At 59.1% G+C, this 115,343-nt stretch carries 95 protein-coding genes and 1 tRNA gene (2 of these 96 cut by a window edge); 65 read left to right on the top strand and 31 right to left on the bottom strand.

Features of this window, described 5'->3' with window-relative positions; genetic code table 11:
- Together tal and tkt are read right to left on the bottom strand one after the other, a co-directional pair.
- A protein-coding gene (gene tal / locus Q4E11_RS00720) for a transaldolase (RefSeq protein WP_303162762.1) crosses the window boundary here: on the bottom strand, nt 1-1,042 show its 5' portion. Its footprint begins 74 nt before the window's first position; 1,042 of the gene's 1,116 nt are visible here — the first part of the coding sequence; the start codon lies at nt 1,040-1,042; its stop codon lies beyond the left edge, outside the window.
- Nucleotides 1,043-1,188: 146 nt separating this feature from the next.
- Nucleotides 1,189-3,288: a transketolase gene (gene tkt / locus Q4E11_RS00715; RefSeq protein WP_303162761.1), complete on the bottom strand. Its 2,100-nt coding sequence runs from the start codon at nt 3,286-3,288 to the stop codon at nt 1,189-1,191.
- A 318-nt stretch (nt 3,289-3,606) separates the two neighbouring features.
- Between tkt and Q4E11_RS00710 the strand changes: the two genes are divergently transcribed.
- Complete coding sequence (locus Q4E11_RS00710) at nt 3,607-4,521, top strand: heme o synthase (RefSeq protein ID WP_303162760.1); 915 nt, start codon at nt 3,607-3,609, stop codon at nt 4,519-4,521.
- A gap of 578 nt (nt 4,522-5,099) precedes the next feature.
- Here Q4E11_RS00710 and Q4E11_RS00705 read toward each other — a convergent pair.
- The 4 genes from Q4E11_RS00705 to mptB all read right to left on the bottom strand — a co-directional run bounded on the left by Q4E11_RS00705 (nt 5,100) and on the right by mptB (nt 9,758).
- Nucleotides 5,100-6,113 carry a heme A synthase gene (locus Q4E11_RS00705; protein WP_303162759.1) on the bottom strand — a complete coding sequence of 338 codons (1,014 nt, stop codon included), beginning with the start codon at nt 6,111-6,113 and terminating at the stop codon, nt 5,100-5,102.
- Nucleotides 6,114-6,250: 137 nt separating this feature from the next.
- The gene (locus Q4E11_RS00700; RefSeq protein ID WP_303162758.1) at nt 6,251-7,054 is read right to left on the bottom strand and encodes an ABC transporter permease; all 804 of its coding nucleotides are present in this window, start codon (nt 7,052-7,054) and stop codon (nt 6,251-6,253) included.
- The gene (locus Q4E11_RS00695; protein WP_303163454.1) at nt 7,055-8,020 is read right to left on the bottom strand and encodes an ABC transporter ATP-binding protein; all 966 of its coding nucleotides are present in this window, start codon (nt 8,018-8,020) and stop codon (nt 7,055-7,057) included.
- 28 nt (nt 8,021-8,048) lie between these two features.
- Nucleotides 8,049-9,758 (bottom strand): polyprenol phosphomannose-dependent alpha 1,6 mannosyltransferase MptB, encoded by a 1,710-nt coding sequence (gene mptB, locus Q4E11_RS00690; RefSeq protein ID WP_303162756.1) that lies wholly within the window; start codon nt 9,756-9,758, stop codon nt 8,049-8,051.
- 212 nt (nt 9,759-9,970) lie between these two features.
- On the opposite strand from mptB, the gene Q4E11_RS00685 reads away from it, so the two are divergent.
- The 7 genes from Q4E11_RS00685 to Q4E11_RS00655 all read left to right on the top strand — a co-directional run bounded on the left by Q4E11_RS00685 (nt 9,971) and on the right by Q4E11_RS00655 (nt 16,466).
- Nucleotides 9,971-10,669, top strand: coding sequence for a metalloregulator ArsR/SmtB family transcription factor (locus Q4E11_RS00685; RefSeq protein WP_303162755.1), 699 nt, complete (start codon nt 9,971-9,973; stop codon nt 10,667-10,669).
- On the top strand, nt 10,666-12,132 hold the full coding sequence (gene sufB / locus Q4E11_RS00680) for a Fe-S cluster assembly protein SufB (RefSeq protein WP_303162754.1): 1,467 nt from the start codon (nt 10,666-10,668) through the stop codon (nt 12,130-12,132). Before Q4E11_RS00685 ends, sufB begins: the two co-directional genes overlap by 4 nt.
- A 5-nt stretch (nt 12,133-12,137) precedes the next feature.
- Nucleotides 12,138-13,331 (top strand): Fe-S cluster assembly protein SufD, encoded by a 1,194-nt coding sequence (sufD, locus tag Q4E11_RS00675; RefSeq protein WP_303162753.1) that lies wholly within the window; start codon nt 12,138-12,140, stop codon nt 13,329-13,331.
- 96 nt (nt 13,332-13,427) lie between these two features.
- On the top strand, nt 13,428-14,189 hold the full coding sequence (gene sufC, locus Q4E11_RS00670; RefSeq protein ID WP_303162752.1) for a Fe-S cluster assembly ATPase SufC: 762 nt from the start codon (nt 13,428-13,430) through the stop codon (nt 14,187-14,189).
- Complete coding sequence (locus Q4E11_RS00665; RefSeq protein WP_303162750.1) at nt 14,182-15,435, top strand: cysteine desulfurase; 1,254 nt, start codon at nt 14,182-14,184, stop codon at nt 15,433-15,435. Before sufC ends, Q4E11_RS00665 begins: the two co-directional genes overlap by 8 nt.
- Nucleotides 15,436-15,502: 67 nt before the next feature.
- Entirely contained in the window at nt 15,503-16,018 is a 516-nt protein-coding gene (sufU, locus tag Q4E11_RS00660) for a Fe-S cluster assembly sulfur transfer protein SufU (RefSeq protein ID WP_303162749.1), read from the top strand.
- On the top strand, nt 16,011-16,466 hold the full coding sequence (locus Q4E11_RS00655; RefSeq protein WP_303162748.1) for a metal-sulfur cluster assembly factor: 456 nt from the start codon (nt 16,011-16,013) through the stop codon (nt 16,464-16,466). Before sufU ends, Q4E11_RS00655 begins: the two co-directional genes overlap by 8 nt.
- A gap of 228 nt (nt 16,467-16,694) precedes the next feature.
- Here the strand turns inward: Q4E11_RS00655 and Q4E11_RS00650 are convergent, their stop codons facing one another.
- Both Q4E11_RS00650 and Q4E11_RS00645 read right to left on the bottom strand, forming a co-directional pair.
- Complete coding sequence (locus Q4E11_RS00650; protein WP_303162747.1) at nt 16,695-18,158, bottom strand: amino acid permease; 1,464 nt, start codon at nt 18,156-18,158, stop codon at nt 16,695-16,697.
- A 42-nt stretch (nt 18,159-18,200) separates the two neighbouring features.
- Nucleotides 18,201-19,463 carry a lycopene cyclase family protein gene (locus Q4E11_RS00645; RefSeq protein WP_303162746.1) on the bottom strand — a complete coding sequence of 421 codons (1,263 nt, stop codon included), beginning with the start codon at nt 19,461-19,463 and terminating at the stop codon, nt 18,201-18,203.
- Between the two features lie 20 nt (nt 19,464-19,483).
- Here Q4E11_RS00645 and Q4E11_RS00640 point away from each other — a divergent pair, with 20 nt between their 5' ends.
- Nucleotides 19,484-21,115, top strand: a complete 1,632-nt coding sequence (locus Q4E11_RS00640) for an ABC-F family ATP-binding cassette domain-containing protein (RefSeq protein WP_303162745.1) — start codon at nt 19,484-19,486, stop codon at nt 21,113-21,115.
- Between the two features lie 5 nt (nt 21,116-21,120).
- Here the strand turns inward: Q4E11_RS00640 and Q4E11_RS00635 are convergent, their stop codons facing one another.
- The 5 genes from Q4E11_RS00635 to acnA form a co-directional block, all read right to left on the bottom strand.
- Nucleotides 21,121-21,876: a response regulator transcription factor gene (locus tag Q4E11_RS00635; RefSeq protein WP_303162744.1), complete on the bottom strand. Its 756-nt coding sequence runs from the start codon at nt 21,874-21,876 to the stop codon at nt 21,121-21,123.
- Nucleotides 21,869-24,145, bottom strand: coding sequence for an ATP-binding protein (locus Q4E11_RS00630; RefSeq protein WP_303162743.1), 2,277 nt, complete (start codon nt 24,143-24,145; stop codon nt 21,869-21,871). Before Q4E11_RS00630 ends, Q4E11_RS00635 begins: the two co-directional genes overlap by 8 nt.
- A 487-nt stretch (nt 24,146-24,632) precedes the next feature.
- Nucleotides 24,633-25,382: a glutamine amidotransferase gene (locus tag Q4E11_RS00625; RefSeq protein WP_303162742.1), complete on the bottom strand. Its 750-nt coding sequence runs from the start codon at nt 25,380-25,382 to the stop codon at nt 24,633-24,635.
- 208 nt (nt 25,383-25,590) lie between these two features.
- Entirely contained in the window at nt 25,591-26,157 is a 567-nt protein-coding gene (locus Q4E11_RS00620) for a TetR/AcrR family transcriptional regulator (RefSeq protein ID WP_303162741.1), read from the bottom strand.
- A gap of 206 nt (nt 26,158-26,363) precedes the next feature.
- Nucleotides 26,364-29,150, bottom strand: coding sequence for an aconitate hydratase AcnA (gene acnA / locus Q4E11_RS00615; RefSeq protein ID WP_303162740.1), 2,787 nt, complete (start codon nt 29,148-29,150; stop codon nt 26,364-26,366).
- 367 nt (nt 29,151-29,517) lie between these two features.
- On the opposite strand from acnA, the gene Q4E11_RS00610 reads away from it, so the two are divergent.
- The 6 genes from Q4E11_RS00610 (at nt 29,518) to Q4E11_RS00585 (ending at nt 36,262) form a co-directional block, all read left to right on the top strand.
- Nucleotides 29,518-30,000: a DUF6676 family protein gene (locus tag Q4E11_RS00610; RefSeq protein ID WP_303162739.1), complete on the top strand. Its 483-nt coding sequence runs from the start codon at nt 29,518-29,520 to the stop codon at nt 29,998-30,000.
- 533 nt (nt 30,001-30,533) lie between these two features.
- Nucleotides 30,534-32,186 carry a DIP1281 family NlpC/P60 protein gene (locus Q4E11_RS00605; RefSeq protein ID WP_368410389.1) on the top strand — a complete coding sequence of 551 codons (1,653 nt, stop codon included), beginning with the start codon at nt 30,534-30,536 and terminating at the stop codon, nt 32,184-32,186.
- 55 nt (nt 32,187-32,241) lie between these two features.
- Nucleotides 32,242-33,246 carry a MoxR family ATPase gene (locus Q4E11_RS00600; protein WP_303162736.1) on the top strand — a complete coding sequence of 335 codons (1,005 nt, stop codon included), beginning with the start codon at nt 32,242-32,244 and terminating at the stop codon, nt 33,244-33,246.
- Complete coding sequence (locus Q4E11_RS00595; RefSeq protein WP_303162735.1) at nt 33,246-34,097, top strand: DUF58 domain-containing protein; 852 nt, start codon at nt 33,246-33,248, stop codon at nt 34,095-34,097. The genes Q4E11_RS00600 and Q4E11_RS00595 overlap by 1 nt, the downstream gene beginning before the upstream one ends.
- Before the next feature lie 34 nt (nt 34,098-34,131).
- Nucleotides 34,132-35,124 (top strand): VWA domain-containing protein, encoded by a 993-nt coding sequence (locus Q4E11_RS00590; RefSeq protein ID WP_303162734.1) that lies wholly within the window; start codon nt 34,132-34,134, stop codon nt 35,122-35,124.
- Nucleotides 35,125-35,197: 73 nt separating this feature from the next.
- On the top strand, nt 35,198-36,262 hold the full coding sequence (locus Q4E11_RS00585; protein WP_303162733.1) for a ferrochelatase: 1,065 nt from the start codon (nt 35,198-35,200) through the stop codon (nt 36,260-36,262).
- 3 nt (nt 36,263-36,265) lie between these two features.
- On the opposite strand, the gene Q4E11_RS00580 is transcribed toward Q4E11_RS00585, so the two are convergent.
- The gene (locus Q4E11_RS00580; RefSeq protein WP_303162732.1) at nt 36,266-37,129 is read right to left on the bottom strand and encodes a hypothetical protein; all 864 of its coding nucleotides are present in this window, start codon (nt 37,127-37,129) and stop codon (nt 36,266-36,268) included.
- Nucleotides 37,130-37,241: 112 nt separating this feature from the next.
- Here Q4E11_RS00580 and Q4E11_RS00575 point away from each other — a divergent pair, with 112 nt between their 5' ends.
- The 3 genes from Q4E11_RS00575 to Q4E11_RS00565 all read left to right on the top strand — a co-directional run bounded on the left by Q4E11_RS00575 (nt 37,242) and on the right by Q4E11_RS00565 (nt 40,019).
- Nucleotides 37,242-38,096 carry a DUF3097 domain-containing protein gene (locus Q4E11_RS00575; RefSeq protein WP_303162730.1) on the top strand — a complete coding sequence of 285 codons (855 nt, stop codon included), beginning with the start codon at nt 37,242-37,244 and terminating at the stop codon, nt 38,094-38,096.
- 58 nt (nt 38,097-38,154) lie between these two features.
- Entirely contained in the window at nt 38,155-38,592 is a 438-nt protein-coding gene (locus tag Q4E11_RS00570; protein WP_303162729.1) for an NfeD family protein, read from the top strand.
- Nucleotides 38,593-38,672: 80 nt separating this feature from the next.
- On the top strand, nt 38,673-40,019 hold the full coding sequence (locus Q4E11_RS00565; protein ID WP_303162727.1) for an SPFH domain-containing protein: 1,347 nt from the start codon (nt 38,673-38,675) through the stop codon (nt 40,017-40,019).
- 7 nt (nt 40,020-40,026) lie between these two features.
- Here Q4E11_RS00565 and Q4E11_RS00560 read toward each other — a convergent pair whose 3' ends face one another.
- Complete coding sequence (locus Q4E11_RS00560; RefSeq protein ID WP_303162726.1) at nt 40,027-40,599, bottom strand: DNA-binding protein; 573 nt, start codon at nt 40,597-40,599, stop codon at nt 40,027-40,029.
- 49 nt (nt 40,600-40,648) lie between these two features.
- Nucleotides 40,649-41,326 (bottom strand): TVP38/TMEM64 family protein, encoded by a 678-nt coding sequence (locus Q4E11_RS00555; RefSeq protein WP_303162725.1) that lies wholly within the window; start codon nt 41,324-41,326, stop codon nt 40,649-40,651.
- A gap of 341 nt (nt 41,327-41,667) precedes the next feature.
- Between Q4E11_RS00555 and Q4E11_RS00550 the strand changes: the two genes are divergently transcribed.
- From Q4E11_RS00550 to meaB, 3 genes are all read left to right on the top strand, one after another.
- Entirely contained in the window at nt 41,668-43,560 is a 1,893-nt protein-coding gene (locus tag Q4E11_RS00550) for a methylmalonyl-CoA mutase family protein (protein WP_303162724.1), read from the top strand.
- Nucleotides 43,561-43,568: 8 nt separating this feature from the next.
- The gene (gene scpA, locus Q4E11_RS00545; RefSeq protein WP_303162723.1) at nt 43,569-45,788 is read left to right on the top strand and encodes a methylmalonyl-CoA mutase; all 2,220 of its coding nucleotides are present in this window, start codon (nt 43,569-43,571) and stop codon (nt 45,786-45,788) included.
- Nucleotides 45,789-45,871: 83 nt separating this feature from the next.
- Nucleotides 45,872-46,993 (top strand): methylmalonyl Co-A mutase-associated GTPase MeaB, encoded by a 1,122-nt coding sequence (gene meaB, locus Q4E11_RS00540; protein WP_303162722.1) that lies wholly within the window; start codon nt 45,872-45,874, stop codon nt 46,991-46,993.
- A gap of 91 nt (nt 46,994-47,084) precedes the next feature.
- Here the strand turns inward: meaB and Q4E11_RS00535 are convergent, their stop codons facing one another.
- Nucleotides 47,085-47,417 (bottom strand): metalloregulator ArsR/SmtB family transcription factor, encoded by a 333-nt coding sequence (locus Q4E11_RS00535; RefSeq protein WP_303162721.1) that lies wholly within the window; start codon nt 47,415-47,417, stop codon nt 47,085-47,087.
- A gap of 170 nt (nt 47,418-47,587) precedes the next feature.
- Here Q4E11_RS00535 and cls point away from each other — a divergent pair, with 170 nt between their 5' ends.
- Nucleotides 47,588-49,081: a cardiolipin synthase gene (gene cls, locus Q4E11_RS00530; protein ID WP_303162720.1), complete on the top strand. Its 1,494-nt coding sequence runs from the start codon at nt 47,588-47,590 to the stop codon at nt 49,079-49,081.
- Nucleotides 49,082-49,359: 278 nt separating this feature from the next.
- On the opposite strand, the gene Q4E11_RS00525 is transcribed toward cls, so the two are convergent.
- Nucleotides 49,360-49,445 (bottom strand) — tRNA-Leu (locus Q4E11_RS00525).
- A gap of 169 nt (nt 49,446-49,614) precedes the next feature.
- Between Q4E11_RS00525 and Q4E11_RS00520 the strand changes: the two genes are divergently transcribed.
- Nucleotides 49,615-50,157: a YbhB/YbcL family Raf kinase inhibitor-like protein gene (locus tag Q4E11_RS00520; RefSeq protein ID WP_303162719.1), complete on the top strand. Its 543-nt coding sequence runs from the start codon at nt 49,615-49,617 to the stop codon at nt 50,155-50,157.
- Nucleotides 50,158-50,313: 156 nt separating this feature from the next.
- Here Q4E11_RS00520 and Q4E11_RS00515 read toward each other — a convergent pair whose 3' ends face one another.
- The 3 genes from Q4E11_RS00515 to Q4E11_RS00505 all read right to left on the bottom strand — a co-directional run bounded on the left by Q4E11_RS00515 (nt 50,314) and on the right by Q4E11_RS00505 (nt 53,582).
- Nucleotides 50,314-51,414 (bottom strand): quinone-dependent dihydroorotate dehydrogenase, encoded by a 1,101-nt coding sequence (locus Q4E11_RS00515; protein ID WP_303162718.1) that lies wholly within the window; start codon nt 51,412-51,414, stop codon nt 50,314-50,316.
- Nucleotides 51,415-52,581 (bottom strand): YncE family protein, encoded by a 1,167-nt coding sequence (locus tag Q4E11_RS00510; protein WP_303162717.1) that lies wholly within the window; start codon nt 52,579-52,581, stop codon nt 51,415-51,417.
- Nucleotides 52,582-52,646: 65 nt separating this feature from the next.
- On the bottom strand, nt 52,647-53,582 hold the full coding sequence (locus tag Q4E11_RS00505) for an aldo/keto reductase (protein ID WP_303162716.1): 936 nt from the start codon (nt 53,580-53,582) through the stop codon (nt 52,647-52,649).
- A 77-nt stretch (nt 53,583-53,659) separates the two neighbouring features.
- Between Q4E11_RS00505 and Q4E11_RS00500 the strand changes: the two genes are divergently transcribed.
- The 4 genes from Q4E11_RS00500 to metH all read left to right on the top strand — a co-directional run bounded on the left by Q4E11_RS00500 (nt 53,660) and on the right by metH (nt 60,026).
- Complete coding sequence (locus Q4E11_RS00500; protein ID WP_303163453.1) at nt 53,660-54,541, top strand: undecaprenyl-diphosphate phosphatase; 882 nt, start codon at nt 53,660-53,662, stop codon at nt 54,539-54,541.
- A gap of 18 nt (nt 54,542-54,559) precedes the next feature.
- A complete protein-coding gene (mshC, locus tag Q4E11_RS00495; RefSeq protein ID WP_303162715.1) occupies nt 54,560-55,900 on the top strand; it encodes a cysteine--1-D-myo-inosityl 2-amino-2-deoxy-alpha-D-glucopyranoside ligase in 1,341 nt (446 codons plus the stop codon).
- Nucleotides 55,897-56,304 carry a hypothetical protein gene (locus tag Q4E11_RS00490; protein ID WP_303162714.1) on the top strand — a complete coding sequence of 136 codons (408 nt, stop codon included), beginning with the start codon at nt 55,897-55,899 and terminating at the stop codon, nt 56,302-56,304. Before mshC ends, Q4E11_RS00490 begins: the two co-directional genes overlap by 4 nt.
- 62 nt (nt 56,305-56,366) lie before the next feature.
- Entirely contained in the window at nt 56,367-60,026 is a 3,660-nt protein-coding gene (gene metH / locus Q4E11_RS00485) for a methionine synthase (protein ID WP_303162713.1), read from the top strand.
- A gap of 35 nt (nt 60,027-60,061) precedes the next feature.
- On the opposite strand, the gene Q4E11_RS00480 is transcribed toward metH, so the two are convergent.
- On the bottom strand, nt 60,062-60,943 hold the full coding sequence (locus Q4E11_RS00480) for a thioesterase family protein (protein WP_303162712.1): 882 nt from the start codon (nt 60,941-60,943) through the stop codon (nt 60,062-60,064).
- Nucleotides 60,944-61,086: 143 nt separating this feature from the next.
- Here Q4E11_RS00480 and Q4E11_RS00475 point away from each other — a divergent pair, with 143 nt between their 5' ends.
- The 5 genes from Q4E11_RS00475 to Q4E11_RS00455 all read left to right on the top strand — a co-directional run bounded on the left by Q4E11_RS00475 (nt 61,087) and on the right by Q4E11_RS00455 (nt 66,042).
- On the top strand, nt 61,087-61,806 hold the full coding sequence (locus tag Q4E11_RS00475) for an HAD family phosphatase (protein ID WP_303162711.1): 720 nt from the start codon (nt 61,087-61,089) through the stop codon (nt 61,804-61,806).
- On the top strand, nt 61,793-62,056 hold the full coding sequence (locus tag Q4E11_RS00470; RefSeq protein ID WP_303162710.1) for a phosphoribosyl-ATP diphosphatase: 264 nt from the start codon (nt 61,793-61,795) through the stop codon (nt 62,054-62,056). The genes Q4E11_RS00475 and Q4E11_RS00470 overlap by 14 nt, the downstream gene beginning before the upstream one ends.
- A 14-nt stretch (nt 62,057-62,070) precedes the next feature.
- Nucleotides 62,071-62,916, top strand: coding sequence for an ATP phosphoribosyltransferase (gene hisG / locus Q4E11_RS00465; RefSeq protein ID WP_303162709.1), 846 nt, complete (start codon nt 62,071-62,073; stop codon nt 62,914-62,916).
- A 325-nt stretch (nt 62,917-63,241) separates the two neighbouring features.
- The gene (gene aspA / locus Q4E11_RS00460; protein ID WP_303162707.1) at nt 63,242-64,690 is read left to right on the top strand and encodes an aspartate ammonia-lyase; all 1,449 of its coding nucleotides are present in this window, start codon (nt 63,242-63,244) and stop codon (nt 64,688-64,690) included.
- Between the two features lie 38 nt (nt 64,691-64,728).
- Complete coding sequence (locus Q4E11_RS00455; protein ID WP_303162705.1) at nt 64,729-66,042, top strand: anaerobic C4-dicarboxylate transporter; 1,314 nt, start codon at nt 64,729-64,731, stop codon at nt 66,040-66,042.
- Nucleotides 66,043-66,197: 155 nt separating this feature from the next.
- Here the strand turns inward: Q4E11_RS00455 and Q4E11_RS00450 are convergent, their stop codons facing one another.
- The gene (locus tag Q4E11_RS00450) at nt 66,198-67,085 is read right to left on the bottom strand and encodes a RecB family exonuclease (RefSeq protein WP_303162703.1); all 888 of its coding nucleotides are present in this window, start codon (nt 67,083-67,085) and stop codon (nt 66,198-66,200) included.
- Between the two features lie 124 nt (nt 67,086-67,209).
- Here Q4E11_RS00450 and Q4E11_RS00445 point away from each other — a divergent pair, with 124 nt between their 5' ends.
- From Q4E11_RS00445 to Q4E11_RS00375, 15 genes are all read left to right on the top strand, one after another.
- The gene (locus Q4E11_RS00445) at nt 67,210-68,052 is read left to right on the top strand and encodes a tRNA (adenine-N1)-methyltransferase (protein WP_303162702.1); all 843 of its coding nucleotides are present in this window, start codon (nt 67,210-67,212) and stop codon (nt 68,050-68,052) included.
- A 107-nt stretch (nt 68,053-68,159) separates the two neighbouring features.
- The gene (gene arc / locus Q4E11_RS00440; RefSeq protein WP_303162700.1) at nt 68,160-69,737 is read left to right on the top strand and encodes a proteasome ATPase; all 1,578 of its coding nucleotides are present in this window, start codon (nt 68,160-68,162) and stop codon (nt 69,735-69,737) included.
- Nucleotides 69,730-71,310, top strand: coding sequence for a depupylase/deamidase Dop (dop, locus tag Q4E11_RS00435; protein ID WP_303162699.1), 1,581 nt, complete (start codon nt 69,730-69,732; stop codon nt 71,308-71,310). The genes arc and dop overlap by 8 nt, the downstream gene beginning before the upstream one ends.
- Nucleotides 71,311-71,361: 51 nt before the next feature.
- Nucleotides 71,362-71,556, top strand: coding sequence for a ubiquitin-like protein Pup (locus Q4E11_RS00430; RefSeq protein ID WP_005510795.1), 195 nt, complete (start codon nt 71,362-71,364; stop codon nt 71,554-71,556).
- Nucleotides 71,557-71,619: 63 nt separating this feature from the next.
- Nucleotides 71,620-73,059 carry a Pup--protein ligase gene (pafA, locus tag Q4E11_RS00425; RefSeq protein WP_303163452.1) on the top strand — a complete coding sequence of 480 codons (1,440 nt, stop codon included), beginning with the start codon at nt 71,620-71,622 and terminating at the stop codon, nt 73,057-73,059.
- A 19-nt stretch (nt 73,060-73,078) separates the two neighbouring features.
- Nucleotides 73,079-74,080, top strand: a complete 1,002-nt coding sequence (locus tag Q4E11_RS00420; RefSeq protein ID WP_303162697.1) for a YafY family protein — start codon at nt 73,079-73,081, stop codon at nt 74,078-74,080.
- The gene (locus Q4E11_RS00415; RefSeq protein WP_303162695.1) at nt 74,077-75,078 is read left to right on the top strand and encodes a YafY family protein; all 1,002 of its coding nucleotides are present in this window, start codon (nt 74,077-74,079) and stop codon (nt 75,076-75,078) included. Before Q4E11_RS00420 ends, Q4E11_RS00415 begins: the two co-directional genes overlap by 4 nt.
- A 90-nt stretch (nt 75,079-75,168) precedes the next feature.
- The gene (tatA, locus tag Q4E11_RS00410) at nt 75,169-75,525 is read left to right on the top strand and encodes a Sec-independent protein translocase subunit TatA (protein ID WP_303162694.1); all 357 of its coding nucleotides are present in this window, start codon (nt 75,169-75,171) and stop codon (nt 75,523-75,525) included.
- Nucleotides 75,526-75,609: 84 nt separating this feature from the next.
- A complete protein-coding gene (tatC, locus tag Q4E11_RS00405) occupies nt 75,610-76,770 on the top strand; it encodes a twin-arginine translocase subunit TatC (protein ID WP_368410393.1) in 1,161 nt (386 codons plus the stop codon).
- Nucleotides 76,771-76,794: 24 nt separating this feature from the next.
- Nucleotides 76,795-79,572 carry an RNA helicase gene (locus Q4E11_RS00400; protein ID WP_303162692.1) on the top strand — a complete coding sequence of 926 codons (2,778 nt, stop codon included), beginning with the start codon at nt 76,795-76,797 and terminating at the stop codon, nt 79,570-79,572.
- Nucleotides 79,573-79,595: 23 nt separating this feature from the next.
- Nucleotides 79,596-80,762 carry a Xaa-Pro peptidase family protein gene (locus Q4E11_RS00395; RefSeq protein ID WP_303162690.1) on the top strand — a complete coding sequence of 389 codons (1,167 nt, stop codon included), beginning with the start codon at nt 79,596-79,598 and terminating at the stop codon, nt 80,760-80,762.
- An 8-nt stretch (nt 80,763-80,770) separates the two neighbouring features.
- On the top strand, nt 80,771-81,535 hold the full coding sequence (locus tag Q4E11_RS00390) for an SDR family NAD(P)-dependent oxidoreductase (protein WP_303162689.1): 765 nt from the start codon (nt 80,771-80,773) through the stop codon (nt 81,533-81,535).
- Nucleotides 81,532-82,743, top strand: coding sequence for a precorrin-6Y C5,15-methyltransferase (decarboxylating) subunit CbiT (cbiT, locus tag Q4E11_RS00385; protein ID WP_303162688.1), 1,212 nt, complete (start codon nt 81,532-81,534; stop codon nt 82,741-82,743). The genes Q4E11_RS00390 and cbiT overlap by 4 nt, the downstream gene beginning before the upstream one ends.
- A gap of 66 nt (nt 82,744-82,809) precedes the next feature.
- Entirely contained in the window at nt 82,810-83,583 is a 774-nt protein-coding gene (gene cobM, locus Q4E11_RS00380) for a precorrin-4 C(11)-methyltransferase (protein WP_303162687.1), read from the top strand.
- Nucleotides 83,571-84,311: a cobalt-precorrin-6A reductase gene (locus Q4E11_RS00375; protein WP_303162686.1), complete on the top strand. Its 741-nt coding sequence runs from the start codon at nt 83,571-83,573 to the stop codon at nt 84,309-84,311. Before cobM ends, Q4E11_RS00375 begins: the two co-directional genes overlap by 13 nt.
- A 5-nt stretch (nt 84,312-84,316) precedes the next feature.
- Here Q4E11_RS00375 and cobJ read toward each other — a convergent pair whose 3' ends face one another.
- From cobJ to cobG, 3 genes are all read right to left on the bottom strand, one after another.
- Nucleotides 84,317-85,939 (bottom strand): precorrin-3B C(17)-methyltransferase, encoded by a 1,623-nt coding sequence (cobJ, locus tag Q4E11_RS00370; RefSeq protein ID WP_303162685.1) that lies wholly within the window; start codon nt 85,937-85,939, stop codon nt 84,317-84,319.
- 3 nt (nt 85,940-85,942) lie between these two features.
- Nucleotides 85,943-86,593 (bottom strand): precorrin-8X methylmutase, encoded by a 651-nt coding sequence (locus Q4E11_RS00365; protein WP_303162684.1) that lies wholly within the window; start codon nt 86,591-86,593, stop codon nt 85,943-85,945.
- A 91-nt stretch (nt 86,594-86,684) separates the two neighbouring features.
- Complete coding sequence (gene cobG, locus Q4E11_RS00360) at nt 86,685-87,860, bottom strand: precorrin-3B synthase (RefSeq protein ID WP_303162682.1); 1,176 nt, start codon at nt 87,858-87,860, stop codon at nt 86,685-86,687.
- Nucleotides 87,861-88,039: 179 nt separating this feature from the next.
- On the opposite strand from cobG, the gene Q4E11_RS00355 reads away from it, so the two are divergent.
- The 5 genes from Q4E11_RS00355 (at nt 88,040) to Q4E11_RS00335 (ending at nt 96,568) form a co-directional block, all read left to right on the top strand.
- Nucleotides 88,040-89,524 (top strand): lipase family protein, encoded by a 1,485-nt coding sequence (locus Q4E11_RS00355; RefSeq protein WP_303162681.1) that lies wholly within the window; start codon nt 88,040-88,042, stop codon nt 89,522-89,524.
- Between the two features lie 170 nt (nt 89,525-89,694).
- Nucleotides 89,695-93,345: a cobaltochelatase subunit CobN gene (gene cobN, locus Q4E11_RS00350; protein ID WP_303163450.1), complete on the top strand. Its 3,651-nt coding sequence runs from the start codon at nt 89,695-89,697 to the stop codon at nt 93,343-93,345.
- Between the two features lie 65 nt (nt 93,346-93,410).
- Entirely contained in the window at nt 93,411-94,034 is a 624-nt protein-coding gene (locus tag Q4E11_RS00345) for an FxsA family protein (RefSeq protein ID WP_303162680.1), read from the top strand.
- A 50-nt stretch (nt 94,035-94,084) separates the two neighbouring features.
- On the top strand, nt 94,085-95,740 hold the full coding sequence (gene lnt, locus Q4E11_RS00340) for an apolipoprotein N-acyltransferase (protein ID WP_303162679.1): 1,656 nt from the start codon (nt 94,085-94,087) through the stop codon (nt 95,738-95,740).
- A 12-nt stretch (nt 95,741-95,752) separates the two neighbouring features.
- On the top strand, nt 95,753-96,568 hold the full coding sequence (locus Q4E11_RS00335) for a polyprenol monophosphomannose synthase (protein WP_303162678.1): 816 nt from the start codon (nt 95,753-95,755) through the stop codon (nt 96,566-96,568).
- A gap of 159 nt (nt 96,569-96,727) precedes the next feature.
- Here Q4E11_RS00335 and Q4E11_RS00330 read toward each other — a convergent pair whose 3' ends face one another.
- Nucleotides 96,728-97,117 carry an RNA polymerase-binding protein RbpA gene (locus tag Q4E11_RS00330; RefSeq protein WP_303162677.1) on the bottom strand — a complete coding sequence of 130 codons (390 nt, stop codon included), beginning with the start codon at nt 97,115-97,117 and terminating at the stop codon, nt 96,728-96,730.
- Between the two features lie 138 nt (nt 97,118-97,255).
- Here Q4E11_RS00330 and Q4E11_RS00325 point away from each other — a divergent pair, with 138 nt between their 5' ends.
- The 5 genes from Q4E11_RS00325 to Q4E11_RS00305 all read left to right on the top strand — a co-directional run bounded on the left by Q4E11_RS00325 (nt 97,256) and on the right by Q4E11_RS00305 (nt 101,430).
- Entirely contained in the window at nt 97,256-97,591 is a 336-nt protein-coding gene (locus tag Q4E11_RS00325; protein WP_303162676.1) for a hypothetical protein, read from the top strand.
- 27 nt (nt 97,592-97,618) lie between these two features.
- Nucleotides 97,619-98,317 carry a YceI family protein gene (locus tag Q4E11_RS00320; protein WP_303162674.1) on the top strand — a complete coding sequence of 233 codons (699 nt, stop codon included), beginning with the start codon at nt 97,619-97,621 and terminating at the stop codon, nt 98,315-98,317.
- A gap of 189 nt (nt 98,318-98,506) precedes the next feature.
- The gene (locus Q4E11_RS00315; protein ID WP_303162673.1) at nt 98,507-98,725 is read left to right on the top strand and encodes a hypothetical protein; all 219 of its coding nucleotides are present in this window, start codon (nt 98,507-98,509) and stop codon (nt 98,723-98,725) included.
- A gap of 258 nt (nt 98,726-98,983) precedes the next feature.
- Nucleotides 98,984-100,339 (top strand): hemolysin family protein, encoded by a 1,356-nt coding sequence (locus Q4E11_RS00310; RefSeq protein WP_303162671.1) that lies wholly within the window; start codon nt 98,984-98,986, stop codon nt 100,337-100,339.
- A gap of 2 nt (nt 100,340-100,341) precedes the next feature.
- Entirely contained in the window at nt 100,342-101,430 is a 1,089-nt protein-coding gene (locus tag Q4E11_RS00305) for a hemolysin family protein (protein ID WP_303162670.1), read from the top strand.
- 53 nt (nt 101,431-101,483) lie between these two features.
- Here Q4E11_RS00305 and tpx read toward each other — a convergent pair whose 3' ends face one another.
- Nucleotides 101,484-101,981 carry a thiol peroxidase gene (tpx, locus tag Q4E11_RS00300; protein ID WP_303162668.1) on the bottom strand — a complete coding sequence of 166 codons (498 nt, stop codon included), beginning with the start codon at nt 101,979-101,981 and terminating at the stop codon, nt 101,484-101,486.
- Between the two features lie 103 nt (nt 101,982-102,084).
- Here tpx and Q4E11_RS00295 point away from each other — a divergent pair, with 103 nt between their 5' ends.
- Nucleotides 102,085-102,369 carry an Lrp/AsnC family transcriptional regulator gene (locus Q4E11_RS00295; RefSeq protein WP_303162667.1) on the top strand — a complete coding sequence of 95 codons (285 nt, stop codon included), beginning with the start codon at nt 102,085-102,087 and terminating at the stop codon, nt 102,367-102,369.
- A gap of 66 nt (nt 102,370-102,435) precedes the next feature.
- Here Q4E11_RS00295 and Q4E11_RS00290 read toward each other — a convergent pair whose 3' ends face one another.
- Nucleotides 102,436-104,139: an FAD-binding dehydrogenase gene (locus tag Q4E11_RS00290; protein ID WP_303162666.1), complete on the bottom strand. Its 1,704-nt coding sequence runs from the start codon at nt 104,137-104,139 to the stop codon at nt 102,436-102,438.
- Nucleotides 104,140-104,212: 73 nt separating this feature from the next.
- The gene (locus Q4E11_RS00285; RefSeq protein ID WP_303162665.1) at nt 104,213-105,655 is read right to left on the bottom strand and encodes a class I SAM-dependent methyltransferase; all 1,443 of its coding nucleotides are present in this window, start codon (nt 105,653-105,655) and stop codon (nt 104,213-104,215) included.
- Nucleotides 105,656-105,844: 189 nt separating this feature from the next.
- Here Q4E11_RS00285 and Q4E11_RS00280 point away from each other — a divergent pair, with 189 nt between their 5' ends.
- The gene (locus tag Q4E11_RS00280; protein WP_303162663.1) at nt 105,845-107,266 is read left to right on the top strand and encodes an NAD(P)/FAD-dependent oxidoreductase; all 1,422 of its coding nucleotides are present in this window, start codon (nt 105,845-105,847) and stop codon (nt 107,264-107,266) included.
- A 101-nt stretch (nt 107,267-107,367) separates the two neighbouring features.
- Here Q4E11_RS00280 and Q4E11_RS00275 read toward each other — a convergent pair whose 3' ends face one another.
- Entirely contained in the window at nt 107,368-107,901 is a 534-nt protein-coding gene (locus Q4E11_RS00275; RefSeq protein WP_303162662.1) for a PaaI family thioesterase, read from the bottom strand.
- Nucleotides 107,902-108,005: 104 nt separating this feature from the next.
- Here Q4E11_RS00275 and gndA point away from each other — a divergent pair, with 104 nt between their 5' ends.
- From gndA to Q4E11_RS00245, 6 genes are all read left to right on the top strand, one after another.
- Nucleotides 108,006-109,457, top strand: coding sequence for an NADP-dependent phosphogluconate dehydrogenase (gene gndA, locus Q4E11_RS00270; RefSeq protein WP_303162659.1), 1,452 nt, complete (start codon nt 108,006-108,008; stop codon nt 109,455-109,457).
- A gap of 138 nt (nt 109,458-109,595) precedes the next feature.
- Entirely contained in the window at nt 109,596-111,203 is a 1,608-nt protein-coding gene (locus tag Q4E11_RS00265) for a bifunctional hydroxymethylpyrimidine kinase/phosphomethylpyrimidine kinase (protein ID WP_303162657.1), read from the top strand.
- Nucleotides 111,204-111,287: 84 nt separating this feature from the next.
- Nucleotides 111,288-112,643, top strand: coding sequence for a DEAD/DEAH box helicase (locus tag Q4E11_RS00260; protein WP_303162655.1), 1,356 nt, complete (start codon nt 111,288-111,290; stop codon nt 112,641-112,643).
- Nucleotides 112,644-112,646: 3 nt separating this feature from the next.
- Nucleotides 112,647-114,032: a hemolysin family protein gene (locus Q4E11_RS00255; RefSeq protein WP_303162654.1), complete on the top strand. Its 1,386-nt coding sequence runs from the start codon at nt 112,647-112,649 to the stop codon at nt 114,030-114,032.
- Nucleotides 114,029-115,267, top strand: a complete 1,239-nt coding sequence (locus Q4E11_RS00250; protein ID WP_303162653.1) for a hemolysin family protein — start codon at nt 114,029-114,031, stop codon at nt 115,265-115,267. The genes Q4E11_RS00255 and Q4E11_RS00250 overlap by 4 nt, the downstream gene beginning before the upstream one ends.
- Nucleotides 115,251-115,343: the beginning of a 3-methyladenine DNA glycosylase gene (locus Q4E11_RS00245; protein ID WP_303162652.1), read on the top strand. The gene runs 795 nt beyond the window's last position; the window shows 93 of its 888 coding nt (coding positions 1-93); its start codon is at nt 115,251-115,253; its stop codon lies beyond the right edge, outside the window. The genes Q4E11_RS00250 and Q4E11_RS00245 overlap by 17 nt, the downstream gene beginning before the upstream one ends.

Here is a 115,343-nt window from a genome sequence, read left to right as displayed (position 1 = left end):
CCTCGCGCTCCAGAACAGCGAAGACATCCTCGATATCAATGCCGACCTCACGCAGCTGGGCGATCACAGCCTCAGCTGCCTCACCCTGACCGCTGACAGCATCGCGCACCTCACCATCGAAAGCCGCAGCCGCACGCAAAGTCTTCTCCGGCATGGTGTTCACGGTCTGCGGAGCAGCCAGCTCCGTGACATACAGGGTGTCCGGGTATGCCGGATTCTTCACACCGGTGGAAGCCCACAGCAGGCGCTGCGGCTTAGCGCCAGCGTTTTCCAGCTGAGCCCAACGGATATTGTCTGCGGAGAAGGTCTCCTCGAACTTTGCGTAAGCAGCACGAGCATTGGCCAGACCAGCCTTGCCACGCAGAGCCAGCGCCTCTTCCGAACCAATCTTCTCCAGCCGAGCATCCACCTCAGTGTCTACCCGGGAGACAAACAGAGAAGCCACCGAGTGGACCGAATCCAAGTCCACGCCGTTGTCCTTCGCACGCTCAATACCTTTAATGAAGGCCTCAATGACCTGCTGGTAGCGCTCAACAGAGAAAATCAGGGTGACGTTTACCGAAATACCCTCCGCCAGAGCATCAGAAACGGCCGGCAGGGATGCGTCAGTCGCCGGGATCTTAATCATCGCATTGCGCTTACCGACGCGTTCCCAGAGCTCACGGGCTTGCGCAATCGTGGCCTCGTAGTCGTCGGCATAGCGAGGATCAACCTCGATGGAAACGCGGCCATCCACGCCATCGCTCTGCTCCGAGATATCGGAGAAGAGATCGCAAGCATCGCGAACATCGTCTATAGCCATCGCGAAAACAGCCTCTGCTGGGGTGGCCCCCTGAGCGGTGAGCTCTGCCAGCTGAGCATCGTAGTCCTCGCCGGAGGTCATCGCAGAGGAGAAGATGGCCGGGTTGGTGGTCACACCGACGACGCGGAGTTCATCGATGAGATTCTTCAGATCACCCGAGGTCAGACGCTGGCGCGAAAGGTCATCGAGCCATGCGGAGGTTCCTACAGCAGCGAGTGCTTCCATTGTGGAGTTGCTCATAATAATAAGTACCTTTCTGTCTGCCCTAAATTATGCCTAAGTTATGCCCAAAGTGTGACGGATTATTCCAAGGGCATCAACCGCACGTCCTAACAAAACAAAAGGGCGCCGCCCGCAGGCAGCGCCACTTTCACGGTATCTACCTGCTACTTAGCAGCCTCGATAGATTCCTTTGCCGCATCGACAACCGCATCTGCAGTGATGCCGAACTTCTCAAAGAGCTCCTTGTACGGAGCCGAAGCGCCGAAGTGCTCCAGGGACACTGCGCGACCAGCATCACCCAGGTGGCGATACCACGGCATAGCAATACCGGCCTCAACAGAGACGCGCGCGCGGACGGCCTTCGGCAGGACCTGCTCGCGGTATTCCTCATCCTGCTGCTCGAACCAGTCAAGGCACGGCACGGAGACAACGCGGGCGCTGACGCCCTGCTCAGCCAGCTTCTCAGCGGCTTCGACAGCGAGGTGAACCTCGGAACCGGTACCCATCAGGATGACGTCCGGGGTCTCCTTGTTTCCGTCGACAAGCACGTATGCGCCACGACGAACGCCCTCGGCGGCCTTTTCCTTCGTGCCCTCCAGCACCGGGATGTTCTGGCGGGTGAGTGCCAGCGCCTTCGGGCCAGCCTCGCCTTCCAGCACAGCGGCCCAAGCCTGGGCAGTTTCGTTGGCATCTGCCGGGCGGACGGTGGCCATACCCGGGATAGCGCGCAGCGATGCCAGCTGTTCAACCGGCTGGTGCGTCGGGCCGTCCTCACCCAGACCGATAGAGTCGTGCGTCCAGACGTAAATCGGGGAGATCTCCATCAGGGACGCCAGACGGACTGCCGGACGCATGTAGTCGGAGAAGATAAGGAATGTGCCGCCGTACGGACGGGTGCCGCCGTGGAGCAGGATGCCGTTCAGAATCGAGCCCATCGCGTGCTCACGAATACCGAAGTGCAGGTTACGGCCGTACGGGTCGGTGCTCCAGGTGTTGGTGGTAATAGACTTCGGACCGAAGGACGGCTCGCCCTTCAGCACGGTGTTGTTGGAGCCAGCCAGGTCGGCCGAGCCACCCCACAGCTCCGGCAGAGTCTTGCCAAGTGCCTGCAGTGCGGCCTCGGATGCCTTACGGGTAGCGATGCCCTTCTCATCCGGCTCCCAGGTCGGCAGCTCAGCGTCGAAGCCCTCTGGCAGCTCACCGGCAGTCAGGCGGTCCAGCAGAGCCTTGCGCTCCGGGTTGGCCTCAGCCCAAGCGTCGAACTTGGTCTGCCACTCCTTGTGTGCCTCCGCACCACGGTCAACCAGCTTACGAGTATGCTCGATGACCTCATCTGCGACATCGAAGTGCTTGTCAGCATCGAAGCCCAGGGCCTCCTTGATGCCGGTGATCTCGTCGCCGCCGAGAGCAGCACCGTGAGAAGCGCCGGTGTTCATCTTGGTCGGTGCCGGGTAGGCGATGACCGTGCGAACGCGGATGAAGGTCGGACGCTCGGTGTCCTTCTTAGCTTCCTCGACTGCGGCCTCAAGAGCCTCGACGTTCTCGCCGCCGTCGACCTCAATGACCTGCCAGCCGTAGGCGCGGTAGCGGTCAGCGACGTTCTCAGTAAAGGCAATAGTGGTGTCGTCCTCGATGGAGATGCCGTTGTCATCCCAGAAAACAATCAGGTTACCCAGCTTCTGAGTGCCCGCCAGGGAGCTTGCCTCTGCGGTGACACCTTCCTGAACGTCACCGTCCGAGGCAATGACGTAGATGTAGTGATCAAACGGGGACTCACCCGGAGCAGCCTCCGGGTCGAACAGCCCACGTTCCCGTCGTGAAGCCATGGCGAAGCCCACAGCCGACGCCAGCCCCTGACCCAGCGGGCCAGTGGTGATCTCAACACCGTCGGTGTGGCCGTATTCCGGGTGACCCGGGGTGAGAGCACCCCAGGTGCGCAGTGCCTTCAGATCATCGAGCTCAAGGCCGAAACCGCCGAGGTAGAGCTGAATGTACTGCGTCAGGGACGAGTGACCGCAGGACAGGATGAAGCGGTCGCGGCCGATCCACTTCGTATCCTTCGGATCATGGCGCATGACGCGCTGGTAGAGGGAGTAAGCCAGCGGTGCCAGGCTCATTGCGGTGCCGGGGTGGCCAGAACCTGCGTTTTCCACAGCTTCCGCGGCCAAAACACGGGCCGTGTCCACAGCCTTTGTGTCCAGGTCGGACCAGTCCGAGGGGTAGTTGCGAACAACCCGTGCTTCTTGCTCAGTCGACAGTGTCACGTGAATGACTCCTAGTATCCGGATGGATTATTAAAGATCTCTTCCATATTAACGATGAATGCAATGTCGCGGTTTCACTTGGCCACGACACGCGCGGTTGCGGGGTGAGATGGGGGAGTCGTTCGTTCTCGGCGCGCGGCGCGGGCTTCACGACGGCCATTGTGGGAACCGTTATGCTTATCGGTAAACTAATTGCCCACCCCACTTAATAGCTGCGCGATGAATTCGCTGAAAAGTAGTTGGGAACTATTTGCACCTCGCATCCGACTATTAATAACCGGGGGTTTGTTTATGGCGCGTGAAAGGGACATTGCTTTGTTGGACACAGTCAAGGCGTACATTGCACTGACTAAGCCAAGAATTATCGAGCTCCTGCTCGTCGCGGCCATTCCCGCAATGCTTCAGGCAGACCGTGGCCATGTGCACGTCGGCCTGATTTTGCTCACGCTCTTCGGTGGCTGGATGGGTGCCGCTGCGGCTCACACCTTCAACATGGTGATGGATTACGACATCGACCAGAAGATGCGCCGCACTCGCCGTCGCCCACTAGCTCGCGATCAGATTAGCCGCCGCTCGGCCGCAATCTTCGGCACCGTGCTGATGGTTGCGTCCTTCCTGTGGCTGTGGTTGCTGTGCAACTCGCTTTTGGCTGCAGTCTTCATTCTGATCACCATCGCGTTCTACATCTTCGTCTACACCTTGTGGCTGAAGCGTCGAACTGATCAGAACGTCATCTGGGGCGGCGCTGCGGGTTGTATGCCGGTAATGGTCGGCTGGGCCGTGATTACTGATAACAATCCGGAAATCACCGGATTGGCTCACTGGTGGCAGGCATTCATCCTGTTCCTGCTCATTTTCTTCTGGACTCCGCCACACACCTGGGCACTGGGACTCCGATACAAGGAGGACTACAAGGCCGCTGGCGTGCCGATGATGCCAGTGGTTAAGCCAGCAATTGTCGTCACCCAACGCATCATCTGGTACACCGCAGCGACTGTGATTACCACTCTGCTGCTGGTTCCATATGCTGGTTGGCTTTACCTGATTGGCGCTGTTGGCGCCGGTGCCTGGTTCCTGTGGGGTGCAATTGACCTGCACCGCCACGTCAAATCCGGTGGCAAGATCAAGCCGATGAAGTTGTTCTTTATGTCGAACAACTACCTGTCCATCGTTTGTGTGGCACTTTCGCTGGACGCGGTGCTGGGTCTGCAGACAATCTCCAGCCTGTTCTAGGTGGTTTGCTTGGTTAGCTTTTGTTTGGTTAGTTAGCTTGGTTTGCGGGCTAATCGAGTTTAAAGAGGCCGTCCCCTTTTATAGTGGGGACGGCCTCTTTTTCTTGTTGAGCTTCGAGCTGTGTTTTTGGCCTATGCCACTGTGTGGGGCTACAGCGACATGTTGGCCTACACCAACGGTGACTTATGGCTTGAAAGTAACGTTTGGCTCTGTATACGCGACCATATGTTCATTTTCGAGCCATAGGTCATTTCAAAGCCATAGGTGGAGTGGAGAGATCAGTGCAGCGTGCAGTCTGTAAGGCCCGCAGCCTGCAAGGTACACAGTCTGTAAGGCCCGCAGTCTGCGACGCGTGCAGCCTGCACCTAGGACATAAACACATGTGGGTGGCTTGGAATGCGCCGGAGGTGGGGTGTCCCGCTTCGCCTGCAGACGAACTCTTAGTCCGAGCCCCAGTGCCGGAACGGCGAAGGCGAGAAAAGCCATATCCATTGCTCAAATAAAAAAACACCTAAACACGCGCACAAATCGCGCGTGTTTAGGTGCCTGCGCGAGACAGACCGATAGCTACCGACTAGCTAAGCGGAAACCTGCGCCTTCTTTTCACTTTCAGCACCGGCGGCAGCGGCATCGCCAACCAGCGAGCCGGTGACCGTGGCCTGGCCGCCAACCAAGCGGTAGCCAAGCTGGAACAAGACCGCGGTCAATGCGGTACAGATGCCGGAGCCTGCAACGTGGACAGGAACCAATCCCTCCGGGACGCCGCTCCAGTACTGAACCATGCCAACTGCACCTTGGGCGATGATGAAGACCACCAGTGCGATGGAAACCTTGCGGACAGAGTGGAAGGTTTCAGCAGCGAGCAGGCCAAAGATCAAGCCGATAACCAAGCCCAGGTAGAGGTACATGAAGCCCGCGTGTATGTGGGCCAAGTCAACAATAGGCAGCTGCAGACGGTCTTCCGGCAGCACGGAGGCATCGCCTGCGTGCGGACCGGCACCGGTGACCATCGTGCCGGTTATCAGGGTCATGGTCAGGGCCAGACCAGAACCGGCAGCGAGGTAACGCAGGTAGCGCGGGTACATGCGGGTGGCGGTGCCGTCGTCAGGCTCATCGATCTTCACGTAGAGCATGCCGGCGAGCCAGACGAGAATCATCGACGGCAGGAAGTGCAGCGCGACGGAGTACCACTTCAGGTCAACGAGGACTGAGATACCGCCGATAACGGCCTGGAGGACGACGCCGAGACCATTGAGCAGAGCCAGCACCTTGATTTCGCGGCGGCGGCCGACGCGCATGACAGAGAGGAACAGCGCCAGCGTCAGTGCGACGAGCACGAAGGTCAGCAGGCGGTTGCCGAACTCAATGACCTGGTGCAACATCTCAGCCTGCCCCGGAACAGGGACGAAGCTTCCCGGGTGGCATTCCGGCCAGGACGCACAACCGAGACCTGAACCAGTGACGCGAACGATGGAACCGGTCACCGCGATGGCTGCCTGAGCAATCAAGACAAGCAGCGCATAGACCTTTTGGCGGCCAATCGGCGTCAACGGCAAAAACGACATAGGCAAACTTCGATCCGCAGTATTCACAATAGGAAATTCTACCTACGCTGACGGAAAATAGTAATACGCGAAACCCCGCCGTTCAGCATGCGTTTCTGCAGCTCGACAGCAGGGTCAAAGACAGCGTCAAAGGCAAGGCCAGGGCAGCGGGCGAAAATGGCGCATTAATCGTTCGGCATATCGAAACGGAACAGTCGCGTCGCCAGCGCAGCACCGGCAATACCCCACACAAACAGCACCACCACAGCCGACCAGTTGATTGACAACACCAACGCTGACGCGAGTGCCTGGCTAAGAGCAACAGAGGGCAGTAGTCCCAGCAGGATAGCCCCGACGCCATCGATGGACGGTGCGATCGCTTCGTAGGCAGCAGCACCAATCAAGATGAACCAAATCAAGTTAGCCAGGCCGAGAATCATCTCCGCACCAAGCGTGCCACCCATCAGCAGGCCCAACGAGGTGAACACGAATGTGCCCAGCAGCATGCCCACGTACGCGAGCAGCCAGCCACCAATGGTCAAACGCGCGCCCAGCAGCATTGCCACAACACTAAACAGGATGAACTGCAACGTGACTGTGATGCAGACGGAGACGATCTTGCCGGCAATGATGCCCCACGGTGGCACGCCGGAAGCACCGATGCGCTTCAGCGCCCCATAACGGCGGTCAAAGCCCACGGCAATCGCCTGACCAGTAAAGCCTGCAGACATGACGGAGATAGCCAGCACCATCGGGAAGACAGTGTCGAGCGGATTTTCAATCTCCAGCACGGGAAGCATGGTCAGGCCGATGAGCATCGCAAGCGGGATCACGATGGTCAGAAGCATCTGCTCGCCATGGCGCCAAAACAGCTTCGTTTCCAGTCGCGCCTGGGAGGTAATCAGCTTCGAAGTCTCGGAGCGCTTCGGCGCCGGGGTAAACGTCCCCTCCGCAAAGCGTGAGGCTTCGGGCCTCGGTGCGGTAGTCATTTAGCTCCTCATCTCCGTTCCAGTTATCTGCAGGAAGACTTCTTCCAACGAGCGCGTCGCCTTGCTTAACGACGTAATCAGTGCATCCTGTGTCTCGCAGCTCTCAGCCAATACAGTCAGAGCTCGCGGGGAGGGCTCGCCGATAAGCGAGTAGTCCTCGCCGCCGACGCGGCGCAGCTGATGCGGCAGATTCTCCTGTTTAAAGGCTCGGTTCACCGCATCTGTGCTAACTCCGCCGCGGATGGTCAGCTTCAGCGAAGAAGCTGCAGCCGCACCTTGCAGAGCCGACGCACCGGTGGACGTGATTTCTTCAGTGGTGCCGGCCACCACGAGATTTCCGCGGTCGATGATCGCAACGTCGTCGGCAAGCGATTCCGCCTCATCCATGAGGTGGGTGGTGAGGACGACGGTGACGCCGTCGCGACGCAGAGACGAGATGAGATCCCACACGGCGAGCCGTGACTGTGCGTCGAGACCGGCGGTGGGTTCGTCGAGGAAGACGAGCTCTGGGCGACCGACAAGCGCGCATGCCAGCGAGAGGCGCTGCTGTTGACCGCCGGAGAGACGGCGGTAGTTGGTCTTGCGGTGGCGCTCCAGACCGACGACCTGGAGAAGCCAATCGGTATCTAGCGGGTTGGCGGAGTAGCTGGCGACGAGGTCTAGCATTTCGCCGACACGGACGCCGGGGTAGGCGCCACCGCCCTGGAGCATGATACCGATGCGGCTGCGAAGTGCGGTGGTCTGGGTGACCGGATCGAGTCCGAGGATGCGGATTTGGCCGCTATCGGGCTTGATAAACCCCTCGCACATTTCAACGGTGGTGGTCTTGCCAGCGCCGTTGGGGCCTAGAAGTGCAAGCACTCGGCCGCGGTCGAGGGAAAGCGACAGGCCCGATACGGCCTCGACGTCACCGAACCTCTTGGTGACGTTTTCGAGCCGTAAGGCCGGGGAAGAGGCAGCGTTCATCACGATAAGTCAGTCTAATCTCACGATATTAGTGGAGTCTAAATACCTTCGAGCGGGTCGAGTACGCCAGGAGGGCGGCCATGACCGCGACGAAGAATACCAGCGCTAACAGGTAAATCTGTGCGACGGTACCCGGCGGAAGTCCGAGACCTCGGGGCAGTACGACAAAACTGAAGACTGCCGAGTAGAGAACAACCGCAATACGGAACTGTACTCGGTTCGCCCACGCCGACAGCGGCACGATGGCCCACAGCAGATACCACGGGTGCACGACGGGAAAGAGAACCACGAGGGCGAACATGGCCAGGCCATAGCCGCCAAGTGGATGAATGCGGCCGCGGAAAGTCGCCAGCAGCATCCGCAGCAGCCAGGCAACTGCCAGGATGACGCCGATGCCGCGGGTGAACAGGAGGGCGCTGTCGCTGATGTCACCAAGGCCGAGAAGTCTGCCGAAGAATCCAGCAATGATGCCGAGCAAGGTGGTCAGCGACATCCAGCTGCGCACGGTGGCCGCACCACCTTGGGCGGTAATCCAGCCGAAGCCCAGGCCGGTTCCCACAGACACCGCAATGGCGGTGGCACCTGCAATCAGTCCAGTCACGGCAGCCGACGCGCAGACTGCCTTCCAGGTGGTGCCGAACTTGCGCGCCAGCCACATACCGGCAAAGCCCAAGGCGACAAATCCGGTGACCTTAACCATTCCAGCCAAGCTAATCAGTGCAATACCGGCAATATAGAGCCACCATGCGCGGGCTCGCCCCTGTGACTGGCCAAGTGGTCCGGGCTCTGGCAGCAGGTCCGGGTCAATGGCGTGGGCTGGCCCATGGATGGCACGCAGGCACAATTCCAATCCGACCAACAGCAGCGCCAGCAGCAGGGCCTCGTTGTGAATGCCACCGATCAAGTGCAACAGCACAAGTGGATTGAGAATGCCCAGCCAAAGTGTGAACTGAGAGCTCACGCCACAGCGGCGACCGAGCTGCACCAGTGCCCAGGATGCGGCGAACAACGACAGGATTGCGATGATCCGGTGCAGGAACACCGAGGCAATAACCCCGTCACCGGTGATCTTGGCAATGAGCCACGCGCCAGATAAGGCGGTCGGCCCATATGGGCTCGGGGAGTGCGACCAAATAAGTGGCACCGATCGTGCCAGCGGATCATTGGGCCCGAGTAGGTCAACGGGACCTGCTAGGTATGGGTCCATCCCGCGCTCCACAATCGCAGCTTGGGCGAGGTAGGAGTAAATATCCTGCGTAAACAGAGGAGCGGTAAACACGAGCGGCAGCACCCACGCTGCGTAGGTGCGCATCAGCATCGGTGTGGTCACCGCGGTTATACGAGTTCTTGCACCTGCCAGGACGAAGGCGCCGACACCGAGCCACGCAGCCACCAACAGGCCGATTCCGACAAATGTCACCACCGTAGTGGCGACGAGCATGCGCCCCAGCACCAATCCGAGTGGCGTATTCCAGAAGGCATTGCCCACAACTGGTGTTGCACCGGCACCGATACCCGCGACCATGATGAAAATGGCGCCGAGCGTCCCCAGCCATCGCAGCCAAGTAAAGCGTCGGAGTTCGCGGTAATTAATACGGTGCTGCAGAGGCTGCTCGGAGCCTTGGTGCAGGGTTGCTGACCTGGACCCGGCCAAACCGATTTTCGGAATCGCATCGCGCACCCATGAGGCGGTATCGGATACATGGGCGCGCAGTCGAGTCGGTCGGGTTGATTTCACAAGGTCACATAGTACCGGCACGACACGCCGAAAGGGCGTTCTAATCAGCGGTGTTGCATTGATATCAAAATGCGTTGGACATTATGCCCTAATTACGACACAATTGTGTTGTCTAATACAACAGCGGTGCAAGTGGGATATTTGCCTCGCTGTACTACCTAGACATGTTACTTAAGACCAGCAGTCCAATCGCAGGAGGTGACTCACCAGTCATGGCTGATCGGAAACCGACCGTCAATGACGGTGACACGCGCAAGCGAATTCTCCAACTGCTTCTGGAACACAATCCGGCATCCGCGACCTTTATCGCTGACACGCTTGGATTGTCCGCTGCAGGCGTTCGTCGCCACATCGACATCTTGGTCGATGAAGGTCTTGCTGAAACCGCGCCGGCCCCTCAAACTGGCCCTCGCGGTCGCGGCAGGCCGGCGAAGTCCTACCGCCTGACAGACCGTGGACGCGCTCGCTTCGGGCACGCTTACGACGATCTTGCGGCCGCCGCTTTGAACGCATTGCGTGAGGCCGGTGGCGAGCAGGCAGTTACACAATTCGCTCGTCAGCGCATCGATGACATTCTTCTCGGCGTCACCCCTGTGGGCCAGGATGCGGAGAAGGAGGAAGTGGTCGAAGCAGTTGTTGACGCTTTTCGACGAGCCGGGTACGCGGCAACCATCAATGAGAACACCGGTGGCGTGCAAATCTGCCAGCATCATTGCCCAATTAGCCACGTGGCTTCCGAATTCCCGGAGCTATGCGCAGCGGAGCATGAGGCTGTCAGTAAATTATTAGGGCAGCACACCCAACCACTGGCCACTATCGCCGATGGAAACGGTATCTGCACAACAAATATCCCACTTATTCCAGTTACAAAAACAGTAGATAATGTGCCACAAGAAAGGAGCGGACAATGACCCTCGCCCATGAGAACTCCACCGACGTGGCTGAATCCACGAAGGCTGCCACTCCGCAGACTGACGAAGAAATTATTGAGTCCATTGGTGCCTACCAGTACGGTTGGCACGACGAGGACTCCGCAGGTGCATCCGCACAGCGCGGCCTGTCTGAGGCAGTCGTTCGCGATATTTCCGCAAAGAAGAATGAGCCGGAGTGGATGCTTGAACGCCGCTTGAAGGCTCTCGAGATCTTCGAGCGCAAGCCGCTGCCGACTTGGGGCGCGGATCTGTCGGGTATCGAGTTCGATAACATTAAGTACTTCGTTCGCTCCACCGAGAAGCAGGCCCAGACCTGGGAGGACCTGCCGGAGGATATTAAGAACACCTACGACAAGCTGGGTATCCCGGAGGCTGAGAAGCAGCGTCTGGTCGCCGGTGTCGCAGCGCAGTACGAGTCCGAGGTTGTTTACCACCAGATTCGTGAGGATCTGGAAGCACAGGGCGTTATCTTCCTGGACACCGACACCGCTTTGAAGGAGCACCCGGAGCTGTTCAAGGAGTACTTCGGCACTGTCATCCCGGCTGGTGACAACAAGTTCTCCGCTCTTAACACCGCTGTTTGGTCCGGTGGCTCCTTTATTTACGTTCCCAAGGGCGTCCACGTGGACATTCCGCTGCAGGCCTACTTCCGTATTAACACGGAGAACATGGGTCAGTTTGAGCGCACGCTCATCATCGTTGATGAGGACGCGTACGTTCACTACGTCGAGGGTTGTACCGCTCCGATTTACAAGTCCGACTCGCTGCACTCCGCAGTCGTTGAGATCATTGTGAAAAAGGGCGGTCGCTGCCGCTACACCACTATTCAGAACTGGTCGAACAACGTCTACAACCTGGTTACCAAGCGCACCAAGTGTGAAGAGGGCGCCACCATGGAGTGGATTGACGGCAACATCGGCTCCAAGGTCACAATGAAGTACCCAGCAGTGTGGATGACTGGTCCGCACGCCAAGGGCGAGGTGCTGTCCGTGGCTATGGCCGGCGAAGGCCAGTTCCAGGACACCGGCGCAAAGATGGTGCACATGGCACCGCACACCAGCTCCAACATTGTTTCCAAGTCCGTGGCCCGCAACGGAGGCCGCGCGGCATACCGCGGTCTGGTGCAGGTCAACAAGGGCGCTAAGCACTCGCACTCCAACGTTGAGTGTGACGCTCTGTTGGTGGACACCATTTCCCGCTCGGACACGTACCCGTACGTCGACGTGCGCGAGGACGATGTCACGCTTGGCCACGAGGCAACTGTCTCCAAGGTCTCGGACGAGCAGCTGTTCTACCTGATGAGCCGCGGTATCGAGGAAGAGGATGCCATGGCCATGGTTGTGCGCGGCTTCGTCGAGCCAATCGCCAAGGAGCTCCCGATGGAATACGCCCTCGAGCTCAACCGCCTCATTGAACTGCAGATGGAAGGTTCGGTCGGTTAAACCAAATGACTACGACTATCAACAACGAAAACCAGGCTGCTCATAACCGCCGCGTGCTCGCCAACAAGGGCGACGTGTTCTCGTCCTTCAACGTCGAGGATTTCGCAGTACCGCACGGCAAGGATGAGGAGTGGAAGTTCACCCCGCTGCGTAAGCTGCGCGGTCTCCACGACGGCACTGCCGCCGATGCAGTCCCAGCATCGATTTCGGTTGAGACTGGCGATCAGGACGGTGTCGCTGTGGACGTCGTCAAGCGTGACGACGAACGCCTTGGCCGCGCCGGCGCCCCGACGGACCGAGTGGCAGCTCAGGCGTTTTCCAACTTCGATGAAGCGCACATTGTCACCTTCGCGAAGGATTCGGTGGCCAAGGAGCCGGTTGTCATCAACATTGATGGTCCGGGCGAAGACAAGGTCGCCTACGGTCACATCGTCGTTGATGTGCAGGCTCACGCCGAGGCAGTGTGCGTTATCAACTACCGTGGCAGCGGCACGTTCGCGGACAACGTTGAGTTCGTCCTGGGCGACGGAGCAAAGCTCAGCGTTGTAACCATGGTCAACTGGAACAATGACGCCGTTCATGGCTCTGCCCACCACGTTCGCGTTGGTCGCGATGCCACGCTGCGTCACGCAGTCGCCACTTTCGGCGGCGAGGTTGTCCGCATTGTCCCGCGCGTTGCATTCACTGAGCCGGGTGGCGACGTGGAGCTGCTCGGTGTCTACTTCGCCGATGCTGGTCAGTACTTCGAAAATCGCATGCTCGTTGATCACGCAGTTGCCAACTGCCGCTCCAACGTCATGTACAAGGGCGCGCTGCAGGGCGATCCGGAAGGAAACCACCGCGAGGAAGCTCGCACCGCTTGGGTGGGAGACGTGCTCATTCGCGCTGCAGCTACCGGCACCGACACCTACGAGCTGAACCGCAACCTGCTGCTCACCGAGGGCGCGCGTGCCGACGCCGTTCCTAACCTGGAAATTGAAACCGGTGAGATTGCCGGTGCAGGTCACGCAGCTACTGTGGGCCGTTTCGACGAGGATCAGCTTTTCTACCTGCTCTCGCGCGGTATTCCGGAGCTGGCTGCTCGCCGTCTGGTCGTTCGTGGCTTCTTCAGCGAGGTCATCAACTTGATTCCGGTGGAGTCTGTTCGTGAGAAGCTCGAGGAGCTTGTCGACGAAGAGCTCAGCACCGCTGGCTTCTAACCGCTTATCTACATTCTCACCCCTTGTTCGCCTTGTAGCTCCAGGTTTGCTGGGGCACTGGGCCACTAACTTATGAAATAAGGAAAAGATTTCACTATGAGCACTTTGGAAATCCGTAACCTCCACGCGCAGGTGCTGCCGACCGACGAGTCCGCCGAGCCGAAGAAGATTTTGAAGGGCGTCAACCTGACCATCAACTCCGGCGAAACCCACGCCGTGATGGGTCCGAACGGCTCCGGTAAGTCCACTCTGAGCTACACCATCGCAGGTCACCCGCGTTACCAAGTCACCGAGGGCGAAATTCTCCTCGATGGCCAGAACATCCTTGAAATGAGCGTCGATGAGCGCGCTCGCGCTGGCCTCTTCCTGGCAATGCAGTACCCAGTTGAGGTCACCGGCGTGTCCATGTCCAACTTCCTGCGCTCGGCCGCCACCGCAGTGCGCGGCGAGGCTCCGAAGCTGCGCCACTGGGTCAAGGAAGTCCGCGAAGCTATGGCTGACCTGGAGATTGACCCGTCCTTCTCCGAGCGCTCGGTCAACGAGGGCTTCTCCGGTGGCGAGAAGAAGCGCCACGAGATTCTGCAGCTGGACCTGCTGAAGCCGAAGTTCGCCATCCTGGATGAGACCGACTCCGGCCTCGACGTCGATGCCCTGCGCATCGTCTCCGACGGTATTAACCGCTACCAGGAAGAAAACGACGGCGGCATCATGATCATCACCCACTATCAGCGCATCCTTAACTACGTGAAGCCGGACTTCGTCCACGTTTTCCACGACGGTCACTTCATTACCTCCGGTGGTCCGGAGCTGGCTGACGAGTTGGAGGAGCACGGTTACGAGAAGTTCATCAATGCCTAATTCCGAACTGCTAAGCCCATCACTCCGCGAAGACTTTCCGATTCTGTCGCGCACGGTTCGCGACGGCAAGAAGCTGGTCTACCTGGATTCTGGTGCTACCTCGCAGCGCCCCAAGCAGGTCATCGACGCTGAGGTTGAGTTTCTGACTCACCACAATGCGCCGGTGCACCGCGGCGCATACGAGATTGCTGAGGAAGCAACTGATGCCTACGAGGATGCTCGTGAGGCCATCGCCAAGTTCATTGGCGCTGACTACGACGAGCTGGTGTTCACCAAGAACGCCACAGAGGCGCTCAACACGGTTGCTTTTGTTCTCGGCGATGATCGCGCAGGGAAGTACCAGGTCAAGGAAGGCGACGAGATTGTCGTCACCGAGTTGGAACACCACGCCAACTTGGTGCCGTGGCAGGAACTGGCCCGCCGTACCGGTGCAACGTTGCGCTGGTACGGCGTCACCGACGACGGCCGCATCGACATGGATTCGCTGGAGCTCACTGACAAGACGAAGGTCGTGGCCTTTACTCACCAGTCCAATGTCACCGGTGCAGTCACCGATGTCGCTGAAATGGTGCGTCGCGCACGCGAGGTCGGAGCTTTGGTGGTACTCGATGCCTGCCAGTCGGTTCCGCACATGCCGGTCGATGTCAAGGCACTCGACGTGGACTTCCTGGCCTTCTCCGGCCACAAGATGCTGGGCCCCAACGGGGTCGGCGCTCTCTATGGCCGCCGCGAGCTCCTCGATGCGCTGCCACCATTTTTAACTGGTGGCTCCATGATTGAGGTCGTCACCATGGAAAAGACCACGTTCGCAGCGCCTCCGCAGCGCTTCGAGGCCGGTACCATGATGACCTCACAGGTCGTGGGCCTGGGCGCAGCAGTGAAGTACCTGGAAAGCATTGGCATGGACAAGGTCGCCGCTCATGAGCACCGCCTCACAGAGCTGGCCTTGGAAAAGCTGCAGGAAATCGATGGTGTCACCATTGTCGGTCCGACCACCGCTGACCAGCGCGGCTCCGCCATTGCTTTCAAGGTTGAGGGGATTCACCCACATGATCTGGGTCAGGTTCTCGATGACCAGGGAGTCTGCATTCGAGTCGGACATCACTGCGCATGGCCGATTCACCAGATTCTGCAAGCTCAGTCAACAGCTCGAGCATCCTTCTACATCTACAACACCGAGGAGGACGTTCAGGCGCTTGCCGACGCCGTGCGGTACGCCCAGAAGTTCTTTGGTGTTGACCAGTAACTAGGCCGGCACTCGCCAGCTATCAAGCTAAAAATTCACACCTCATGTTTGAAGAAAGGAGAAGGACATGAAGCTCGAGCAGATGTACCAGGAAGTCATCCTGGACCACTACAAGCACCCGCAGCACTCCGGTCTGCGGGAGCCGTTCAACGCTGAAGTGCATCACGTCAACCCATCCTGTGGTGACGAGCTGACTCTTCGAGTCACATTGAACGATGATCTCTCAGTCGTCGATGACGTCTCCTATGACGCCGTGGGCTGTTCTATCTCGCAGGCATCGACTTCTGTCATGGCCGAGGAGATTGTCGGCAAGCCGGTCGAGGAAGCCATGGAAAAGCTCGCCGAGTTCGAGCGCATGGTCACCTCCCGCGGCAAGATCGAAGGCGATGAGGATCTCATTGGTGACGGCATCGCCTTTGCTGGTGTCTCCAAGTACCCAGCTCGCGTGAAGTGCGCACTGCTGGGCTGGAAGGCATTTCAGGCCGCGACCGCCGAAGCACTGTCGAAGGCTGCCGACGGCGATGGTGTCGGCACCGCAACCGTCACCGTAACCTCCGACGAGGAAGGCCATCATCATGACTGAACCTAATGCTCAAACCTCCGCACAGCCGAACCCGGCCGACGAGGATGCCATGATTACCGGTGCCCCGATTGAAGAGCCGGATCCGTACGAGTCCATGACGGTGCCAGAGCCTCCAGCCCAGACTGAGGCTGACAATAAACTGGCTATCCAGGTCGAGGAAGCAATGTACGAAGTCGTTGACCCGGAGCTCGGCGTCAACGTCGTCGATCTCGGCCTCGTCTACGACATCTGGATTGAGCAGGGCGATATCGCCGTCATTTTCATGACTCTGACGTCGCCGGCATGCCCGCTGACGGATATGCTCACCGACCAGACCGCCAACGAGGTTATGCAGGTCGAGGGCGTGCGCGACTTCCGTCTCAACTGGGTCTGGTCCCCGGCGTGGGGTCCGCACATGATTACCGAGGAAGGCCGCGAGCAGATGCGCGCCCTGGGCTTCTCCGTCTAGGCAATCTGTCACGGCAGTCTCAGGGCTGTCATCAAAGGCGCTTGACGACGAGTTTCTTGCTCGTCGGCCAAGCGCCTTTTTCGTTGGCAGATATAGTTGCCATACATAAAAGCGACCCCGTACCGCACTTGTGATGCGGATTCGGGGTCGCTTTTTGTCTTCGACTAATGGTTCAAGTCGTGGGAGCTAGGTTTTGTGTTGGATCCGGGGCTATTTGCGGCTTACGTCCTATTCGCGGCTCATATCTGCCTCGGCCGGATCAATGAGCTTGGAGCCAGTGGCCTTCTTATGGATGAACCACAGGAGGATAAAGACCGGAATACCCAGGTACGGCGTCAAAATCGCGAAGAGATTCTCACCGGTTCGAATCGGTTCGAGTGCCTGGCCAGCGACCACAAACAAGCACATAATCAGTGCCAGAATGGCGCCGGCGGGGAAGAAGTTGGCCTGGTAGGGAAGGGAATCCAGCGGAATGTTCTGGGCCTTCAGACACTTGCGGAAACGGTAGTGACTGTAGGAGATACCAAACCAGGTAATAAATCCGGCCAGCGCCGACAGCGTCAGCAGGAAGGTGTAGGCAGCGCCGTCGCCAACCAGGGAAGTAATAAAGCCAGCCATACCGACAATGGTGGTCGCAATCAGCGCACGCAGCGGAATACCGTGGCCGGCGAGCTTGCCGAAGTAGCGAGGCGCGTGTCCCTGACGCGCCAGGGAAAACAGCATACGAGTGGACACGTACATGCCCGAGTTACCGGCAGAGAGCACCGAAGTCAAAATGACGGCATTCATGAGACCAGCGGCAATCGCGATGCCGGCGCGGTCAAAGACCAGGGTAAATGGCGACACCGCAATGTTGTCCTCAGCGGCGTTCAGCAGGTTTGGATCGGTGTAGGCAATCAGGAAACCAATAACGGCAATCGCGCCGATGTAGAACAGCAGGATGCGCCAGAAAATAGTGCGGATGGCACGCGGAATGGTGCGCTCCGGATCTTCCGCCTCACCGGCTGCAACGCCGACCATCTCGGTGCCCTGGAAGGAGTAACCAGCAACAACGAAGACGGCCAGCAGACCCATACCGCCATCAACAAAGGGCGCATCGCCAACAGTCCAGTTGGAAAAGCCTGGGGATTCGCCGCCCATGATGCCGAAAATCATGGCCACACCGAGGATGAGGAACACCACAACGGTGATGACCTTGATGGTGGCGAACCAGAATTCACCTTCACCGAAGGCACGCGCGGACAGCGCGTTGAGACCAAACAAAAAAATTAGGAAGAGCGCCGACCACACAATCGACGGCACATCTGGGAACCAGTAGCGCATCACAAGTGCTGCGGCCACTAGCTCGGCGGCAACGGTAATTGCCCAGTTGAACCAATAATTCCAGCCCATGGCAAAGCCGAAGGACTCAGAAACGTAACGTCGGCCGTATTCCTGGAAGGAACCGGGCACTGGCAAGTATGCGGCCATCTCACCGAGTGACTGCATAACCAGCCACACCATGATGCCGATAAGCGCATAAGCCACCAGGGCACCGCCCGGGCCTGCAGTAGAAATGGTCGCACCGGAGGCGACAAACAGGCCAGTACCAATGGCACCGCCGATGGCGATCATATTGAGGTGACGAGCTCTTAGCCTGCGCTGAAGCTTGTGCTCGTGAGAGGAAGTTCCCTCAGTTTGCGTCGAAGTCATTCATCAATCATAAGCTTTAGAGCACCTGAGAACACAAAAGCTTCACTGCCCATGACTGTTGGTGTTACCCCACAAGTTGGCACCCTTGTCAGTTTGTCCACCACGAAAGCGCCAGCTGGCAGGGCCTCGAAGGAACCCTCCCATCAGCAACGCACACGTCCACGGGCTTATCCGCGCAAGCGGCCTTGCCACCTTCGCCATGGTTCGCAGCGTAAGAAGTGGGGAAGTACCTATCAAATACGCAAACACGTCGTCGTCCGGCAGCGAGAAGAACGCGTCGAAGAACTCCGCCGTCTGCTGCGCGTTGAATCCGAGCAATGCCGAGAGCCCCCGCTCCCGCAACCAGCGCTGTACACGATGGCGCGAATCGCTAAACCCGCTTGTCAACGCGCTGCTTAACGACGTCCACCGCGCCCCTGCCCATCCCGCGCGCTCCGATTCCAGCTGCGTGAGAAACCTGTCGCAGTCCGCAAGTACCGCGCCGACAGAGTACCCAGTGGCAGGGTGCATCCATCCGCCGGCAAAGCCGAAAAGCGCTACCCGCGGCTTGTGCGGTTTCCAGCTGTGACCAGGTAGCTTTGCCAGCAGCGAGAAGGAGACGACTTCCTCATCTAAAGCGCACTTTTCGTCTACCCCGAGGGCTGCCAATCTTGCGCTCTGCCGCCTGCGCAACAGCTGAAGCAGCGCGGTGTCATCGGCTCGCCCCTCAATGATGTCGACGGGGGTAGCAAGAATGGTCTCTTCGATAAGGAATGTCGAGTGATCCAACGCAATACGATAGGAAAAACTCGCTGGTTCGTCCTGAGCGGAATGCGGCTCAGCCGGTGTGAAGTCCATGAGCACGGGGCGGCGAGAGCCGCTGGGGACGTCGTCAAGCGAAAAAATGTGCCCAATGGCGAGTTGACGTACCTGACCGCGCGGACCAACTGCGGCGTGTGCGGCACCGGTGGTGACGACCGTGATGTCGGTGTCGCTGCCGGAGTCGGCCGGTTGGAGAATGCGGCGTTCGACTGAAAAACCGCCGAGCGCGTCGAGTGATTCCTTATTAATTACTCCGTAGCTGCGGTTAAGGGTACGTGCGCTGCCATCGGCGAGAATGACGCTGGGCTGAAATGTGGCGGAGAGGAAATCTGCAGGCGCCCAGTCGGGAAGTTGGTCGCACCAGATGCCGATGGTGGAGGGCAGTTTGCCGCCGGCGGGGTCGAAGGCGGTGACGTCCCAGCCTCGTGCGGCGGCACGGTGTGCGGCGATGCGGCCGGCAGGCCCGAGGCCGACGACGGAGGCGGTCACGGGAAAATTGCTCATAACTGGTAGGCTACTCGTTCGTGATTGTTACCCATGACCTTGAAGTCCGCGTCGGAGCCCGTACCCTGCTTACTGCGCCGGGTGAGCAGCTGCGCGTCCAGCCGGGAGACCGGATTGGACTGGTCGGGCGCAATGGTGCCGGTAAGACCACAACCATGCGAATTCTCTCGGGGGAAACTGAGCCGTATGGCGGTTCCGTGACTCGCTCGGGTTCGATTGGCTATCTGCCGCAGGACTCCCGCGAGGGCAACATTGATATCTCCGCGCGCGATCGTGTGCTGTCGGCCCGTGGTCTGGATCAGATTCGCCGCAGCATGGATCGTCAGCAGGAGATTATGGAAACTGCGACGACCGATACCAAGCGCGATGCGGCGATTCGCAAGTTTTCGCGTCTGGAGGAGCGCTACCACGACCTCGGCGGCTACGAGGCAAACGCAGAGGCCGCCCGCATCTGCGACGCGCTGGGGCTGCCGGCTCGCATTCTCGATCAGCCGTTGAAGACGCTCTCGGGCGGTCAGCGCCGTCGTGTGGAGCTGGCGCAGATTCTCTTCGCCGCCACCGAAGGCTCGGGTAAGTCCGCTACGACCTTGCTTCTCGACGAGCCGACGAACCACCTGGATTCAGATTCGATCTCGTGGCTGCGTGATTTCCTGAAAAATCACGAGGGTGGCCTGATTATGATTTCGCACGATGTCGAACTGCTGGAGGCCGTGTGTAATAAGGTCTGGTTCCTCGATGCCGTGCGTGCTGAGGCCGATGTGTACAACATGGGCTGGAAGAATTACCTGTCGGCTCGCGCCACTGATGAGGCACGCCGTCGTCGCGAGTTTGCCAATGCGGAAAAGAAGGCCAGTGCACTGCGCAAGCAGGCCGAAAAGCTTGGCGCCAAGGCCACGAAGGCACGCGCAGCCAAGCAAATGGTCGCTCGCGCTGACCGCATGATGAATAACCTCGACGAAGTGCGGGTCGAGGACAAGGTCGCTCACATTTCATTCCCGGAACCGGCACCGTGTGGCAAAACCCCGCTCAATGCCAAGGGGCTGACCAAAATGTACGGCTCACTCGAGGTCTTTGCGGGCGTTGACCTGGCCATTGACAAGGGCTCCCGCGTTGTTGTCCTCGGTTTCAACGGTGCTGGTAAGACAACCTTGTTGAAGCTGCTCGCAGGAGTGGAGCGCACCGACGGCGAAGGCGGCATTGTCTCCGGCCACGGTCTGCGCATCGGCTACTTCGCACAGGAGCATGACACCATCGACCCGGACAAAACCGTGTGGGAAAACACTGTCTACGCCTGCCCGGATGTCAATGAGCCAGAACTGCGCAGTTTGCTGGGTGCCTTTATGTTCTCCGGCGACAAGCTGGAGCAGCCGGCGGGCACGCTCTCCGGCGGTGAGAAGACCCGCCTGGCACTGGCCACGCTGGTGAGCTCCCGCGCGAACGTCCTGCTTCTCGACGAGCCCACGAACAACCTAGACCCGCAATCCCGCGAGCAGGTCCTCGATGCACTTCGCACCTACACCGGTGCGGTCGTGCTGGTCACGCACGACCCCGGTGCCGTTAAGGCGCTAGAGCCCGAGCGCGTCATCGTGCTTCCCGACGGCACGGAAGACCTCTGGAGCGATGACTACATGGAACTGGTTGAATTGGCCTAGCTCTTTTACAAGTCCATCGGGCCAGGGAGGTAGCCGTCTTGCTGTGCAAGGCGGTACATCTCCGACTTGTTCAAGCTATTTTCGGCACGACCGGCCGCCGCATACTTGGCGCGGATACGGCCCAGGTAGTCGAGCACCGTATTAGGCGTCAGGCCAGTCATCGATGCCACACGCTTGGTGGATTCACCCGAGGCATAGAGCTCCAAAACCTCACGCTGGCGCTCAGAGAGGTCAACCGAATCCAACAGGGGATCGGAATCTACAACTGAGGCCCACTCCGTAGTCAAAGCGCCCTTGCCAAGCGCGGTAAGGCGAACGGCAGCAACAATGGTCTCCGGCGATTCCGTCTTTTGCACCACCCCCATCACACCTGTACGCAAAGCCTTGCGCACAAGATAGGGACTCTCGGCCGACGAGAGGATGAGCACATGATCGGTGACGAGTTCCAATGACAGGACGTTTTGAGCAGGGTCAGAGTGATCTGCCAGACGCAAATCCAATACCACCGCATCGAGGCGATCGTCGGTTCCGACGTCAGCCAGCAACTCCGGCACCGTCTGATAACAACCGACCAACTCAAAATCAGGCTCAGCGCTCAGCAGGGTCTTCAGCCCCTGAAGGGTAAGCGCGTGATCATCGATAGCTGCGATGCGCAATACGCGTCCGGAATCGGCATCGTGATCGTCAACATCACCGGAGTGAATCCGCGAAGACACGTCGAAGGGTGCATCACCCATGCCGTCAACACTTTCGCTACTCACGCGACATCACGATCCTTTCACCGGAATCATCAAATCTTTGCACTCCATTGTCATCAGAAATTGATGCAAATGCACGTCTACCGGGTGGGAGCAGTCGAATGGTAACTGCCCCCTGTTCGGCATTGTCGATTGACTCGAGGAAGCGGGGCATCAATTTGGCTACCGCAGCATCGTCGTCGACAAGCGGAATAGCGCGAACATCCGGACCATCAGACCCAAACGGTGTGTGCCTGCGGTCGTCGAGAAGTCGAACCTGGATGCCGCGCGCACGTGCGTCCCAGACGGCTTGATGGAGTGACTCGTCATCGAGGCGAGGAGAGCGAAGTACGTCGCGGAGGCGTTGCTCTGTCAATCGCGCACGCAGCTGCAGACGCTTGGTGGGCTTATCCATCATGGCGGCGGCGTTGAAAACCGGGCCGACCTGACGCTGGAGCCATTCGTAGTTGCTCTGGCTGCTGGTTTCGTACTCCTGAGCTGCACCGGCGGCGTAGAGAGCGCGATTGTAGTCCTCGATGGACTGAGGAACAGTGCGCATGAGGAAGCCGACCATGATGGAGGTCAAGATACCGGCGACGAGCATGACAGACCGCAAAATCAAGTCGAGACCCGAAATTGTGCTGTGGCCAGCGTCCTGCGGAACCCAGGAAAACAGTTTGAAGACCTCGACGGCCACGGCACCGGCAAGCACAGACTGCAGAGCGATCCATGGCCGACCGCGAATAGCCAACAGCGCGGCGGTAAAAGAAATCACGCTGAAGTGCCAGAAATACGACCACTCCATATTGTTCGGAATGGGCTGATAAAGACCAATGACCGCGAGTGCAACAATGCCAATTGCAATTCCAACGGAGCGTTTTAATGGTAATTGTTCATAGCGCCCATACATTAGAACAACCAAGATTAACGCTGCCAACACTAGACTGAGTTGCCCCGCGGTTGTATAGAGCTGTTCGTTACTGACGAGCACAATGAGCAAGATGCCGACAATTGCACCATAGAATTGCCAGGAAAAGACAATTGACATACCCATGAGGTCATAGATTGACGTGGTCTGCGCTGAAGAATCAACAGATTCATCCTCGTCGACCGGAGAGGTATTACCATGCCATTTCAGTGCTACTCGCGTACCTTTTCCAGGCGTGGATTCAACAGTTGCCTCGCCTCCGCGCAGGGCGTCCATGCGTCCCTTGACGCTCAGCCGAATACCGGCGCGGTACGGATCGGTTTCCTCCGGGTTAAAGCCGGAGCCGGTGTCTCGATAGTCAATAACGACTTCTCCAGGCACAACACGGATTAGGCACTTCTTTTCCGCGTCCACGCCGGCATGGCGCTGAGCATTATTGGCCACTTCAGTAACAGCCAGCAGGAACGTGTTGGCTACCTCGCCGGGCAGCCGCACAGGACCATTTTTTAAGCTGGCATCCACAGTGACTGCAGTATCCGGGCTGATAGACATCAGCTGCGCACGAACAGATTCGGCAAATGTCCGTCCGCTGACTGTTTGCCGTGGCGAGAAAAAGAGCCCAGTCTGCTCATCGAGCGAAAAGTCAATCTTAGACCCCTTACCGATTGCCGAAAGTGCAGCCAGCACATAGTCGTGCACATAGGCGGTAAAGTTGCTCATCGCCTCGCCGCGCACTCGCATCCGCTCCGCACGCTCGTTGACCTTGCGGGAATTTTCGTACGTGTAGTCAATGAGCTTTGCGACGGGACGAGCCGATCCGGCGAAAATCACGAATGGGAACGTGTTGACAATGTTGAAGCCGACATCTGCAAGCATGTCCAGCCAAAACGTGTGTCCAAGTAGCCAGGAATTCAACACTGCAATTAGGCCCGGCACAAAAACCATGACTGACAGGCTTATATGCAGCGGCACCGTCAGGGCAAATGCCGCCAGCGCCAAACCGGAAAAGGGGCTATACCACAGCGCATTTCCGATCTCATTTTGCGGCAAATCATCATATGTCGATACCAGCATGAGGAATACCAACATGATGTAAATCGGCATCCGAAGCGCTGAAATTAATACTCGGTGAGTATTGTTGATAAATGCCCACAACAGGAACATATCGCTGAGTATGAGGACGAGCAGCGAAGAAAAAGGGAACCAATGATTCCAAAAAGCTTCAATCGGTATTGAACGAATAGCCGATTCTATTTGCCACAATAAACCGGTAATAGCGATAATGATTGCGCCGGACCGCAGCACGGACATTTCAATTGACGGGGATTGCCCGGCAAGCGCCGAATCCGGGTTCCATCGCGCCATGCGCCCATCACTTTCCTTATATACGCAATGAATTCGAGTTCATCAGTCCCGTCGAGCAATGTGGAGTCGAGCGAAATTGCGCAAAATGCGTCCGCTGCGGGCAACATCCAATTGACGCGCGGCAGCCACTGCCTCGAGATCTGTTCCGGGTAGATAGTAACCCTGATTCGAATAAATCTGGAGACGCTGCGCAAACGTGTCGGCATCCAATTCCGGATGAAATTGCGAAGCATACTATGGCGTGAAACTGCGTCGGCACGCCTGTGAGAATCGGATCGGCAGCGCCTTCCGCCGTCGATGAGACTGATGAAGCTTCGCCGGAGCGAGCCCGCTGGTGCGGGCAAAGGAGAGGTGCTCGGCATGGGCGGCCGCGTCCTCGCCACGGGTGGAAAGCAACAAAAAGGGCGCCGTGGAGTGGCCAGTGGCGCTGTCAGTGGGCGGAATTGGTGTGTGAGGGATTGTTGGGGCGGTCATTTTCGTTCAAAAGCTAATGGGTGGCAAGGACACTGTGCGCAGTGGGGTGCAGACACACGTCCATGAACCGAGGAATGATAGAGGCAACTGCTGAAAGATCGACGTCCTCCACAATTGCGCGAATCGCATCGACCTCTTCCGGTTTAAAGTACCCGGCATCGGTATAGAAGGACATGCGACGCAGCAATCCCTTCGCGTTCATCTCGGGGTGGAACTGCATGACCCAGTTGTTCGACCCAATTGAATACATCTGCACCGCGCAGGTCGGCCCAGATGCGAGCAGGGTCGCGCCAGCGGGAAGCTCCGCAACGGATTCCTTGTGACCGGTCAATGCGTAGAAGGTCTGCGGCAGAGCGGAGGCAATGGGGTCGCCAGCTGCGGCCTCGGTAAGCTCTACGCGAGTTTTGCCTGCGACCTCTCCACCTTTGAGGTCCACCAATCCGCCGAAGGTAAAGGCCGTGTAGCTGGCGCCGTAACAGATGAGCATTGTGGGCACAGGGCTCGTCAGAACGTCGTAAAGCAAATCGTGCGAATGTTTTTGCAGACTGCAGTGCTCCCAGTCAGTGATGTTGAATGGGCTGCCGCCGACGAACACGCCGTTGTAGGCAGTGAGGTCGGGCAACTGGGCATCGACGGTATCGATGGTGAATAAATCGAGGGACTCACGGTCAAGGCCTGTGGCCTCGAGGAAGTCCAAATACTCAGCTTGTCCTGCGCCATCGGCGGGGCGCAGTGCCACCAACAAAAACTTACCCACATTCATAAATAGACAGCTTAGTCCATTTAAGTCGAAAAACCGTCATTGCCCTCGATTTTCACGCCGAATTCAGGGGAGAGGGTATGCGAAAACCCGCTCCACACGAGGCGCGGAGCGGGTTAGTTTAGGTAGCAAAGCTGAAAGTGATGAGCACACCGCGACTCAGAGACACGGGCGGAAACTGCGTAGAAAAACCCACCAGTTTCCGTTTGAGTTAGTCCCTGCGTCGGACGGCGTCCTCGACCAGATCAAGCACGGAATCCAATTCGTCGACAGTGCGACCAGATGCCAGACGAACAATGATGCCATCGAGCATCAACTCGAGAAAAAGCTGCATAGTGCGGGCGGAGTAATCCTGCCGCAGCGACCCCGAAGATGCGGTCTGGGCCAGACGATGGGCAACGGCCTCATCCAATTGGTCCTGGTGGCCTAGCCACCGTTCCTTAAACTCCGGATCGCAGCGGAGACGGCGGGCAATTTCCAACCGCGTCCCCAGCCATTCATGCTTTTCCGGGTGCGCGATAATGTCCCTCATGACTTCCACTAGGCCGGAGGATTCCGCGACTTTCGCCATATTGGCGGCATCTTCCTCCGCCAGCGCGAGAAAGAGCCCTTCCTTCGAGCCAAAGTGGTGAAAGATGGCTCCGCGGGATTTTCCGGTAGCGGCTTCCAAGCGGGAGACCGTGGCACCGTCGTAGCCGTATTCTGCGAAACACTGCCGAGCGCCGTCGAGAATCTCGTGCCGTCGTTGAGCTAAATCCTGATTACTCACTTTTGGCATGGGGAAATCTCTCTCCTAATGGCGACGCCCGAGAGCTTGAAAATGCAGGTCAGTCAATCCTTATCCTGCTCAAACAGCTATGGGCAGATAAGACCGAGGCCGGCAGGACGCCAGCCGTGGGGGTTAAACCCGCGGACTAGAGCGACCTACCGGCCTGATAGATGCGCTGCTTGCAACAAGCCCTAGCGCACACGAGTCAAAGGGGATTAGTTGCCCTTGATCATGTTGCGGAGGACGAACTGCAGAATACCGCCGTGGCGGTAGTAGTCAGCCTCACCCGGTGTGTCGATGCGGACAACAGCGTCGAAGTCGAAGGACTCGCCGTTTTCCTTGGTGACAGTGACCTTGACGGTCTTCGGGGTGGTGCCCTCGTTGAGCTCCTCCAGGCCAGCGATATCGAAGGTCTCGGTACCGTCGATGCCCAGGGACTTCCAGGACTCGCCCTCCGGGAACTGCAGCGGAACAACGCCCATGCCGATCAGGTTCGAGCGGTGAATACGCTCGAAGGACTCAGCGATGACAGCCTTGACGCCCAGCAGCAGGGTGCCCTTAGCAGCCCAGTCACGGGACGAACCGGTGCCGTACTCCTTACCACCGATGACGACCAGCGGGGTGTTCTGCTTCTTGTAGTTGATAGCAGCGTCGTAGATGAACGACTGCGGGCCACCCTCCTGGGTGAAGTCACGGGTGTAGCCACCGGTAACACCGTCGAGCAGCTGGTTCTGCAGACGGATGTTAGCGAAGGTACCGCGGACCATGACCTCGTGGTTACCACGACGGGAACCCAAGGAGTTGTAGTCCTTGCGCTCAACACCCATGGAGTCCAGGTACTGAGCAGCCGGGGTGCCCGGCTTAATGGACGATGCCGGAGAAATGTGGTCGGTGGTCACGGAGTCACCCAGGGCTGCGAGAACGCGAGCGCCCTTGATGTCTGCAACCGGTGCCGGCTCCATTTCCATCTCATCGAAGTACGGTGCCTTGCGGATGTAGGAGGACTTGTCATCCCAAGCGAAGGTCTTGCCGCTCGGAACCTCGAGGTTCTGCCAACGCTCGTCGCCTGCGAAGACGTCCTTGTAGTCCTCGTCGTACAGCTCGGAGGAGATGGAAGCCTCGATGGTGGCCTCAATCTCTTCGGTGGACGGCCAGATGTCGCGCAGGAAGACGTCGTTGCCCTCGGAGTCCTTGCCCAGAGCCTGAGTCTCGAAGTCGAAGTCCATGGTGCCCGCAATTGCGTATGCGATAACCAGGATCGGGGAGGCCAGGTAGTTCATCTTCACGTCAGGGGAGATGCGGCCTTCGAAGTTTCGGTTACCGGACAGAACTGCGGTAGCAGCCAGGTCAGCCTCGTTGATGGCGGAGGAAATCTCAGCCGGCAGCGGACCGGAGTTACCGATACAGGTTGCACAACCGAAGCCGGACAGGTAGAAGCCCAGAGCCTCGAGGTCCTTCCAGAGGTCAGCGCGCTTGAAGTAACCGTTGACGACCTGGGAGCCCGGAGCACAAATGGTCTTGACCCATGGCTTAGCGGTCAGGCCCTTCTCGACTGCCTTGCGTGCCAACAGACCGGCGCCGACCATGACGGACGGGTTCGAGGTGTTGGTGCAGGAGGTGATGGAAGCGATAGCGACCATACCGTGGTCGAGGGTGTACTCGCCGCCCTTCGGGGAAGTGACGGTAATCGGGGAGGACGGACGACCCTGTGCGTCCTCAGCAGCGGACTCGCCGTGGCCCTCGCGGGACTCGTTGTAGTCCGCAGCCAGCTCGGTGTCCGGTGCAGAAGCCTTAACGGTCTCCTTGACCTCACCGTCGGAGTAGTTGTGCAGATCCTTGCGGAACTGCTCCTTAGCGGAGGACAGCTCGATGCGGTCCTGCGGGCGCTTCGGGCCAGCGATGGACGGAACAACGGTGGACAGGTCCAGCTCGAGGTACTCGGAGTACTCGACCTCTGGGGTGTTCTCGTCCAGCCACATGCCCTGAGCCTTGGCGTAAGCCTCGACGCGGTCCAGGGTCTCCTGGTCGCGGCCGGTCAGTGCCAGGTACTTGATGGTCTCCTGGTCGATCGGGAAGATAGCGGCGGTGGAGCCGAACTCCGGCGACATGTTACCGATGGTTGCGCGGTTAGCCAGTGGGAGCTTGGAGACGCCAGCGCCGTAGAACTCAACGAACTTGCCGACGACGCCGTGCTGACGCAGCATGTCGGTAACGGTGAGAACAACGTCGGTTGCGGTAACGCCCGGCTGGATATCACCAGTCAGCTTGAAGCCGACAACGCGCGGGATAAGCATGGAAATCGGCTGGCCGAGCATTGCAGCCTCGGCCTCGATGCCGCCGACGCCCCAGCCCAGGATGCCCAGGCCGTTCTGCATGGTGGTGTGGGAGTCGGTACCGACACAGGTGTCCGGGTATGCCAGGCCGTTGTTCTCGAAGACAACGCGGGCCAGGTACTCGATGTTGACCTGGTGGACAATACCGGTTCCCGGAGGAACAACGCGGAAGTTGGAGAAAGCACCGGTGCCCCAACGCAGGAACTTGTAGCGCTCGTCGTTGCGCTGGTACTCAATCTCAACGTTCTTGGCCAGAGCGTCTTCGCTACCGAAAGCCTCGATGATGACGGAGTGGTCGATGACCATCTCAGCCGGGTTGAGCGGGTTGACCTGATCCGGGTCGCCGCCCAGAGTCTTAACAGCCTCACGCATGGTAGCCAGGTCGACGATGCAGGCGACACCGGTGAAGTCCTGCATAATCACGCGAGCCGGAGTGAACTGAATCTCGATCGACGGATCAGCCGACGGAACCCAGTTGGCGACAGCCTTGATGTGCTCTTCAGTAATGTTGGCGCCATCCTCGTTGCGAAGGAGGTTCTCACCGAGAACCTTCAACGAGTACGGCAGCTTCTCCATACCCGGCACGGCATCGAGGGCGAAGTAGTCATACGACTTATCGCCGACCTCGAGCTTGCGCAGGGCATCGAAAGAATTCTTGCTTTCAGCCACAGTCAGCTCCATTTCTATTCGGGTGAGTTGTCGCCTTCAGCGGAGAAGCCTGCACTCGAATACGGCTCTCCACAAGGCACAGGTGCGATCACGCCGCCCCTTATCAACCAATTAAAGCAATAATCACGAAGCGGGGCATTTACCTCCGCCCGCATGTTTACAAGGAAGCGTTACCGTCCCTGCGTTTAACCATAACAGTACGAACGTTCTGTATGTAGATTCCCTGCGGCACGCCGATACCGGCTACCCCCGTTCGCAGAAAAAACACGCATTATATAGAGAGCGTATATGCGTTGACCGCGCATGAGGCGTGCACATCAAGCACACCATTTAAAAGAACCAACCCCCGGGAAGGCAGTAAACGACAATGGCAGAGGAATTGTACTTAGATGACCTCAGTGTCAACGAGGCTGTTGCCAAGCTGCACAATGACAACATCATTACGGCCAACGAGCAGCTGCGCGAAGCAGTTCAGCCAATTGTTGACGATGCCGCGAATCGGGGAGTGGAAAACCTCAACGTCATCTATATCGATGGCGAACCGGAGGACGTTGATGCCTTTTCCTTTGCACGACAGGTCGTCGATCAGATTGGCGGAACAACTATTGTCCGCTCGCCGGGCAATGTCAGTGTCGCCTCAGAGGATTTCTCCCGTGCCGCCATCGCCAACGCGGAGCACAGCATGATGGAAATCCCGCGCGACTACCCCAAGGGGCTCGATCTGCTTCTCGCCAATCTCACCGAATACGTCGTCCCGTGGACCATGTACAGCATCATCGTCGGCCTTATTATCGTCGCCACATTCGTCGGCTTGACGTTTTACTGGCTACGAACTCGCCCCTCGGCTTAGGGGCTTGCTTCACGACGGCCGCAGCGACCACACCATGCCCCAAAAATTGGTTGCAGGACCGAGAATGCAACAGCTGGCACCATAACCAATTACGACGCTTTCCACTGCAACACCCCGCAACAGCACCGAGGCAAGGTTTACGCCTTGACTCTTTTTTAATGCAATTATCGGGAATCATGTCATCACCAACGCGACACGCCGAAGATGTTCACATTAGTGACATAATTCACACACAATTTACAGCTATCCCATAACTGCTGGCCAGGACATGTAACGAAACGGTTACAAAATGAGATAGCAGTGTTGATTTTGTTACTTATGTTTTTTTAGAGCTTATTGACCCGTAAAGTTCTTCGTGATGTCAGTAGTGGACTCAAGTGTCCAGTATTGACTAAAGAAAATTCGTGTTAAAGCCGTTGTTGTTCTTCCAAGTGACTGAGCAACACCGGATTGCTATCCAACGATGGGGAAGTCGCTGGTTTCGAGTCCGGGAGTTTTAACGCACCCCATAGGAGATAAGTAGGAGTTACACGGTGCCGAGTAATCGCAAGTCCCGTGCATCTTATTGGACACGTCCAATTGCCGGCGTCATCACGGCAGGCCTTTTGGCAACCAACTCACAGGTGGCCGTGGCGCAACCTGTAAACCCGAGCGACGCCCAGATCCGCCAGGCTCGTGAGACTGCGGATAACGCAGAGTCGTACCTGCAGTCCCTGGTCATCGAGGTGACTGCCAACGAGCGTCGTGTTGCATCCCTCGAATTGCGTATGGGCACCCTGCGCGAGGACGTCAACAAGGCAATGGTCGACCTTGAAACTGCCCGTCAGGCTGCCGACCGTGCCCGCAAGGCCGTCGACGAGGCTCGCGGCCGACTGGACAAGTCCCGCACCGAGCTCGCTCGTGCGCAGAGCGAGTTCAATAACCTCGCCCGCACCATCATGCGCCAGGGTCGCTCCAGCGGTTCTATTCTCGAGGGCGCAAAGGGCGCATCGGAAGCCATCAACCGCATGTCGGCACTCCGCCGCGAGGCAGACCGTCAAGAACAGACAGTTGACTCGCTGGATAAGAGCCGTACCCAGGCAGCAAACGAAGAATCCGCCCTGCGTGACAAGCGCACGCAGGCGGAGGAAGCTGAGACTACTGCAGACCAGCGTCATACCGACGCCGAGAACGCTTACTCGCAGGCTAATCAGGAGCTGCAGAAGGAGCAGGCTGACTACCAGCAGGCTCAGATTGACCGCGATGCTGCGAAGGCCTCTCTGGAGGCAGCTCGCGACGCTGTCAACGAGCTCAATGAACAGCGCCAGAGTTACGAGAGCGAACAGGCTCGTAAGGAAGCTGAGGACGCCGCTGCAAAGAAGGCAGCGGAAGAGGCTGCTGCAAAGACACGCCAGGAGGCCAAGGAGAAGCAGGCCGCGGTCACTTCGGACTCGACTGACTCCACCGCCTCTGACTCTTCTGCATCCGGTTCCTCCGAGTCCGACTCTGACTCCGAGTCGACGGACTCGACCGGTTCCACGGGTACTTCCAGCACGACCGGCACTACCGGCTCGTCTGACTCGTCCGACAGCGAATCGACCGATTCCAGCGACAGCGAGTCCAACTCCACTGAGTCCGATTCCTCCGATTCCACTGGCTCTGACTCCAGCTCGGAGACCGAGTCCTCGGAATCGTCGAGCGACTCCAGCTCGTCGTCAAGCGGAACCCCGGCACAGACGGCAACGCCGACGAACCCGGAGACGGGACAGATCACGTCGGGATCGTCGAGCCAGAAGGTCGAGACCGTTATTGCCCGTGCAATGAGTCAGCTGGGCGTTCCGTACGCCTGGGGCGGCGGTGACGCCAACGGTCCGACCAAGGGTATTCGTGACGGCGGCGTGGCCGATGCTCACGGCGACTACAACAAGGTTGGTTTCGACTGCTCGGGTCTGACCCTCTACGCATACGCTGCAGTGGGCATCACCCTTCCGCACTACACCGGCTACCAGTACCAGCGCGGTACTCACTACCCGGCCTCGCAGATGAAGCGCGGTGACCTGCTGTTCTGGGGACCGAATGGTCACGGGCATGTCGCAATTTACCTGGGCGATGGCAAGATGATTGAGGCTCCGCAGTCCGGCTCGGTGGTTAAGATTTCGCCAGTCCGTTATAACGGAATGACACCGAACGTTGTCCGACTCGTCTAATTCCTAACTCCGCACCTTTAGTGGTCGGGGGACCGACCTGTGAGAGGGTTTTTCAGTGACCTACCCAACGCCCACCGCCCACGCCGATCTTGAGCGCGCCTATGCCGAGCTTGGGAAAGTCGTGGTCGGGCAGGAGCATCTGACTAAGCAGCTCTTCATCGCCATGCTCGCCGGCGGTCACGTCCTCCTCGAGGGCGTGCCAGGTGTGGCAAAGACTCTCGCGGTGTCGACATTTGCGAAGGTCATGGGTGGGTCGTACTCCCGCATTCAGTTCACCCCGGATTTGGTGCCGTCAGATATTGTCGGTACCCGTATTTTTCGCCAGGACACCTCGGAGTTCATTGTGGAGCCCGGTCCTGTGATGGCGAACATTGTGCTGGCGGATGAGATTAACCGTGCGCCGGCCAAGGTTCAGTCCGCACTGCTGGAGGTCATGGCAGAGCACCAGGTGTCAATTGCGGGAAATACCTCTCCCGTGCCAGAGCCGTTTTTGGTGCTGGCCACGCAGAACCCGATTGAAAACCAGGGCGTTTATCCGCTGCCAGAAGCACAGCGAGACCGCTTCCTATTCAAGGTTCTGGTGGGCTACCCCACTCCTGCTGAGGAACGGGAGATTGTCTACCGAATGGGTGCCACTCCGCCGACTGCGCAGCAGATTCTCACGCCTGCGCGGGTAGAGGAGTTGCAGCAGGCCACTCGCGAAGTTTTTGTCCACCACACGTTGATTGACTACATCGTCGCGGTCGTCGAACTCACGCGCAATCCCATGCGCGCGGAGCTCACCGATGTCGACCGTTGGCTGTCCTACGGCGCCTCTCCTCGCGCCACACTGGGCGCTGTCGCCGCCGCTCGTGCTCACGCACTGTTTTCCGGTCGCGACTACGTTGTGCCCGACGATGTCGTCGCCGTGCTTCCCGACGTTCTGCGCCACCGCCTGGTCCTTTCCTATGAGGGCCTGGCAGACGGCGTCACTCCAGAGCGCATTATCGACATTGTTCTTTCCCGCGTACGCCTTCCCCAGGGCGCGAACGAGACGTCGACACAGGACACCGCCTCCTAATGGCTGCCAGAGATGAAGATCTCTCTCGCGTCCTGGCGTATCTGGAACTGACAGTTACGCGCAAACTCAATGGACTTCTTCGCGGTAGCTTCCTGTCTACCGCCACCGGCGAAGGCTCCGAGCCCGATGCCGCTCGCGAATACGTCATCGGCGATGACGTCCGCCGAATGGATTGGGCCGTGACCGCCCGTACCGGTGTGCCACATGTCCGCACCGCCGAGGCTGAGCGGGAGCTGGAATGCTGGATTGTCGCCGAGCCCTCCGCACGACTATCGACGGGGCTGGCAGACACCACGAAACGCCATTTACTCACCGCCGCTGCCGGCGCAATCAGTTTGCTTAACGACGCTCCGGGGTCTCGCACCGGATTGATTGCCGGTGACACGATTGTGCCCGCTGGCCAAGGCCGTGCTCACAGTTTGATGCTGCTGAAGAAGCTGGCTGAAACCACTGTGGAGCACAACCTTGCCGCAGATATCGACACTGTTATGACGCAGGCACCACGTGCGGGGCTGCTCGTTATCATCTCGGATTTCTTGGGCCCTCTTGATTGGTCGCGAGCGCTGCGCGTAGCGTCCGCTTCAACGGAGATTATGGCCATTCGGCTTGTCGACCCCGCTGATGAAGCACTGCCGGGTGAGGGACCCGTCGTTATGGCGGATTCTGCTACAGGCGAGACGATTGAGCTTAATATCAACGACAAAACTCGCCGAGAATACGCAGCACAGGCAAGCGCGCATCATGAAAAGGTTATGCATGAGTTGCGCAGGGCTCGCGCTCGGGTGATCAACTTGCGCACTGATTCCGACTGGGTGCTCGATTTCGCGCGCCAAATTGGTCAGCGACAGTGAAACCGCGACTGGATGTGAGGAAACCGATATCGCGATGACGTTTTTGAACTCAACTTTCGCGCACCCCCTCTGGCTCGTCGCGCTCATTGTGCCGATAGTCGCTGGTATCGCGTATTGGGCCGGTACGAGAAAGCGCCGCCAGCGTGCCATCGCCTTTGGCAACTTCACTATTGTCGGCTCGCTGGGCAATAAAGCGTCCTCGCGGACTCGCCACGCAGTTGCCATCAGCGCGCTGATTTCGCTGGTACTGGTCATTATTTCGCTGGCTGGCCCAATCTCTGAAACCAAGGTCGCCCGCAACCGTGCCACGGTCATGCTCGTCGTGGATGTCTCGCTGTCCATGTCCGCCACCGATGTTGCTCCCGACCGCATTACCGCCGCTAAGGAAGCTGGCCAGGAATTTGTCGAAAACCTCCCGGACGACCTCAACATCGGCCTGGTGACGTTCTCCGGCCGCGCCCGCACACCAGTCAATCCGACGACCAATCACGCCGCAGTGTCCCGCGCGCTGCAGGCAGCCGAGCTCGACCAAGCTACCGCCACAGGCGACGCCATCGCCGCCGCGCTCGATGCCATCAAGCAGTTCAGTGATTCTGTTGAAGGCGGGGGAGAAGGCGCCCCACCTGCGACAATTGTGCTGCTTTCCGACGGCAAACAGACCGTCCCGCAGGAGTTGGATGATCCCCGCGGTGCATATACCGCCGCCGATGAAGCTGCCAAAGCCGGTATTCCCGTCAGTACCATTTCCTTCGGTACGCAATCCGGTGCCATCACCGTCCAGGGCGAGATGATTCCGGTGCCCAACGACGATGAATCCCTGCGCGAAATTGCCCGCCGTACTGAGGGGGAGTTCTTCAGCGCAGGTTCCCTGGAGCAGCTGCGAGATGCCTACGGCTCGTTGGAGGATGACATTGGCTACGAGCTCAAGCGCGCCGAGAACCCACGGCCATATCTCATCGCGGCCTTTATCACCCTGCTGATTACAGTCGCGTCGCTGCTGGTCGCCAACCGGCGCGTGCCACAGTAGCGGGCAATAGGCCGACTTCTGGCAACAAACCGACTTATACAGTCCTCAGACTGCACTACTACACTGAAGCGCTATGTCGTCCGATAATTTTGACGCGATTCTTCTTCTCTCTTTCGGCGGTCCCGAAAAGATGGAGGATGTGCGTCCTTTCCTAGAGAATGTCACTCGCGGTCGCGGAATTCCGCCAGAGCGTCTGGACGAAGTCGGTGCACACTATGCCCACTTCAATGGCAAGTCCCCGCTAAATGATTTAAACCGCGAAATTATCGCCAATCTCACTGCCGAGTTGGCCCGTCGCGGCCATGAGCTGCCGGTCTACTTCGGCAATCGCAACTGGCACCCGATGGCCGAAGACACCGCCGCCAAGATGGCGGATGACGGTATCCAGCGCGCACTCGTTTTCGCCACCAGCGCGTGGGGCGGTTACTCCGGTTGCCGTCAGTATCACGAGGACATTGCCCGAATGCGTGAGTCTTTGGGCGAGCGCGCCTTCGAGATGGAAAAGATTCGCAGCTTCTACGACCATCCGCTTTTCATCGAGGCCTTCGCCGACGCTGTCGGCGAGGCATTCGCCAAGTTGCCAGAAGATCGCCGTGACGATGCCCGACTCGTCTTTACCGCCCATTCCATTCCGGTGTCGGCCGATAAGGCCTCCGGTCCCGCTGACCTGGGCGGAAACTTGTACTCGCGCCAAGTCGAAGAGGCGGCGAAGCTCATCGCCGAGGCCGTCGGAGTCACCGATTACGACGTCGTCTGGCAGTCCCGTTCCGGCCCCGCCCATGTACCGTGGCTGGAACCGGATATCGTCGATCATATTGAAGAGCAGGTGAAAAACGGCGTGCGCGCGGCAGTCGTATGCCCAGTTGGTTTCATCTCTGACCACGTGGAGGTCGCGTGGGATCTCGACTCCGAGCTCCAAGACGAAATGGCGCACCACGACATCGTCATCGAGCGCGCAGCCACGCCGGGGCCCTCCGAAAAGTTCACGAACATGATTGTGGAGCTCATCGAAGAGCGCATCGGCACAGCAACGCCGCGTCGCCTCGGATCCGAGCCGCTACTGGGCTCCGCCTGCAATGGCGCACCGTGCGCCACCGCGTGCTGCGTGCCGGCCAAGCGTCCGGCAGCGCGCCGCTAAAAACTATCGAGTCCACTGTGCAATCGCATATTCGACAGCGCTCATCCGCGCTTGTCGAATCCTGCGCCACAGCGGAATCAGCTGCGGATCAAACGCCGCACTGCCATGCCCGGACTCCTCGCCCTGTGCGACGGCGAGAATCGATGACACGCGATCCGCACGTGCCAGCACACCGAGCGCTCGGCGCGGTACATCATCAGGTACAAACGCCATATCCAGGTGGTCATCGAGCATCCCCACCATCAGGCGCGGATCTACTTTTGGTCGGCCATTGCTTGACGACGTCATCGGAGAGCGCGGCATCGCAGCAATAGTTGCAGCCGCCAGACGTGCGGCATCGGCCAACTGCAAATCGGCCTCACCGGGAGACAGATACGCGGGCTCTGGCAGATGGCCTTCCAGCGTGTACCACTGCCACTGGTTTTCCTCTTCACCCTGCAGCCGTGTTTTGACAGGAACGAGCACATGGTTCCAACCGGGTTCGGCGTCCGCGATGACAATGGCCGAGCCCGCCGCACGCGCAGCTACTGCCGCAGCACTGCCAGCCGGCAGCGCCGGGGCATCGCCGGGACCGCTGAGGATAAGGCGGACAAGTGGGCGGTGATCCGCCTGCCAATCACCGGCATCAGTGGCAGCTCGAAGCAAGCGGAACATGTCGCTTCTATTGAGGTCACTTTCCACATCGACCACGGCCGGGACCGTGGCGTCGGCAAGCACGAGCGATCCCGGTGTGGAGGAGGGGCCGCCGAGTGAGTCCAGGGCGTCGAGGAGATGGTCGTAGTTTTCCAGTCCGCTCAGCCATGCCCCCAGCCAGAGGGCGATGTGCTGAGTGGGACTCCAGACCTGTGATAATACGCTGCGCTGCATAGTGCAGCTCATCCTAGTGCAGGAAAGGGAAAATGCCGTAACCAGCACGAATCGGCATCTCACCAAGACCGTCAGGCAGGTCGGCCGATCGTGGCCTGTAATCTCATGAGTCATGAGCTTTAATGACCCATATCGCAATCAGGATGTTCTCGGTGGCGCTCGTGGCCATCGCCGTCGAATTCCGCAGCCGGCACGTGAGGTGGTCGCGGAAAACGGCATTGTTGTCGAGGCATCGTACGACGGTTTCGTCGGCGCGATTATCGGGTTGGAAAAGACCTTTGATGGTTGGTGCGTGCGGCTGGAAGATCGCTACGGCAAGTCGCGGTTGTTTCCCATGCATGAGCGTGGATTTTTGATTGACGGCAAACCTGTGACTCTGGTGCGCCCCAAGGCGCAGCCAAAGAAGCCATCTCAGGACTTGTCGGCCTCGGGCTCGCGCAAGGTCCACAATGTCAAAGCCAAGGTGGCGCTGCCGAGCCGCATTTGGGTCGAGGGCATCCACGACGCCGCCATTGTGGAGAAGGTCTGGGGCCATGACCTGCGCGTTGAGGGCGTTGTTGTCGAGTATTTGGAAGGCCTGGACAACCTGCCGGAGCGCCTGGCGGAGTTTCAGCCGGGGCCTAAGCGCCGTGTTGGTGTGCTGGCTGACCACCTGGTTGAGGGCTCCAAGGAAAGCCGCATGACGCAGCAGCTCGGACCTCATGTGATGGTGACGGGGCACCCGTTTATCGATGTCTGGCAGGCGGTCAAGCCGGCGTCGGTAGGCATTAAGGCGTGGCCCGAGGTGCCGTATGGCGAAGACTGGAAGACAGGTATTTGCCAGCGCCTGGGGTGGGGCGACGATCCCAAGGAGGGGTGGCGTCGGGTGTACGCGGGTGTCCACACATACCGAGATTTGGAATCGGACCTCATCGGTGCAGTTGAGCGCTTGGTCGACTTTGTCACAGAACCTCATATGCAGTTTTAACCAATATTTACCTATTACTTAGCCCGCATTTGTCCTACAAAATAGGTAGGGTTAGGGCGTGATTCCTCTCCTTTGGCTCGGAGCGAGCCTCCTACTAGTCCTCGGCGAGCTAGTGGTGGGAGACATGTCACTGTTGATGCTCGGAGGTGGCGCGCTGGCAGCTGCCGGTGCGAGCCAGCTCGGAGCACCACTTTGGTTAGCAGTGATTGTCTTCGCCATTGTCTCTGCCATTCTTGTGCTGACTATTCGTCCTGTGCTGCGAAAGAAGTTGGCGGCACCGGATAAGTCGGCGGACCTAGAGGCACACCCAGAACTGTTGGCCGGACGCCAGGCGGAAGTTATTGAGCCCGTCTCGGCGTCTGAGGGCTTGATTAAAATCAACGGCGAGCTGTGGAGCGCCCGCAGCCTGCTTCCCTCACAGAATTTTGAGCCGAAGGCAAGGGTCACGATCGTAGAAATCTCGGGAAACACGGCTGTGGTGGACAAGCCACTGTAAGTGTTCTAAGCGCCCCAGATGCGCTGCGGGAGATTTCTCTGTACTGCCCACACAATTAATACGCTACGAGGAAATCCACCATGAGCGGACTTATTATCCTCGCTGTTTTCGTTATCGTTGTGGTCGCGCTGGTACTCAAGGCGATTGTTCTTGTCCCACAGGGCGAGGCGGCAATCGTCGAGAGGCTGGGGCGCTATACGCAGACGCTTAACAGCGGCCTGAACTTCATCGTCCCGATTATTGACCGTGTGCGTGAAAAGGTCGACACCCGTGAACGCATGGTCACATTCCCGCCACAAGCCGTGATTACGGAGGATAACCTCACCGTCGCTATCGACACGGTCGTGACTTTCCAGGTCAACGAGCCGGACCGCGCAATTTACGGCATCGACAACTACATCTTCGGCGTCGAACAGATCACCACCGCAACGCTTCGCGACGTCGTGGGTGGTCTCACGCTGGAGGAAACGCTGACCTCCCGTGACTACATCAACCGTCGCCTGCGCGGCGAATTGGATGAGGCCACTGCCAAGTGGGGTCTGCGCATTGCTCGCGTTGAGCTGAAGGCCATTGAGCCGCCACCGTCCATTCAACAGTCGATGGAAAAGCAGATGAAGGCGGACCGCGAAAAGCGCGCCATGATTCTGACCGCTGAAGGTACCCGCGAAGCGGAGATTAAAACTGCTGAGGGCCGCAAGCAGGCACAGATTCTGGCTGCTGAAGGTGACAAGCACGCATCGATCCTCGCTGCAGAAGCTGAGCGCCAGGCAACCATCCTGCGCGCTGAGGGTACGCGTGCGGCGACCTACCTGGAAGCACAGGGTAATGCCCGTGCAATTCAGAAGGTCAACGCCGCTGTCAAGGCTTCTCAGTTGACTCCTGAGGTGTTGGCCTGGCAGTACCTGGAGAAGCTGCCAGAGCTGGCCAACAAGGAAGGCAATACGGTCTGGATGGTTCCGGCACAGTTCGGAGACAGCCTAGAGAGCTTTGCCAAGGCCTTCGGTAAGAAGGATGCCGATGGTGTCTTCCGCTACGAGCCACCGGCCGTTAGCGCAGAGACCAAGGAAGAAGCCGACCAGGGGCGCGACGAGAACTGGTTTGATATGTCCACCAACCCCGAGCTGGCACGCGCAGTCGCTGCCGCAAACGAGGTGGCGAACCGGCCAGTGGATGACCCGATTGCAACGGCGTCGGCAAATTCCACCAAGAAGGAAAAGAAGCGCTCCACCGACCAGTCAGAGATTGAGGCCCCAGCAACGCCGGCAGCCCCGGCAGCGCCGGCCAATCCGAGTGGCGCCAACGGTCAGCCCGCTCAGGAAAATCCGTCAGTACCGGCCAATGATTCGCAGTACGGCAATCACGCTGCCGATCAAGCTCGCTACTCGCAGTGGTCGCAGAACTTCAATCAAAACGGAAATGGCCAGTAAAAGGCCACTACAGTTCCTCTGCCCGCTGGAGTAGGTGGACGGCCAGATTCCATCCGGCCAATTCCGCCTGCCATCCAGCGGCAGCGAGGCGCTGATTTACTGCTTGCTTAGAAACGCCCAGCTCTTCAGCGGCCTCAACCTGGGTATACCCGGCTCGAACAAGACCGGTTGCCTCGCGCCCTTCCGGCGACCTGCGCGATATAACGTGGTGAAGCAGCGTAAACGCTGCCGCAATATCCTCCGAATAATCCTTACCGCGGGGATTCGTCGTCCTAATCCTGGTCTTCACCACACCGGCTCGGCCGCCTGCGCCGAGAACTGAACTGGCTGCTGCATGAGCCTGTTCCAGATCCCCCTTAGGACAGATTCCAATACCGATTGCCCAGTCGCCAGCAGCCAGCAGTGCCAGCACCAAAGTGGTCACGCCAACTGCGCTTTCGGGTGCTGCACGCATCTCCTCAATACCGGCGACCTCGACGGTGCCAACACCGTCCAGCCCAGAAAGCGCCTGCGCTGAGGCTTGAACGTGATCTGCCCTGCGGGTAGATCGACCACGATACCTGGCAAAGACTGCATACATGCGAACCAGTCTAGCCGTACCCCTTGACATCCGCGGGATAGACCCGCAGTTAGCTGAGCTTCTTCGACGGCGCTTCCACAACCGGGAACTTGGCATCGAGAACCAGCCCGGCCACGCCGAGCAGCAACAGAATTCCCGTGGCCACTGCAAATCGCACATCGAAGCCGACCAACAGCGCGTCGCCAAGCAAAACGACGGCAAGCGTATTCGGCGCCGAACCGATAGCGGTGGCGATGATGTACGGCGCGACGCGAATTGAGGAAAGGCCGCAGGCGTAATTGAGGAAAGAAAAGGGCACGCCAGCAATCATGCGCAGGCTTAAGACGGTGAGCCAGCCCCGTTGTTCGAGCCGATGGTCGAGCTGAATAAGCCGGCGGTTGGTCAGAAGCGTGCGGAACCAATCGCGCGCGAGGAATCGAACGATTAGCAGCGACACCAGTGCCGAGACCGTAGTCGCGGTAATTGCCAGCAGAAAACCGAGAACCGGCCCAAAGAGAATTCCCGAGGCAAGCGTGAAGACTGTGCGGGGAATCGGAAACTGCGTCAGTGCGACGTAGACCAAGAAGTAGGCGATGGGGAACCAGTCTCCGGCATCGATGGACCATTGCCGAATGGTGGCGACGGTTGGGACATCGACAAATAGCGTGACGATGACCCCCACAATTACGGCTAGCCCCAGAAGAACCTTTTTGACTGTAGGGGTAATTCGCACATCGGAAGACTTCACCCGTTTGAGGTTACCGGGGATTGTGCCGATACGTGTGACCTGCACATTGAGTGCGCCATGGGGTGAGGGTAGCCACGGCTAAGGGCGTTTGCCGGTTATTTCACTAGGATAGGAGACAAGGTCACTATGCCTTGACTCACGTTTTAGGGTGCGCCGGTACTTTTTCGTGCGCATGTTGGAGCGGCGTTAAAAGTAGTGGCTCTTATAAATATTGGAGGAAGCCAACGCTCACTGACTCTCTTCGGCCGCTGGAGAATTTGGAAATTGTCGCAGCCGAATTCCTCACGGTAATGGGGGTCAATGGTGCCGTTGCTTAAAACATGTAAGGGAGAAGGTCTGTCGTGACTGACCGAACGACCCCCGAATCGCCTTCCACGTTGCCGCCGAACTTCGAGGAATTGCAGAATTCCTGGTACAAGGGCGTGGCCAAGGTATTCGCTCGGGTGCACAAGCAAGACGTTGCCGATGTACCGCTCGATATTTGGAAACGACTGATTCAGACCACCTACGACGGTGTCGATGTTCGTCCGCTGTACACCCGCGCCGATGAGCACGCGGAAATCCCGGAGCCGGGTCAGTTCCCGTTCCTCCGCGGTGCCAAGGTCACTGAGGACAACACCAACGGCTGGGGCGTTCGTGAAACCTTTGGTCGTCAGTACCCGGGCGAGGATGCCCTCGACCCGAAGGCTGTCAACGAGACGCTGCTGATCGCTCTTGAAAACGGCACGACCGACATCCGCCTGAACTTCACCGGTTCTCTCGAAGCCGCTGATATCCCGGCGCTGCTGAACAACGTCTACGTCGACCTCGCTCCGATTGCCGTTAACGCTGGTAAGAAGGCGCCGCAGGTTTTCGACGCACTGCTGTCCTACATCGAGGCTGAGAAGCCCGCTAACCCGGACAACGTTGCGCTCGAGCTGTCCGCCGCACCGCTGACCTCTGCTTTCGCGGGTATCGAGGACGTCTCCCTCGACGAAGCTGTCGAGCTCGCCGTCAAGGCCGCTAAGCAGCCGGGCGACATCCGCGCACTGCTTGTCGACGGCGTTGTTTTCTCCAACCTGGGAGCCAATAACATCCAGGAGATTGGCTACAGCCTCGCTGTCGGTGTCGCTTACCTGCGCGCACTGACCGAAGCGGGCCTGAGCGCCGAAGAGGCACTTGGCCAGATCACCTTCCGGTTTGCCGCTACTGATGACCAGTTCGACACAATTGCGAAATTCCGCGCTGCCCGCGTTCTGTGGGCTCGCGTCGCTGAGGTTATCGGCGCCCCGGAAGCTGGCCGTGCGCCAATGCACGCAGTTACCGCTCCGGTGATGTTCAGCCAGCGTGACCCGTGGGTCAACATGCTGCGCGTGACCGTCGCTTCTTTCGCTGCCGGTGTCGGCGGTGCCTCCTCGGTTGAGGTTCTGCCGTTTGACTACGCAGTTGTCGGCGGTATGCCGAATGTCTCTAAGACTTTCAAGGCTCGCATTGCTCGCAACACCAACCTGTTGCTGCTGGAAGAGTCCCACCTGGGCTACGTCGCTGACCCGGCAGGTGGCTCCTACTTTGTGGAGAACCTGACTGAGGAACTGGCTGACAAGGCATGGGAAATCTTTACCAGCACTGAGGCTGCAGGCGGCTTTGCAGCTGCTGAGGCCAACGTCCGCGAGGCACTGGACGCCACCTGGGAAAAGCGCCGTGCAGACATTGCACACCGCCGCACCAAGGTTACGGCTATCAATGAGTTCCCGAACTTGGCTGAGGCTCCGCTGGCGCCGGAAGCACGCCCGGAAGGCGAGAAGATTCGCCGCTGGGCCAGCGACTTCGAGGCACTGCGCAACCGCTCTGATGACTTCCTCGCTGAGAAGGATCACCGCCCGTTGATTGGTCTGCTGCCACTTGGCCCGCTGGCCAAGCACAACATCCGCACGGGCTTTACCTCCAACCTGCTGGCTTCCGGCGGTATCGCCGTTGCCAACCCAGGCCAGGTTGTCCCGGGTGAGCAGGCATTCGAGGAGGCCGCTAAGGCTTCTCCGATTGTCGTGCTGTGTGCAGCCGACAGCGAGTACGAGGCCTCCGGCCAGGATGCCGTTAAGGCAGCTCGTGCAGCTGGTGCGAAGGAAGTCCTCGTGGCAGGTTCGGAGAAGAGCTTCTCCGGTGCCGCTGAGGATGCCCGCCCAGACGGGTACCTGAACATGAAAATCGATGCTGTCGCGGAGCTGTCCCGACTGCTGAACGAACTGGGAGCGTGAAGGAAGTAATGACCACCATCCCAAATTTCGCTGACATCTCCCGCAACACCGACGACGCAGCTGCAGATACTAACAAGGCCGCTGCTGCCGAGGCCGGCGAAGTGTGGACCATTCCGGAAGGAATCGACGTCAAGCGCGTCTACGACCGCGCTGACCGTGAAGCCGCCGCCGCGGAGGGCCACCCGGTGGATTCTTTCCCGGGTATCGCACCGTTTATGCGCGGTCCTTACCCGACGATGTACACCAACCAGCCGTGGACCATTCGCCAGTACGCTGGTTTCTCCACCGCTGCTGAGTCCAACGCCTTCTACCGCCGCAACCTGGCTGCTGGCCAGAAGGGCCTGTCGGTCGCATTCGACCTGGCTACCCACCGCGGTTACGACTCCGACAACCCGCGTGTCTCCGGCGACGTCGGTATGGCCGGTGTGGCAATCGACTCCATCTACGACATGCGCGAGCTCTTCCAGGGCATCGACCTGGGCGGTGTCTCCGTCTCTATGACCATGAACGGCGCTGTGCTGCCGATCCTGGCCTTCTACATTGTCGTGGCGGAAGAGCAGGGCGTTCCGCCCGAGAAGCTGCGCGGTACGATCCAGAACGACATCCTCAAGGAGTTCATGGTTCGTAACACGTATATCTACCCGCCAAAGCCGTCGATGCGAATCATCTCCTCGATTTTCGAGTACACCTCGGCAAAGATGCCGAAGTTCAACTCGATTTCGATTTCCGGCTACCACATCCAGGAAGCCGGCGCTACCGCCGACCTCGAGCTCGCATACACGCTTGCCGACGGCATCGAGTACATCCGAGCTGGTCTTGACGCTGGCCTGGAAGTTGATCAGTTCGCACCGCGTCTGTCCTTCTTCTGGGGCATCTCGATGAACACCTTCACCGAGATTGCCAAGCTGCGCGCTGGCCGTATCCTCTGGTCGGAGCTGGTTGGCAAGTTCGGCCCGAAGAACCCGAAGTCCCAGTCCCTGCGTACCCACTCGCAGACCTCGGGCTGGTCGCTGACCGCTCAGGATGTCTACAACAACGTGGCCCGCACCGCGATTGAGGCAATGGCTGCAACTCAGGGCCACACTCAGTCGCTGCACACCAACGCACTGGATGAGGCTCTGGCACTGCCGACCGACTTCTCGGCACGTATTGCTCGTAACACCCAGCTGCTGCTGCAGCAGGAGTCCAACACCACCCGTCCGGTTGACCCGTGGGCTGGCTCCTACTACGTCGAATGGCTGACCAATGAGCTGGTCAAGCGTGCACGCCAGCACATCGCCGAGGTCGAGGAAGCTGGTGGCATGGCACAGGCCACCATCGAGGGTATTCCGAAGCTGCGCATTGAAGAGGCAGCTGCTCGTACCCAGGCTCGTATTGACTCTGGCCGTCAGGCCCTCATCGGCGTGAACAAGTACCAGGTCGACGAGGACGAGGCCATTGAGGTTCTCAAGGTCGAAAACTCCCGCGTCCGCCAGGAGCAGATCGACAAGCTGGCTCGTCTTCGCGCCGAACGCGATGAGGACGAGGTCAAGAAGGCGCTGGCCGCTCTGACCGACGCTTGCCGTAACCCGGGTGAGCCGGGTGACCTCGACAAGAACCTGCTGAAGCTGGCTGTCGACTGTGCTCGCGCAATGGCTTCCATCGGCGAGATTTCGGACGCCATGGAAGAGGTCTTTGGTCGCCACCAGGCTGAGATTCGCACTCTGTCGGGTGTCTACAAGGACGAAGTTGGCAAGGAGGGAACCGTGTCCAACGTCTCCAAGGCCATCGCAATGGCCGACAAGTTCGAGGAGCAGGAAGGCCGTCGTCCGCGCATCTTCCTGGCCAAGATGGGCCAGGACGGTCACGACCGTGGTCAGAAGGTTATCGCATCCGCCTACGCCGACCTCGGTATGGACGTCGATGTGGGACCGCTGTTCCAGACCCCGGAGGAGGCCGCCAAGTCGGCTGTCGACTCCGACGTCCACGTCGTGGGCGTTTCCTCGCTGGCCGCAGGCCACCTGACCTTGGTGCCTGCTCTCCGCGACGAGCTGAAGAAGCTGGGCCGCGAGGACATCATGATCGTCGTCGGTGGCGTTATCCCGCCGGGCGATTTCCAGGAACTCTACGATGCAGGCGCCGCGGCTATTTACCCGCCGGGCACCGTCATCGCCGATTCGGCTATCGATATGCTCACCAAGCTCTCCGCCGAGCTGGGCATTGACGTCTCCGTTGAGGAAGAGTCCTAAATAAAAAAACCCCGAAAACGCGCTGGGCTGACTGACCGATATGGTTGCTCAGCTCAGCGCGTTGTTACAAGAGGGAAGTAGCGATGAACGAGTATCTTGAAGAAAACCTGGGCACCCTCGTCACTACCGCTGGCACGGTTATTGAGGGAAAGACGGCTGTAGCCCCCGAGGTTGTCCGTCGTGCGCGACGACGTATCGACGTAGATGACCTGTTCGAGGGCGTGCGCGCCGGCAACCGCACCAAGTTGGCTCGGGCAATCACGCTGTTGGAGTCCACTGCTCCGGCGCACAAGGTGCTGGCCCAGGAACTACTGGTGAAATTGCTGCCTTTCTCCGGAAAAGCAATCCGTGTCGGTCTCACCGGTGTCCCGGGCGTCGGTAAGTCCACCACGATTGAAACTCTCGGCCTCAAGCTGATTGAAGAAGGCCACCGCGTCGCAGTGCTGGCCATCGACCCGTCGTCGACGAAGTCACGCGGCTCAATCCTCGGTGACAAGACTCGCATGGCCAGGTTGTCCGCTGCCGATGAGGCGTTTATTCGCCCCTCTCCGTCGGCGGGTACTCTCGGCGGCGTTGCCAAGGCAACACGTGAGGCAATGGTCGTTCTCGAAGCTGCTGGCTTTGACATTGTCATCGTGGAAACCGTTGGCGTGGGTCAGTCTGAGGTCGCGGTTGCACAGATGGTCGACACCTTCGCCTTCCTGGCACTCGCTGGTGCGGGTGACCAGTTGCAGGGCATCAAGAAGGGCGTGCTCGAGATGGCCGATGTCATCTCGATTAACAAGGCCGATGGCCAGAATCTCCGTCCGGCCAAACGTGCGGCTCGCGATCTGACCACTGCGATGAAGATGGTGCGCAGCTCTGATCAGGTGTGGACGCCACCGGTGCTGACGATGTCGGCGCTGGAAGGCGACGGCATCGATAAGTTCTGGCAGGCCATCGAAGACCACATTGAGACGATGCACAAGGAGCATCTCTTCGATGAAAATCGCGCTAACCAGCAGATTAAGTGGATGTGGTCGATGGTGCACGAGACGCTGCTGCAGCGTCTGAACACCAACGAGGCCGTTCAGGCTGAGAGCACTTTGGTGGAAAAGCAACTTCGCTCAGGTCAGCTGACACCTACGCTGGCTGCCGAGCGCATTATGGAAGCGTTCGACAAGGGAGTGGCAACCGGGGATAACCTGGCCGACACTGACCAGTAGCAGCGCCACGGCTAGAACCCCGCTGATATTACTTTGAGTACGCTCAAGTTATGTCGCGGGGTTTTCGTCGTAAAGCGCTAAACCAGCACGACTAGTTGTTGCAGTGGTGCGGCGGATCGTCGTAAAGCGTGTGCTCTGCGAACTGCAGTGCGTTGACCACGAGCGTCGTCAGATGCCCGTCGGGTTGGCTGTAGAAGCACGACGTGCCCTCTTTGCGCGTCTGCACCATATTCGCCATGCGCAGCTTCGCCAGATGCTGAGAGATAGCGGGCACCGGGCGATTCAGGGCATCGGCGATGGCAGTAACCGTCATCTCGCCATCGTGGAGGAGAGCGAGGATGGCCAGCCGCGTCTTATCTCCCAAAAGCTTCAAAACGCCAGCGGCAACGTCAGTTTCTTTTACAGTAGGAGCTTTCTCAAGCATTGGGGGAGAGGTTAGTCCTTTCGCATCAGTTGCGCTGCACGCAGACCTATGTTCAACAGACTGAACTTTACTCTGGAGATAGTTCAAATTCAACGACGCAGCGACGGCGAAAATGCGCCTAAAACCCGGCAGCGACAGTAGGGGAAAGGCAATTCAGTAATATCATCTGCATGGATTGGTTGATGGGCACCTTCCCTTGGCTGGTGGAGGAATTGACGTGGTGGCAGGTCGTGCTGTTTGCGCTGGACTACACGATTAAATTCATCGCCATCGGCTGGGTGCCCGAAAACCGCAGCCCCTCCGCATCAACTGCCTGGCTGTTGCTCATTTTGTTGATCCCATTTGTCGGTCTGCCGCTGTTCCTCTTTTTGGGCTCGCAGCAGATCACGGGGCGTCGGCACGAGGTCCAGGCGCTCGCCCAAGAACTTATTGCGGAGCGCACCGCGCATCTGCCCGATGTGCCGAAAAATGTGGAAATTGAAGACGATGTGGTCAATGTCTTCAAACTCGCCCGCCTGCTCACTGGACTGCCGGCCGTGGCGAGTTCAGAGATGGGACTGCACTCGGAATTTGAGTCCTCGATCGAGCGGACGATTGAAGCCATCGACGCGGCCAAGACATCGATTCATGTGCAGTCGTACATCTTCGCGCTCGATGACTCGACAGAGCCGTTCATCCAGGCCCTCGAACGCGCCCAGGACAGGGGACTAGAGGTCAAGGTTCTAGTCGACCCCATTGGATCGTGGAAATACCCCGGCTACTACAAACTGAAAAAGCGCCTCAATCGCGCGGAAATACCCTGGCATCCTATGCTGCCGGTCAGCCTGCTCAAACTCACGTGGCGCCGCCTGGATCTGCGCAGTCACCGCAAACTCGTTGTCATCGACGGCGAGACGGTCTTTATGGGCTCCCTGAATATTATCGAGCCTGAATATCAGAAGAAAAAGAACCACAAGATTGGCCGGCAGTGGGTGGACACTTGGATTGAGCTCCACGGCAATATCGCGCTGGCTTTCGACGCAGTCTTTGCCGTCGACTGGACCAGCGAGCTCTACTCCACCCCGAAGCCGACGAGGGACTACACCCTGCACGGCCAAGAGGAGGGCGACAACGTCAATATCGTCCAGGTGCTACCGTCCGGTCCGGGATTTACCACAGAGCCCAATCTGCGCGTCTTTAACAACATGATCTATCAGGCACACCACCGCATCATCGCAGTGAGCCCGTACTTTGTGCCCGACGAGTCCATGCTGATGGCTCTCACCTCCGCAGCCTACGGCGGCATTGATGTCCAGCTCTACGTCAATGAAAAGTCCGACCAGTTCATGGTCGGCCATGCGCAGCAGTCCTACTATCAGGCGCTACTTGACGCAGGCGTGAAAATCTACCGCTACCCGGCACCGGCCGTCCTGCATTCGAAGTTCATGATTATCGACGACCGCATGGCCATGTTCGGCTCCTCAAACCTGGACATGCGCTCCTTCGGCCTCAACTACGAAATCACACTCCTGACCGCCGCAGGTTCGATCGTCGAAAAGCTCACGTCGCTTGCCGACGAGTACCGCGAGAAATCCCTCATCCTGACACAGGAGGAATGGAATGAGCGGCCAATCCATCAGCGGTACCTCAATTCCGTGTTCCGCCTGACCTCTGCGCTGCAGTAGTGCGGTAGTGCTGTGAGCAGTAGCAAACACGCTAGCCTCGGCGAGCCGAGCAGAAATAGTCTCAGGACGGGGCACAATCACAGCACACACGTATGGTCCCAAAATGACGTATGGCTCGCATATAACGTTTGGTCGTGTATACAGAGCCATATGTTCATTTTGAAGCCATAGGTCACATTTGAACCATAGGTGGGGTGGGCGCAGGGGACCGTCGTAAAGCCATGTGCAATAAAAAACCCGAGGCCTGCATTAGCTGCAGTTCCTCGGGATTTAACTTGTGTCCGGAGGGGGACTTGAACCCCCACGCCCGTTAATAGGGCACTAGCACCTCAAGCTAGCGCGTCTGCCATTCCGCCACCCGGACCAGGTAGGAAGCACTTGTCGTGCTGACCTGTGATACTGTATCCCGACTCGCTAAAGAAACACAAATTGGCAGGTCAGAGAATGAAATAACGTGAAAAACTACATCATTGTTTTTCACTAACTTCGCTAACTCCGTGCGGCATCGGTGCAAAGTAGGCACACTGGTAACTATGACTACGAACACACCGAATTTCCCAGGACCTGACCCGTACGCACCGCTGAGGGATCTGCCGACTTTTGAGCTCACATCGCCGGATATCACCGATGGTGAGCAGATTCCGGACAAGTTCCGGGCACCGTCGAATGTTTCCCCGCAGCTGGACTGGGCAAACCTGCCGGAGGGCACGAAGTCCATTGCGGTGACGTGCTTTGATCCGGATGCGCCAACTGCGTCCGGCTTTTGGCACTGGGCGGTATTTAATATCCCGGCAACCGAGAAGGGTCTGCCACAGGGCGCTGGCGCCGAGGATGGCTCCAAGCTGCCTGAGGGCGCAATTCAGCTGGTAGGCGACTCGGGTATGCGTGGCCACTACGGTGCCAATCCACCGGCTAATCATGCCCCACACCGTTACATGTATGCGGTGCACGCGGTGGATGTCGACAAGCTGGACGTGCCGGAAGATGCAACGCCGACTGTGCTGGGCTTTAACCTGTACTTCCACTCGATTGCGCGTGCCATCATCACGCCGTGGTGGGAGACCGTCGAGGAGTAACCTCACGCGCCGAAGCCTTGGGGCGCGATAGCCTCTTGCTCAGCTAAGCGCAGGCAAAGCAAATCCCCGGCAGCCAATGAGGAATCTGGCTGCCGGGGATTTATCTATTTAGCTCAGAGGCGCACTTTCCAGGCACCAAGCCACGCGCCCTCGCGCTTAATTGCGCCACGGAAGGCCACAACCAACGGCCTCCGAGATGGAGTAGAAGCCCTGTGCGCGAATCTGGCGGGCCAGCCCCAGGTGGATGTCACGAATCCAGTCAGGGCCGCCGTAAATCAGCGGCGTGTAGCCCTGTAATAGGGAAGCACCGTTGGCAATCCGCTCCCAGGCCTGTTCAGCAGTTTCAATGCCGCCTACGCTGATGAGTACAAGCTTGTCTCCGACACGCTCGTGCAGCAGCTTCAGCACCTCCAGCGAACGCGCTGCGACGGGTGCGCCGGAGACACCGCCAGCGCCCATTGCTGCGACCTCATCGGCCGGGGTACGCAGGCCCTCGCGCGAAATGGTCGTATTCGTAGCAACGATGCCGGCCAATCCCAGCTCCACTGCCAAATCAGCAACGGCAACAACATCTTCATCGGAGAGATCCGGGGCAATCTTGACCAGAACAGGGGAGCTGGTCTCCTCTCGCACGGCCGACAAAATCGGTCGCAAGGACTCAACTGCCTGCAGGTCACGCAGCCCCGGAGTATTCGGCGAGGAGACGTTGACCACCACGTAATCAGCCAAACCACCGAGCTGACGAGCCGATTCACGGTAGTCATCCACCGCGTCTTCCAGCGGAGTGACCTTGGTCTTACCGATGTTGATGCCAATGACATCATCGCTGCGCCGCGCCCGCAGATTCTCAGCCACAGCCTTCGCACCCGGGTTGTTAAAGCCCATGCGGTTCAAAATGGCGCGGTCTTCCTTCAGGCGGAACAGTCGCGGTCGGTCATTGCCCGGCTGCGGCTTGGCCGTCACTGTGCCCAGTTCGGCGTAGCCAAAACCAATCGGCCCCCAGCAGTCCGGGGAAGTCGCTGCCTTGTCAAAGCCTGCGGCGAGCCCCAACGGACGCGGGAAATCCACGCCGAAAACTGTCTGTCGCAGTACCGCGTCATCAACAACGAAGAGCTTTGCGACGGCCCGCTGCAGACTCTCCGACTTCTGCAAACCCTGCAGCGTCTTCGTCATTGTCTCGTGAATCTTCTCAGGTGGCACCTGGAACATTGCCTTGAGAGCTAGCTGATAGGCCTTGGCACGAATTTTAGAAGGCATCTACTTGGCTTCCCCTTCAGAACTGTCAGCACCTGTCGGTAGCTTATCGGCTGGCTCACGAACCGCCATCTCGTCGCGAGATTCGTCGGCCTTCTGCTTGTTCTTAGCAATTGCCTTATCGACGTCCGCTGCGTCGAAAATCTGCGCACCAGCACCGGTGGCCGAGAACACGGCAACTTGACCGTCCTTGGTTGCCACGACCGACTGCGGGTCTGCAATCGTATCGATGTCCGCAACCATGACCGGGGTACCCGAGCTGATGTCGTATCCGGTGAGCTTATTGACCTTGGTCGATGTCACCCACACGATGCCGCGAGAGTCATCGACGGCAACGGCCCACGGAGCCTCCGGCACTGGGGCTGCCTGGTGCAGCCGGATGATGTCCGACGCAGTGTAAATAAGCAGCTGATTGCCCTTGGTATCCGCGGCGACAATGATGTTGTCACCGGCTGCTGCCTTGCCAACACCAATGCCCGCGCGCAGGGCGGAGCCTGCACGGGATTCGTCCAACTTCAATTCGTGGACAGACGTTTCAGGGCGGTTGACCTCAAGGAGCTTGACGCCATCGTCACCGTCCTCGTCTGCAGCGCTTTTCTCTGCTTCTGGGATGACCAGTAGCTGCGAGCCGTGATTGGCCGCCTTGAAGTCACCGGCGGGCTCGCCGTCGGCACCGAAGACTTCGATGACGTTGTCATCGGCACGAGCGCCGATGATGCGGCCGCCTTCAAGTCCCACGGCTGCCGAGTAGGCAGTGCCGCGGCCGACAACAGCGGCCTGCGTGCCCGCTTCAGTGATGACATGGATGCCATCCGAGCAGGGCAGCAGTGCACTTTCATCGCTCGGAGCGAGTTCTCCGCAGTCCGCGTCCAGCTTCGTTGAGTTGGCAGCTGGGTTGTTCAGAGGACCGGAGAGGATCTTGCCATCAGCCTTGAGAATCACCTGGTCACCGACAAGTATCGCGTCGGTGATGTTTTCATCGATCTTCTTGGTCTTGCCCAGAGTGGTATCAGGAGTGGCGGGAGAAGCGGCCGGCACAGGCGTGGCGTTGCCCATACCAGCTTCAATGTCTCCTTCCACATCGGAGGAGCATCCTGCCAGGACCACTGCGCTAGCGGAAAGCCCCGCTAGTAGGGAGGTTATGACACGTCGGCGACTGTTTACACTCACGCTATAGAAACTACCACCCCTGGCTAAGCACTCTGCGGTGGCCTTGGGCGAGACGGCGCTACTGCTCACAGGGTGACGTCGTCAAGCGCATTGCAAATCTGCGGCGGCAGCGTCAATTGCTCAGCGGTGAGGTTCTCGCGTAGCTGTGCGCGGTCGCGTGCGCCGATGAGGATTGATGTCACGCCAGGGCGATCGCGTGCCCAGGCGATGGCGGCGACGGCGGCGCTAACCCCAAGCCCCGTCGCGGCGGTGGTCAGCGCACCGGCGACGGTGACACCGCGGGCATCGAGATAGTCCTGCACTTCCGCATCGGCGTGTTCGGAGGCAGCGCGGGAATCCTCGGGAATGATGTGCTGATATTTGGCGGTCAGTACGCCTTGCGCCAGGGGAGCGCCACCGATAAATCCCAGCCCCAGATGCTCACAGGCCGGCAACAGTTCGGATTCAGAACCGCGCTGAAGCAGGGAGTACTCATGCTGCGCGAAGACGGGACCGATGCGGTCAGCCGCCGCGTGCGTCACTGCTGCCTGCCAGCCGTTGTAGCCACGCACGCCCGCATAGCGCACACGCCCTGTCCGCACCGCCCACTCGAGAGTGTCGGCGACTTCTTCGGGTGGGGTTAGACCATCCCAAAACCCGGGTGCCCACAGATCAATGTGTTCAACGCCGAGGCGAGCCAGCGTTTGGTCGAGATCCATCTGCATGGTCTTGCGGGAGCAATCGACACGTCGGCCGACGGGGCGTTCCGGGTGAATACCGGAGGCGACGGAGAGCACCAATTTATCGGCCACACCGCGGCGCGCGATGACACGGCCGAGCATCTCTTCGACGGTGTCGCCGCCGTGAAGGGGAGAGGCATCGACCAAATTGCCGCCGGCATCGAGAAAATCGCTGAGGATGCGCCCGGCTTCGTCCGAGCCCGTTCCCGCACCCCACGTCGCAGTCCCCAGTCCCAACGCAGAGACGCGCAGCCCGCTGTTGCCCAGAATTCGTTGTCGCACGAGAATCACTTTAGGCTACAGCCAGGGCTTCTCCCACGAGTGGGGCGAGACGAGTAGCCTATACACCCGTGACTACCATGACGACACTAAGCGCCTCTGCCGGTGCCGCCAGTGATGCTGCCGGTACTGGTATGACCTGGGCGCAGACCATCATCTTGTCCCTTGTCCAAGGCCTGACTGAGTTTCTGCCTGTCAGCTCCTCAGGGCACTTGCGGATTGTCTCAGAGTTGTTCTGGGGCCATGATGCCGGTGCCTCCTTTACTGCCGTGGTTCAGCTCGGCACCGAGTTCGCCGTCCTGGTGTACTTTGCCAAGGACATTTGGCAAATTCTCACCGGCTGGTTCGCGGGTCTATTTAATAAGGAAGCCCGCGGTTTCCACTACCGCATGGGCTGGATGGTCATTGTCGGCACCATCCCGATTGCCATCATCGGTGTTCTGGCCAAGGATCTCATCCGCGATAACCTGCGCAACTTGTGGATCACCGCCACCGTGTTGGTGCTGTTCTCCTTTGTCTTTATCGCCGCTGAGAAGTTCGGTCGCCGCCAGCGCAACTACGAAGAGCTAACTATGCGCGATGCCATCGTCATGGGTCTGGCGCAGTGCTTGGCACTCATTCCGGGTGTTTCCCGCTCGGGCGGTACAGTCTCAGCCGGTCTGTTTTTGAACCTCGACCGTGAGGTCGCCACGCGCTTTTCCTTCCTGTTGGCCATCCCGGCTGTTTTCGCGGCTGGAATTTTTTCGCTGCCCGATGCGTTTGACCCAGCGGCGGGTCAGGCCGCCTCTGGTGCGCAGTTGGCCGTCGGTACGCTCATTGCTTTCGTCGTCGGCTATGCCTCAATTGCATGGCTGCTGAAGTTTGTGGCGCACCATTCGTTTGCCTGGTTCGCCGCGTACCGCATCCCCGTCGGTTTGATCGTTATGGCGTTGCTCGGCTTCGGCGTGATCAACGCAGTCTAGTGAGGTAGTGAGTTTTTAATGCAGTCATGGCCTAAACCGCAGGTCCCGAGTCTCGCAGATGCACGTTTTGGTGCATTCGGCGAGGGCGACGCGCTTGACGACGGTAAAGGTGCAGCAGTCCCCCTGCGCCTTTATGACACTGCGGACCAGAAGGTCGCAGAGGTCCACGCCGGCCCGGAGGCAACCATGTACGTCTGCGGCATCACTCCCTATGACGCCACTCATTTGGGACATGCCGCGACCTATCTCACCTTCGACCTGATTTACCGTCAGCTGCTGGATAAGGGCCACAGTGTCCACTACGTGCAGAACATCACCGATGTGGACGATCCGCTATTTGAGCGCGCTGAGCGCGATGGAGTGGATTGGCGCGAGCTCGGCACTTCGCAGATTGATCTGTTCCGCGCGGATATGGAAAACCTCTCGGTGATTCCGCCGCGTGATTACATCGGCGCGATGGAGTCGGTCGATGAAGTCGTCGAGATGGTGCAGACGCTGCTGGACAACGGCTCGGCCTACCAGCTCACCGATGATGAGCACCCGGATGTGTACTTCCGTAAAAACGCCACCGAAAACTTCGGTTATGAGTCGAACTACTCGGACGCGGAAATGGCGGAGTTCTTCGCCGAGCGCGGTGGCGATCCGGATCGCCCGGGCAAGGAGGATCCGCTGGACGCGCTGCTGTGGCGTGCAGCTCGTCCGGGTGAGCCAAAGTGGGACGCTCCGTTTGGCGCGGGTCGCCCGGGCTGGCACATCGAGTGCTCGGCAATTGCAACGAACCGTCTGGGTAAGTCCTTCGACATTCAAGGCGGTGGCTCCGACCTGGCTTTCCCGCACCATGAGTTCTCCGCAGCACATGCTGAGGCAGCAACCGGCATAGGCCGCATGGCCAGCCACTATGTCCATGCGGGCATGATTGCACTCGATGGCGTGAAGATGTCGAAGTCGCTGGGCAACCTGGTGTTTGTCTCCAAACTGGTGGCAGCCGGTGTGGACCCCAGCGCTATTCGCCTGGGAGTCTTTGCCAGCCACTACCGCGATGACCGCGATTGGTCCGATGAGGTACTGGCACAGGCGCAGGCGCGACTGAGCACCTGGCGCAAGGCCTGCGAGGAAACGGCGAAGGCCACCGATGATGAGAGCGTGGCTGCTGCGACAAAGGTGGTTGCCAATCTGCGCGCAGCATTGTCCAATGATTTGGACACCCCGGCCGCACTTGCCGCCGTCGATGCTTGGGCAGAGACGTGGTCGGCAGCCCAGGATGGTTCCGCTATCAACGCTTCCGCCGATACGGTCGGCGCAGGTGAATACGTTGCCACCGCGCTCGACGCGCTGCTGGGCGTTAAAATCTGGGCATGAGCAATTCTGAGGTAACCGCTGTCGAAGTAACGAAGGACAACATCGACAAGCTAGTGGCCGATTTGCGCATGTTCGCCACCGGCAGCTACTTGAAGCCAGAGGACCGCGAAAACTGGGAACCGCTTTTTGATGAGGCGGTCGCTGATCAGGTCGGAGACGTCCTGCGGGAGGCTGCCGCCAGCATCGATCAGGCGGCTGCCTTGGGCGTCGATAAGCGAGAAGAGTCCGCGGAGGCGGCGGTTGAGACGTGCCTGCGGCGTATCGGGGAGATCGAGCACGCCCAGGGCGGCTCGATTTTTGACGATGAACTCGACGAGATTCTCACGATTATCAATTCGGCGACAAAGGCCGCAGGCTTAGATTTGCCTGCGGTTAAGGCCGAGAATTACTTTGGCCTGGAGTAATCGAGGAGGAATCCGGCCCCAAATACCCGTTCAGAAATCAAAGTAGACTAAGGTGTCTATTTATGACTGAACGCCACTCTTCCGAGTTCCTTACCGCACTGCGCAGCCACGTTCTCATTGGCGACGGCGCCATGGGTACGCAGCTGCAGTCATTTGACCTGGATGTTGACGCGGACTTCCTCGGCTACGAGGGCTGTAATGAGATTCTCAATGACACTCGCCCCGATATCGTCGAGACGATTCACCGCCGTTATTTCGAAGCCGGTGCCGACCTGGTGGAAACCAACACCTTCGGCTGTAACTTCCCAAACCTCGCCGACTACGACATCGAAGACCGCATCCAGGAGCTAGCCCACAAGGGCACCGCCATCGCGCGCAAGGTCGCCGATGAAATGGGTCCTGGGCGCGAAGGAATGCGCCGTTTTGTCCTTGGCTCACTGGGGCCGGGCACGAAGCTGCCGTCATTGGGGCACGCGCCGTACGCTCAGCTTCGCGACGCATATACCGAGGCAGGACTCGGCATGCTCTCCGGTGGCGCTGATGCGTTTTTGATCGAGACCTGTCAGGACTTGCTGCAGGTCAAGGCAGCAGTCAATGGTGTCAAGGCCGCCATGCGCCAGGCGGACAAGACCATCCCGATTGTGGTTCATGTGACGGTGGAGACCACCGGCACGATGCTTATGGGCTCGGAGATTGGCGCAGCTCTGGCAGCGCTGCAGCCGCTGGGTATCGACATGATTGGTCTGAACTGCGCGACCGGCCCGGACGAGATGAGTGAGCACCTTCGCTACTTGTCCACGACGGCGTCTATTCCGGTATCCGTTATGCCGAATGCCGGGCTGCCGGTGCTCGGTAAGGACGGCGCGTCCTACCCACTGACTCCGCAGGATTTGGCCAGCGCACTGCGTGGCTTCGTTGAGGAGTTCGGCCTGTCGATGGTCGGCGGCTGCTGTGGTACCACACCAGAGCATATTTCCGCTGTCCGCGACGCCATTGTTGGTGCGGGCGAATACGCAGATCGCGGCCCTGCAGTTAGGGCTGAGCGCCCCTCGACGGATCCTTCCGTGGCGCCGATTGATGAAGTCTCGTCACTGTACTCGGCAACTCCGCTGACGCAGACCACCGGCATCACCATGATCGGTGAGCGCACCAATGCCAATGGCTCCAAGGCATTCCGCGAAGCCATGCTGGCAGGCGACTGGGAGAAATGCCTCGACACCGCTCGCGGTCAGGTCACCGATGGTGCGCACATGATTGACCTGTGTGTCGACTACGTTGGCCGCGATGGCCGCGATGACATGGCCAAGCTCGCCTCGCAGATCGCCACCTCGGTCACGCTACCGGTCATGCTCGACTCCACTGAGCCGGGTGTGCTGCAGACCGGCCTGGAGCACCTCGGTGGTCGTTGTGCGGTCAACTCGGTGAACTTTGAAGACGGTACTGGTCCGGACTCGCGTTACCAGCGCATTATGCGGCTGGTGGTCGAACACGGTGCCGCCGTGGTGGCGCTGACCATTGATGAAGAGGGCCAGGCTCGTACTGCTGAGCGCAAGATTGAGGTCGCCGAGCGACTCATCGCCGATATCACCGGTACCTGGGGATTGCGTGAGCAGGACATTATTGTCGACTGTCTGACATTCCCAATCTCCACGGGCCAGGAGGAAACTCGCCGCGATGGCATCGAAACTATCAATGCCATCCGCGAAATCAAGCGACGTCACCCGAACGTGCACACCACGCTCGGCCTGTCCAATATTTCCTTCGGTCTGAACCCGGCTGCTCGCCAGGTTCTCAACTCAGTGTTCCTCAATGAGTGCATCGAGGCCGGCTTGGACTCTGCCATTGCACACAGCTCCAAGATCTTGCCCATGAACAAGATCGATGATCGCCAGCGGGAAGTCGCTCTCGACATGGTCTACGACCGCCGTCGCGAAGCGGACCATCCCGACGGAGCCTACGACCCACTGCAGGTCTTCATGGAGCTCTTCGAGGGCGTCTCGGCGGCCGACGCGAAGGATGCCCGCGCGGAAAAGCTCGCTGCCATGCCGCTGTTTGACCGCTTGGCGCAGCGCATTATCGACGGCGAGCGAAATGGCATCGAAGCCGATTTGGATGAGGCGATGAAGGAGAAGGAGCCGCTGGCAATTGTCAACGAGGACCTTCTGCGCGGCATGCAGACCGTCGGCGACCTGTTCGGTTCCGGTCAGATGCAGCTGCCGTTCGTGCTTCAGTCCGCCGAGACTATGAAGGTGGCCGTGAGCTACCTAGAGGGGTTCATGGATGCCGAAGACGCGTCCGGTTCCAAGGGCTCCATTGTGCTGGCGACGGTCAAGGGCGATGTCCATGACATCGGTAAGAACTTGGTGGAAATTATCCTGTCCAACAACGGCTATACCGTGCACAATCTGGGCATCAAGCAGCCGATTTCCACCATTTTGTCGGCGGCCAAGGAGCTCGATGTCGATGCCATCGGTATGTCGGGCCTGTTGGTGAAGTCCACTGTGGTGATGAAGGATAACCTGCTGGAGATTAACTCCGCGGGTGAGGCCAACCGCTTCCCAGTGCTCCTCGGCGGCGCAGCCCTGACTCGTCCGTATGTGGAGGACGACTTGGCCGAGCTCTATGAAGGCGATGTCTACTACGGCAAGGATGCCTTCGAGGGTCTGCGAGTCATGGATGAGCTCATGGCTGAAAAGAAGGGCCTTGGCCCTGACAAGGACTCGCCGGAGGCCATCGCTGCCCGCGAGAAGAAGGAAGCACGCCGTGCTCGTCGCGCTCGTTCCAAGCGCATTGCCGCTGAGCGCGCCGCCAAGGCTGCGGCTGAGGCACCTGAGGTACCGGAGCGCTCCGATGTCGCGGCCGATGTGCCGGTGGCCACGCCGCCGTTCTGGGGAACGCGCATTGTCAAGGGCCTGTCGGTGGATGACTACCTGACCACCCTGGATGAGCGTGCGCTGTTCATGGGGCAGTGGGGTCTACGCAGTACCCGTGGTGACGAGGGGCCGAGCTACGAAGAGCTGGTGGAAACCGAAGGCCGCCCGCGCCTGCGGGCATGGCTGCAGCGTCTGCGTGCGGAGAACATCCTGCAGCACGCAGCGGTTGTCTACGGCTACTTCCCAGCGGTATCCGAAGGCGATACCGTGCACATCCTGCCGCTGCCGGCAGAGGGCGAGCAGCCAGATCCGACGGCAGAACCTGTGGTGTCCTGGACGTTCCCGCGTCAGCAGCGCGGTCGCTTCCTGTGTATTGCGGACTTCATTCGCTCGCGCGAGGATGCCATTGCCAAGGGGCAAACTGACGTCATGCCATTCCAGCTGGTCACAATGGGACAGCCGATTGCGGACTTCGCCAACGACATCTACGCGAAAAACGAGTACCGCGACTACCTGGAGGTCCATGGCATTGGCGTGCAGCTAACCGAGGCGCTGGCTGAATTCTGGCACCAGCGCATCCGCTCGGAGCTGGCATTTTCCGATGGCACGAGTGTTGGCGCGGAGGACTCCGACAACACCACGGACTTCTTCGATCTGAAGTATCGCGGTGCTCGTTACTCCTTCGGCTACGGTTCCTGCCCGGATTTGACCTTCCGCGAGGGCATGATCAAGCTGCTGGAGCCAGAGCGTATCGGTGTGGAGCTCTCCGAGGAGCTGCAGCTGCACCCAGAGCAGTCCACCGACGCGTTTGTGCTCTATCACCCAGAGGCGAAGTACTTCAACGTTTAATCGCGCACGTGTAGTGGCGAACGGTTAGTTGCGCCTTAGCCCTGCGGCCGCACCAGCAGTGTCTGCATACTGCGGCCGATGGGGCCTTGGGCATCATAGAGCTCACCTGCGGTCATACCGATGCCGTCAGGGCCGATGGAGCCGCGGGCGGAAATGCCGACCCAACCACCGTCGTCCTCGGCGAGGTCTAGCTGCGGCAGTCGGTGCAGGTGGACCACCAAATCGGTATTCATAAAGGCCCACTGATGTGGATTCAGAGTTGCTCCGATGCCATTGGCTGTATCGGCTACCTGCATAACTCGCTCCACAGCCGTCGGCTCTTCACCCATGACAATCGGGTGTGGGGCGCGCACCCAGTGAATCTTCGTGCCCGCGGGGTCACCGGCCTCCACAGCTCGCGCTTCGATGGAATCGATATATCCACCGGACCAGTCATCGGTCAGTGGAATATTCTCCGCGTGGCTTTCCGCAGGGCCAGGCACCGACTTATCAAAGGCCCGTTCTACATCACGAGTATCAGCCGTGGCCATCATCCAGGCTGACGCGCTGGCAACGGGGCGCCAGGCACCCTTGACGTCGGCAAGCAATTCCGCTTCTACCTTGGCGATCTGCCGTCCCGGGCGCGATACCCACGACCGCGCGCGGAGCTCGGTGTACGGCACGGCCGAGAGCAGATCGACGGCTATGCGTGTGATACGCATGCCTTTATTTTCCAGACGGCGCCGCTCCAGCATGCGCGTGAGCAGGGCAGATGGGGGAGCACCGTGCTGGAATGGACCCCACGCGCCGTGGGTGAAGTTGGTTGGTAGGAAGCGCTCGTAGCTCAGTTCGCGCTCGACAATGGTGCCGAGCGGAATGAAGTACGCCTCGGGGTTGTCGACGGCGTGGGCAAGCGCTTCGGGCGTGGTGTCAGTCATGTGGGGCGTCCTTTCTTTCGGCAAGCGCATCGCTGATCACATTGCAGATAGGTTACTTTTCTTAACGAAAACTCTAGTGCCTTCACACAGCCTTTCGCCGGGATAATCGCTAAAAAGATCATCACCTGGCATAGTCACAAGTTGTGAAAGCAATTTTGTGGGACATGGACGGCAGCCTGATCAACACCGAACCACTGTGGGAGATCGCCACGTACGACGTCTCCGAATTCGTCGGCCGTCGCCTCACCCCGCAGCTGCGCGCGCAATGCGTCGGCAATACGCTGTGGAACACGCTGTCAATCTGCGCGGCGCATGCTGGGCGCACGCTTGACGACGATCTCTTCGCCTCAGCATCCAATTTTCTCGAAAGCCGCTTTACAGAACTTGTCGAGGCTCATGGGGTGCAGTGGCGTCCCGGCGTGCCTGAGATTCTGGCAGAGACCAAAGATGCCGGTATTCCGGTGGTGTTGGTAACCAATACTCGTCGTCACGTAGCAGCTCCCTGCATTGCGGCGATGGGGGAGCATCACTTCGCCTCCACGGTGTGCAGTGACGAGGTCGAGCGCGGCAAGCCAGAACCCGACCCGTACTTGCGTGGTGCGGAGCTGGCCGGTGTGGCACCTGAGGACTGCCTTGCCATCGAAGACTCTCCAACGGGGGTACGCGCGGCGCTGTCCGCAGGCTGCACAACAATTTGGAATCCAATGCCGGAAGTGCATGTTCCCGCAGATGAGGTATCCCGCTTGGTACCCCCGGCTCGGTTTATTTCAGGCAACTTCGATACCGCGAATTTGGGCTTATTGCGGGCTGCTTTCGCCGGCGAAGAAGCAACATGGAACAATAGACCGAGTGAAGAACTTTGATGAACTGTATGCAGAGCTGAAGGAAAAGTCACAGACCCGCCCCGAAGGCTCGGGCACTGTGAAGGCACTGGATGCTGGCGTGCACTTCCAGGGCAAGAAAATTGTCGAAGAGGCCGGTGAGGTCTGGCTGGCAGCCGAGCACGAGTCTGACGAAGCCCTCGCAGAGGAGATTTCGCAGCTGATGTACTGGCTGCAGGTGGTCATGATTGGCCGCGGGCTGAGCCCCGAGGATGTTTACAAGTACCTGTAGGAGATAACAACACCATGCTGCGCATTGCCGTGCCCAACAAAGGATCGCTGTCTGAAGCGGCAGTCGAAATCCTCCAAGAGGCGGGTTACCCCGGTCGAGGCGACTCCAAGCGTCTGACCATCCGCGACGAAGCCAATGACATTGAGTTTTTCTTCCTTCGCCCGAAGGACATTCCGATTTACGTCGGCAATGGCCATTTGGACCTAGGCATCACCGGCCGTGACCTGGCCGCTGACTCATTGGCACCTGTCGATGAGGTGTTGCAGCTGGGGTTCGGTGCGTCGACGTTCCGCTATGCCGCTCCGGCTGATGAGGAATGGACTATTGAGCAGCTTCAGGGCAAGCGCATTGCTACCTCGTACCCGAACCTGGTGCGCGAGGACTTAAAGGCGCGCGGCATCGAGGCCACGGTTATCCGTCTGGATGGCGCGGTGGAGATTTCCATTCGCCTGGGTGTTGCCGATGTCATTGCCGACGTCGTCTCCACCGGCCGCACGCTGCGCAAGCAGGGCCTTAAGCCGTTCGGCGAGGTACTGGTGAGCTCGGAGGCTGTCGTCGTCGGCCGCAAGGGAGTTGAAGTCACCGACGAGCAGGAAGTCTTCCTGCACCGCATGACGGGCATCCTGCACGCTAAGACCTACCTCATGCTCGATTACAACATCCGTTCTTCCAAGCTGGATGAGGCCACCAAGCTGACTCCGGGTCTGTCGGGCCCGACGGTGTCGCCGCTGGCTCACGAGGATTGGGTTGCCGTGCGCGCCCTGGTTCCGAAGGTGGATGCCAACCCGCTGATGGATGCGCTGGCAAAGATTGGTGCGGAGGCAATTTTGGCATCCGACATCCGTATCGCGCGTATTTGATTTCCGCGAATTTCCGCAGCCACTTGTTGAGAGTGGATTACGTCATTTCGGCCCTGTAGCCGTATGTGAGGTAATCCACTTTTTTGTTGTATAAAACGCCTAGTCAGCGATTGCCGTCGGGGGGACACCCACTTTTACCTACGTCTCCGTAGGTAGTAGTATGGGCGACGGAAAGGCGCACGGCGTTAGCCGAATTGTGTATATCCCATCTACGTTGAGATCTGCGGCAAATACGTCTGCGCTGTAGCTTGGGGCGGTGTGACCCATGCACCGCCGTCGACGGTGGCTCACAAGGTCACTGACAACAGAAGGGAATACATTCCACATGTCTGCTACTCGCACTGAGGTTGACCTGCTTGGCTCCATGGAGGTTCCAGCAGAGGCTTACTATGGCATCCACACCATGCGCGCCATGGACAACTACCAAATCTCCGGCAAGACCATCAACGATGTGCCGGAGTTCATCCGTGGCATGGTAATGGTCAAGAAGGCCACAGCTATTGCCAACCAGCGCGTCCACACGCTGCCCAGCGATGTTGCAGAAACCATTGTTGCCGCCTGTGATGAGATCCTGGAAAAGGGCCGCTGCATGGATCAGTTCCCGATTGACGTTTTCCAGGGTGGTGCCGGCACCAGCGTCAACATGAACACCAACGAGGTCATTGCCAATCTGGCGCTTGAGCTGTTGGGCCTGGAAAAAGGCCGCTACGATGTCATTCACCCGAATGATGATGTCAACCAGTGCCAGTCAACCAATGACGCATACCCAACCGGCTTCCGCCTGGCAGTCCACATGTCACTGCTCAACCTGCAGAAGCACTTCGATGCACTGGTTGAGGCGCTGCATGCCAAGGGCGATGAATTCAACGACGTCATCACCATGGGCCGCACTCAGCTGCAGGATGCCGTTCCTATGACCTTGGGACAGGTCTTCCACGCATTTGCCCACAACCTCGAGGAAGAGCAGGAGTCCATCGCAACCGCGTCGGCACGCCTGCTGCAGATCAACCTCGGCGCAACCGCTATTGGTACTGGTGTCAACGCCCCGGCGGGCTACCGCGAGGCTGTCACCCAAGCGCTGCGCGAGGTCAGCGGATTCAATGTCACCTCCGCTAAGGATCTGATTGAAGCCACGAGTGACACCGGCGCCTACGTCAGCGTGCATGCATGCCTGAAGCGCGCTGCGATGAAGATTTCCAAGATGTGCAATGACCTGCGCCTGCTGGCTTCCGGCCCGCGCGCTGGCCTCAATGAAATCAACCTGCCTGAGCGCGCCGCTGGCTCTTCCATCATGCCGGCAAAGGTCAACCCGGTTATCCCGGAGGTTGCCAACCAGGCCTGCTTCAAGGTTTTCGGCAACGACGTGACCCTGACCTGGGCCGCCGAGGCCGGCCAGCTGCAGCTCAACGTCATGGAGCCAGTTATCGCAGCCTGCCTGTTTGAGTCGATCAGTCTGCTGCGCAGCGCCACTGACACGCTGCTGGACAAGTGCATCAAGGACATCACCGCAAACGCCGATGTCTGCCGCGAATACGTGGAAAACTCGATCGGTATTGTCACCTACCTCAACCCGGTCATTGGCCACTACGAGGGCGACATGGTGGGCAAGGAAGCTGCTCGCACGGGTCGCTCGGTACGCGACATTGTGCTCGAGCGTGGTCTGATGGACGAAGAGGAACTCGACCGCGTCCTCAGCACTGAGAACCTGATGCACCCGGAGTACCGCGGTAAGCGTTACGTTGCAGGGGAGTCCCGCCTGGGCAAGATCTCCTAGCGGCTACTAGCGAACCTATGTGATTTTTGGAGATTCACGTGTTAGTAGCTGTTCAAATCTTAATCGTTCTAGGCGCCATTGTGCTTGGCGCGCGGTTGGGCTCAATCGCTATCGGATTCGCTGGTGGCCTGGGTGTTTTGGCACTTGGCATCACCGGCGTGCCGGTTACCAAAGACGACATCCCATTTGATGTCATCGGCATCATCATGTCGGTTATCGCAGCGATTGCCGCCATGCAAAAGGCCGGTGGTATGGACTATCTCGTCCACATCGCTGAGCGTCTCCTGCGCAAGAATCCACGCCATATCACCTACTGGGCACCGGTTGTCACGTACCTGATGACGCTGCTCGCCGGCACCGGCCACACTGCATTTTCCACGCTCCCAGTCATCGCCGAAGTTGCAAAGGAAGGCGGAGTCCGCCCGGCGCGTCCACTATCCGTCGCAGTCATCGCCTCTCAGCTGGCCATTACGGCATCGCCAATCTCCGCTGCTGTGGTGCTGATGGCCTCGCTGATGGAGCCGCAGGGAGTCGGGTACCTGACACTTCTGGCAATCGTCATTCCGTCGACGTTCCTCGCAATTTTGCCAACTGCATTCATCACGAATCATTTGGGCAAGGAGCTTGACGACGATCCGGTGTACCAAGCCCGATTGGCAAAGGGGTTGGTCTCTAAACCAAGCGGCAAGTTGAACGAATACGTCCCAACAAAGTCTGCGAAGTGGTCGGTGGGAATCTTCCTGTTCGCCATTCTTGCGGTGATGGTCTACGCGACTATCAGCACCGAGCAGGTTGGACTTATCGCGGATCCGACACTTCCGCGTAACGAAGCCATCATGACCATCATGCTCACTGCGGCCACCATCATTGTGCTGGCCTGCAAGCTGGATGCGGCAGCCATTTTGAATACCCCGGTTTTCAAGTCCGGTATGTCCGCCAGCGTGTGTGTTCTCGGTGTGGCCTGGTTGGGAACGACCATCATCAACCACTACATCGAAGACATTAAGGCAGCCTCTGGCTCCCTCCTGATGGAGATGCCGTGGATGCTTGCAGTGGTGCTCTTCTTCGCTGCTGCTCTGCTGTACTCGCAGGCAGCAACGACAAAGGCCATCATGCCTGCCGCATTGGCAGTCGGTGTCGCGCCTGTGACGGCCATTGCCTCGTTCGCAGCGGTCTCAGCACTGTTTATCCTGCCGACCTACCCCACGCTGCTGGCAGCAGTGGAAATGGACGACACCGGCACGACTCGAATTGGCAAGTACGTGTTCAACCACTCGTTCATCATCCCGGGCACTGTGTGCATTGCCCTGGCTGTGGCATTCGGCTTCGCCTTCGGCAGCGTGTTGCTGTAGCGGTTCGTGCACGACTCGGTTTGTGCACGACCCAGCTTTGCAAGCCAGGCGCACCTGGCTGCCGCATACACCCCCAAACAAAGTGACTTGGTTTATGGCAAAAATTCGGCAAAACTAGCCGTCAAAGTGCCATAACCCTAGTCACTAACTTTTCGCTAACTGCTGCCACCATCGCCAACGGCGCCAGGCCAACCCGGGTACTCCGGGGTGACCCCGCCGTAGGCAGGGCAGAGGTGCTGGAACGAACACCAGCCACACAGCTTGGACTTCTTCGGAACGAAGTCACCATTTTCCCCATCGCGCACAATTGATTGCCAAAGGTCAGCAACCTCGGCCTGGAATGCCTCCAGTTCCGCGGCGGTTGGGCTCAAAATGAGGTCATCGGCAACCTTCAGATACATAAGTCGCAGCTGCTCGGGGATTCGGCCGGTCAAGCGCCACCAGACAAGAGCGTAAAAACGCATCTGGAACAGGGCCTCACCCTGGAAGCGAGGCGATGGCTTCTTGCCCGTCTTGTAGTCGACAATGCGCACCTCACCGGTTGGGGCAATATCCACGCGGTCGATAAACCCACGCAGCGGAACCGACAGCGGAACAGTGGCATCGGCCATGGGCTCGATGACCAGCTGGACGAACTTCTCCATCTCGGCAGCATCGAAGCCCATGGGGTTTTCCATCATGAAGTAGCCCTTGAGTAGGCCGCGACATTCAACCAGAAAGTCGTAATAATCTTCCTCTGGCACGAGTTCAATGAGCTCCGCGTCCTTGGCGCTCATCTCTTCCCACGTGGGCTTGAGTCGCTTAACCGCAGCCGGGTAGGTGCGTTCCTCACGCGGCCAGGCATGCATCTGTTCCAGCACCGCGTGCACCAATGTGCCCTTGACCTGCGCCACCGTCGAGGGTTCGGCAATCTTGTCAATTGCCCGGAACCGATACTTCAGTGGGCACTGGCGATAATCATTAGCTCGTGACGGCGACAGCGCCAGCTTGGAGCGCCGTGGAGTCTGAACTGCTGACTTAGAACTTTGGGCATTGTCGGGCATACTAGCCAGGTTAGAGTACCAACCACATCTGACCGCATTTGACTGCACTTGACCGCATTTGTGGCCTCTAAGATTGGCAAAACAAAAACTGGCAAAACACCCCACAAAAGGAGCCTTCGCACTTATGGCACTAAGCGGACCATTCCAGGTCGGCGACCGAGTCCAGTTGACGGACTCGAAGAATCGCCACTTCACCATCATCCTCGAAGAAGGCGGCAAGTTCTTCACTCACCGCGGCACCATCCTGCACGATGACCTGATTGGCGCCAACGAGGGCACCACTGTCACTTCCAGCGAGGACACCGTCTACCTGGCAATGCGACACCTCTTGGTTGACTACGTTCTGTCCATGCCCCGCGGCGCCGCCGTGATTTACCCTAAGGACGCCGCCCAAATCATTATCGAAGGCGACATCTTCCCAGGCGCCCGCGTCCTGGAGGCCGGCGCCGGCTCTGGGGCGTTGAGTCTCAGTCTCCTTCGCGCCATCGGCCCAGAGGGAAAGCTTATTTCCTACGAGGTCCGCGAAGATCACATCGAGCACGCCGAGCGCAATGTCATCGACTTTATGGGGCACAAGCCCGACAACTGGGACCTGCGCCTGGGCGATCTCAACGAAGCCACCACTGAGTCCCTGGGCGGCTCAGTCGACCGTGTCATTCTGGACATGCTCGCGCCGTGGGAGTGCCTGGACACGGTGTCGAAGGTTCTCCAACCCGGCGGTGTGCTCATGGCCTATGTCGCCACCGTCCCGCAGCTGATGAAGGTCATGGAGGGCATCCGCGCCCAGAAGTGCTTCACCGAGCCGCGCGCCTGGGAATCGGTGGTCCGCGACTGGAATGTCAAGGATCTCTCCGTACGCCCCGCTCACCGTATGCAGGCACACACCGCATTCTTGGTGTGGGCACGCAGGCTTGCCGACGGCACGGTGCCCCCGCGTCCTCAACGTCGAAACCAAGTCAAGCTCTAAGAGGTGTGGACTGTGGGGAGGTGTAGACGTCGTAAAGCGTGATCCGACACACGGTCTAAATCGACTAAGCGCAAACGGCATCCGCCCCTATGGGTAATCTGGGGTACATGACAACGCCGTCTGACAAAATCCGTGATCTAGAGCAGAAGAACTACAACCTCGGTATTCGCAATAATCGCCTGGTTGAGCTTCTGCGGGACTCCCGCAACAAGCTAGAGCTGCTGCGGCAGGACATGGAAGACATGCTGCAGCCGCCGAGCACGTACGGTATTTTCCTCAAGCCGGGTCCGCAGAAGGGCACGGCTGAGGTGTTTACCGGCAATCGCCGGATGCGCTTGCATGTGCAGCCGGAGATTAATGAGCGAGCGTTGCGTCCCGGCGCGCAGGTGCGTCTGAATGAGGGCTCAATTATTGTGGAGGACTGCGGTTATCCGGAAAGTGGCGATATCGCGAACGTCCGCGAAGTGCTGCCGGATAAACAGCGTATTTTGGCCTCGGATACTCATGGTGAGGAATTCGTGGTCTCGCTGGCAGGCGAGCTGTCACCGAAGCCGGGGGACTCGGTGATGATTGACCGCAAGTCGGGCTACGCCTTTGAGGTTATCCCGAAGTCCGAGGTGGAAAATCTGGTGCTGGAAGAGGTACCGGATGTCACCTACACCGATATTGGTGGCCTGGATAGCCAGATTGAGCAAATCCACGATGCCGTGGAGATGCCATTTTTGCAGCCGGAGCTGTTTGAGCAGTACAACCTGCGCCCACCAAAGGGCGTACTGCTCTATGGTCCTCCCGGCAACGGTAAGACGCTGATTGCAAAGGCCGTGGCTAATTCGCTGGCGCGCAAGATTGCGCTGTCACGGGGTAAAAGCGCCGCTGAGGCGGAGCGTGCACAGTCCTACTTCTTGAATGTCAAGGGCCCGGAGCTTTTGAACAAGTTCGTCGGTGAGACTGAGCGCCAGATTCGTCTAATCTTCGACCGCGCTCGTGATATCGCTGAAGATGGCAAGCCGGTCATTGTCTTCTTCGATGAGATGGACTCAATTTTCCGCACTCGTGGCTCGGGGATTTCCTCGGATATGGAAAACACGGTGGTCCCGCAGCTGCTCAGTGAGCTAGACGGTGTAGAGGGCCTGGAAAACGTCATCGTCATTGGTGCGACTAACCGTGAGGAAATGATTGACCCAGCAATCCTGCGTCCGGGCCGCTTGGATGTGAAGATTCGCATTGAGCGTCCGAATGAGGAAGCCGCGAAGGATATTTTCCGCAAGTACCTGACGCCGAATCTGCCGTACAACGCCGCTGAGGTGGAACAAAATGGTGGGGTAGACCAGACTGTTTCCCACCTGATTGACCAGGTGGTGGAGCGGATGTACGCCAAGAGCAAGGAAAATGAGTACGTTCGAATCCGCTATGCCGACGGCACCAGCGAGACAATGTACTACCGTGATTTCAACTCCGGCGCCATGATTTCCAACATTGTGGATCGCGCGAAGAAGTCCGCAATCAAGACTGTCATTGCCGGCGGTGAGGCAGGTATTAGTAAGGAACACCTGCTGGCTGCGGTTGCTGAGGAGTTCGCGCAGAATGAAGACCTGCCGAATACCTCGAACCCGGATGAGTGGGCACGTATATCCGGTCGCCCGGCCTCGCGCGTGGCATCGGTCGAGGTGATCCACCATGACTAAGTCTGAAAATTCTAAGCCCGCAAAGCCGACCCGCTTTTTCGGCACCGAAATTGAGTACGGCATCTCCAGCCCGGATAACCCCACTGTCAGTCCGATTCTGACCTCCACGCAGGCCGTGCTGGCTTTTGCGCATGAGCAGGAGGAGGGCCTGTCGGGCCGTATCCGCTGGGACTACGCGCCGGAGTCACCGCTGCGCGATAGTCGTGGCTTTGACCTGCGCCGCTACCACCAGCCCCCGGTGGTGGACCCCAACGCGGTCGGTGCCGCGAACCTGCTAGTGCAAAATGGCGCTCGTTTCTATGTAGACCACGCGCACCCGGAGTACTCCGCGCCGGAGACGGCAACTGCGCGCGAGGCGGTCATCGCCGACCGTGCGGGAGATAAAATCATGCTGCGCGCGGCCAAGCTTGCCGCCGAAACCACTGATGAAGAGGGCAATCCCGGGCCGACACTGAAGCTCTACCGCAACAACGTCGACGGCAAGGGCGCCTCCTACGGCGCACACGAAAACTACTTGTTCTCCCGCGAGACCGAGTTCGATGACATTGTCGCTGGTCTGACACCCTTTTTCGTCACTCGCCAGGTTTTCACTGGCGCTGGTCGCGTAGGACTCGGCCAGACTGGACAGGATTCCGGTTTCCAGATCTCTCAGCGCGCGGATTACATCGAAACTGAAGTGTCGTTGGAGACCACTCTGAACCGCGGTATCATCAACACTCGCGATGAGCCGCACGCGGACTCCGAGCGTTTCCGTCGTCTGCACGTCATCATCGGTGACGCCAACATGAGTGAGGTCGCCACTTTCCTCAAGATTGGCGCCACCGGTCTAGTCATCGACGCCATCGAAGACGGCGTCCGCTTCGATGACCTGCAGCTGCGCGACCCGGTCGCCGCTGTCCACGAGGTCTCGCGCGATTTGACGTGCACCAAGAAGCTGCAGCTGGCAGATCACGTCTCATGGATGTCCGCAGTGGAAATGCAGTATGAATACCTCCGTCGCGTGGAGCGCTACGACGCGCAGGGCGACGTCGTCAAGCTGTGGCGCGAAGTGCTCGACGTGCTTGCCGACGACCCCAGGAAGGCATCCCACCTGCTGGATTGGGTGGCTAAATACAACCTCATGGAGGGCTTACGCGCCCGCCTGGGAGCGGGCTGGGATCACCCGAAGTTGGCACTGATTGATATTCAGTACTCCGATATTGATCCCGCTCGTGGCCTGTACTATGCGCTGGTGCGGCGTGGCTCAATGCGCACGCTGGTGACCGAGGAAGAGGTTGACCGCGCGGTCAATTTCGCGCCGGAGTCCACGCGTGCGTACACGCGCGGTGGCATTTTGCGCCGATTTGGCAAAGATGTTGTAGCGGGCAGTTGGACCAGCCTGGTGGTGGACACGGCGGGGGTGTATCGACGCACCCGCGATGTGGCATCGGAGGGAATTAAGCTGGCCTACATTACGCTGGATGAAGTTGACCGGTTTACCGCGGCCGAGTGCGGTGAGGTGCTGGAGTCAGCGGAAACTATTGCTGATGTCGTTGATTATCTGCGCACGCTCGGCGCGGTTCACGAGCAGTAAGACCGTAATCGAAACTGATTTATACAACTGATTTTTAAGGAGCATTGACACATGGCTGGAAACACTCAGGTATTCGGCGGCGGATCCGGTGGCGGCGACGAGGAAGAGTTCGGCGAGGTGGCAGGCGGCGGCCAGGCTCAGGAGCACGTCGCAGCTGCTGATGACCTCCTCGATGAGATTGACGGTCTGCTGGAAAACAACGCCGAGGAATTCGTGCGTTCGTACGTCCAGAAGGGTGGCCAGTAAGAAGTGACCCAGGAGCAGTCGTCGGAGCAGGCTCCGGCTCCTCAGGAGAATCCGCAACAGGCGCTGACCAGGCGCATCACTGGTATCGAGACCGAGTATGGCATCACGTTGACTTTAGATGGCACACGCCGTCTGGGCCCGGACGAGATTGCTCGCTATATGTTTCGGCCGGTGATTTCCAAGTACGGTGCGACCAATATTTTCACACCCAATGCCGGTCGCCTGTACCTGGATGTCGGCAGTCACCCGGAATATGCCACCGCTGAGTGCGACTCGGTGTCGCAGCTGGTCGCCTATGACCGCGCGGGCGAGCTCATCCTCAATGAGCTGGCTGAAAGGGCCGAAGCCGACCTTGCCGAGGAAGGCATTGGAGGCAAGGTCTACCTGCTCAAAAACAATGTCGACACGGTCGGCAACTCCTACGGTTGTCACGAAAACTACCTGGTTGGCCGCGAACTGGGGCTGAAGTCCCTGTCGAAGCTGCTGCTGCCGTTCTTGGTCACACGCCAGCTCATTTGCGGTGCGGGCAAGATTTTCCTGCCGTACCCGACCTCGCCGTACCACAACGATCCGATTCAGTACTGCTTCTCGCAGCGCGCAGATCATGTGTGGGAGGGCGTCTCCAGTGCGACGACACGCTCTAGGCCAATCATTAACACCCGCGATGAGCCACATGCGGACTCCAATCGTTTCCGCCGCCTGCATGTCATTGTCGGTGACTCCAATATGAGCGAGACCACCACCGCACTCAAGATTGGCTCTACGCAACTGGTGCTGGAAATGATTGAGGCCGGTGTGAAGCTGCCGGACTTCGAGGTGGCCAACGAGATTAAGTCGATTCGTGCCGTCAGCCGTGACATGACGGGCAGGGCCGAAATCCCGCTGCGTGATGGCAATACCGCAACTGCGCTGCAGATTCAGCGTGCATTTTTGGAAGCTGCGACGGAGTGGCTGAAGGTCCGCGATGCCCACATGGTCAACGAAGACAAGGGCATTGCCGGCACTGGTACCTCCAATGAGGAAATGAGCCGCATCGTTGAACTGTGGGGCCGCGCGCTCGATGCCGTGGAAACTGGGGACTGGAGCCTCATTGAACACGACATTGACTGGGCCATTAAGTACTCGCTGATTAAGCGTTACCTGGACCGCGGCCTGACTCTGGAAGATCCGAAGCTTCACCAGATTGACCTGGCTTACCACGATATCCGCCCAGGTCGCGGTATCTTCCGCGCGCTGGAAGCACGTGGTGTTGCCTCTCGTTGGATCACTGATGAGCAGGTGGCGGAGGCGGTTCGCACCGCACCGCCAACTACTCGCGCGAAGCTGCGTGGTGAATTCCTGGCAGCCGCTGCGGACTCCGAGCTAAAGACCGTGGTCGACTGGACACATCTGAAGATCTCCGGCGAGGATTCTGTCTCTGTCATGCTGGGCGACCCATTTGCTACGGACAACGCCGAGGTCGCCGAGATGATTCAGACGCTCACAGCAGCGAAGAAGTCCTAGGAAAAGGAGCCTCACACTCGTGCCTGTCCCACCCGCATCCGATCGGCCCGAAAACACCGGGGTCAGTGAAAACCGCCGCCAGGTTCAGCTTTTGCTCGCGCTTGCCGACGACACCGGGTGGGTCAGCGAGTCGTGGATCTTCAAACATGTCGAGGGATATTCCCGCGTGTCCGAGGATTCTCGGGCCAGGTACTTGCGCGCGGACACCGCAGCGCTCCTTGCGGCTGGGGTCCCGGTGGAGGTGTCGTCGTCAAGCACGAGCGATAAGCCGAAGCGCCTTCGTTTGAACAGACATCGGTGGGCACAGGAGAACCCCAGCTTCACTGAGCAGGAAGCCTCGGTGATGTTTCAGGCGGCGAATGCGGCGTTTTCCAGCGAGGATCTCGGTGCGACGGCAGTTTCCGCGTGGCAGAAGTTGGCATCGTTTGCACGGCGTAAGACCATCGCCAAGCCAGATGAGTCGGTGGTCGTCGCCGATCCGATTGATATGACTCGGGAAGACTTCAGCACGCTACTGGCTGCGATGACGCAACCGCGACGCACTGTGGAGATGTGGTACGCGCGGCAATACGGTGTTGATGACGAACTGCGCATGCTTGAGCCGTGGGGAATGATTAACCTGCGCGGACGCTTTTATGTGCTCGGCTTCGATCCGCAGCGCGGCGCCGCCAGGATGTTCCGCCTCAGTCGCGTGCGCGATGTCTCCGATACCGGCACCTCGGCGACACAGCCGATGCCTAGTGGAGACTTGCAGCAAGTCGCGGAGGATATGTTGCACCGCGGCGAGACACTGCATGAGGCGATTGTGCGAGTGCGCCCGGGCACCTGCGGGGATGTTGTGATGCACGCGACGGGGCTGGGGGACGGCCGCTACCGGCTGCCAGCTACGACAATGCGCGAGATTGTCTCCACGGCTTTGAGCTTTGCCCCTGATTTGGTGGTGGAATCACCGGCCGAGGCGCACTCCGAAGTGATTGCGAAGCTGCAGCAAGTGCTGGCCAAGCAGGAGGTGGAGCAATGAGCGTTCATTCCGCACGCGAGTTGGAGGCGGATATCAGTGTCGATGAGCTGCTGGCCATCGTGCCGTACTTCGCGGACTACCGCTCTATGACAGAAGCCGCCACGGAGTTGGATATTCCTTTTGCTCGCATTCGCTCAATTGTGAGCCAGCTGGAAGAGATTGATCAGCCGGGGCTGCTCGGGGTTCGCGCTTTTGCCGTCGATTACCGCGGCAGCTTCGATGTGCGAATTACTCCAAAGGTCGGTACACTCAGCCAGCCGCGAGCGCTATCGGGCGAGGAGACTGCCACCTTGCTGCTGATTCTGGAGACCATTGAAGATACCGGCGATGCCGAATCTTCCCGGGCCGCGCAGTCGGCGGCACTGAAACTGCGCCGAGCGTTGGGAACCTCGGTTCCCGTCATTGACTCGGACGCAGCTGACGATGGCAAGTCCTTTGCCTTGTCTGAGGAGATTTACGCGGCGCTTCATCAGCGCAAAGTGCTAAAAGTTCGCTACCGAAAATCCTCCGGCGAAATCACGGTACGCGAGCTCGACTGCGTCAACGTGTTCACCGTCGAATCAGTGACGTACCTGCGCGCCGTCGACCGCGCCGACGACATCGCCATTCAAAAGAGCTTCCGCGTCGACCGCATCGTCGATGCCGAAGTTCTGGATATCCCAGCTGCCTTCCATCGCCCAGTACCTGTGGATATTCGCGATCCACACGCCTTCGGTACGGACGGCGGAGCCTCAGAGTGGGCGAGTGTGCTTATCGACGCCGACGCCACCTGGATTGCTGACTACGAACCGGTATTTTTTACCGAGAATGCCGATCACCCCTCCGAGGCAGGGGAGTTTACCGCAGAGGTCCCCATGTCAAATGTGGCTGCTACTGCTTCCTTCGTACTCCGCCGTTCACCGAACGTGAGAGTTATCGCACCAAAAGAATTGAAAAAAGCCGTTGTTGCGCGCGCCTCGGAGGCTTTGGCAGAGTATGGTCTAAACGACAAAACTTAAAATCGGGACTTCAAACTCCCGGATAGTGGCACGGACGCCAGATTAACGTTGGGCCACATGTACATCTTCATCTGAAAGGTCAATAAGCGGATGCCAAACCTAGGTCCCTGGGAAATCATCATTATCCTGGTTGTTCTTGTTTTGCTCTTCGGCGCGAAGAAGCTTCCGGATGCCGCTCGTTCGCTCGGCCGCTCCATGCGTATTTTCAAGTCTGAGGTCAAGGAAATGCGCAACGATGACGACCAGCAGGAGCAGCAGGCCGCCATTCAGCAGGCTCCGCAGGCACAGCCGCAGCAGCCGTACACCGAGTACGCTCAGCCGCAGCCGCAGCAGCCGCAGGCTCAGTACCAGCAGCCGGCGCCGCAGCAGCCGCAGTCCCCGCAGGCGCAGCAGTACCAGCAGCCGCAGCAGCCTGGCCAGAACTACCCCGGCCAGCCGCAGCAGTAGTAGAAAGCCGGTTGAAGCGTGACTTCAGCTAAAACCACATCACGTCCTCGGAAGCGCGGTCGAAAGCGCAATCCCGAGGGCGTGATGACCATTGTTGAGCACATCCAAGAGCTCCGACATCGCCTCATTCTGTCGCTCGCCGGAATTGCCGTCGGCACGATTTTGGGCTTCATCTGGTACCAGACCGCATTCACAATTGGCCCGTACCGCATTCCGTTTACGTCAGCCGATTTCGGTCCGCTACATTTCAAGTCCCTCGGTGAGCTGCTGAAGGATCCGTACTGTCAGCTGCCGCCGGAGATGCGTCTGGGCGGCGGCGAAGGTGCCGAGTGTCGTCTGCTGGCAACCAGCCCATTTGAGATGTTCATGCTGCGACTGAAGGTCGGTGCGCTGGCCGGTCTGGTGCTGTCATCGCCATGGTGGCTCTACCAGATTTGGGCGTACATCACTCCAGGCCTGGTTCGCAGGGAACGCCGCATGACGCGAATGGTGGTCACTGCCGCAGCACTTCTGTTTGTCATGGGTTCGGTTCTGGCATACTTCGTTGTCGCCTACGGTCTGGAGTTCTTGCTTCAGATTGGTGATGAGACGCAGATTTCTGCACTCACCGGTCAAAAGTACTTTGGCTTCCTGCTGGCTTTGATTTTGGTCTTCGGCGTCAGCTTCGAGGTACCGCTCTTTGTCGTCATGCTGAATATCGCCGGCGTGATTACCTACGAGTCTGTCAAGGATAAGCGCGCCATTATCATCATGTCGCTGTTTATCTTTGCGGCATTCATGACACCGGGACAGGATCCGGTCTCCATGGTTGCAATGGCCACGGCGCTGACACTGCTGGTAGAAATCGCCATCCAGTTCTGTCGCATCCATGACCGTCGTAAAGCAAATAGCCGTCCTGAGTGGTTGGACTTGGACGATGAACAGGGCTCGGGTCCCATCGCCTCGTCCGGCCCAATTGCGGCTTCCGGCGGCATTGGCGAAATCGGGGGCATCGGAGCCCCGACTTCAGTGGGAGCGCCAACCTCGATTCAGCCGGGTGGTGCACCACACGCATCGGCAGCTCCGAGTGCCTCGCAGATTCCAGGACCGACTCCGGTGAACCAGCCGACGCAGATGCCACAGCAGCAGATGCCGCAGTCTCGCCCGACGCGCAATTCGCGCCCACCGCGCCCGATGCCGGAGGTTCCGCCACGGCCGACAGACTTCCGAAATCGCCCGCCGAGTGACTTCGATGATGTTCTCTAGCGCGGTTTATGACACTCTAGAGGCATGACTCTTCTCGGCGAATTCGTTAGCCAACAGGATTTCGATCTCGACGACTTTCAGCTCCGCGCCTGCCAATCCATTGAGGCAGGGCGGGGCGTTGTCGTCTGCGCGCCCACCGGAGCTGGCAAAACCATCGTCGGCGAATTCGCCATCTATGCAGCCCTCGACGGCGGTGGTAAGTGTTTCTACACCACACCGATTAAGGCGCTGAGCAACCAGAAGTATCACGACTTAGTCGAGGACTACGGCGAGGACCGCGTTGGTCTACTCACCGGTGATACCTCTATTAACGGCGACGCCGACATCGTTGTGATGACCACCGAGGTCTTACGCAACATGATCTATGCGGGCTCGCCGACGCTGAAGAAGCTCACGCACGTGGTGATGGATGAGATTCACTATCTCGCCGACCGTGAGCGCGGCGCGGTGTGGGAAGAGGTCATCTTGAACCTCGACCCGTCAGTGGCGGTCATCGGTCTATCAGCGACCGTGTCCAACTCCGAGGAGTTCGGCCGCTGGCTGTCAACCGTGCGCGGTCACACTGATGTCATTGTCACGGACCTACGCCCGGTTCCGTTGCACCAGCACATGCTGGTCGGCCACCGTCTGTACCCACTATTTGAAGCGAAATCTGACAAGGTCAATCGCGATTTACTGGAGGCCTGCCGCCGTGCCGAGTTCGGCTATGGGGATGCCGGAGCCAAGGAGCGCTACCAGTACAAGAAGCACAAGGGCGGCGGTCGCTCCTACAGCTGGGGAGACAAGGGTCAGCGCAAGTTCCGTCCGCCCAAGCGTGCCGACGTCGTTAAAATGCTCGGCTCGCTCAACATGCTGCCGGCAATCTTCTTCATTTTCTCCCGCGCAGGCTGTGAGGGTGCACTCGCACAGGTCGGTGCGTCACGCATCGAGCTGACGGATAAGGACGAGCAGACACGCATCGCCAAAATCATCGACGACGGCGTTGCCCACATCCCACAGGATGACCTGCAGGTCCTCGGTTTCCTGCGCTGGCGCCGCATTCTCATCCGCGGTTTTGCCGCTCACCACGCGGGCATGCTGCCAGCATTCCGCCACATCGTTGAAGAGCTCTTCAACGAGGGCCTGGTCAAGGTAGTCTTCGCCACCGAGACGCTCGCGCTGGGCATCAACATGCCCGCCCGCACCGTGGTGCTGGAAAAGCTGGTGAAGTTCAACGGCGAGGCACACGTCGATCTCACTGCCGGGCAGTACACGCAGATGACCGGTCGCGCTGGCCGCCGCGGCATTGATGTGGTCGGCAATGCCGTGGTGCAGTGGGCACCGGCGATGGATCCGAAGGCCGTCGCAGGCCTTGCCTCCACCCGCACCTACCCGCTGATTTCCACCTTCGCGCCGAGCTACAACATGAGCGTCAACCTCCTGCAGACGCTCGGCTACGAGGGCTCGAAGAGGGTGATGGAGCGCTCGTTTGCCCAGTTCCAAGCCGATGGCGACATTGTCGGGGTGGCCGCCGAACTGACCAAGGCCAAGCAACGCGCCGCGGCTCTGCGTGCGGAGATTCTCGGCAGGGGAGCCGACGCGGACGCAGAGGGGGCGGCGACGGAGTCGTCGCAAGGCACGGATTCGCGTGACGACGAGCGCCTGACCCAGATGCTCGAATACTTAGATCTGCGCGCAAAGTTGTCCCAGGAGGAGAAGAACGCCAAGCGTCGCAATATTGAAGATCGCCACACGGAGACGGTGACGTCCCTGCGCAGGCTGCGCCGAGGTGAGGTGATTCCGTTTCCAAAGGGCAAGAAGGTGCAACTCGCGGTGGTTTACCGCGAGGATCACTCGAAGAATAATCCGCGCCCGGGAATCATCAGTGTGGGTGGCTATGTGGGGCGCGTGGAACCGCATGTTTTCCCGGCAGCGCCACAGCCGGTGGGCTCAATTAAGCTGCCGCGTGATGCGGATCGGCATCCGCGACGCGCGCTGGGAATCGTGCGCTCTGAGATTGGCCGCAAGGGATTTAAGACTCCGAAGCGCCTGCGCCGTCGCAGCGGCGGCAACTCGCCTGCGGTAAAGAAGCTGCGCCAGGAGCTGCGGACACATCCGCTCCACGGCGATCCCGCGGTGGAGGACATGGCGCGACATGCTGACACGCTCCGCCAGGCAGAGGCCGAGGTTGCGGCATTGCAGAAGCGCGTCGACGCCGCCTCCGATACCTTGGCGCGCACGTTTGACCGCATGCTGCAGTTGCTCACTCAGATGGACTATGTGGACTGGCCGGAGGATGGCGAGCCTGCCATCACGGAGGAGGGCTTCCGGCTCGCGCAGATTCACAACGGTTCCGACCTGCTGGTTGCCACCTGCCTGCGCCGCGGCATTTGGGATGACTTAGATCCGGCAGAGCTGGCCGGCGCGGTATCCACGCTGGTGTTTGAAAACCGCAAGGCAACACAGGGCAGCGACGAAGTACCAACTGAACCGCTGGCCACAGCCATTGGGCATACCTACCGCATTTGGGAGGAGCTCTCGGCTGATGAGCGTCGTCTGCGTCTGCCGGTAACTGAGATGCCCGATATGGCTTTTGCCACGGCCATGCATCAGTGGACCGCTGGCGCGCCGCTGGGTTACTGCCTGCAGGCCGCGGCGGAATCGGGAGCCGAACTCACACCAGGCGACTTCGTTCGTTGGTGCCGCCAGGTCATCGATTTATTGCAGCAGATTAAGAAGACCGGTTACACCGATGAAATCCGCGACAAGGCAGCTGAGGCGGTTCAGGCCATCCGCAGGGGAGTAGTCGCTCTAAACAACTAGGTTGACGGGTAGAGTCGGGGACTATGAGTGAGAACCAATCTGGAAATCTCCCCGCTGACAATCTCTTTGCGTCCGCAACCTACGCAGAGCGCATCTCCCGCACCGTTGAGCTGCTGTCTGCGCGCGGTGTGGGTGCCGCCGTGTTCGGTACTGGCGCTGACCTGCAGTATCTCATCGGCTCCAATGTTTCCTCCCACGAACGGTTGACCGCGCTGGTCATCACCGCCACTGGCTCTACCACGCTGGTGCTGCCGGCGGTGGAGCGCGGTGATTTGGCCGCCTGCGCCATCGGCGATCTCGATGCCGAGGTCAAACTGTGGGAGGACGGCGCAAACCCGCACCAGATTGTGGCCGATTTGATTGGCAAGGTCGACACCATCGCGGTGGGTTCCTCCATCACTGCAGATCACCTCATTCCGCTGCAGGAGCTTACCGGCGCCAAGACTGTGCTGGCCGCCAATCTGCTCAAGGAACTGTTCATGCGCAAGGACGCAGCCGAAATTGAGCAGCTGCGCGAAGCGGGCGCTGCCATCGACCGCGTACATGCACGCGTACCGAGCATGCTGCGTGCTGGCCGCACCGAACGTGAGGTCGCTGAAGAAATCGATGCCGCCATCTTGGAAGAAGGCCACGTCGAGGTGGACTTCGTCATCGTCGGCTCGGCTGAAAATGGTGCAAACCCGCACCACGATTTCTCCGACCGCGTCATCGAAGATGGTGACGTTGTGGTGGTTGACATCGGAGGCGCTCTGCCGCGTGGCTACCACTCCGATTGCACGCGCACCTATGTCGTGGGTAAGCCCAGCGCAAAGGAGGCTTCGGCGTGGGCGGCTCTGCGCAAGGCGCAAGAGGCTGCGTTTGCCGCAGTTCGCCCGGGCGTGAAGGCCTCCGAGATTGATGCCATTGCGCGAAAGAGCCTGACGGCTGCCGGCTACGGCGAGTACTTCATTCACCGCACGGGCCACGGCATTGGTCTTTCCACCCACGAGGAACCGTTCATCATGGCCGGCAACGAGCTAGTGCTGGAGCCGGGGATGGCGTTTTCCATTGAACCGGGCGTGTACCTTCCGGGCGAATTCGGTATGCGACTGGAAGACATCGTCATTGTCACCGAAAATGGTGGCGAGTCCGTCAATAAGGGCCCGCACGAGCTCATTGAAGTTCCGGGTGACACTTCAAGGAAGGCTTAAAACGACGCATGGGACACGTTCTAGTACTGGGTGCCACTAGCGAAATCGGTGGGGAAGTCGCCGCTCGCCTGGCCAATCACAATACAGTGACTCTCGCGGCCCGCCGCACTGAAGCGCTGGATACCATAGCCGCGCGGCTGGTCGATTGCGGTGCCGTCGGTGTACACCGCATCTATTTCGAGGCCGACGACATTGCCGCACACCGCCAATTCGTCGAGCACGCCTGGCAGCACGGTCCCATTGATACCGTCATTGTCGCCTTCGGCATCCTGGGCAATCAGCGTGAGTGCGAGACTTCCGGCGAGGCTGCCGCCAAAGTCATTCACACGGACTTCACAGCACAGGCTTCGATTCTTACCGAGATTGTCGCGCGCATGGAGTCCGACATCGCATCCGGTACCTTGCCAGTGCGCGATGGCGTTGCCGGTCGCATCATGGCGTTTTCCTCCATCGCGGGTGCCCGTGTGCGCCGTGCGAATTACGTCTATGGCTCAGCGAAGGCAGGCCTGGACGGTTTCCTGCAGGGTATGCAGGACCGCCTGCACCGCACGCCGATTCAACTGACCATCGTGCGCCCGGGCTTCGTCATCGGCCGCATGACAGAAGGTATGAAACCGGCGCCGATGTCATCGCGCCCGGCTGAGGTCGCCGAAGCCGCTGTTACCGCCTTTGACGGCCGCAAACCCCATGTCTGGGTGCCCGGCAGGCTCGCATTGCTCGCCCACGCCACGCACCTGACACCTCGTTGGATCTGGAGAAAGATGCCTCGATGAGCCCCAAACTCCGCGTCGTCGGCATTGGCTGCGACGGTTTTACCGGGCTCAGCGCCCGCGCAGTCGGTGCGTTACGGTCCGCACGCCGGATTATCGGCTCGCCACGCCAACTCGAATTGCTTTACGACGTACCCTTAAGCGCCGAACTTCGACCGTGGCCAGCTGGCTTCTGGACGGACTGGCAGGCCACTCTCGCCGATATTGATCCGGCAGGGGACATCATTCTGGCCAGTGGTGATCCCATGTTCCATGGAGTTGGAGTATCGCTGGTTCGTGAACTTGGCCGCGGCGCAGTCGAAGTGATTCCGGCTCCGTCGTCGGCTTCGTTGGCCTGCGCCTATTTGGGGTGGCCGCTGCATGACACTCCGGTGGTCTCTCTGGTTACCGGTGCCGCAGGTGTCCTGGGTGCTGCGCGAGTGGTACCAGTGGCAGACCAAGCGCGTCCATTCTTGGTGCTGTGCCGCAACGCGGAATCCGTTTCTCATGTGGCCTATGTGTTGCGTAACCGCCCGGAGACCAAGCTCACAGCCTTGACCAATCTCGGTGGCACCGCTGATACTGGGCTGCCGCAGGCAGTAGTCGAGGGAACGGTGGACAACCCGCCGGTTGCCGCTGGTGACTTGACGGTGCTGGCAGTGGAACCGTCGGGAAGCGCGCGGGGCTGGCTCCGCGATGAAGACTTTGAAACCGATGGCCAGCTGACAAAATCTCCGATCCGACAGTTGACGGTGACCGCCCTGGATCCACGTCCCGGTGCCTTGCTGTGGGATGTCGGCGGTGGCACGGGCTCGATTGGTATCGAGTGGGCGCGTCATGGTGGTGTCGCGGAGATTTTTGAACGTGACAAGGAACGTGCACGCCGGATTGAGGCCAATGTGGTGGCGCTATCGGGCAATGCGACGGTGATTCTCGGTGAGGCGCCGGAGTCGCTGGCGCAATCGGACAATCGCCCGGATGTCATCTTCATCGGCGGTGGTCTGACCGCCGACGGCATGTTGGAGACCTGCTGGGAGCGACTTACGCCCGGCGGCAAGATTGTCGCCAATACGGTGACGCTGGAGTCTGAGGCGCTGTTGTGGCAGGCGCGTCACAGGTACGGTGGTGACATTACGCGTCTGCCGGTGGAGCGATCCGGTGCCGTCGGCAGCTTTACTGCCTGGCGGCCGGCACTCCCAGTAGTGCAGTGGGTTGCGGTAAAGCCTGTCTAGCCTGCGCTACCATGGATGTAATTTCTGTCCAATCTCATCTGAACTGTTGAGGACTTCTAACCCACAATGACTGTGTACTTCATTGGCGCAGGCCCGGGAGCGGCGGATTTGTTGACGCTGCGCGCGGACCGGCTTATCCGTTCGTGTCCTGTTTGTCTCTACGCGGGATCGATTGTTCCACCTGAGGTGTTGGAGAATTGCCCGGAGGGCGCGGAGATTATCAACACTGCGCGGATGCCGCTGGATACCATCATTGCGACGATCAAGAAGGCCAACGATGAGGGCAAGGATGTCGCTCGTTTGCAGTCGGGGGATCCGTCTGTGTGGTCCGCACTGGCAGAGCAGGTTCGTCGCCTCAGCGAACTTGGCATTGACTATGAGGTCGTCCCTGGGGTGCCGGCTTTCTCCGCCGCTGCAGCGGCTTTGGGCCACGAACTGACGGTACCGACCGTGGGGCAGTCGGTGGTTCTGACCCGTATCTCTGGACGCGCCTCCAAGATGCCGGAGGGCGAGACTTTAGAGAACTTCGGCCGCACCGGTGCCACACTGTGTATTCACCTGGCGGCACACGACATCGACCGAGTGGTGGAAGAACTAACTCCACATTATGGCGAGCACGGCCCGGCAGCTGTCGTGGCTTTCGCCTCGCGGCCGGAGGAAGTCATTCTCCGCGGCACACTGTCGGATATTGCGCAAAAGGTCAAGGACGCAGGCGTGACTCGCACGGCCGTCATTATCGTCGGCAAGGTTCTTACCGCGGAGGCCTTCCCGGATAGCTTCCTCTACAGCGATGACCGCCCGCGCGATGAACACGGACGGACTATTCCATGCGTGCACTAATTCTCGGCGGGACAGCAGAGGCCCGCGCATTGGCAAAGCGCCTGGTTGCTGAAGGCTGGTTTGTCACCTCCTCGCTGGCTGGCCGCGTTGCTAACCCCAAGTTGCCCGTTGGCCACGTCCGCATCGGCGGTTTTGGCGGCCCTGCCGGTCTGACACGATGGCTGATTTCAGATGCCACTGAGGTCATCATTGATGCCACGCATCCGTATGCGGAAAAGATTAGCGAGTCCGCCGCTGAGGCTGCCCGGGCCACAGGCATTCCGCTAGTGGCTTTGCACCGACCGGCGTGGGAGAAGCAGCCCGGCGACAATTGGATTGAGGTGTCCTCCATGCAGGAGGCTGCCGAGGTTGTTGCCAATCGCTTCTACAGCCCATTTCTCACCATTGGGCGCCAGCAGTTGGCTCCCTTTGCGGATGATTCGCAGGGCCGCTACCTCATCCGTTGCGTTGAAAAGCCCGCACCGCCGCTGCCAAAGAATCGGACGATTATTCTCAGCCGCGGCCCCTACGAGGTTGCCGCCGAGCGCAAGCTCATGCGTGACTACGCAGTCGACTGTGTGGTGACGAAGAACTCCGGCGGTGCTGCGACCTACGCCAAGATTGAGGCTGCTCGCGACCTGAAAAAGCCCGTTGTTATCGTGCAGCGCCCACAGCTGCCCGGCGCGGATATCGCGATTGTGGCAACCACCGTGGATGAGGCGTACAACGCTGTCATCCGCCGGGCGTAAGGCGCCTACCGCAGCAACTCACCAGTTCCGCTGGTACCGCCCTCACCGTAGTGGCGAGCGGTATAGACACGCGTCGTGTTACCGGCGCGGTACGTCTTCGTCGACGACGAGCCGATAATCACCATCGTGCGCATATCGACAACATCCGGATCGAACTCCGCCAGCGTCGTCACGGTGACATTCTCCTGCTCCGAGCCAACCGCCCGCGCCACAATCACCGGCGTCGACGGGTCACGGTATTCCATTGCCAGCGCGCGCAGCTCCCGAATCTGCCACCTCCGCGACTTCGACGCAGGGTTGTAGACCGCAAACGCCATATCCGCGCTCGCTACAGCACGCACACGCTTGACGACGACATCCCAGGGCTTCAACCGATCGGAGAGACTCAGCATCGCAAAGTCGTGGCCAAGGGGAGCGCCGACGCGACTTGCGACTGCTTGCGCTGCAGTCATGCCTGGCACTACGCGGACTGGCACGTCGCGCCAGGTGTCATCATCGGCGACTTCCAGCACGGCCGCCGCCATCGCGAAAACCCCTGGGTCGCCAGAGCTGACGACGGCCACGCGACCGCCACGCTTGGCGATATCCAGAGCCATCGTGGCGCGCTCTGCCTCCACGCGGTTGTCAGACAGATGGCGGCGCTGCCCGGCACGCTCAGGCACGCGGTTGATGTAGGTGGAGTAGCCCACCAAGTCGGTGGCGCGAGCAAGTTCGTCGGTGACTTCCGGCGTAGTCCAACGCTCGGCGCCGGGGCCGAGACCAACGACGACAACCTCGCCAGTGGTTGGCTTGTTCGCATCGGTTGCTAAGACGGTGTCAGCTCTCGGTGCGTCCTGCGTTGCGCCAGCTGCCTTCACTGCAGCCGCACCGGAGACGCTGCGCTCGGTGCCGTAAATTTCCGACGGCACCACAGCCACTGCAAAGTAGGGGACCTTCTCTGGATTGGCATCGGCAAGTGAGTAGGTGATGTGCTCATCCATGGTGGCGCGTTCGACCACGTAGGCGCGTTCCAGCATCCCGGCATCCTGCAGAGCGTTGCGCACCTTCTCCACGTTCTTGCCCAGCTTCATAATGACTACGCAATCAGCGGCCGACAGGGCTGCAGCGATTCGGTCAGAGTCCGCAGTCGCGGGGATGACACTGACAATTTCAGTGGCCTCGCCCAGGGGCTGGCCGAGCTCTGCGGCTGCCGCATTAATGCTCGCCACCCCTGGAATGATGTCTGTGGGGAAGTCGGCACTCAATGCGTGGTGCAGGTGCTGGTACGAGCTATAGAGCATAGGATCGCCCAGAGACAGCACAGCCACGCTGCGACCTGCAGCAAGGTGGTTATGCAGGCGTTCGGTTGCCTCTGCGTAGAATCCAGCCAACTGATCGCGGTAATCGGCTGGACGCCCGGTGGTTACTGGGTACTGAAGTTGTTCCTCCACGGCAGCGTCGTCACGCGCATCGATGAGTTCAGCGGCGATTGACCGTGCAGTGGAACGTCCGTGTGTGCCTGCATGATAGGCGATGACGTCGGCGGTGCGGATAATCTCGGCGCCGCGGAGGGTGATTAGTCCGGCATCGCCAGGGCCGAGGCCGACACCGTAGAGATGACCGGGCTGTGCGCTATAGGAGGTGGACATGAGTTAGAGGATCTCCTTTGCGGTGGCGATGGCATTGATGGCAGCACACGTAATGGCGGAACCGCCACGGCGACCGGTGACGGCGATGTACTTCAACTCTGGATTCTCGGCACCCGAATCGATGGTGGCCTGCTTGGATTCGGCGGCACCGACGAAGCCCACCGGCATGGCCAAAATGGCAGCTGGCATGGGGAAGGATCCCTCATTGATACGGTTGAGCAGGTGGAACAGCGCAGTCGGGGCATTGCCGATGGCGACGACGGCGCCCTCCAGGCGTGGCTTCCACAATTCCACTGCAGCAGCGGTGCGAGTGGTGCCGAGCTCCTTGGCCAGCTCCGGTACGCGCTCATCACGCAGCAGGCAGATGACCTCATTGTCGGCGGGCAGACGCTTGCGAGTAATGCCAGAAGCAATCATGTTGACATCGGTGAAAATAGGAGCACCGGCCTCAAGTGCTTGGCGGGCAGCGCAGACAGCACCGGGGGAGAAGACGATATCCTTGGCCAGGTCGGTCTGACCAGCGGCATGAATCATGCGGACGGCGACGGTTTCTTCATCGGCATCAAAGCGGGAAAGATCGCTTTCGGCTCGGATAATGGCAAATGAGTTGCGGTAGATATCCGCACCATCGGTGTTGTACTCAAAGCGCTTCATAGGCTCTAAGAATAGTCGGCCGGCTCGACGCGCAATCCATGCGCTGACGAACCGGCCGACTTTATACCATCTGACTGCTGATTAGCTGCAGTTAATCAATCGCCGTGACTTCATACTCGCCATCACCGGTGGCAAGATAATCGAAGTAGCCGCCCTTGGGCTTGCCGCAGCGGCGTTCACATCCGGAGAAGTGCACGCGGCCATCCGGCAGGCGGTCTTGGGCAATGGCATGTGCGGCGTCGCCACGGGTATCTGCCAGGGACTTCACGCAGCCTGGGCGACCAGTGCAGGCGGTCACGCGCAGCCAGGTGGACTTGCGGTCAAAGATTAGGCCATTCGGCGCGAGCACCTTGACCACCTGCTCCGCGACTTCTTCCTCCAAGTCGTGAAGAATCAGCGAGTACCACGGCGTGATGTGAACTGGCACCTGCGTCTGTGCAATCGCGCGGGCAAGACGGGCTGGCAGGACACCAAAGCGCAGGCCTGCAGCCAGGCTCACCAGACCATCCGGCTGGTCAATCCAGCCAATCTGGCGGGACAGCCCAGCGGTGGCATCGAATTTCTCAGCAGGGGTTGGATCCTGGCGACGGACCTTGTCACCGAGGCGTTCCTCGACTTCCTTGGCAACGCGGTCGGCCGCATCTGCCTCGGCGATGCGCCAGGCCGTGCCGCGGCTGTCGTTCCACACTTTCGCTGTGGCGACCAGGGCCTCCACGACGTCGTCACGCGAGACGATGAGCCCCGAGGTCTCGCCGCCGATGATGAGCTCGAAGGTGTCATCATCGTGTGCGACTGCGCCGAAGTCCGGGCGCTCGCCGAGCACGTCGCCGCGTCCGTCGTCGAGCGCCATGAGTGTGCGACCAGGCAGTGTGGCCAGCGTCGGCTCCGCGATTAGCGCTTTGTCGAACTCTTGGACCAGTTCACGGACATCAGCCTTGCCGCCGACGCGTCCGGACAGGGGGGATTGCAGGATATTGCGCACGCGGTCATGGCTGGTGGAGGGAACTAGCTTTTCCTCCTCAGCAGCGTCGGCGAATGCTCCGGAGTTCTTAATTCCGCGAATCTGAACATTGCCGCGGGAGGTGAAGTGAATATCCCCATCGCCGAAGTTTTCTGCCAGGTCAGCGAGCACTTCAAAACCCGGCGCGGGCAGGAAACCGCCAGGGAAACGCAGGCGTCCAATGGCACCGTCAGCGGCGAGATGCATCTTTCGACTACCAGGGCAACCGTCCTGGCGAGTACGAGCTCCGTTATCAGTTGCAGTCATAGTTCTAAGGATACGCACATCACAGAAAAAGAAACTTTCTAATTTTCAAGCAAAACTCTCTACTTTCCCCCTTAAACTTTTATACTTCTATTCAAATGCCGGGTCGGCATCAATAATTGCCTCTTCTGTGGCACTAGCCCGCTGCAGGAGACGGCCAGTTTTATATCCGAGGAGTTTCTATGGCACTTCGCCGCACGAATATATCGTCTCCGTCTGCTTTACGACGTCCAGGAGCAGCAACCCGCACCGGCATTGCGGTGACCTTGGCTGGGCTTGTCACCATCGGTCTTGCGTCGCCCGCGACCGCGCAGCTGCCTGAGCTGGGAGGCGTGGTGGAGCTTCCCGGCTATGGCAAGCTGCCCAACCCGAATGTGAAGGGCATGTTGGGCCTGTCGGATAAGGGCTCCAGCTCGGAGGGGGATAAGGGCAGTGATGACGGAAGCACCAGGCAACTGACCCCGGAACAGGCTCGCGTCGCTGCAGCCTCCCCGCTCAATTCACTGCCGCTGACACCCACTCGTACTGGCAACGCTGGCACACTGGTCAAGAGCGAAAAAGCCAAAATGATGGTCAATGACAAGCTGTGGAATGCCGATGCGCATCGTATTCACTACAACTCCACGGATTCGCTGGGCAACCCAAGCGTGGACACTGCAATTGTGGTGACTCCAAAAACGGAGTGGAAGGGCAAGGGGCCGCGTCCTGTAGTGGCCATCGCGCCGGGCACACAGGGCAGTGCCGAGAAATGTGACCCGTCAATTTCCGAGCAGACCGGCCTGGAAATTCAATTCGGCCCAATGGACGTGGTCGCCCCTTATGAGACGATTCCGCTGGTCGCCAACTTAAAGCGCGGTGCGACCGTGGTGATGATTGATCACCACCGCAACGCCCAGGGCAATCAGGACTATGTGGACAACATTGCCTCGGCGCAATCCCTGCTGGATGCAGTGTCTGCCTCCCACGAACTCGGTGTGGATAAGGCAGCTCCAGTCGGCATTTACGGCTACTCACAAGGTGGTTCCGCGGCCGCCGCTGCGGCTGAACGCGCTGGTGTCTACGCCCCAGAGCTACATGTCACCGCCACCTCCGCAGGCGGCCCACCGTCTGACCTGGCCAATGTACTCGATCAGATTGATGGCACTTCGCTGACCGCCGCCATTGCACTGGCGATTAACTCCGTGCTGGATAAGGACCCGGAGCTGCGCCGCGTGCTGGAAGAAGAAATCAACGAGAAAGGAAAGAACCTTCTGGATAACGTAGGCAACTACTGCGCAGCAGGCCTCGCGTTCCATCACGCTTTTGAAACAACTGATCAGTACACCACCAGCGGTGAATCCCTCGGTGAACTGATTAAGCGCTATGAACCAGTACAAAAGGAGCTCGCCCGTCAGCGCGTCGGTAACTTCGTGCCAAATGCGCCGGTGTTCCTGTACTCCGGTCAAAACGACGACATCATCCCCATCAACCAGGTGCACAAGCTCCGCGATTCCTGGCTGAACCTCGGATTCACGGAGCTGGAATACTACGAAAATCCAACCCCGAAGCTCATTCCGAAGACCGGTCTGAACCACGTTGTGCCAATGCTGGCTGAGCTGAATCAGGCCACCGACTTCCTCTGGGCACACTTCCCGGAACAGCAGGCAGAGCAGTCGCTCGAACTGTAGTAAACCGACTGCAGTAGAGTTAGGCAGTATTCCATTGCCCTGCCTCTGGCGAGAAGCTCGGTGAAATCCCGCACGGTCGCGCCACTGTTACAGTCAGACCTCGTCATTTTTATAGGCAGGCTCCCGCCGACCGGGGACGCGTTGCTCCCCAGGAAGTGAATGACGACACCGTGATTCTGCTGCTGTCGACCTCCGATACCGACCTGCTATCCGCTCGCGCTGCCAGCCAGGCCAACTCGGAGGTTTCTTACCGCTGGGCCAACCCGGCGCGCCTACTCGATGATGATCTACCAACGCTTGCCGATGGCGCCGATGTCGTCATCATCCGTCTTCTCGGTGGCCGCCGCGCATGGGAATCCGGCGTCGACTACTTCGTCAACTCCGGTATTCCCACTGTGCTTGTTTCAGGCGAGCAGGCACCGGATGCCGAACTGACCGAGTACTCCACGGTCCCGGCGAACGTCGCCACGCAGACGCATATCTACCTGGCCGAAGGTGGCTCGAAGAACCTCGAGCAGCTGCACAATTTCCTCTCTGACACGCTGCTGTTGACCGGTCTTGGTTTTGAGGAGCCCCAGCGCATGCCTGCCTGGGGTTTCCTGGATCGCGAATCCACGGTCTCCGAGGCCGACTCCCACGGCACAGTCGGCATTATTTACTACCGAGCCCAGCATCTGGCGGGAAATACGCACTACATCGAGGCACTCGCAGACGCAGTGGAGGCTCGCGGCTACGTCGCTAAGCCCATCTTCGCCGCTTCCCTGCGCACCGCCAGCGAAGAGCTGCTGGCGGAGATGGCCTCCTGCGACGCGCTGATTACCACGGTGCTCGCCGCCGGCGGTAACCGTCCGGCACTCGCACAGGCCGGGCAAGACGATGACGGATGGGATGTCGCAGCACTTGCCGACCTCAACATCCCCATCATCCAGGGGCTTGCCCTGACCTCCTCCAAGGCCGCGTGGGAGGACAACGACGAGGGGCTCTCCCCGCTGGACGTCGCCACGCAGGTCGCTGTCCCCGAATTCGACGGCCGCATTATCTCCGTCGCATTTTCCTTTAAGGAAATCGACTCCGACCAGCTCATTTCCTACGTCCCCGACCTCGAGCGCTGCGATCGACTGGCCGGTATCGCCACGCGCTACGCCGCGCTGCGCCACATCCACAACGCCGACAAACGCGTCGCCGTCATGCTCTCGGCGTACCCCACCAAGCACGCGCGCATCGGCAACGCCGTAGGCCTGGACACGCCAGCATCCACGCTGAAGGTGCTGCACGCGCTTGACGACGCCGGATACAACCTCGGCGACACCACCAAAATCCCCGGATATGCCACCGCCAACGATGGTTCCGATGAGCCCGATAAGTTCATGCACGCCATTATCGATGCGGGCGGCCAGGACCCGGACTGGCTGACCGAAGAGGTCATGGAGGCCGCCGAGCTCCGCCTGCCTGCTGCGACTTACCAGCAGTTCTTCAACACTCTGCCGGATCAGCTCCGCGCCGACATGGAGGACAAGTGGGGTGCCGCGCCGGGCAGCCTCTACGTACACCCGGATACGCAGGACATCTACATTGCGGGTCTGACCTTCGGCAATATTGTCGTCATGGTGCAGCCACCGCGCGGATTCGGTGACAACCCCGTTGGCATCTACCATGACCCGGATTTGCCGCCGACGCATCACTACCTGGCGTGCTACCGCTTCCTGTCTCTGCCACAGGCTGATGGCGGTTTCGGCGCTGACGCGGTGGTGCACATGGGCAAGCACGGCAACCTGGAATGGCTGCCGGGTAAGACCGTCGGCCTGTCCGCATCCTGCGGCCCGGACGCTGCCATCGGTGAGCTGCCGATGATCTATCCCTTCCTGGTCAATGATCCAGGTGAGGGCACGCAGGCCAAGCGCCGCGCACATGCTACTCTCATTGACCATCTCATCCCACCGATGGCGCGCGCCGAATCCTATGGCGATATCACGCGTTTGGAGCAGCTCCTCGACGAGCACCAGAACATCTCCGCGATGGACCCGGCAAAGCTGCCGGCGATTCGTCAGGAGATCTGGACGCTTCTCACCGCCGCGAAAATGGATCGCGACTTAGGGTGGGATGAACGCCCCGATGAGGATGTGTTCGATGACATGCTGATGCATGTCGACGGCTGGCTCTGCGAGATCAAGGACGTCGCTATCCGCGGTGGCCTCCATATTCTCGGCGAGGCACCTGCAGGGGAATCGCTCATTGGCACCGTAACCACTATGCTGCGTGCCCGCCAGCTGTGGGGCGGCAAGCAGACACTGCCGGGCCTGCGTGAGGCCCTGGGGCTTGCCGAAGATGGCAGCGATGACCGTGTCACCGTTGACTCCATTGACGCGCTGGCCACCGCGCTGGTCACCGCTGTGGTCAATAACCCGGACCAGCCGGTTGCTGCTCTAGTCGCCGATGTCATCGGCTCGGAGGAGTTCTCCCACATCACCGCGCCCAATGGCCTCGACCGCGTTGTCGAGCTGCTGCAGTTTACCCGCAATGAGATCCTGCCCCGCCTGGCTGAGACCGCTGAGGAGATTCCGCGAATCCTTGCTGCTCTGGACGGCGAGTTCATTCCGGCTGGCCCATCGGGATCGCCGCTGCGTGGCCTGGTCAATGTGCTGCCGACTGGCCGTAACTTCTACTCGGTAGATCCCAAGGCCGTGCCGTCGCGGCTGGCGTGGGAGACAGGTGTCAACCTCGCCGACGGTTTGATTGAGCGCTACCGCGCCGACCACGGCGAATACCCGAAGTCCGTTGGTCTGTCAGTGTGGGGAACTTCCGCCATGCGTACCTCCGGTGATGACATCGCCGAAGTCCTGGCCCTCATCGGTGTGCATCCAGTTTGGGATGAGGCTTCGCGCCGCATTGTCGGTCTTGAGCCGATTCCGCTGGCGGAGTTGGGGCGCCCACGCATCGATGTCACCGTCCGTATTTCCGGGTTTTTCCGTGATGCGTTTCCGCATGTCATTGACCTTTTGGATGACGCTTTTCAGCTCGTCGTCAAGCTTGATGAAGCAGACGAAGACAACTACGTGCGCGCCCACGCCAAGGCCGACCAGCAGGAACGTCCGCGCCGTATCTTCGGTTCCAAGCCGGGCACGTACGGCGCCGGCCTGTTGCAGCTCATTGACTCCGGCTCCTGGCGTGACGATGCCGACCTGGCGAAGGTCTACACGACGTGGGGCGGCTATGCCTACGGTCGCGGTGTCGACGGGGAAGAGGCCGCTGACGATATGAAGACCGCCTACAGGCGCATTCAGGTCGCAGCGAAAAACGCCGACACCCGCGAGCACGACATCGCTGACTCGGATGACTACTTCCAATTCCACGGCGGCATGATTGCCACCGTCCGCGCGCTCACCGGCTCCGCGCCAGAGGCCTACGTGGGCGATTCGACGCGTCCCGACGCCGTGCGCACCCGCACTCTGCATGAGGAAACTCGCCGCGTCTTCCGTGCGCGCGTGGTCAATCCGCGCTGGATGCAGGCCATGCGGAAACACGGCTACAAGGGTGCGTTCGAGATGGCGGCGACGGTCGACTACCTCTTCGGCTACGATGCCACAGCGCAGGTCATGGACGACTGGATGTACGAGACGCTTACCGACGAATACGTTGCGAACCCAGAAAATCGCGAGTTCTTTGAACAGTCGAATCCCTGGGCTCTACACGATATTTCCGAGCGCCTGATGGAGGCCGCTGAGCGCGGAATGTGGGAAAACCCGGATTCAGAGCGCATGGATCTGCTGCGTCAGACCTACCTGGATACCGAAGGCGACCTGGAAGAGCGCACCGACCGCTAATAGCCGCAAGTAGTCACCACTGCTAGCCGCAACCTTGCCGCTTGCTCATGATTACACTGGAAGTCATGAGCAAGTGGTTCACGATTATTTACCTCATCGCCGAGATTGCGGCCTTTATTGGTCTCGGTGAGTGGATTGGCTACGGCTGGACGGTTCTGCTGGTCATTGGCCTATTCGTGGTGGGATTGATGTTCGCTGCCTTCGAGTTCAAGCGAATCTACCAGAAGCTTCTGATGGATACTTCCTCGACGCTGACTGAATACGGTGAGAAGCATCCAGAAGAGGCCATCAAGCGCTCGGCCAAGGGCGCGGGCAGCTTTGTTGCGGACTCGGCAATTCTGTTGGTCGGCTCCTGGCTGCTGGCGCTGCCGGGCGTGGTGTCGACAATCGTTGGCTTCCTCATGGTGCTACCACCCGTGCGGTGGCTGATCCGCAAGACCGCTTCTGCCACCATGTTGATGTCCATGCGTAAGCTGGCCGATCGCAGCATGGTTATCGTTTCTCAGTACGGCGTGCGCCCACCAGGCGCTGACGGTGGTTTCCAGGGCGGTTTCCCCGGTGGCTTCCAGAGTGGAGGTCAGAGCGGCTCCCGGTCGGATGACTTCCGCAATTTCCCGCAGGACAAAATTGTTCCGCCGGCGCCGGATAATACCTGGGATGATGACCAGGACGACAGCAAGAAGCGCTAGCCGCAAACCAGCGGTACGGCTCAAGCGACACAGAGAGTTTCCCTATCCAAGTGCATAACAACCGCCAAGCGCGCTCCAGCGAGAAAGAAGAAACCGCGCAGCAGATTCCCACTCGCTGGCAGGCGCGCTTTTGCGCGCTTTCCCCCTGGAAGCAGCGTCTTATTCTCATCCTCGCCGCCATCATTGCCGGTGGCCTGCAGTTTTTAAGCTACGCACCACTTGGTTGGTGGTGGGCTGCCTGGATTGGCCTGGCTCTGCTGATTGCCGCACTGCTCACCGCCGCTGACTGGAAGTCAGGTGTGCTGGTCGGTTTCCTCTGGGCAAGTGCCACTGCATTATTTTCCCTGCCATGGATTGGCTCGTTTGTCGGCATCATGCCGTATGTCGCACTGTCTCTGGTGCTCGGTGTACTTGCCATTCCCGCAGCACTTGCAATGTGGGCCATTGGGCGGTCCACGTTCCCACTGTGGCTAAAGCTTCTCGGCATGTCGGCAACACTGGTGGCAGGGGAGGCGCTGCTTGCTCGCTGGCCATTTGGCGGCTTCCCCTGGCTGCGCTTGGCCTGGGGTCAGGTCGATGGCCCCCTAGCCCCAGCTGTTGTGTTGGGAAGCACAGCCCTGGTTTCATTCCTCGCCGCCTGTGTGGGCGCGAGCCTGGTGTCACTGGTGGCACGCAAATTCGCCACGGCTGCTGTACTGGTCGTCGGCGCACTCTTTATTGGCTGGGCGCTTCCCACTTGGACGCAACCGCTTCCTAAGCCCGCTGCCAGTGACAACACGCGGGTGGCTGTCATCCAGGGCAATGTGCCACGTCTTGGCTTGGAATTCAATGCACAGCGACGAGCAGTGCTGCAAAACCACGCCGATGCCACCAATGAACTGGCGCGCCAGGTTCGCAGTGGTACAGCGGAGCAGCCGGATATCGTCATCTGGCCCGAGAACTCCTCGGATGTCAGCCCATTTACTGATAGCGAAGCCGCCCGCATCATCGATGAAGCCGCTATGAATATCGGCGCTCCCATCGTGGTCGGCACCTTCTCCTACGCCAATGGCACGCAAAACACCATGGTGGTCTGGAATCCGGGCACAGGCCCCGGCGACCGCCACGAGAAGATTTATCTCCAGCCCTTCGGTGAAACCATGCCGTACCGCGAATTACTCCGCCACTTCTCCGACATGGTTGATCACGCCGGCGATATGACGCCTGGCGACGGCCCCGGAGTGGTCACCACACCTGGCACGGATGGCCTGAAGAAAGTCAATCTCGGCATCGCCACCTGCTACGAGGTTGTCTTCGACGACGCCTTCCGCAACGCGGTCAGCAATGGTGCCACCATGCTGGCGACTCCCACCAACAACGCCACCTTTGGCTTTACCGACATGACCTACCAGCAGCTGGCCATGAGTCGCATGCGCGCCATGGAGTTCCAGCGGTCCACGGCTGTTGCCGCAACCAGTGGCGTTAGCGCGATTGTGGACGCGCACGGAGACGTCGTAAAGCACAGCGAAATCTTTGAGCAAAAAGTGCTGACCGAGACTTTGCCTCAGTACTCCCACCTGACCTTTGCCGCGCGCTACGGGGCGTGGATTGAAGGTCTTCTGACTGCATTCGGTATTCTTTGTGTGGTTGGTGCCGTCGTGCGTCGCCGCGGAGACAAGACTGCGGGCGTAAGTGATGGCCGGGATACTGAGCAGAACATGCACTAAGGAGAATCACGAGTGACTGCCCTGAATGAGTCGACGCTGGTTGTCATCCCCACTTTCAACGAGCGGGAGAACCTTCCGGGTGTTATCGCACGCCTGCGCGCAGCGGAGCCGAGCGTCGATATTTTGGTTGTCGATGACTCCTCGCCCGATGGCACCGGTGAGCTCGCCGACGAAATCGCGGCAGCTGACAAGGCGAATAACGATGGGGAAGAGCACATCTTCGTCATGCATCGCAAAGGCAAGGGCGGTCTGTGGGGCGCCTACCGTGCGGGCTTCGCGTGGGGTCTTGAGCGCGACTACCAGGTTCTCTGCGAGATGGACGCCGATGGCTCTCACGCACCTGAGCAGTTCCACCTTCTGCTGGAGGCACTGGAGGACGGCGCGGATGTCGTCATCGGTTCGCGTTACGTCCCTGGTGGTGAGACCGTGAACTGGCCGATGAGCCGCCAGATTCTCTCCCGCGGCGGCAATATCTACATCTCGTTGGCGCTCGGCGCGGGCATCTCCGACATCACCGCAGGCTACCGCGCTTATCGACGGGAAGTTCTGGAAACCCTCGATCTTGACAACATTGGCAAGGCTGCGTACCTGTTCCAGACCGAGCTTGCCTATGAGGCTGTCCAGGCTGGTTTCCTGGTTGAAGAGGTGCCGATTACCTTTACCGAGCGCGAGTTCGGCGAGTCAAAGATGGACGGCAGCTTTGTGAAGCAGTCGCTGCTGCAGGTGACCAAGTGGGGCATTCAGCACCGTTCGAAGCAGCTGATGAACCTGGCTAAGGAACTCGGTCGCTTGACCAAGCACGAGGTGGAGCAGCGCTTCCGAAAGTAACGGTTTCGAATACCGTTAACAGTTAAATTCGGCCGAGCACGCATAAAAAGCAAAAAGTACAGCACCCAAGCCGTTCAATTCAGCTTGGGTGCTGTACTTTTATTTATCTTGCGAGAAGCCCCGCAATAACGCGCCAATGCGATAGCAAGAACCTGGCAACTAAGCCTTCTGCTCCGCTTCTTCAGCTTCCTTCTGCTGCTTCAGCAAGCGAGCGGCGTTGCGACGACGCTTGCGCAGCAAGTCAATGCGCTCATCGAGCAACACATCGAGCTCCTCAATAGAGCGACGCTCACGGAGCATATCCCAGTGGGTCCTCGGTGGCTTTACCGGCTTGGCCTCAGTACCTTCGCCCTCAACCAGCTCACCGATTTGACCATTCTTGCACAGCCATTCACCCGGAACTTCCGCGTCATCTGCGAAAGGAACCTCAAAGATTTCACCGGATTCAGTGCGGTAGCGGACCATCATTCGCGGTGCGAGGTCATGATCACGATCGGTCTCATACGATACGGCGCCCATGCGGCTACCACGAAGAACTCGATCTGCCATGTGGAACGTACCCCCTTTGGTAGAAATACTAGACCTCACATTATAACGGTTAAACCGCCACTCGTGCCATAATCGGTTCCTGTGACCGATCAAAAGCCCAGTACAGCGATTGCTCATTGCCAATGGTGCGGCCGCGAAATGGAAGTCTCCAACCGTGGTCGCCGTCGAAAATTCTGCAGCCAAGCATGCCGCCAGCGCGCGTATGAAAAGCGCACGGGAGTCGCCAAAGGCGCATCCAGGCCCGTCGCCATGCAGCTCACATCCGAGCTGGCCACTCATACCGCCACGAATCAATCATCGTCGTCGGCTGCCGGAACCGTCGTCCAGCGGGTGGGGGATGGGCTCTTCGAAATTCGCTGCCTGGCAGAGGATTTGAAGACAGCGCTTGACGACGGCATGGACACGGCCGTTATTGCGGACATCACAACCGAATTGATAATGAAAACGCGCGAAGTAGAACGGTTTATCCCATAGAGGGGTAAAGACGTTAGGATGAACACTATGAATTCTGGTGTTCGTAAATCAGTAATTACTTTAATTGCTGTTGCTGTTGTGGCGCTCGCCATCGTTGTTGTGGGGCCGGTTCTGTACCGCGTATTCACTCACGAGGGGGTGCGTACTGGTGATTTCGAGGCCCAGGAGCTTCCTGCAGCCACCACGGATGCCAATGGAACGTGGGAAATTGTTGGTGGAGATGATACCCAGAACACGTCTGTGGGCTTTACTTTTAACGAGGTCCTGCCTGGCAGCAAGCGCACGACATCCGGATCGACACACGATGTCACCGGCCAGCTCAAGGTTTCTGACAACAAGCTTCGGGACGCCTCGATTGTAGTTGACATGGCAACCCTGACGAGCGATATCGAACGCCGTGACATCAATGTGCGCAACAACATTTTCAATGTTGAACAGTATCCAGAGGCGAAGTTCGAACTGTCGGATCCGATTGATGTCTCGAAGATTCCGGATAACGGCCAGTGGGCCAATGTGGAGATTCCAGGACGTCTGACCATTCGTGGCATCACCAACGATGTCACGGTCACCATGAAGGCCGCACGCACCGAGAACCTCGTGTTGCTGTCTGGCGATCTGCCAATCAACCGCCTGGACTACAACGTGCGCCTGCCACAGTTTGTCGCTGCATCCATCGCCGAGGAAGGCGAGCTGAATCTGCGCATTGTCGCGGAAAAGCAGGAATAGACGAAAAACGCAGAGTCGGTAGAGACGGTTTGTGCGTCTCAATAGATAGGGCAGAAAATTGAGGTGTTTTACCTGCGGTTTTCTGCCCTTTTACGTCACTGTGACATAAAAGCGGCAAGGTTCTGACAAAGCCAAATTAGGGCATTATGGAGCCCATTGCCCGACATTCCCGAAAACCAGAGGAGTTCAATGAACACTTACGAAGCCATGTTGCTCGCTCGCAAGCTGCGAATGGTATTGCTCGTCGTCTTTATTGCATTCATGGCATATGAACACGTGTGGTGGCTAGTGGCCGTCGGGTTCCTTCTTGTTGGCATGACGCTGTGGCAGAACAAGCGACTGCGCGAAGAGATTGCCGTTCGCAATGCCGATGAGCAGGCCGCAGCCGAGAAGACTGAAGAGGCTTAGCCCAAAGAGCTTGAGCTCAGCGTACGCAAACCCCCAGGCCAACCCACTTCCAATATTTGGCCGATAATATACATTATGACATTTTGGCCATAGACTCCCATCCCTCCCCATAAGCAGCAACCGTCTGTATAATTGCCCCATGCCTGAACGCTCAGACACAACAGACTTATCCGATACGTCGGACACGCCTGGTTCCAACGACGAATATCGAAGTACCACCCGCACATCAATCAACGCGTCGCTCGCGAGTGATGCTGCGTGATTTCATCGGCACTTATTGTTCTTGCCGCCTTTATACTTCTCGTCATTGCCAACGCCATCTTCGTCGCCGTTGAGTTTTCCTATCTCACGGTCAACCGAAATGATGTCCGAAAGGCCGCGAAGTCCGGTTCCGCCTCAGCGAGCTTGGTAGACAAGGCTCTGTCCAAGACTTCCACGAATCTTTCTGGTGCGCAGCTCGGCATTACCGTCACCAGTCTTCTCGCAGGCTTTCTCACAGGCCCCTCCCTCGGTGTGCTTCTGCAGGCTGCATTTGCAGGCTCCGAGATTTCCACGGCAACTGTCACGGCCATCAGCACTACCGGCGCATTTATCATCGCTACTTTTACGCAGATGGTCTTCGGCGAACTCGTACCAAAAAACTGGGCCATTGCACAGCCGCAGCGCGTCGCAAACCTCGTGGTCAGGCCGCAAAATTTGTTTATGTTCGCATTTGGTTGGCTGGTGTGGCTGCTCAATAGCTCGGCCAATTGGATTCTGAAAAAGCTCGGCTTTTCCCCCGAAGAAGAGGTTGCAAGTGCCAGGACGGCGGAGGAACTCCGTGCCGTCGTCACGCGCTCTGGCGATGAGGGAACGATCAACCCGCAGACGGCGGAGCTGGTGGCACGGTCGATTGAGTTCGGCGAGCGCACGGCGGCGGATGTGATGACCCCTCGCCCACAGATTGTGTTTGTCCAGGATCAAAACGTTGCGGAGATGTTGGACATCGTGGCCGAGTCCGGCCACGCGCGGTTCCCGGTGATTGGCGAGAGCGTCGACGACATCCGCGGCGTTATTCATTACACGGATCTGCTCGCACTGCCATATGACAAGCGCTTGACGACGTCCGCCGCGAGCCTGGCTAAAGAAGTGCTAGTAGTCAACGATTCCACCACATTGGACCCACTGATGCGCCAGCTTCGTGAGGATGCGTATCAGTTTGCAGTCGTTGTCGATGAGTATGGCGGCACTGATGGAATTGTCACGCTGGAGGATCTGGTGGAGGAAATCGTCGGCGAAATCGACGATGAGCAGGACAATCGCTCGCTTCTCTACAGCCACATCAGCCCGAATACCGTGATTATTTCCGGACTCATGCGCCCGGATGAGCTTGGTGAGATTTTAAATCTCGTCCTGCCAGAGGGCGAAGAATCTGACACAATTGGCGGCTTTATCACGGAGAAACTCGACCGTATGCCGCGTTTTGGTGACACCATTACGGTCGAGGCAACTGACCACGAAAACGTAGACGAGGAGAATTTGCCCACCACTGCCGATGTCACTTTCCGTGTCGAGCGCATGGCGCGTCACCGCGTTGGTCGCGTTCGCGTTCACGTTGACAGGCAGGAGGTCTAGCGATGTCAACATCTGCATCACTTATCACTCTAGTCCTGCTTCTTGCCCTCAACGCCTGGTTCGTGGCGGCGGAGTTTGCGATGGTCTCGGCTCGCCGCGACCAGATTGAACCTGACGCAGTCGACGGTTCTACCAGCGCAAAGTACGCGCTGCGCGGTATCGAAAACGTATCGGTGTCACTCGCCGCCACGCAGCTGGGCATTACCGCCTGTTCCCTACTCATTGGCGCGGTCGGCGAGCCTGCCATCGCCCACTTCTTCGAACCTTTCATGGTGGATTTGGGCCTGCCGGCGAGTACGTCGCATGTAGTGGCGCTGGTATTGGCGCTGCTCATCGTCACGTTTTTGCACATGGTCGTCGGCGAAATGGTGCCGAAGAACATTGCAATCTCGATGCCTAGCCCCACTGCTAAGTTCGTCGCGATTCCGCTCTATTTCCTCGTGCGCATTTTGGGCCCCATCATTTGGGCGATGAATACCACGGCGAATTTCGTTGTGCGCAAGGTCTTTCGCGCCACGCCGAAAGACGAGGTCGATTCCTCCTTCACCGCAAGTCAGGTACAGGATTTCGTTGCCGAATCCGGCCGCCAAGGCCTACTCGACAACGACGAGCTCGCCCTGCTCCACAAGGCCCTCGGCTTCGAACATCTCACCGCAGCTGATGTCATCATGAAGCCGGCGACGCTCGTCACCGTGCCCGCCGACGCCACCGTCGCCGACATCGAGCAGCTGGCAGCACGCACGCGCTTCTCCCGCTTCCCTGTTGTCGAAGGTGGCGCACGCTCCAACGAGCTTGCCAACATCATCGGCTACGTCCACGTCAAGGATCTTCTCTCGCTTGACGACGATCACCGCGACCACACCTTCCCGCAGCACATGATCCGCAGGTTCGCGACCGTAAGGTCCGATGCCAAGCTCCAAGAGGTCATGCGCCTGATGCAGAAAGAGCAAGCTCACTTCGCACTGGTCGAGGATGCCTCCGCTACAGCTGCTGGCGCAGCCTCGGGTTCTGCCCCGGCGGCCAGCGGAATTGTCGCGCTCGAGGACGTGCTTGAAGAACTCGTCGGTGAGGTTCGTCAGGCTACGGCGTAGCTTCTCAAGCAGCGTAGCCCCTTAAGCGACGAAGCGACGAACTTTCCTCCGAGCTACTTCAGTGCAGCCAATGCGGCTTCGTAATCGGGCTCAGTGCTGATTTCATCGACCAACTGCGTGTAGATGACCTTGCCTTCCTCGTCGGTTACGACAACCGCGCGAGCCAGCAGGCCGGCCAGCGGACCGTCCTGCTGCACGACGCCGAATGCTTCACCGAAGCCATGGCGGAAGTCAGAGGCAATCTTGGCGTTGTCAATGTTCTCTGCCGCGCAGAAGCGACCAAGTGCAAACGGCAGGTCACGGGAGACATTAACTACGACAGTGTTGTCCAGCCCCGCGGCGTCCTCATTAAAGTGGCGCACCGATGCGGCGCAGACGCCGGTATCTACGGACGGGAAGATATTGTAGACGACCTTCTTGCCAGCGAAGGTCTCATTGGTAACCTCGCCGAGGTCGCCGTCGGTGAGCGTAAACGCCGGAGCCTTCTCGCCCACTGCTGGAAGCTCTCCGGAAATCTGTACTGGTTCGGACTGAAATGCTGTTTGTGCCATATCCCTGTTTTACAGACATTCCCGGATAGCCTCCAGGTTGCGTCTGCGAAAACAGTAGAATCGTGACAGAAACGAGATATCAGCTGAGAGTGAGTAGGCAACTATGAGCATGATTACCGCACTTGTATCCATCGATGTTGATGCAGACAAGATTCCAGAAGCCGCCGAGACCATTGTCGAAATCGACGGCGTTACCGAGGTCTACTCGGTTACTGGTGACTGGGACTTGGTGGTCATCGTGCGTGTGGCTAATCACGATGACCTCGCGGAGATTATCCCGAACCTGATCAGCAAGGTCGACGGTGTCATTCGCACCGAGACTCAGCTGGCCTTCCGCACTTACTCCCAGCACGATCTGGAAAGCGCTTTTTCCATCGGCCTGGAGTAGGTTCCACGCACTCAGTGCGCAGCCAGGACTGCGATACATGCAGCACCGTGCGCACGCGGCACCGTGCTACTTCGCATGACGCGCCATTGCACGGCCTGCTTGGCGGCCACTGAAAATACATCCGCCCAAGAAGGTTCCCTCCAGGGCGTTGTTGCCGTGGACTCCGCCACCACCAAAACCGGAAGCCTCACCGGCTGCATAGAGCCCCTCAAAAGGCGTGCCGTCGGGGCGCATGACCTGACCGTTCAGGTTGGTCTCAATGCCACCGAGGGTCTTGCGCGTAAGCATCCGCAGGCGAATAGCAATCAGCGGCCCATTCTTCGGATCCAAAATCGGAGTCGGCGGCACCGAGCGCACAATCTTGTCGCCGAGGAAGTTCCGCGCCACATTAATGTAGTTGACCTGGTAGTCCTTTGAATATGGGTTGCCGGTCTGCATGTCGCGAAGCTCAATCTGCTGCTCCAGCTTCTCCAGCGCGATAGTTGGTGCTGCGGGGTCTTCGCCCACAATGCGATTCATACCGTCGACGAGTTCTGGCAGGCTATCGGCAACAACCCAGTCCTCACCGTGGTCCATGAAGTTCTGAATCGGCTCGGCCACCCCTGAGGTCACCTTGCCAATCAACTTCTTGACATCCTTATCGGTTAGATCCGGGTTCTGCTCAGAGCCGGAGAAGATAAATTCCTTGGCCACAATATTCTTATTGAGCACAAACCAGGAATAAGAGTGCCCCGTGGCCAGGATATGCTTCATTGTGCCAACCGTATCGGCACCCGGAATATACGGTGCAGGCAGGCGATTTCCCTCAGCATCGAACCACATTGCCGACGGCCCCGGAATGATTCGGATGCCGTGGTTCGGCCACACGGGACTCCAATTCTTCATCCCCTCGGTGTAATGCCACATCCGGTCGCGGTTGACCAGATTCGCACCGGCGTGCTCCGCAATTTCAATGCCACGACCATCGACGTGCTCCGGCACGCCACACACCATATCGTCCGGCATTTCTCCCAGACGCTCCGTCGGCCAGCACTTGCGCACGGCATCGAGGTTGCCGCCGACACCGCCCGTCGATATGCACACCGCCGATCCGCGAATCTCAAACTCTTCCCCAGTTTCTTCGCGTGACGACGCCTCTCCCCGCGCCAACGAGTCACAGGCAACCAACACCTTGCCTCGCACGCCGACGGCGCGGCCATTTTCCACAATCACCTCGTCCACGCGGTGGCGGTGACGGTATTCCACCAGTCCTCGCTTAGCAGCTTCGGCAACCGGTTCTGCGAAGACTCGGACAATTTCGGGGCCTGTGCCCCAGGTGAGATGGAATCGGGGCACCGAGTTGCCGTGACCGTCGGCACGCCCTTCACCGCGCTCAGCCCACCCGACTACTGGCAGGAACTTCACACCGAGATTACGCAGGTAATCACGTTTTTCCCCTGCTGCGAAGTCGAGGTAGGCCTTGGCCCACTTGCGTCCCCAGTGATCTTCTTCGCGGTCGAATTGCGCAGAGTTGAACCAGTCGGCCTCGGCCAACAGTCGGCTGTCCTTGACGCCCAGGCGGCGCTGCTCGGGCGAATTAATAAGGAAAATTCCGCCCAAGGACCAAAACGCCTGTCCGCCCAGGTTATTGGCATTTTCTTGGTCGACCAGAATGACCTTTTTACCCGCCTGCGTGGCCTCATATGCCGCGACAAGTCCTGCAAGACCGGCGCCGACGATGACGACATCGGCAGTTTCTACATTGGTGTGTGCTCTGTGCTTAGCGTTCATATTTTCGTTTTTAGACGCTAAGGACCTCATCTGGGGTGGTTTTGGCTAAAAAACCTCGTAAATATCGTGCACCCTACCGCGCACGCCGAGGCGCATGCGTCAGCTCGACCTGCACCAACGTTATCTTTTCGGCTCGAATGAGCGCCTCAAAAAGCGACAGGTAGTAACCCCACAGTCTGCGGAAGACTCGGTCATAGCCGATTCCCGCTGCTTCACGCGCATGAGCTGCGAAAAGATCTCGCTGCAGCTGCAGCGTGGTGGCAAAGTGAGCCGGAATGTACTCTTCGGCAACAATCCGCAGGCCAGTATCCCTATCCACCATCTTGTGCAGCTCTTCCATGGTGAACAGCTGCAACTGTGGCCAGACATAGGCGCGCACCAAATCCAGACTGCGCTCGGCTGCGGCATCGAACTTATCGGTGGCGACGACCATTTGCACGGCGATAGTGCCGCGTTCAACCAGCAGCCGTTCCGCACTTTGCAGCCATCGCAGCGCACCGGCGCGACCGAATGTCTCCAGTCGTCCAATGTTGATAATCGCCTCAAAGTCCGACTCAAATTCGCGTGGCGACGGAATATTGCGGTCCATCTGGACCACATCGACGGCTCCGCGCAAACCCGCTTCCTCCACACGCTCAGTCACCGTGTCGGTGTGGTCATCAGAGACGGTAATAACCTCCGCGCCTGCGCCTCTTTCCGCAGCTCGCAGTGCAAGTTCGCCGCCTGCCGACGGCCACTCGGCCACACGGTCACCCGCACGAACTCGTGCCATGTCAAGCAAGTGATCAATATTTCGCACCTGAGCGTGAATAAGGTCTGCCCTACTGACTGACTTGGGCGCATCCACATAGGTGACATCGACCATCCAGTGCGAAGGAATTCCGGCCTTGCCAGCCCCACGGGCGTGATTCGACACTTCTTCACGCGACGATGTCCGCACACCAGAGGCGAAGAGCCCGGAACCGCCCATCAACAGTTCCCCTGCATAGAGCTCCAGCAGCGATGTGGGCAGCTCACCGGCCATGTCCGGGGCATCCAGACGTGAACGAGACCGCGCGAAAGTCACCAAACTGCGGGCGATGGGTCCGATTGAGGCAATATCAATCTCGGCGTTGAGCAACCGTGCGAGTAGCTCGGGAAGATCATCACTTGCCCACTCTCCGGCAAGGTAAGCCTCCCCCAATCCGAGCCATTCAGAATCAGCTAGCCGAGTGAAGAAAACCGGATCAATAACACTGAACGTAACGGACGATGCTTCTGCATTTTCGACATTGTCGTCGGAGCTCTTCACCCGCCCGACATCAATCGCCGAGCCAGCTTCACTACCCGCTCGAGCAATGAAAGATTCTCCCGAAAGTTCTCCGGATTCGACCAGCTCAATGCCATTATTTTCGCAGATTTTAGAGAAAGAACGCTCCATCAATTGCGCACGCTTAGCCAGAAAACGGCCCTCCGGAATTCGCGCAACCCGAGGCCATCGCTCTGCGTCAATTGCCTGCCGGCCTGCCGAGTTCACCCTGTCCGAACCTCCTGAAAACTGCCCTGTGTAAACGTGCATAAAAACAACTGGGCTACCGCACGAAGATTACCTCGCACGAGACCGGAATAGGCGGCGGCGCACCGAGAGGTTTAAGATTGAGGTTTGCCGGCTAAAAGCCGAATTCTGTAAAGCTTCGAAACTTTAAAGTCTGTGAGGAGAAAATACATGACCGAGACTCCGTACCGCCCGCATTCCGGACGCCCGCACGTGGTGATCATCGGTTCGGGTTTCGGTGGCTTGTTCGCGGCGAAGAAGTTGCAGGGCGCCGAGGTCGACGTCACTCTTATCGACCGCACTAACCACCACCTGTTCCAGCCGTTGCTTTACCAAGTAGCAACCGGCATTCTGTCCTCGGGCGAAATTGCTCCGTCTACTCGTACTATCTTCGACGGCGTTCAGAACGTCCGCGTCGTCAAGGGCGATGTCACTGACATCGACGTCGAAAAGCAGGTCGTGACCTCTGAGCTGGGTCCACACGTTTCGAAGTGGGAGTACGACCACCTGCTGGTCGCGGCTGGTGCTGGCCAGTCCTACTTCGGCAATGACCACTTTGCTGAGTTTGCACCAGGCATGAAGAACGTCGATGATGCGCTCGAGATTCGTGCCCGCATCATCGGCGCATTCGAGCGCGCTGAGCTGGCTACCGATCCGGCAGAGCGCGAGCGCTTCCTGACCTTCGTGGTTGTCGGCGCTGGCCCGACCGGTGTGGAGCTGGCAGGTCAGCTGGCCGAGCTGGCAAACCGCACTCTTTCCTCGTCCTACCGCAGCTACAACCCGCACGCTGCCCGGGTCGTGCTTCTCGACGGTGCACCGCAGGTTCTTCCTCCATTCGGCAAGCGCCTGGGCCGCAAGGCTCAGAAGTCCCTGGAGAAGATGGGCGTTGTCGTCAAGCTCGGTGCCATGGTCACCGATGTCAACGACGAGGGTGTCACCTACAAGAACATGGGCGACGGCACCGAGGAGTTCATCCCGTCCTTCTGCAAGATTTGGTCCGCTGGTGTCTCCGCTTCCCCGCTGGGCAAGACCATTGCCGAGCAGACTGGTGCCGAGACCGACCGTCAGGGTCGCGTTGTTGTCAACGAGGACATGACCGTTGGCGACTACAAGAACGTCTACATCGTTGGCGATATGTCCAACCGCGAGAACCTGCCGGGCGTGGCTCAGGTTGCCATCCAGGGTGGCGAGTATGTCGCTGCCAACATCGCCGCAGAAGCTGAGGGCCGCGATGTATCCGAGCGCCAGCCGTTCGAGTACTTCGACAAGGGCTCAATGGCCACCGTCTCCCGCTTCTCCGCTGTGGCAAAGCTGGGCAACGTCGAGGTCACCGGCTTTGCCGGCTGGGTCCTGTGGCTGGCTGTCCACCTCATGTTCCTCGTTGGTTTCCGCAACCGCTTCGTCTCCTGCGTCAGCTGGGGTCTGAACGTCCTGGACCGCAACCGTTGGCAGATGGTTTCCACCCGTCAGCAGCTCTACGCTCGCAACGCAATTAACCGTCTCACTGAGATGACCAAGGACACTCCGGAGGAAGATCTTCCGATGGAGATTCGCGATACCCGTCGTGAGCTTCGCAAGAAGCTGCGCAAGTAACGCCAGTAATTTATTTTCCCCAACCGCACCGACCGTGACTGATTAGCGTCAGCCGCGGTCCCCTAGGTGCACTTGGGGGGGGAAGGTCTCATGGCCCGTACTTACTTTTGAGTCTCGTTTAAAACAGCGAGCCGGAGGTTTGTGCGGGCCAAAGTCTTTTCATCGGACTTTCGCACGTGCTCAATCTGCCACACCTGCATCGTGCGGCCGAGGTGTACTGGCGTGGCAGTCGAAACAATGACATCGCCGACCTTGGCGGAACGGTAAAAGTCCGTGTTGTTGTTTACCCCGACAACCGGCACCTTCGCTCCACCCGCAATGAAACCCGCAATTGAGCCCGCGGTCTCTCCGAGCGAGCAGTACACGCCACCGTTGGCAAGACCAAACGGCTGCAGATGCGACGGTCCAACCTTGAGCTCTAGCTGCACACGTTCGGGACCAATGTGCGCGAAAACAGTTCCCAAGAGATCATCAAAGCCGCCGCCCCCCACGTCCGCCAAGACAGTGTTGAAAGTCTCTAAATCCTCAGCACTAAGTGGCGCTTGCGTCGCCTTTTTGACCATACCGAGATAGATACGCAAGCCCTCTTGACGCGCCTTCTCCGAATTCTCTGCCTCAAAGCTCTGATTAGTCATAGACCACATTGTGCCAGCGCACATGGACTGTTGGGGCATTATTCGGACAAAGAGACAGACATTTCTTAAGTGCAACGCGCACTGAATCCGGGCCAGGCTTTAATATGGTGGGCATGACCGATAACAAGGAACTCGCACAAATTGGTGTCGTCGGGCTCGCAGTCATGGGCTCGAATATCGCACGCAACTTTGCTCATAAGGGCCACACCGTTGCCGTGTACAACCGCAGCCCGGAAAAGACTCAGGCCCTTATGGCTGAGCATGGGGATGAAGGCAATTTCATTCCGGCCGAGACCGTTGAGGAGTTCGTCGCTTCCCTGGAGCGCCCTCGTCGCGCACTGATTATGGTTCAGGCTGGTGCCGCAACTGATGCGGTCATCGAACAGCTTGCTGCCGCAATGGAGCCGGGTGACATCATCATTGATGGTGGCAACTCGCTCTACACCGATACCATTCGCCGCGAAAAGGCTATCCGTGAGCGTGGCCTGCACTACGTCGGCGCTGGCATTTCCGGCGGCGAAGAAGGCGCTCTCAATGGCCCCTCAATCATGCCGGGTGGCACCAAGGAGTCGTATGAGTCCCTCGGCCCGCTGCTGGAGTCGGTTTCGGCACATGTTGATGGCGTGCCATGCTGCACTCACATTTCCTCCGACGGCGCTGGCCACTTCGTCAAGATGGTCCACAACGGCATCGAATACGCAGATATGCAGGTCATCGGCGAGGCTTACCACCTGCTGCGTGAAGCTGCTGGCCTCTCCCCTGCTGAAATTGCAGATATTTTCCGTGAGTGGAATAAGGGCGAGCTGAATTCCTACTTGGTGGAGATCACCGCAGAAGTGCTCTCTCAGGTCGATGAGAAGACTGGCCAGCCATTGGTAGACGTCATCCTTGATGCCGCGGGCCAGAAGGGCACGGGCCGTTGGACAGTCAAGGCTGCGCTGGATCTGGGCATTCCGGTTACTGGCATTGGTGAAGCAGTCTTCGCGCGCGCACTGTCGTCATCGCTGGCGCAGCGTGAAGCAGCTCGCAACCTGCCGTCGGGAAGCCTGGCGGGCGCTCCGGAAGATCGCGATGCGTTTATTGAGCGTGTCCGTAAGGCGCTGTACGCGTCGAAGATTATTGCCTACTCGCAAGGTTTTGATGAGATTAACGCAGGCGCTAAGGAGTACGGCTGGGATATTGACCGCGGTGCGCTTGCCACGATTTGGCGTGGTGGCTGCATCATTCGTGCACAGTTCCTGAACCGGATTAAGGAAGCATACGATCGCAATCCGGAGCTGCCTGCGCTTGTGCTCGATGAGTACTTCCGCGATCAGGTCACCGAATGCCTCGATGACTGGCGTGATGTCGTTGTGACTGCGGCAAAGATGGGCATTCCGGCTCCGGTGTTCTCCTCGTCGCTGGCGTACTACGATGGTCTGCGCGCTAAGCGCCTGCCGGCGGCCCTGATTCAGGGGCAGCGTGACTACTTTGGTGCCCACACTTACAAGCGCGTTGACCGTGCGGGGGCATTCCACACGCTCTGGTCGGGTGACCGCTCGGAAGTGGAAGCCTGATTCCCCCCCCCGTTATTGGCCAAGAATCCACCGCAAATCAGTTGCAACAATCGAAGCGCATTATAATTAATTACTGGATAAAAACATTATCCACTTAAAGTTATCGTTTCGGCATATCAACATGAAAAGGGTTCTGACATGCCATTCTCGAAGGCAACATCGCCATTTGTGGTGCCGCGGATTCTTTCTATCGCTGGCACAGATCCGACAGGTGGAGCGGGACTTCAAGCAGATTTGAAGTCCATTGTTGCAGCTGGCGGATACGGCATGGGTGTCGTTACAACACTGGTATCTCAGAACACTTTGGGAGTGCGGGCAATCCATACTCCCCCGGCGGAGTTCTTGACCGAGCAGCTTGCTGCAGTGTCTGATGATGTCACTATTGATGCCGTCAAGATTGGCATGCTGGGCACTCGGGAGCTCACTGAGGCCGTCACCGCGTGGGTTCGCGAAGTCACGCCACCGATCGTTGTCCTCGATCCGGTTATGGTGGCCACCTCTGGTGACCGCCTGTTGGATGAAGATGCACTGTCGGCGCTGCGTGATCTGGTCGCAGTTTCCACTGTTATCACTCCCAATGTTCCTGAATTGGCTCTTCTGGCGGACAAGCCAGAGGCACGGGATATTTCGGAGTTGATGGAGCAGGCTCTCGAGTACGCTCATGACAATGACATCATCGTCATTGCCAAAACTGGTCACCTCGAGGGAGATGAAGCGGGCAATGCCGTAGCTTTCCCGGACGGTAACTCGTCCTATGCCGCAAGCCCTCGGATTGATACAAAGAACACCCACGGCACCGGCTGCTCGCTGTCGTCAGCCCTGGCGACACGTCTTGGCGCTGGTGACGAGGTCGCTGATGCTCTTAAGTGGACTACACGTTGGCTCTATGAGTCCATCCGTTTTGCCGATGAGCTGCATGTCGGTCACGGCCGTGGCCCAATTGACCACAGTCACCGCTCTCGCCGCCTTGAGGCCATGGCTCTGCGTCGCATGTACCCAGTTCAGATGAATTCCTACGCACCGCAGGCGATGCTCGATGCAGCTGCGGAGAACACGGAAGAAATTAAGTCCTTCTTCGGCCAGCGCTTGAAGATCAGGCCCGCAGGCCCGCACACTCAAGCACTGTGGGCAGAAATCCAGGACATCGTGGAGGAGATCGGCAATCTGGTCTGCTTCAACTCCCTGGTTGCTGGCAATCTGTCCAGCAACGATACGAAGTTCTTCCTGGCCCAAGAAGCGTGGTACCTGGCCAAGGCATTCCCAGCGATTTCCCTGCTCGCCACCAAGGCACCAAACGCTCAGGAGCAGGCAATGTGGTCGTCGGTCGCTCAGGAATCGCTGGTACGCGCCTTAGAACTCAATGAAAGCGCGCTCGGAAAACCATCCGATACCATCACTGACATTGAGCCGACCACGATTACGCAGTTGCTGCTGGATATGCACTCCGCCTGCGCCGCGTTTAAGCCGTACTCGGTCGCTATCGCCACAATCACTGCTGAGCTGTGGATGACTGCGGAGCTAGCACTAAAGGCATCGATGCTCAGCGAGGACGGCTCCACTATTTCTGAGTGGATGAAGTTGAACTCCGACCCGACTTTTGTTGAAAATGCTCAGCAATGCGTCAATGTGCTGGAAAAGGCCATGGCGGAGGTCTCAGACAAGGAAAAGTTGATGACGCGGGACGCGTTCCGTCGTGCGGCTGTCCTCAACCGTGAGGCATACGCCCAGCCGGGCCGTGGTTGGTAACTGATTGCCACGCACAGGACTTTTTTGCCATCCCCGGACGCGCCTATTACATGGTGGTCCGGGGATGGCGGTATTCTAACTAGCATGCCCCCTCCTGCTGAGTCCAGTGATTTCAGACAGTTGGGTACGCCGGAGTCTATTGTCAAGATTCTGCGTGCCCAACACATAACTACGCCCACCGCCGTGCAAGTCGCCACACTGCCAGATGCTCTTTCTGGCAAGGACGTCCTTGCACAGGCACCGACAGGCTCGGGCAAGACGCTCGCATTTGGTATCCCGTTGGTGGCGTTGCTCAGTAATACCGCTCCAGCGCTCCCGGGGTATCCGCGTGCACTGGTTATCTCGCCAACGCGCGAATTGGCAGATCAGATTGCCGATGTTCTTGCAGACCTCGGCGCCGCCGTTGGTCTGCGTGTCTTAAGCCTCGTCGGCGGCGAGCCAGTGGTAAAGCAGCAAACTCTGTTGGCCGCTCCGGTCGATATCGCTGTGGTCACCCCAGGCCGCGCGCACGATTTGCGCCGCCGCGGTGTGCTCAAGTTCGACCACGTGTTCAGCATCGTGGTCGATGAGGCCGATATGCTCACTGACATGGGCTTTTTGCCCGATGTTCGAGGACTCGTGCGCGCCTGCCCGAAGGAAGCCCAGCGGATGGTCTTTTCCGCCACGCTTAACGACGACGCTGCGAGCCTTATCCGCGATCGTCGCAGCGGCAACACGGAATTGGCAAAGCACAAGGTCACCGCTTCCAGGCTGACGGTGCGCAATATGCGGCACCTGCTGCTGCGTGTCAGCGACAACGATGAGGCCGATGAGGTCATTGCGTGGATTGCCTCCCGTAAGAATCAGTGCGTCATCTTTGCCAATTCAAAGGCACGCGTTGTGCAGTTGGCGAAATTTTTACAGTTCTATGACATCCGCATGGGCTTCCTCCACGGTGACCGTGGCCAGGCCACCCGCCGCGCTGTTCTGAAAGCGTTTGCTGATGGCGAGCTAGATGTGCTGGTCACGACTGATGTCGCGGCACGTGGCATTGATATCAACTCACTGGATCTCGTGGTTCACGCGGACCCACCGATGGATGCCGCCACCTACATTCACCGCTCAGGCCGTACGGCCCGCGCGGGTGCATCAGGAACGGTGGCGATGGTCGTCCGCGACCGACAGGTCGACCAGGTCCGCGAGATGTTGAAGCAGGCAGGGGTTCACCCTGAGGAGCTGCGCGCTGGCCCGGGACTCCCCCGCTTTGTTAAGGAAATCGGGGCTCGACGTCCACGCCGCGCTCGCCGCGAGCTCAATCAGGATGTCGGCGGTTCCGGGTCGCGCGGCGCTCGAGGCGCCGCCGGAGCGGGTTACCGTGGCCGCGGTCCGTCGTCAAGCAGAAAGGGACGTAACGGCGGTCGTGTGCACCGCCCTAAACGAGGGAAAAAGAAGAAGAGATAACCAGTGGATATTGTTCTCAATATTGTCGCGGTCTTGGGCTTTATTGCCCTGACTGCAGGCACCGGTCTCTTTGTGGCGTTTGAGTTCGCCCTGACGGGACTGGAACGGTCGACGATTGACAGCGACCTTGCCCGTTCGGCCGACGCTCCGGCTGAGGCCCTGCACAATGCTCACAATCGCCTTTCTTTCCACCTCTCCGGCGCACAGCTGGGCATTACGCTGACCACGCTGGCGACCGGTTTCCTCGCCGAGCCTGTGCTTGCTCAGTACTTCACCCCGATGCTGCGGTGGATGGGGCTCAACGATTCAGCCGCAGGTCCGACGGCTCTGATTCTGGCGCTGATTGTCGCCACGATGCTGTCGATGGTCTACGGCGAGTTAGTGCCGAAGAATATCGCCATTACGAAGCCGCTGGCTGTGGGGCGCAAGACGGCGCGGCCGGTCATGGCATTCAACTGGTTTTTCCACTATTTCATTCAGGCGCTGAATGCGTCGGCAAACTGGCTGGTGCGCAAGCTCGGCATTGAGCCGGCGGATGAGCTGGCTTCGGCACGCTCGCCGCAGGAGTTGGAAGCACTAGTACGTAACTCGGCGGAGCAGGGTGCGCTGGATGAATCCAAGGCGGCGGTGCTGGAATCGTCATTGCGCTTCGGCGAAACCACGGCAGAGGATCTGATGACGCCGCGATCGACGATTATCTCCCTCGATGTCGATGACACTGCGCTGGATCTGCTGGCAGAGGCTATCGATTCGGGTCGCTCTCGCTTCCCTGTCACTGACGGCGACCTCGACGCCACCATCGGCGTCGTGCATGTCAAGGACGCATTTGCTGTCCCCGCAGCAAAGCGCTCCACCACCACTGTCCGCGAGCTAGCGCGACCGGTACCGACTCTGCCGCAGTCTCTGGACGGCGACGCGGTGCTTGAGTCCGTGCGCTCGGCGGGTTCTCAGATTGCGCTGGTCGCCGATGAGTACGGCGGCATTGCCGGCATCATCACCATCGAGGATGTTGTGGAGGAGATTCTCGGCGAGGTCTGGGATGAATACGACGACAAGGAATCCGAGCAGGAGGTCAAGCGCGCGATTGAAGGCTGGGATTGCTCTGGCCTTGTGCGTACCGACGAGCTGCCGACCAAGGTCGGATACTTCGCCCCTGAGGGCAGCTTTGAAACCCTCGGTGGCCTGATCATGTATGCCCTCGGTCGCATCCCACAGGTCGGTGATGTGGTGTTGCTGCCCCAGACGGAACGCGACTTTATGGATGAGTTTGAATCCGGAATCTCTGGGCGCTGGTACGCCCGCATTCTCGCGATGGATGACCGCCGCGTGGACCGAGCAATTTTGATTCCTGTGACCAACGAGCGTGCGAAGGAGATGTTCAACCTATGAGTGACTGGTTTGGAATCATCCTGACCTTCTTCCTGCTATTGGTCAATGCCTTCTTCGTCGGCGCTGAGTTTTCGCTGATTGCAGCTCGCCGAGACCGCTTGGAGGCACTGCTGGCGCAGGGTAAGAAGCGCGCCCGCACGGTAATCAATGCGACGGAACATCTGTCCATGATGTTGGCCGCCGCTCAGTTGGGCATCACCATTGCTTCACTACTTCTGGGTAAGGTCTCCGAGCCCGCCATCGCACATGTGATGGAGGGGCCATTTGTGAAGATGGGCGTGCCGGATTCACTTATGCACCCACTGAGCTTTGCCATTGCACTGCTGCTGGTGTCAGTCCTGCACATCATGCTCGGCGAGATGGTGCCGAAGAATATCGCACTGGCTGGCCCAGAGACTATGGCTATGCTGCTGATTCCGGTGCATATGGTCTTCTACAAGCTGACCAAACCGTTGATTCTGTTCTTTAACTGGCTGGCGCGTCACACGCTGAAGCTCTTTGGCATTGAGCAGCGCGATGAGCTCGACACCACAGTCAGCTCCACCGAGCTGGCATCAATGATTGCGGAGTCACGCCAGGAAGGCCTACTGGACAGCGAGGAGCACGTGCGTCTGCGCCGTACGCTGGCATCGGCCACTCGCACCATCGAAGAGGTGCTCATCTCCCATGAGCAGATTCGCTATGTGCCCACCACGCCAACGGTGGGGGATCTTGAGGTGGCAGTCTCCGAGACCGGTTTCTCCCGCTTCCCAGTCTCGGCTGCCAATAATGAGCCCAATGAATACCGTGGCTACGTCCACGTCAAAGACGTGCTCGACCGTGTAATGGATCCGGCATCCGGCCCGGATACCGTCATTCCGGACCAGGAAATTCGCCCGCTCATTGAGATTCCAGTCAACGCCACCCTTGATGAGGCCCTGCGCATCATGCGTCGCCACAGCGCTCACATGGCGGTTGCCGTGCACGCACGCATGCCGCAAGCGCATCTGCGCGCTAACGCGCCGACCGGTATTACCGCCAAGTCCGGCACTGTCACCGGCTCGGAGCAGGTGGGCATTGTGACGCTGGAGGACCTCATTGAAGAGCAGGTCGGTGTAGTACGCGACTGGACTCACGAGGTCTCCCCGAAGCGCGGCGCGGCAAAGACTGCCAAGAGCACAACCGCAAAGGGTACGAACACCAAGAACGCAACTGCCAAGACGACGAGGACTGCTAGCCGTGGCAATCGCTCATAACTGGCGCGAGGCCAAAGCACAGCATGAAGCCCGCGTCGAGGAGCTGACCCGCGACCACTTGCACCGTCGCAGTCGC

The organism is Corynebacterium sp., assembly GCF_030532195.1.
Classification (GTDB): domain Bacteria; phylum Actinomycetota; class Actinomycetes; order Mycobacteriales; family Mycobacteriaceae; genus Corynebacterium.
Note: the sequence above shows the minus strand (reverse complement) of the source record. Positions and strands in the feature narration are given on the sequence as shown.

Coding starts and splice junctions, on each gene's coding strand:
- Q4E11_RS00700 (WP_303162758.1), bottom strand. CDS start 7,054: ATGACTACCGCACCGAGGCCCGAAGCCTCACGCTTTGCGGAGGGGACG.
- Q4E11_RS00695 (WP_303163454.1), bottom strand. CDS start 8,020: ATGAACGCTGCCTCTTCCCCGGCCTTACGGCTCGAAAACGTCACCAAG.
- Q4E11_RS00685 (WP_303162755.1), top strand. CDS start 9,971: ATGGCTGATCGGAAACCGACCGTCAATGACGGTGACACGCGCAAGCGA.
- sufB (WP_303162754.1), top strand. CDS start 10,666: ATGACCCTCGCCCATGAGAACTCCACCGACGTGGCTGAATCCACGAAG.
- sufD (WP_303162753.1), top strand. CDS start 12,138: ATGACTACGACTATCAACAACGAAAACCAGGCTGCTCATAACCGCCGC.
- sufC (WP_303162752.1), top strand. CDS start 13,428: ATGAGCACTTTGGAAATCCGTAACCTCCACGCGCAGGTGCTGCCGACC.
- Q4E11_RS00665 (WP_303162750.1), top strand. CDS start 14,182: ATGCCTAATTCCGAACTGCTAAGCCCATCACTCCGCGAAGACTTTCCG.
- sufU (WP_303162749.1), top strand. CDS start 15,503: ATGAAGCTCGAGCAGATGTACCAGGAAGTCATCCTGGACCACTACAAG.
- Q4E11_RS00655 (WP_303162748.1), top strand. CDS start 16,011: ATGACTGAACCTAATGCTCAAACCTCCGCACAGCCGAACCCGGCCGAC.
- Q4E11_RS00650 (WP_303162747.1), bottom strand. CDS start 18,158: ATGACTTCGACGCAAACTGAGGGAACTTCCTCTCACGAGCACAAGCTT.
- Q4E11_RS00645 (WP_303162746.1), bottom strand. CDS start 19,463: ATGAGCAATTTTCCCGTGACCGCCTCCGTCGTCGGCCTCGGGCCTGCC.
- Q4E11_RS00630 (WP_303162743.1), bottom strand. CDS start 24,145: ATGGCGCGATGGAACCCGGATTCGGCGCTTGCCGGGCAATCCCCGTCA.
- Q4E11_RS00625 (WP_303162742.1), bottom strand. CDS start 25,382: ATGAATGTGGGTAAGTTTTTGTTGGTGGCACTGCGCCCCGCCGATGGC.
- Q4E11_RS00620 (WP_303162741.1), bottom strand. CDS start 26,157: ATGCCAAAAGTGAGTAATCAGGATTTAGCTCAACGACGGCACGAGATT.
- Q4E11_RS00610 (WP_303162739.1), top strand. CDS start 29,518: ATGGCAGAGGAATTGTACTTAGATGACCTCAGTGTCAACGAGGCTGTT.
- Q4E11_RS00595 (WP_303162735.1), top strand. CDS start 33,246: ATGGCTGCCAGAGATGAAGATCTCTCTCGCGTCCTGGCGTATCTGGAA.
- Q4E11_RS00590 (WP_303162734.1), top strand. CDS start 34,132: ATGACGTTTTTGAACTCAACTTTCGCGCACCCCCTCTGGCTCGTCGCG.
- Q4E11_RS00585 (WP_303162733.1), top strand. CDS start 35,198: ATGTCGTCCGATAATTTTGACGCGATTCTTCTTCTCTCTTTCGGCGGT.
- Q4E11_RS00580 (WP_303162732.1), bottom strand. CDS start 37,129: ATGCAGCGCAGCGTATTATCACAGGTCTGGAGTCCCACTCAGCACATC.
- Q4E11_RS00575 (WP_303162730.1), top strand. CDS start 37,242: ATGAGCTTTAATGACCCATATCGCAATCAGGATGTTCTCGGTGGCGCT.
- Q4E11_RS00565 (WP_303162727.1), top strand. CDS start 38,673: ATGAGCGGACTTATTATCCTCGCTGTTTTCGTTATCGTTGTGGTCGCG.
- Q4E11_RS00560 (WP_303162726.1), bottom strand. CDS start 40,599: ATGTATGCAGTCTTTGCCAGGTATCGTGGTCGATCTACCCGCAGGGCA.
- scpA (WP_303162723.1), top strand. CDS start 43,569: ATGACCACCATCCCAAATTTCGCTGACATCTCCCGCAACACCGACGAC.
- meaB (WP_303162722.1), top strand. CDS start 45,872: ATGAACGAGTATCTTGAAGAAAACCTGGGCACCCTCGTCACTACCGCT.
- Q4E11_RS00535 (WP_303162721.1), bottom strand. CDS start 47,417: ATGCTTGAGAAAGCTCCTACTGTAAAAGAAACTGACGTTGCCGCTGGC.
- cls (WP_303162720.1), top strand. CDS start 47,588: ATGGATTGGTTGATGGGCACCTTCCCTTGGCTGGTGGAGGAATTGACG.
- Q4E11_RS00520 (WP_303162719.1), top strand. CDS start 49,615: ATGACTACGAACACACCGAATTTCCCAGGACCTGACCCGTACGCACCG.
- Q4E11_RS00515 (WP_303162718.1), bottom strand. CDS start 51,414: ATGCCTTCTAAAATTCGTGCCAAGGCCTATCAGCTAGCTCTCAAGGCA.
- Q4E11_RS00500 (WP_303163453.1), top strand. CDS start 53,660: ATGACGACACTAAGCGCCTCTGCCGGTGCCGCCAGTGATGCTGCCGGT.
- mshC (WP_303162715.1), top strand. CDS start 54,560: ATGCAGTCATGGCCTAAACCGCAGGTCCCGAGTCTCGCAGATGCACGT.
- Q4E11_RS00490 (WP_303162714.1), top strand. CDS start 55,897: ATGAGCAATTCTGAGGTAACCGCTGTCGAAGTAACGAAGGACAACATC.
- metH (WP_303162713.1), top strand. CDS start 56,367: ATGACTGAACGCCACTCTTCCGAGTTCCTTACCGCACTGCGCAGCCAC.
- Q4E11_RS00480 (WP_303162712.1), bottom strand. CDS start 60,943: ATGACTGACACCACGCCCGAAGCGCTTGCCCACGCCGTCGACAACCCC.
- hisG (WP_303162709.1), top strand. CDS start 62,071: ATGCTGCGCATTGCCGTGCCCAACAAAGGATCGCTGTCTGAAGCGGCA.
- aspA (WP_303162707.1), top strand. CDS start 63,242: ATGTCTGCTACTCGCACTGAGGTTGACCTGCTTGGCTCCATGGAGGTT.
- Q4E11_RS00450 (WP_303162703.1), bottom strand. CDS start 67,085: ATGCCCGACAATGCCCAAAGTTCTAAGTCAGCAGTTCAGACTCCACGG.
- Q4E11_RS00445 (WP_303162702.1), top strand. CDS start 67,210: ATGGCACTAAGCGGACCATTCCAGGTCGGCGACCGAGTCCAGTTGACG.
- arc (WP_303162700.1), top strand. CDS start 68,160: ATGACAACGCCGTCTGACAAAATCCGTGATCTAGAGCAGAAGAACTAC.
- dop (WP_303162699.1), top strand. CDS start 69,730: ATGACTAAGTCTGAAAATTCTAAGCCCGCAAAGCCGACCCGCTTTTTC.
- Q4E11_RS00430 (WP_005510795.1), top strand. CDS start 71,362: ATGGCTGGAAACACTCAGGTATTCGGCGGCGGATCCGGTGGCGGCGAC.
- Q4E11_RS00415 (WP_303162695.1), top strand. CDS start 74,077: ATGAGCGTTCATTCCGCACGCGAGTTGGAGGCGGATATCAGTGTCGAT.
- tatA (WP_303162694.1), top strand. CDS start 75,169: ATGCCAAACCTAGGTCCCTGGGAAATCATCATTATCCTGGTTGTTCTT.
- tatC (WP_368410393.1), top strand. CDS start 75,610: ATGACCATTGTTGAGCACATCCAAGAGCTCCGACATCGCCTCATTCTG.
- Q4E11_RS00400 (WP_303162692.1), top strand. CDS start 76,795: ATGACTCTTCTCGGCGAATTCGTTAGCCAACAGGATTTCGATCTCGAC.
- Q4E11_RS00395 (WP_303162690.1), top strand. CDS start 79,596: ATGAGTGAGAACCAATCTGGAAATCTCCCCGCTGACAATCTCTTTGCG.
- Q4E11_RS00390 (WP_303162689.1), top strand. CDS start 80,771: ATGGGACACGTTCTAGTACTGGGTGCCACTAGCGAAATCGGTGGGGAA.
- cbiT (WP_303162688.1), top strand. CDS start 81,532: ATGAGCCCCAAACTCCGCGTCGTCGGCATTGGCTGCGACGGTTTTACC.
- cobM (WP_303162687.1), top strand. CDS start 82,810: ATGACTGTGTACTTCATTGGCGCAGGCCCGGGAGCGGCGGATTTGTTG.
- Q4E11_RS00375 (WP_303162686.1), top strand. CDS start 83,571: ATGCGTGCACTAATTCTCGGCGGGACAGCAGAGGCCCGCGCATTGGCA.
- cobJ (WP_303162685.1), bottom strand. CDS start 85,939: ATGTCCACCTCCTATAGCGCACAGCCCGGTCATCTCTACGGTGTCGGC.
- Q4E11_RS00365 (WP_303162684.1), bottom strand. CDS start 86,593: ATGAAGCGCTTTGAGTACAACACCGATGGTGCGGATATCTACCGCAAC.
- cobG (WP_303162682.1), bottom strand. CDS start 87,860: ATGACTGCAACTGATAACGGAGCTCGTACTCGCCAGGACGGTTGCCCT.
- Q4E11_RS00355 (WP_303162681.1), top strand. CDS start 88,040: ATGGCACTTCGCCGCACGAATATATCGTCTCCGTCTGCTTTACGACGT.
- Q4E11_RS00345 (WP_303162680.1), top strand. CDS start 93,411: ATGAGCAAGTGGTTCACGATTATTTACCTCATCGCCGAGATTGCGGCC.
- Q4E11_RS00330 (WP_303162677.1), bottom strand. CDS start 97,117: ATGGCAGATCGAGTTCTTCGTGGTAGCCGCATGGGCGCCGTATCGTAT.
- Q4E11_RS00325 (WP_303162676.1), top strand. CDS start 97,256: ATGGAAGTCTCCAACCGTGGTCGCCGTCGAAAATTCTGCAGCCAAGCA.
- Q4E11_RS00320 (WP_303162674.1), top strand. CDS start 97,619: ATGAATTCTGGTGTTCGTAAATCAGTAATTACTTTAATTGCTGTTGCT.
- Q4E11_RS00315 (WP_303162673.1), top strand. CDS start 98,507: ATGAACACTTACGAAGCCATGTTGCTCGCTCGCAAGCTGCGAATGGTA.
- Q4E11_RS00305 (WP_303162670.1), top strand. CDS start 100,342: ATGTCAACATCTGCATCACTTATCACTCTAGTCCTGCTTCTTGCCCTC.
- tpx (WP_303162668.1), bottom strand. CDS start 101,981: ATGGCACAAACAGCATTTCAGTCCGAACCAGTACAGATTTCCGGAGAG.
- Q4E11_RS00295 (WP_303162667.1), top strand. CDS start 102,085: ATGAGCATGATTACCGCACTTGTATCCATCGATGTTGATGCAGACAAG.
- Q4E11_RS00290 (WP_303162666.1), bottom strand. CDS start 104,139: ATGAACGCTAAGCACAGAGCACACACCAATGTAGAAACTGCCGATGTC.
- Q4E11_RS00280 (WP_303162663.1), top strand. CDS start 105,845: ATGACCGAGACTCCGTACCGCCCGCATTCCGGACGCCCGCACGTGGTG.
- Q4E11_RS00275 (WP_303162662.1), bottom strand. CDS start 107,901: ATGACTAATCAGAGCTTTGAGGCAGAGAATTCGGAGAAGGCGCGTCAA.
- gndA (WP_303162659.1), top strand. CDS start 108,006: ATGGTGGGCATGACCGATAACAAGGAACTCGCACAAATTGGTGTCGTC.
- Q4E11_RS00265 (WP_303162657.1), top strand. CDS start 109,596: ATGCCATTCTCGAAGGCAACATCGCCATTTGTGGTGCCGCGGATTCTT.
- Q4E11_RS00260 (WP_303162655.1), top strand. CDS start 111,288: ATGCCCCCTCCTGCTGAGTCCAGTGATTTCAGACAGTTGGGTACGCCG.
- Q4E11_RS00250 (WP_303162653.1), top strand. CDS start 114,029: ATGAGTGACTGGTTTGGAATCATCCTGACCTTCTTCCTGCTATTGGTC.